This is a genomic window from Halodurantibacterium flavum (genome assembly GCF_042681825.1).
In the GTDB taxonomy this organism is placed as follows: Bacteria; Pseudomonadota; Alphaproteobacteria; order Rhodobacterales; family Rhodobacteraceae; genus Halodurantibacterium; species Halodurantibacterium flavum.
This window is the reverse complement of sequence record NZ_JBHUGH010000001.1, coordinates 1-112,699: the sequence shown is the minus strand read 5'-3', so window position 1 is coordinate 112,699 and position 112,699 is coordinate 1. Positions and strand designations below refer to the sequence as shown.

The following is a 112,699-nucleotide window of genomic DNA, read 5'->3' as shown; positions in this document are numbered from 1 at the left end:
ACCGACGGCACCAGCGCCGCCGCGACCAGCGCCGCCAGCGGCAGGATCGCGATCACCGTCATCAGCGCCCAGACCGCGACGCTGACGGGCCATCGCGCCCGCCCCAGCAGAAAGCCGCGATGCCCGCCGCCGGTGCGGTCGGTCGCCACCGCAAACCGGCGCAGCGCCAGCGTCTGCAAGGCGATCCCGGCAGCGGCCATCACCGCAAGGATCAGCGCCAGCGCCGCCACATCCGGCAACGCCGAAGGCCCGAAGCCCGAAAGCCGCTGATAGATGAGGGTCGAGAGGACGGGAAAGCGGCCCGGTATCCCCAAAAGCGCGGGCACGCCGAAATTGCCGATGGCCGAGACGAAGGCCAGCGCGGCGCCTGCGGCCAGCGGCGGCCACATCAGCGGCAGAACCACGCGGCGCACCGCGCCCAGCGGGCGTGACCCGGCGGCGCGTGCGGCGTCGATCAGATCGCCGGGCAGGGCACGCAGCCCGGCGCGCAGGGCCAGAAAGACCATCGGCGCGTGCTCGACCCCCATGACGAGGATCACGCCGCCGCGCCCCAGAAGCGGGTTGCGGGCCGGGCGCAGCGTCTCCAGCCCCGGCATGGCCCAGAGCAGGCTTTGCGGGCCGATCAGCGACATCCAGGCAAGCGCCGAGACCTGCGGCGGGATCAAAAGCGGCAGGATCAGCAGGAAAACGAGCGCCACCCGCCCGCGCAGATCGCTGAGGCCGACAAGGAGCGCCATCCCCCCGCCCAGAGCCACCGAAAGCACGGTCGCCCAAAGCGCCGCATCGAGCGTGTTCAGCGTCGCGACACGCGCCGCCGGGCTGGTCCAGACCTGCGCCAGAAGCCCGACACCCCCGGCCAGCCCGCCGTCGAACACCAACGCCAGAAGCCGCAGCAACGGCCAGAGGCAGAGCCCCAGCACATAGAGGCCGAGGACCACCAGCAGCAGGCCCTCGGCGGACAGGCGTGGTCTTTGGCCCGCAAGGATGCGCAATGGCCCTGCGGTCATCACCCGCCGAACAGATCGGCAAAGCGCTGCTTGATCTCTTCCGATTGCTCAAGCAGCAGCGCCGGGTCGGCCTGGATGATCTCGATCTCGACGTCGGGGAAGGTCTCGGGCCGGTCGATCCCGTCGCGCAGCGGCAGATAGCCCTGCTCGACGTGGAAACGCTGGCCTTCCTCGGAAAGCTGCCAGTTGACGAAGGCCTGCGCCGCCTCGACATTGGTGGCGCTGGACAGGATCGCGACCGGCTCGGTCACCGCCGTCACGCCCTCATCGGGAAAGACAAAGGCGATGGGCGAGCCTTCGGCCGCCGCGTTGAGCGGCATGTAGTCGATGATGATGCCGTAATCGGCCTCACCATTCGCGACAGCCGAAAGGACACCGCCATTGCCGCGCCCGGCGATGGCCCCATGTTCGGCCAGCGTCTCGAAATAGTCCCAGCCAAACCCTTCGGTGTTCGCGACGGTCCCGACATGGATCATCGCCGCGCCGGAATAAAGCGGGCTCGCCATCGTGAGACGGCCGGCAATCGCCGGGTCGAGGAGGTCGGACCAGCTGCTCGCCGGTTCGGACACATTGTCGGTGTTGTAGGCAAAGCCCGTGGTGATCAGCTTGGTCGAGAAATAATGCCCCTCGCTGTCATGCAGGGTGGGGTCCGTGTCGGTCGTGTCAGCCTCCGGAAAGGCCAGAAGGCGGCCTTCGGCCTTGAGCCCCTCCATCACCACCGTATCGGCGATCAGCAGCACATCGGCCATCGGGTTTCCGGCGGCGAACTCGGCTTCGAGCCGGTTCATCACCTCGGTCGTGCCCGAGCGGAAATATTCGATCTCGATATCCGGGTAGCTTTCGTTGAACCGGGCGACAAGCTGGTCCATCTGGTCGCTTGGGGTGGAGGTATAGATCACCAGCGGCCCCGACTGGGCAAGCGCGCCGGTCGCAAGGCTGCCGGCGACAAGGGCAGCAAGGGCGGCAGAAAGGGCGGTGCCGGAAAGGGCGGTCCTGAAGGTCATGCGCAAGGGTCATCTCCCGCTGCTGGTGTTTCACTGACGCCCGCCTGCCTAGCCCCGATGTGTCACAGGCAGATGACATTCGGGAAACGAAGCCCGTGGCGGGGGTCAGCGGCAGGGAATGGAGCGCCCCGGGGTAATCTGCTGCCATCAGCCCAGCTTGATCTGATGGCTGACCATGGTGCCCCCATTCGCGAGATGGAGGTCAAAGGCCGGCGAGACGCCCTCCGGGCTGTGACTTTCGGCACCGGACAGCGACAAGCTCAACCCGTAGCCGATGGGCGGGGCGGTGCTCGCAAGGCAATTCGCCCAGACGGTATGCATGGCGCGGTGGCTATGCCCGGCGATGATACGGCACACGGCGCTGCCCTTCAGCAGACGCGAAAGGGCGCTGGCATTCTGAAAACCGGGCCGGTCCAGATGGGGCGCAAAGGTCGGGAAAGGCGGGTGGTGCAGCGCCAGAATCGCAGGCCCCTGCGCCGCCGCACAAGCGCTCGCCAGCCAGTCCAGCCGGGTCGCATCAAGACCGGCGCCACCATCCGGCAAATTGCTGTCGATCGCGATCAGGTGCAATCCGGCAATCTGCGTCGTAAAGCTCAGATGATCGGGTGCGAAGGCCGCCCATTCCGCAAAGGCTGCCCGGAAGCCGGCGGGATTATCGTGGTTGCCGGGCATCGGCAACAGCGGTACCGGCGCTTCGCGCAAGACAGGAATTGCATGGGCGTAACCCTTGGCGCTGCGGTCGATGACATCCCCGGTCAGAACAATGGCATCGGGCTTGCGGTCCATCCCCGCGATCTGCGCGAAGGCCTGTCGCATCGCCGCGACCGGATCATGGCACGGGTCTGCGCCATCGTCGCGAAAGTGCGGATCCGTCAACTGTGCAATCAAGGCCATTGGTTCATCCCGAAAAGGCGCTGGTTCCCTGCCGTGCCAGCCAGAGGTTGACCACCAGCAGAATGCCCGACGTGAGCGTGATTGCAATCATGCTCATCGCCATGCCCGTCTGCACCGACCCTTGTTCAAACTGGGCAAAGACAAACGTCCCCACAGTGCGCATTCCCGCGGGTGCCAGCATGATCGAGGCCACCAGTTCGCGAGAGGCGATCGCGAAAACCAGCATCATCGCTGCAATCAGCGAGGGGGCCATCAGCGGCAGGGTGACATGGCGCAGGGCGCGCATCTGTGTTGCCCCAGCCACCCGAGCGGCGTCGTCAAGCGAGCCTGAAATCTGACGCAGGCGCGCAACGGCATAGCGGATCGGATAGGGCAGCAGGATGCCGATATAGGCGATCAGCAGGATGCCCGCCGTGCCATAGAGCGTCAGCGGCAGGAAGGGCGAATTCCAGGCCAGAATGATCCCGACGGCAAGCACGATGGCGGGGATGGCGTTGGGCAGGACCGACAGCCCGTCCATGACAGCCCGGCCCCGCCCCGTGCCGCGGACGACAATATAGGCGACCAACCCGCCGATCAGTGCGGTCGAAAATGCCGTGAGCACGGCCAGCCATCCGCTTGTGACCAGCGCCTGTGCGGCGCGGCTGCCGGTCTGGAAGATCGGCGTGTAATGTCGGGTATCGAAATTCGACCAGTTCAACCCGCCCGAGATCGTGCCCATGAAGGATGTGACCGCGATGGCAGTCAGCGGGATCACGACGCCAATCGCCGCGACCAGCGCAAAGAGCGCCACCACCGGCCAGCGCCACGCCCCCAGATCGGCCTTCTCCAAGTCTGATGGCTTGCCCGTCTGGCTGATGTAGGAACGTCGTGTCGCGATCCAGTTCTGCAGCGCAAAGGCCACCAGCACCATCGTCATCAGCAGGACCGAGCCCACCGCCGCGCCCGACAGGTCGATCGGCCAGTCTGACAGGCGGGTGTAGATGCCGGTGACCAACACCTCAAGGCCCGTCCGGGCGGCAAGGGCCGCGGGCGTTCCGAACTCCTCGATCGACATGGCGAACACGATCAGCAGGCTTGCCGCAATCGCCGGGATCGAGAGGGGCAGCGTTATCAGAACGAACGCCTGCATGGGACGCGCGCCATGGACACGTGCAGCAGATGCAAAGCGCCCGCCCACCGTCTCAAGCGCACGAGATACCGCAAAATAGACCAGCGGGAACAGGTTCAGCGTCATCACGAAGGCCACGCCCGCGAAGCTGAAGAGGAAGCGGCCCATATCTACGCCCAGAAGCTGGAACAGGTAGCCGCGCGGCTGCAGTGTCATCATCCAGGCGATGGCGGCAATGAAGGGTGGGATCAAAAAGGGGATGAGGAAGACGACGTCCCAGATGCGCGCGCCGGGGACATGGAACAGACCCCGCAGGACACCAATGGGCAGGCCGAGGATCAGGCAGCCCAGCATGACCGAGAACGCAAGCATCAGCGTGTTGCGTGCCTGAACCAGCAGGCGATCATTCTCGGTCAGGATGAGCAGTTTCGAGAACGCCCCCACGAATGATCCGCGCGCGAACTCGGGAAAGACGGCCTGCAACAGGATGAAGAGCACCGGCAGCCCCACAAGGATCACCAGTGCGCTTGCGGCCAGAAGGGTCAGTACGGATTGGCCGCGCGCCATAAGGGTTCTTTTCCTGAAACCGGCATGAACTCGGCATGGCCCCGGTTCAGTCCCGGGCCATGCGCAAAAGGCGAAGGTCAGCGGTTGGTGACGGTCGCGTTGAACCTCGCGATGATCTCTTCGCGACGTGCGGCAACGGCGTCTTCGTCCACCTCGATCACCGTCAGGTCGTTGATCCCGGGGCGCAGCCCCTCGACATCCGCACGGGCGGGCATCATCCAGGTCGCGGCGACCAGTTCCTGACCCGCCTCGGACAGAACGAAATCGACAAAGGCTTGTGCCGCCTCGGGATTGGCTGTGGATTGAAGGATCATCATCGGCCGCGGTGCGATCACGGTGCCGCTTTCCGGGACGATGACCTCGATCGTCTCGCCGCTGGCCGCCTGCCCGTAGCTGATGTAATCCACCGCCCCGAAGACGACCGCCTTCGCCCCTTGCAGGACCGGGTTCAGGGCGGCGGCATTCGGGCCGGGCACGATCATGTCATTCGCCGAGAGCCGGGCCAGCAGATCCCAGACCTCCTCGCCCATCGCGACCTCCAGCCCGGCGACCAGATCGAAGGCAGAGCCGGACTGCGCCGGGTCCGGCATGGTGACGAGATCGCGATAGGCCTCGTCGGTCAGGTCGGTCCATTCCGACGGGCGCGGCACGCCGCTTTGGGTATTCCAGACCATCGCCAGCGCCGAGACGCCTTGGGCCACATAGTGGCTATGCTTCAGAAAATCCGGCACTTCCGCCGCGTTGGGGGAAAGATATTCCATCAGCAGACCACGCTCATGCATCTCGACGGCCGAACCCCAGCTGGCGGATACGACGACATCGGCCTGCGGGTTGGCTTCTTCGGCCTCGAGCCGCGCCATCACCTGCCCCGTGGTTCCCTGAAACACATTGACCGCGATGCCGGTTTCGGCCTCGAACGCCTCGGCCAGCGCATCGGCCAGATCGCCGGGACCTGCGGTATAGAAGGTCAACGTGTCGGCATGGGCGAGGCTGCCGATCAGGCCGAAGGTTGCAGCAAATGCGGTTGTGCGGAGCATGGTATATTCCTTTCTGGTCAATTCGGAAAAACGCGCACGCGGTCGGGTTCGATCGACAGCGGGATCAGGCTGTTCGGTGCGACTGCACGGTCCGCAGGGCAGACAAGGCTGACACTGTCGCCCCCCAGCCCCAGATGCAGCAGATACCGGTCCCCCTGGAACTGGCACCGCAACACACGCGCCATCAATGGGCCCTCTGGCGCGGTGCGAACCGCCGTGCGTGGGATAAGGACATGCGCAGGGCCTTCGGGCGCGGATCCGGCCAGCCCTGGCAGTTTCAGCCGACCGCTGTCGCAGCTAAAGCCGCCCGTGCTGCAGATGCGGCCCTGAAGCAGCGCACCGATATTCAGGAACTGCGCCACCTGGACCGATGCGGGCGCCGCGAAAAGCCGCTCCGGCGTGTCGATCTGGGCAATCTCGCCCCCCAGCATCACGGCCACCCGGTCCGCGATGGTGAAGGCTTCGGATTGGTCATGCGTGACATAGATCGCCGACAGGCCCAGTTCGCGCAGCAAGACGCCGATTTCGAGCGCCAGCCCCTCGCGCAGTTCGCGATCGAGGTTCGAGAGCGGTTCGTCAAACAATACAAGCGGCGGTTCGGCCACGATCGCGCGCGCCAGCGCCACGCGCTGTTGCTGCCCCCCGGACAGCGTACCGGGAAACCGACCGGCAAGATGCCGCAGCCCGACCCTGTCCAGGGCGCGAAGTGCGCGGGTCTCCCGCTCGCTCCGGCCCAGTTTGCGCATGCGCAGGGGGAACGCCACGTTGTCCAGCACGTTCAGGTGGGGCCAGATGGCGTAGTCCTGAAACACCATTCCGATGCCGCGCGCCTCGGGCGTGGCATTGAACCCGCTGCCATCCACCACAAGCCTGTCCGCAATCTGCATCCGACCGTCTGTCGCCGTCAGCAAGCCCGCCGCAATGCGCAGCAACGTGGTCTTGCCGCAGCCAGATGGGCCGAGCAGCGCCACGACCTCGCCCGGGGCGAGGTCGAGGCTTATGTTGCGCAGCACCTGCGTGCCACCGAACGACTTGGCAATCCGGGTTGCAGCCAAAGCAAGGGGGACAGTGCTGATTTTCTCCTGTAACATGACGGGCGGGTAGCAGACGTGTATGACGGTTTTATGTCTGCCGCCGCGCAATCCGCCGCAATCCCGGAAACGGTATGCTGGTCCGTCGCCGTGCCCATTCACGCTGCGGTTGCCCCGCCGCAGGTATGCTCGCCCAGAAGCTTCTCGATGTGGACCACAACCTGACAATGGGGGCCGAGCGACGACAGACGCCAGAACGGCGCCTCCCCCGTGCAACCGGTAATGGCGGGACCGCACCGACCACGAAACGTCTCGATGATCTGCGTAGGTCCGGCACAGCAGGCGCAGCATTCATCCAGCCTCGCCACCATGGGCCACCGGTCTGCCTTCCCCGCGGCGCAACGCGTGGGCAGCACAGGGACAAAACCTGCCAGCAGACCGATTGCCGCCCTTCGACCGGCGGTTGCAAGTGGTGATCCCGACCTTTCAATTGTGCGGCGCTTGATGGGCAGGGAGGCGCGAACCGGCAGCCGACACCCCCTGACCCGCGCGCAGAAGCAACCGTCCGCGCAGACAACCGTGTTGACGAGGGCCTATCGCCCCTCTCGCTGGCTCTATCCTCATTTTCCTGAGTTCGGCAAGAACACCCGCCCTCCCGTGTCTCTGTCGAAAACCTCGGGCGCGTATGTGGCGGCGGACCAGTGATCGTCATCAGTCGTGCAATCCGGATCATGGCTCGCAGGTTTGCGGGCCGGCGAGCCGGAGCCCGGATCATCAGGTTCCGCAGTGACGTGTCAGTCCGGAAGGAACTTGCAAACCCGCCTGCGTCCTTTCCATCCGCTGCCGACAGTAAATGGCCGGACTGCTCAGAATGCAAAGGTGATCGAAACCGAGCCGACACGCTGGCCGCCACGCTGGTTGATCCCCTCCGGCCCCAGATAGGCCATCCCCACAAAGAGCTTTGATCCCTCGTTATGGACGTGAACCCCAAGCCGCCTCCGCAGCCTGTCGCGCCGGACCTGATGCTCCAGCAGATCGCTTTCGGCCACATGTGCCCAATCGATCCCGGCGACATAGGTGATCCGCTGCTGGTTCTGTCCAAAGGGCATGAGATGTCCGGTCGTCATGTCGCGGGTTACGAAGCGGGACACATCCCACCCGCCGCTGATCAGGTCCACCCCGCCCCGCAGATAGGTTTCCATGCCCAGATGCGCCTCGATGAACGGACGCGCCACAAGAGGCCCGAGCTGGACGGTCCAGGCCGCCTCGTGGTTCGTGGCAAGATAAGTGGCATCGTCGATCTGCAGCTCCGCGGCGCGTTCCGAATAGGCCATGCCAAACGCATTGTGAATCGCTTCGTGCACCCGGTAGAGGTTGGTCTGCGGCCCCACGACGTAAATTTCGAGACCGCTCGTAAGGTAGATCCGGCGGCCCACTGTCCCATGCGCCCGGACACCGACGTTCAGAATGCCGGCATAGCGCCGGTCTGCCTCATGCGGGCGGCTCAGCTTTTCGGGGGCAATGACCTCCGCGCCCAGGCGAAACTCGATCATGCGGATATAGCCCACGCCAGGGCCGGAAGCAGGCGGTGTGAAGCCGAAGCTCAGTCTGTAGCTGCCCGTCCGCCAGCGGTCCTTGCCGTCGCCGATGAAATCGTTGGACGCAATCCGCGCAGACCCGATATATTCCAGGCGATCCGGCGACCGCAACTCGGCCCCTGCCCGCGGCGTGGCCAAGACCATGAACGCAGCGGCGAGACCCCAGGCCAACGCCCCTCTCCCACCAATCCTACGCAGCGCTTTTGGCGCAACGGCGAAAGAACGGCATGTTCCGTGCATCCTCGACCCCTGTGTCTGCTACCACACAGGCTCGGTCACGAAACTTTCGGGGGCCTTAAGGGTCCGGCTCTGGAGAGGGCCAATTTCAAACCATGCTTAACAGGGGGATAGGTGGCGAGCCTCGGGACCGGGAGTCGCGCTCGCATGCAGTTCCCCCTTCTCATATGCGCCACGCCGACCACGGACCAGCGCATCGGCCGCGACGAGGCCGGGGTCGCCATTGCCCGCATCCCCGCGGAGCCGGAGGCCGGGCAATCGGGGGGAAAAGGGCGTCGAGCAGGTCCGCATAGAGCCGGTCCGTCCCGGTCAGGAAGCGGGCGGTACCCGATTACGTCGCGATGCGTCCTCGGGCGCGGTGTTCGATCAAGGGATGGCCGTCATTGTCCGCGTAGAACTTCAGTGCGCGGACGATCAAGACGTGGTCCGGCGATTCCTCGCCGGTCATGGCCCGCCAGTGCGCCGGCAACGTAGCGGGATCCAGCGGCACCGCGTCATTGTGCCCCACAAGCGCGAGCGTTCGGAACGAAATTCGCCTGGTGATAGATCGGACCAGACACGGGCGCCCTCCTTCTGGGGGGATTTTCACACGCGGGTCAGAGAAGAGCCCGTCCACATACCGGCCAAACCCGTCGCGGGCGAAATCGATCACATCGGGGTGCTCTCGGATCTCGGTTCGAAGCCATACAGCGTCGCGGAAGGACGGGCCGCCTGAACACGAACGGGCTGAACCCCATCGCCGCGGAACCGGGCGGCCAGTTCCCATGCCGTCGGCACAGGATCGCGCAAGCCGGCATGGTCCTGTCGAAGTTCGTCTGCCAGCACGTCTGCAATCGCAGTGCTGTTCACCGAACCCTGCGCAGAAAGTTTTGGGTGCGCGTGTCCTGCGGTGCGTCGAAAAGCTGCGACGGAGGGCCCTGTTCCACGATGCGGCCGCCTTCCATGAAGATCACCCGGTCGGCGATCTCGCGGGCGAACTGCATTTCATGCGTCACGATCAGCATGGTCTGACGTCGCTCGGCCACCCGGCGCATGAGGTCAAGCACCTCGCCCACCCATTCCGGGTCCAGGGCAGATGTCGGCTCGTCAAGCAGCATGAGCGCCGCATCCAGCGCCATTGCGCGCCCGATACCGACACGTTGCGCTTGTCCGCCCGATAGCGCCGCAGGGTAAGATCCCGACTTGTCGGCCAGCCCCGTCTCGCGCAAAATGACATCGGCCCTCGCCTCGGCCTCCGCGCGCGATTTGCGCTGCACGGTGATCAGGGCCTCGGTAATGTTTTCGCGGGCGGTCTTGTTGGCGAACAGTGCATAGTTCTGGAACACGAACGCAGTGCGGCGGCGCAATGCCAGGATCTGGCCGGGCCGGGCCGTAGCCGCATCGACGGTCAGATCACCAATCCGGATCACGCCGCTGTCGGGGCGGTCGAGATAGTTCAGGCAGCGCAGCAGAGTCGATTTTCCGGTTCCGGAAGGGCCGATGATCGCCACACGTTCCCCGTCGGCAATGTCCAGGTCGACACCGTCCAGAACGGTGGTCGAGCCAAAGCGCTTGGTCAGTCCGCGAACGGTGATCATCGGGCAAGCGCCTTGTTCAGGCGGTGTTCAAGCCGCTTTTGCAGGTGGGACAGCAACTCGACGATGGCCCAGTAAAGCACCGCCACGACCAGAAATGCCTCGAAATACAGAAAGCTGCCCGCGGCTTCTTTCTGCGTCGCCCCCATCATCTCGGTCACGCCGAGCGTGAAGGCCAGGGATGTGCTTTTGATCATGTCGATGAAGTAGTTGACCAGAGTCGGGGCCGCCACCCGCGCCGCCTGCGGCAGCACGATCCGGCGCATCGACTGCGCCTGGGTCATGCCCACCGACTGCGCCGCCTCCCACTGGCTGCGGTCAACGCCCAGGATCGCGGCCCGGATGCTTTCGGCCATATAGGCCGAAAAGTGCAGCGTGAGACCGATGATCGCCGCCGTCACCCCATTGATCCCCGACAGAACCGGCAGGATCTGCGGCAGGCCGTAGTAGAACAGGAACAGTTGCACCAGCAGCGGCGTGCCGCGAAAGAAGCTGATGAACAACTGTACGAATTGGTCGAGCACCGGCACACGCACCACCCGTTCGACCGCCAGCAGGCAGGCCAGCAGCAATGCGCAGACCATTGCGACCAGCGCCATGCCGATCGTCAGTGGCACATAGCCCAGGATGACGGGCACCAGCCCCAGCATGTAGTCGAGGTCAAGCGCCCGCATCTTGTCAGCGGGTCGGCACGGTGACGTCGAGACCCAGCCATTTCTCGGAGATCGCCGTCAACGTGCCGTCTGCCTTCAGTTCGGTCAGCGCGGCGTCAAGCCGGTCGCGCAGGGCCTGCCCTTCGGCATCATTACGAAACGGCAGGGCGTTCTGGATCTCGCTGAACGGCGGACCGGCCAGTTCCAGCGGTAGCGGGCTTGCATTGATGACCTGCATCGATGACACCCGGTCCATCACAAAGGCATCGACGCGACCCAGCGCCGTGTCCTGTTCGATGTTGCTTTCATAGGTGCGGATGTCGATTTCATCCGCATAGGGCAGTTCACGCAGAAGCTGTTCAAAGTTCGATCCAAGGTTCACCGCAACCGTCCGGCCCCTCAGGCTTTCGACACCGGTGATTTCCGTCTCACGGCCCCTGGTCACCACGACCTGCGCCCCGTCGTAAACATAGGGCTGGCTGAAGGCGAACCTCGCCGCTCGGTCCGGCGTAATGGTGATCTGGTTGGCAATCGTGTCGATGCGGCCGGATTCCAGCGCGCCGATCAGGCCCGAGAACGACATGGTCGTGAATTCCACCGTGTCGCCGGTCCGTTCGGCAAGTGCGGTCATCAAATCGACTTCGAAGCCCTGCAACGTGTCCTGCCGCACAAAGGTGAAGGGAAAGTAGCCACCGGACATGCCAACACGGATGGTTTCTGCGGTGGCGGGAAGGGCGGCGGTCGCGGCCATCAACGCCGTAACGGAAAGAAATCTGAACATCTGAAACTCCCGTGTTCACTAACCCCGAGATACGCGCAGGACCAATAGGGATCAAGCCGACTGACAAGACAAGGACGCAAGACCACGTCTGGGTGCCGGGGGAACAAAGCGGTTCCATCGGGCCGGCGGAAGCCGGGTCTCCGTCCTGCTGTACATGAACGCTGCAGAACGAAAGTCCGTCAACCTGATTTGCGCCACACATGTAGACGATCTTGCCACGCGCGACGCCGTGACCGGTTTGCGCGGAAAAGGCAGCCGCCGGGCGACCCACAAAGCGCATTGTCGGTCGGAAGTCAGCTTAGATTTCGTACAACCTGATCCAGGGCCCTCAGGAACACGGCGCGCTCTTCCTCGTTCAGCCCGGCGGTCATCGCGGCCTCATGTGCCTCGGCCAGCGGGATCAACGCGTCAAGGGTGCGCTTGCCCTCGCCCGTCAGCCAGACCTGTTTCATCCGGCGGTCCCCGGAAACGGCTCGGCGCTCGACCAGACCGTCGGCTTCAAGCCTGTCGAGGATCGTCACGAGCGACGAGCGTTGCAGCGCGACAGCCTCGGCAAGGCGGCTCTGGGCCTGACCGGGATTGTCCCGGATGAGCCAGAGCAGCCCCAGATAGCGGGGTGCGACCCCAAAGCCGGTGACCACCCCTTCGAAGGCGCGATAGGCGACGATCTGGGCAAGGCGCAGCTTGTAGCTCACCTGCCCGTCGATGGCGGCACTGCCGAGCCGGAGCGGCTCGACGTCTGGTTCCGGTATATGCGCCACGCGGCCTCCTCAAGATCGTTGACAAATCAGTTCCGCCCCGTATTGTTCGACAGTGAACAGTACGGGAGGAACCTGTTCGGTGTCAGAGAATGTCACAGCTACCCGGTCGGCGGCAAGTTCCGAGGTGACGGGGACGGCGGGCGGGCCGGGATTGGCCGAGATCACGGTAGGCGAGGCGCTGCGCCTGCAGGCGGAGGCGAGAGGAGATGCGCCCGCCCTCATCTACGGCGAGGCAATGCTGGATTACGCGACGCTCGACCGGCAGGTTGATCTGCTGGCGCGGGCGCTGATCGGCCTTGGGACGCAGCCGGGGGATCATGTGGCGGTCATGGCGCCGAACTCGGTGGAATGGGTTCTGCTGGAATACGCGCTCGCGCGGATCGGTGCGGTCATGGTCACGGTCAACCCCGCCTTCCGGAGCCAGGAACTCGCCTATCTGCTGCGGCAGGGGCGGGTCTCGACCCTGTTGACCGTCCGCGCCCACCGGCGGGCCGAGATCGCGGCGGACCTTGCCGCGCTTCTGCCCGATCTGGCCGGCGCGGACCCGGTTCGGGGTCGTCGGGGCGAGGCGTTCCCGGACCTGCGGCATGTCGTGATGCTCGACGATGCGGACCTGCCCGGCGCCTTGACCTTCACGGCGCTGCTGTCCCTTGCGGAGGCGGTGCCGCGCGCGCAGCTGGCCGCGCGCGCAGCTGCCGTAAAGCCGGGCGACGTGATGCAGGTCCAGTATACCAGCGGCACCACGGGGGCGCCGAAGGGCGCCATGCTGACCCATCGCGGCTGCTACAACAATGCGCGGCTGATGGCGGCGCGCGGGGGCTTCGGGCCGGACGACCGGCTGCTCTCGGCCATGCCGCTCTTTCACACCGCGGGCTGTGTCTGCAACGTGCTGGGGATGCTCGCGGTCGGCGGCTGCCTGATCCTGCTGCCGGAGTTTGAGCCCGGCGCCATGATGTCTGCGGCCGAGGCGCATGGTGCCACGATCATCAACGCGGTGCCCACCATGTATCGCCGGATGCTGGACCACCCGGATGCCGGGACGCGTGGCATGTCGGCGCTGCGGATCGCGTTCACCGGCGGCACCTCGATCCCGCCGGCGCTGATGCTGGAACTGCGCCAGCGGTTCGGGGCCGAGCCGATGATCATCATGGGCATGACGGAATGCAGCCCGATCATCACGCAGACCGACCCCTCGGACGATCTGGAAACCCGCTGCGCCACGGCCGGCACGCCGCTGCCGCATGTGGAGGTGAGGATCGCCGATCCGGAAACCGGCACGCCGATGGATCACGGCCAGCCCGGCGAACTGCTGATCCGCGGCTTTGGCGTCATGCGCGGCTATTTCGACATGCCGGACCGCACCGCCGAGACCATTGATGCCGCGGGTTGGCTGCATTCGGGCGATCTGGCGGTGCTGGCCCCGTCGGGGCATCTGCGCATCGTGGGCCGGCTGAAGGACATGCTGATCCGGGGCGGCGAGAACGTCTATCCGGTGGAGATCGAGGAAGCGCTGATGACCCATCCCGACATCGCCGAAGCGCAGGTCGTCGGCGTCCCCGACCCCGATCTGGGCGAAGAGATCTTTGCCTTCCTCATCCCCACGCCCGGCGCCCGGCTGGACCCTGCGGCGGTGCAGGACTGGTGCAAGGCCAGCTTTGCCCGCCACAAGACGCCGCGCTATATCCGCGTGCTCGACAGCCTGCCGCTGACGGCCAATGGCAAGGTCCAGAAGTTCGAGCTGCGCCGCATGGCCGCCGAAGCCGTGGCGGCCGGGGAATGAGCGCGCTTCTCTTTGAACAGCAGGACGGTATCGCGATCCTGACGCTGAACCGCCCCGAGGCGCGCAACGCGATCAGCCCCGAAATGGCCTGTCGCCTTGCGGATGCCTTTCAGCGGATCGAGACAGACCCCGCCATCCGTTGCGCCGTCCTGACTGGCGCCGGCGACCGCGCCTTTTGCGCCGGGGGCGATCTGGCGCTGATGCTGCCGCTGCTCACGGGTGCCAGGGCCCCGCAGGACGACTGGGACCGCCGCGTGCTGGAGGATCCGGCGGTGATGGACCGCTCGGCCTTGCGGCGTTTCCAGCTGACGACGCCACTGATCGCGGCGATCAACGGTCACTGCCTTGCAGGCGGGATGGAAACGATGCTGGCGACCGATATCCGCATTGCCGCCGAACACGCGACCTTCGGGCTGCCGGAGGCAAAGCGCGGGCTGATCCCCTTTGCCGGGGCGCTGGTCCGGCTGCCGCGACAGATGTCGCATTGCCGCGCGATGGAGCTCTTGTTGACCGGGGACGCGATTTCGGCGGCCGAGGCACAGGCTGCCGGACTGGTCAATCACGTCCTGCCCGGCCCCGAGGTCATGCCGCGCGCGCTGGAGATCGCGCGCCGCATCGCCGCCAACGGGCCCCTTGCGACGGCGCAGATCAAGCGCACTGTCCTTGAAGCGAGCGGCCGCACCCTGGCCGAGGGCTATGGGCTTGAGGACCGCGCCCGCGACATCGTCATGGCGAGCGAGGACGCCCGCGAGGGCCCGCGCGCCTTCATGGAAAAGCGCCCCGCGCGCTTTCGGGGGCGCTGAGATGCTGGCGGGCAAAAGCGCCATCGTGACCGGGGCGGGGCGCGGGATCGGCCGCGCCACGGCCATCGCGCTCGCCCGGGCGGGGGCGGCGGTCGTCGTCAACGATCTCGATGCCGGACCGGCCGAGGAAGTCGTCGCGCATATCCGGGCGGATGGCGGGCAGGCTGCTGTCGCCATCGCACCCATCGGCGGGGCCGAGGCAGCAGCGGCCTGCGTCGATGCCGCGCTTGGCGCCTTTGGGCGGCTGGACATCCTGTGTTGCAATGCGGGACTTTTGCGTGACCGGGTGCTGTGGAAGACCGGGGACGAGGATTTCGACGCCGTGATCCGCACCCATCTGCGCGGCACCTTTGCCTGCGCCCGCTCCGCTGCGCTGCATTGGCGGGCGGCAGGACAAGGGGGGCGGCTGATCCTGACCGGATCGGTCGCGGGGCAGCGCGGCAATTTCGGCCAGACCGCCTATGCAGCCGCCAAGGCCGGCATCGCCGCAATGGCGCGCACCTGGTCGATGGAGCTTGCGCGCGACCGGGTGACGGTGAACGCGATCGTCCCGACGGCGCTGACACGGATGGTCGCGACCATCCCCGCCCTGACCGCCCATGCCGAAGCTGCCGAGCGCGGGACGCCGCCGCCACCAAAGCTGCGCCGCGCCGGGCTCGGCCTGCCGGAGGATGTGGCGCCGCTGACGGTCTTTCTCGCCTCGGACGCGGCGGCGGGGATCACCGGGCAGTGCATCGGCATCGGTGGCGACCGGCTGAGCCTCTGGTCGCATCCCGAAGAGATCGCCGTGCAGGAGGCGCCCGGCGGCTGGTCGTCCGAGGCCATCGCCACCGCCTGGACCGAGAATTTCGCCCCGAAGATGCAGGAGGTCGGGGTGAAACTGACGCTGGACTGAGGATCACGCGGCCAAGGCCGCCATGAGAGGGAGGAACATCATGAGGATCATTACCGCACTGGCCGCCACGGCCGCACTCTGTGCCGGAGCGGCCCAGGCCGACGTTACGCTGCGCCTTGCCCATTGGGTGCCCGCGCAGCATGCCGTCCAGATCACCGGCTTCGAGCCCTGGGCCGAGTCGATCCGCGAGGCGTCGGAGGGGCGCATCACGATCGAGATCTATCCGGCCCAGCAACTGGGCGCGGCGGCCGATCACTTTGACATGGCGCGCGACGGGATCGCCGACATCGCCTATGTGAACCCGGGCTATCAGCCGGGCCGTTTTCCCATCGCGGGCCTTGCCGAGGTGCCGCTGAACTTCGCCAACGCAACCGGCGGCTCGCGCGCCTTCGACGAATGGTATCGCGCGTATGTCGAGGCCGAGATGCCCGACATCCACATGTGCCTCGGCTTTGTCCATGATCCCGGCACGCTGCATTCGACGCGGCCCATCCGGGTGCCGGGCGATCTGTCGGGCCTGAACGTCCGTCCGGCGCAGGCCACGGTGGGCCGCTATGTCAGCCTGCTGGGCGGCGCGAACGTTCAGGCCTCGGCCCCGGATTCGCGCGAGATCCTGGCCCGGGGCGCGGCCGACGCGACCTTCTTTCCCTGGGATTCGATCTTCCTGTTCGGGATCGACAGCGTCACAAAGAACCACCTGGACCTGCCGCTCTATGTCACCAGCTTCGTGATGGCGATGAACCGCGCCAGCTATGACGGCCTTTCGCCCGAGGACCGGCAGGTGATGGACGATCACTGCACCACCGATTGGGCCGAACGCATGGCCGAAGGCTGGGCGGTGCAGGAGGCGTCGGGCCGGGACAAGGCGATCGAGGCCGGGCATGAGCTTTATGCCCCGACCGAACAGGAGACGGCCGAATGGCGCGCCTCGATCGCGCCGCTGATGGAGGCCTGGTCCGCGGACGTCGCCGCCACCGGCGCAGATCCCGAGGCGATCCACACGCGGCTGATCGAACTCTTGCGCGAGAACGGCGCGCTGAACGAGTAAGCCATGCTGGCCAGGATCGAGACATTGCTCTTGCGCGTGTCGCGCGGCGTGGATGTGATCGCCGGCATCTGCCTTGCGGTGGTGACGGTGGTCATGTTCACCTCCGCCGTGGGGCGCTATGCCTTCGCGGCGCCCATTCCCGATGGCTTCGACCTGGCCCGACTGCTGCTTGGCGTCGCGATCATGTGGGGCTTTGCAAGTCTTGGCCTGCGGGGCGGGCATATCGAGGTGGATCTCTTCACCACCGCGATGCGCCCGTCCTGGCAGCGATTTTTCGAGGCGCTGGCGACGCTCATCGTTCTCGGCTTCACGATCCTTCTGGCCTGGAAGCTGAACGACCGGGCGCTGAGCGCATGGCGCTCGAACGAGGCCACATACGATCTCCGCCTGCCTGTCTGGCCGCTGATCGGGCTGATCTGGCTGGGCGCCGTCGCCGCCTGCATCACCACCGCCGCGCGCCTGATCCGCCTGATCCGCGGCGGCGGCCCCATCCCCGAGGACGACCCCGCATGAGCCCCGCCGACTGGATCGCCGTCATCGGCTTTCTCGCCCTGTTCGGAATGCTGGTCATCCGGGTGCCGGTGGGCATCGCGATGGCGCTGGTGGGCGTGGGCGGTTTCGCGGCCGTGGTCGGATGGCGGCCGGCGCTGAACCAGCTGGCGATTTCGCCCGTGCGCACGATCACCGATTACAACCTGTCGCTGATCCCGCTGTTCGTCCTGATGGGCGTTCTGGCCACCAATTCCGGCATGTCGCGAGAGCTGTTCCGGGCGGGTCAGGCCTGGCTCGGCGGGCTGCGCGGAGGCCTTGCCTTTGCCACCATCTCGGCCTGCGGCGGGTTCGCGGCAATTTCGGGTTCCTCGGTGGCGACGGCAGCGACGATGACCAAGGTCGCCCTGCCCGAGATGCGCCGTGCAGGATATCCCGAGGCACTTTCCACCGGGGTCATCGCGGGGGGCGGCACGCTCGGTATCCTGATCCCGCCCTCGGTCGTGCTGGCGATCTATGCCTATCTGACGGAACAGGACGTGGGTCAGTTGTTCATGGCGGGGCTGGTGCCGGGATTGCTCGCGGTTGCGATGTACATGCTCTGCGTCCGTTTTGCCTGGCGGCGCGATCTGCCCGCCGGGACCCCGGCGCCGTGGTCCGAGCGTTTTGCCGCCCTGCAGGGGGTCTGGGCGGTGGGGCTTCTCTTTGTCGCGATCATAGGCAGCATCTATTTCGGCGTCGTCACGCCCACCGAGGCCGCGGCCGCCGGCGCCTTTCTCACGGGGGTCATCGGCGTCATCCGCGGCCGCCTGAACCTGCGGCTGATCCGGGCGAGCCTGGTCGAGGCACTGCGCACCTCGGTCGCGATCTACACGATCCTGATTGGCGCGATGCTCTTCGGTTATTTCCTTGCGGTGACGCAGACGCCGCAGAAGGTGACGGCCTTCCTGACCGGGTTGGGCCTCGGACCCTATCCGACGCTGCTGCTGATCCTCGCGATCTTCGTGATCCTTGGCTGCATCCTCGATGCGATGGCGATGATCATCCTGCTGGTGCCGATCGTCTATCCGGTCGTGACCGGGCTCGGCTTCGATCCGATCTGGTTCGGCGTGGTCGTGGTGATGACGGTCGAGTTGGGGATGATCTCGCCGCCCGTGGGGATGAACGTCTTCGTCATCAAGTCCATCGCGCGCGAGACGTCGCTGATGACGATCTATCGCGGCGTCCTGCCCTTCGTCGTCACCGACCTTGTGCGGCTCGGCCTCCTGATCCTGCTGCCGGCGCTGGCGCTGTGGCTGCCGGGGCAGATGCGTTAGGGGGGCCGGTCGCGCAACCGCCATCCGTTGTCCCTGAACCATCGGGGGCCAACGCGTTCGCATGATCAATCCCGATGCTGGCATCTTTGGACACGGATCCTTCGTGGTCCGTTCGGCGAAAAGTCACCTCGGCACGACGCGATGCGACCGCCAGGGCGTGTCCGCGCCGTCGACACAGCCTGCGGCCAACAGAAAAGCGTGCGCCGAAGCAGACGGGTATCGGCCCGGATCGGCGCCACCGTGCTGCCATCTTCCCGGATGAGCCGCTGGCATTCTGGCCATTGTGGAAGCCCACATCGGAGCGGGTGCAATCCCTGCCGGTGCGGGCTGACCAGAATGCCGGTCTCGACGGACAGCTTCCAGAGGCAACTCGCGGCGACCCGGCACGTTGCGGGCGGCCGGGTGATGGAGTCGGCCGCCAGCCCGCCAATGCCGGCGCGCAAGATTCCGGTGGACAGCCGCAAAAGGCCGCAGCTACTGTACATTCATAAGGTTGTCTGACATCTCAGGGCAGCGACGAGAATGAGACGGGAGGAATGGCATGATGCAGCAAGCCCTGGCGGCATCTTCGATCTTGCCCGAAGATGCCGGGCGCGCGCACCTTCTGGGCCGCGTCTGGTCGAAGGTGCAGGACGGCCCCTGCCCTGTCGTGATCCGCGAGGGGCATGTGTTTGATCTCTCTCCCGTCGCAGCAACCATGTCGGCGCTGCTGGAGCGCCCTGACCTGATCGATGCCGTGGCCCGGCGTCCCGGCGTCGATCTGGGATCGCTGGACGGATTTCTCGATCGCAGGCTCGGGCAACTGCTGGCGCCGGTGGACTTGCAGGCTGTCAAGGCGGCGGGCGTGACCTTCGCCGGCAGCATGGTCGAGCGGGTGATCGAGGAACAGGCGCGCGGCGACAGCGCCCGCGCCGCCGACATCCGCGCCCGGCTGCAGCCCGTGATCGGCGCGAGCCTGCGCGATGTGCGCGCCGGCTCCGACAAGGCAGCCGAAGTAAAGGTGCTGCTGCAGGAGATGGGCCTCTGGTCGCAATACCTGGAGGTCGGGATCGGTCCGGATGCCGAGATATTCACCAAGGCGCAGCCGATGTCCTCGGTCGGCTGCGGCGATCTGGTGGGCATTCACCCCGTATCCGACTGGAACAACCCCGAGCCCGAGGTTGTGCTGGTGATCCGCTCGGACGGCACTATCATCGGCGCGACGCTCGGCAATGACGTGAACCTGCGCGATGTCGAGGGGCGTTCTGCCTTGCTGCTGGGCAAGGCCAAGGACAACAACGCCTCCTGCGCGATCGGGCCGTTCATCCGGCTGCTGGATGATGGCTTTACCATGGCCGATCTGGAGACCGCCACCGTCACCCTGCGGGTCGAGGGGCGGGACGGTTTCGTGATGGAGGGAGAGAGCCGGATGGAGGCGATCAGCCGCTCGCCCGTCGATCTGGCCGGGCAACTCGTGAATCGCTCGCACCAATATCCCGACGGGGCGGTGCTGTTCCTCGGCACCATGTTCGCGCCCACGCAGGACCGGCGGGGGCCGGGACAAGGCTTCACGCATGAGATCGGCGACCGGGTCGAGATCGCCTCGCCGCGTCTCGGCCGGCTGATCAACTGGGTCGAGCGGACCGACCGCTGCCCGCAATGGACCTTTGGGACCACCGCGTTGATCCGCAACCTGGCCGTGCGTGGTCTTGCGGGTAGGCTCTGATGCCGCGGCTTTCGCGGCGGCTGCTTCCGGGTGCGGTCCCGGGACTGCCGGCGGCGATGGCAATGACGGCCTTCACCATCGCGGTCACGTGCTACAGGTTGAACGGCGGCCTGCCGCTGCCTGGCGAGCCGCCGTGCCCGGCCTTTGCGCGGCCGACATTCACTGGTGCTGTCGTCGTCTGCGCGCCGCCACCACGAACAGGGCGACGGCCGCCGCCCGGGACGGCTCGGCGCGACCGCGTTCGATCGCCGAGACATTCCATGCCATTAACCGGGGACTGGCGCTTTTCCCAACCCGCCTCAGGCCTATGGCGGGCACCGGCGGCCCACCCGGCAGAAGAATGTCCTTTTGGACGCTCGGCTTTTGATTTACGCCCCTCAGAGCTTCCTTGGCCTACGCGATGCACTGCCAGGCCCCAGCCTGCGGCCCCTGGCGCTGCGGGCGGTGATCCCGGTGCGGCGGATGCGCGGCACTGGCCGAGCTGCGGGACTGGAAGCCGGAAATGGCGACGCTGGTCTCGGGCCTTCCCCTCGCCGCCGAATTGGGGCGGGTGCTGCACCAGCAATTGGACGTGGTCGCCATCAACGTCCCGCCGCCATGACGAGGCGCGCGGATCGCGCGCAGGTACGGCCGAGGTGCCCCGTCGTCGGGCACGAGTGGAGAGCCCATTGCCGCGGACGCTCCTGCACGACGGCTTCGGCATCTAAAGCCTTGGCCCCCGAATCTCGGCCGCTGTTTCGCTGTTGCAGGGTCGCGCGCTGAAACCGATGACGGCCGCATCAGCATCAAGGTGACGCTGCGCCACATGCCCTGAACCAGGGCCGGAATCGGTTGCAGGCAGTTCTTTTATGACGTACGCTCTTCATATTCTGTCACGGACACGCCAGAATCCGGCGGAGGAGCCGGCACAGGGAGGACAAGATGAAATACCCGACCGCGGCTCTGGCCGCTGCCGTCGCCGTGATAAGCGGCAACGCTGCCCTTGCGCAGACCCAGATCAATGTACTGCGGGTGGTCGTGAACCCCGAGCAGGAGGCATATCTGGAACAGATTGCCCGCGACTTCGAAGCCCAGAATGAAGGCGTCAGCGTCAACTTCGAATATGTGGCGAACGAGGCCTACAAGGCCCGCCTGCCGACGCTGCTGCAGTCGAACGCCGCGCCCGACATCTTTTACAGCTGGGGCGGCCAGACAGTCGTCGAACAGGTCGAGGCCGGATTCCTTCAACCTATAGACGATCTGCTGCCGGAAGGTTTCCGCGTGACCATCCCCGAGGCCGGGCTCCAGGCCTATGAGGTAGAGGGCCAGCTCTATGGCCTGCCGCAATACGCGACCGAGGTGATCTTCTGGACCAACACCGCACTGACGGAACAGGCCGGCATCGATCTGGACAGCATCGAGACGTGGGACGACTTTCTTGAAGCCGTGCAAACCGTCAGGGATGCCGGCATCACCCCGATCGTCGCCGGGGGCCAGGACAAGTGGCCGCTGCATTTCTACTGGAGCTATCTGGCGCTGCGCCACGGCGGCCCCGATGTCGTCACGAACGCGATGGCCGGCGAAAACGGCGGCTTCGAGAACGAGGCCTTCATCGAGGCGGGCCGGCAGTTTCAGCGCCTCGTCGAGCTGGAACCGTTCCAGCCCGGCTATATCAGCACCACCTATGAAACCGCGAGCGGCATGTTCGCCGATGGCGCCGGCGCCTTCCACCTCATGGGGGACTGGGACTACCTGCCCATGCGCGAACGTTCGACCAGCGGCGAAGGCCTGCCGGACGACCAGCTGGCAATCATCAGCTTCCCGACCGTCACCGATCCGGTGGCCGAAGGCGGCAACGATGCAACGCTCGGCGGGATCAATGGCTGGGCTGTGACGGCGAACGCGGCGCCCGAGGCGGTCGAATTCCTGGCCTTCATGATGAACGCCGAGAACCAGCGTGAGGCCGGCCGCCAGCAACTGTTCATCCCGATCGCGGTCGGAACCTCGGACGAGATGGAGAACCCGTTCTACGTGCAGGTCGCCCAGAACATCGAGGCGAGCAGCTACCACCAGATCTTCCTCGATCAGTTCCTGGGAGCCTCGGTGGGCGCGACGATCAACGACATATCGGCCGATCTCGCCCAAGGCGCAATCACGCCCGAGGATGCCGCAGCCCAGGTGCAGGAAGCCTGGGACTTCCGCTGAGCCCCTCACTCGGCGGGAACGGCGGGGGCATGAATCGTCCCCGCCGTCGCCACACGCTACTTGATCGTCAGGAGCCGGAATGACCGCCGGAACGAACCTCGCCGACACCAGAAGGCGGATGCCCGTTTCTGCGCGCTGGCGTCGCGCCGTCTCGAACGGCCGCGTCACTGCGGCGCTGATCCTGCTGCCGCCTGCGCTGATCCTCTTCACGATGTTCGTGACGCTGCCTTTGGGCGAATCCGCCTGGTATTCGCTGTTCAACTGGAACGGTTACGGCACGCCCTCAAACTTTGTCGGTATCGCGAACTACGAACGCATCCTGAACCATTCCGTGTTCCACATCGCGGTCGGCAACACCCTGAAGATAGTCGCGGTCTCGCTGGTGGTGCAGATGCCGCTGGCGCTGTTTCTCGCGCTGCTTATCTACAGGAAGACCCCGACCAACGCCGCCTTCCGGCTGGTCTTCTTCCTGCCCTACATCCTCGCGGAGGTCGCCGCCGGCCTCATCTGGTCCTTCGTCTTCGACGGCAATTACGGCGTTACGGCATCCATCGCGCGGAGCTTCGGGCTGCAGAACGTCTTCATCCTGTCGAATCCTGACTGGGCCTTTGCGGCGATCATGACGGTCATCGTCTGGAAGTATTTCGGCTTTCACATGATGATCTACATTGCGGCCCTTCAAAGCGTGCCGCAGGACCAGATCGAAGCCGCGCGGATCGAGGGCGCCTCGCGCTGGCAGGTCGTTCGCTACGTCCAAATCCCCCATATCAGGCCCGCGATCGCCGTCAGCGCCTTCTTCGCCATCATCGGCGCGCTGCAGGTCTTCGACGTCATCATCCCGCTGACGAATGGCGGCCCGTCGAACCAGACGCATACCATAGTGACCTATCTCTACACCTTTGGCCTGACGCGGTTGAACATCGGCTTCGGCAGCGCCGTCGGCGTGATCCTGTTCGTCGGCGCGGTCACGGTCGCGATCTTCTACCAGCGGATTTTCATGAAAAGGGCCACTGCATGACACGGGGCCACCTGACCCGCAACATTCTGCGCGTGGCGTTCCTGTGCATCGTCGCCAGTTTCGTGCTGGCCCCGATGATCGCCACCATCCTCGGCGGCTTCAAGACGAATGCCGAGATACGCACCAATGCGCTTGGCCTGCCGGCGACGTGGAACACCGAGTTCTATGGCCAGATCATCACCGACCCGGCCTTCTGGCGCTACCTGCGCAACTCGCTGGTCATCTCGGTCGGGTCGGTCGCGCTGACGCTGATCGTGGGGGCAGCGGCGGCCTACGTCTTTGCGCAGATCCGGTTCTTCGGCTCGCGGATGCTGTTCTCCTACATCCTGCTGGGCCTGATGTTCCCCTTCGCCACCGCCATCCTGCCACTGTTCATCAAGGTGCGCGATATCGGCCTTCTGGACACATGGTGGGCGGTGATCCTGCCGCAGACCGCATTCAGCCTGTCGCTGGCGATCCTGCTGTTCCGCACCTTCTTCGCCCAGCTTCCCAAAGAGCTGTTCGAGGCCGCCTATATCGACGGCTGCGGATATGTGCGCTTCTTCTGGCGCTTCACCCTGCCGCTGTCCGCGCCGATCCTGGCGACTGTGGGCGTCTTCGTCTTCGTGCAAAGCTGGAACAACTTTCTGCTGCCGCTGGTGGTCCTCAACTCGCGCGAGGTCTTCACATGGCCGCTCGGGATGATGCAGTTCCGCGGCGAATACGTCACCCAGTGGAACCTGACGCTGGCCTTCGTCACGCTGACCATCGTGCCTGCCATCGTCTTCTTTCTCGCCGCCCAGAAATACATCGTCGCCGGCCTGACGGGCGGCGCCGTCAAAGGATGACGCAAATGACCACGATCCAGAACCCGATCCTGCCGGGCTTCAACCCCGACCCCTCGATCGTCCGGGTGGGGGAGGATTACTACATCGCCACCTCGACCTTCGAATGGTATCCTGGCGTGCAGATCCACCATTCGCGCGACCTTGCGAACTGGCGGTTGGTAACGCGCCCGCTGGCCCGCGCGGCCCAGCTGGACATGCGCGGCAATCCGGACTCGGGTGGCATCTGGGCGCCGTGCCTGACCCATGCCGACGGCCTCTTCTGGCTGATCTACACGGACGTCAAGCGCCGGGATGGGGCGTGGAAAGACAGCCACAACTACCTGGTGACAGCGCCCAGCATCGACGGCCCCTGGTCGGACCCGGTCTACCTGAACTCGTCGGGCTTCGATCCCTCGCTCTTCCACGACGTGGATGGCCGCAAGTGGCTCTTGAACATGATCTGGGACCACAACCAGACCGGCGGCGACCGCTTCGGCGGGATCGTCATGCAGGAATATTCGGTCGAAGACCGCAAGCTGACAGGCCCCGTCCGCAACATCTATCGCGGCACCGACCTGAAGCTGACCGAAGGGCCGCACCTTTACCGCCGCGACGGCTTCTACTACCTGCTTACGGCGGAGGGCGGCACCGGCTATGACCACGCCGTGACGATGGCGCGCTCCAAGGACCTGTTCGGCCCCTATGAAACGGACCCGGCCAAGCACGTCCTGACGGCGCGCGGCACCGACGGCCTGCTGCAACGCTGCGGACATGCCGATATCGTGGAAACGCAGGACGGGCAGTTCTACATGGTCCACCTCTGCTCGCGGCCTTTGGACGAGACGCGCGCCCTTCCCGTGGGTGATGGCGGCATCCATGCCGACGATGTCCGCCGCTCGCCCCTCGGGCGCGAGACGGCGATCCAGAAGCTGGTCTGGGAGGCAGGCGAGTTTCCCCGTCTGGCGCATGGTGGCAACGCGCCCGCCGACACCGCGCCCTGTGACCTGCCCGCCCATCCCTTCCCCGAGGACGCGCCCCGCACCACCTTTGCGCCCGGCGCCCTGCCCCCGGCCTTCCAATGGCTACGGACGCCCGATGTGGATCGCCTGTTCAGCCTGACCGAACGCCCCGGCGCCCTGCGCATCCACGGCCGCGAATCCCCCGGCTCCGCCTTCGAACATGCGCTGCTCGCTCGCCGCCAGACCGCCCTGACCTTCCGCGCGGAAACGACGCTGGAGATGGAGCCAGGCGATTACCAGCACTTCGCCGGCCTCATCGCCTGGTATGGCCGCTTCAAGTTTCACTACCTCGCCGTAACCGCGAACGAGGACGGCCAGCGCGTCCTGACCGTCTACAGCTGCGCCGCCGACTGGCCGGATGCGCGCGTGACCTATCCGATCACGCCGATCCCGCTGCCGGATGGTCCTGTGCAGCTTGGCTGCGACGTGGAGGGCGCGATCCTGCGTTTCCGCTACAAGACGAATGGTGACTGGACAGATCTCGGGATCACACTGGATCAGTCCGCGATCTCGGACGAGGCAGGCAACGGACCGGGTAACAATTTCACCGGCGCCTTCATCGGCATCTGCGCGCATGACACCTCCGGTCGCGGGCGGCATGCCGATTTTCTGGACTTCACCTATCAGCCATTGAACGGCAGCCCGCAGGTCAGCCATGTCTGAGGTCCGGCTGGAGCGTATTACCAAATCGTTCGGCGCGCTGACGGTCCTGCCCGATCTGGACCTGATCGTGCCAGACGGATCCTTCACCGTGCTGGTTGGCCCCTCGGGCTGCGGCAAATCCACACTGCTGCGCATCATCTCGGGGCTGGAAGTACCGACTTCGGGCGCCGTGGTGATCGGCGGGCAGGACGTGACGCTGGACGAGCCCTCCAAGCGCGGCATCTCGATGGTTTTCCAGTCCTATGCCCTCTACCCGCACATGACGGTCGCACAGAACATCGACTTTGGCCTGCGCCTCGCAAAGATGCCTGCGGCGGAACGTCAGGCGCGGGTGGCCGAGGCCGCGCGCATCCTCGCACTTGAGCCTTACCTCGACCGCAAGCCTGCGCAACTATCCGGCGGCCAGCGCCAGCGGGTCGCCATCGGCCGGTCCATCGTGCGCCAGCCCAAGGTGTTCCTGTTCGACGAACCGCTGTCGAACCTCGACGCGGCGCTGCGCACCCAGATGCGGGTCGAGCTGGCGCAGCTGCACCAGTCGCTGGACGCGACGATGATCTATGTGACCCATGACCAGGTCGAGGCGATGACGCTGGCCGACCAGATCGTCGTGATGAATGCTGGACGGATCGAGCAGGTGGGCGCTCCCATGGAGCTGTATGACCACCCGCAAACAGTCTTTGTCGCGGGCTTCATCGGCTCGCCCAAGATGAACCTCGTTCCCGGCGCCGCCGTCGGCCATCCCGAGGCCGAGACCGCGGGCATCCGGCCGGAGCATCTGGTGATCGCAGCCGACGGGTGGCCCGCGCGCGCCCTGGTTGTCGAAACGCTCGGCGCCGACACGATCGTCTATGCGGATGTCGAGGGCGTCGGGGCGATGACCATCCGCCTGCCCGGCAACAACCGCCTCCGTGCCGGAGAGGTCATGCGCATCGCCCCCGTGCCGGGACACATGCACCTTTTCGACGCCAGCGGCCAGCGCATGGGCGACCCGGCATGAACGCGCTCGGGCTAGGCATCATCGGCTGCGGCGTCATCAGCGAGATCTACCTGAAGAACGCGCGCCTGTTTCCGCAGCTGAAGCTGCGCGCGGTCGCAGACCTCAACGAGGCCGCCGCCCGCGCCAAGGCAGACCTACATGGAACAGAGGCACTGACCCCCGAGGCGCTGCTGGCGCGGGACGATATCGACATCGTCCTGAACCTGACCGTGCCCGCCGCACATCTTGCCGTGGGCCTTGCCGCGCTGGAGGCGGGCAAGCACGTCTATTCCGAAAAGCCGCTGGCGGTCAGCCTCGACGACGGCAAGCGGCTGGCCGAGGCGGCCGCCAATCGCGGCCTTCGCATCGGCTGCGCGCCCGACACCTTCCTTGGCGCCTCGCACCAGACCTCGCGCGCGCTGCTCGACGCGGGGCGGATCGGGCAGCCGGTGGCGGGCACCGCGATGATGATGGTTGCGGGGCACGAGCGCTGGCACCCGAACCCCGACTTCTACTATGCCGGACCGGGCGCCGGGCCGCTTTTCGACATGGGGCCCTATTACATCACCGCGATGGTGAACCTGCTCGGTCCGGTGCGCGCGGTCAGCGGCATGGCCTCGCGGTTGCGCGCCAGCCGCACCATCGCCTCGGGGCCGCGCGCCGGCGAGAGCATTCCGGTCGATGCCCAGACCCATGTGGCGGGCGTGATGGAGTTCGGGAACGGCGCCCTGATCCAGATCGCCACCAGCTTCGACGTGCGCGCCCATGGCCATACACCGCTGGAACTTTACGGCACGGACGGCTCGATGAAGATCCCCGACCCCAACCGCTTTGACGGGCAGGTGATGCTGTCCGGTCCCGATGGCTGGCAGGCGGCGGCGTCGAGCCACGAGTTCGGCGGCGACAACCACCGCGCGCTTGGGCTGGCCGACATGGCCGACGCGATCCTGACCGGTCGTCCCCATCGCGCCAGCGGCGATCTGGCGCTGCATGTGCTGGACGTCATCGCCTCGCTCTTGCAGGCGGCCGAGAGCGCACGCACCGTCACCCTCACCTCGACCTGCGCACGGCCCGAGCCGATGCGCGCAGGCGCCCTGCCCCATCTGACCCCATCGGAGACCGCATGACCAGATCCGCACTGATCTTCTGGGGTGGCTGGGACGGCCACGAGCCCGAGGCCTGCACGCAACGCCTGGCCGCAATGCTGCGCGAGGACGGCTTTGACGTCGATACGCATTCGGGCAGCGAAATACTCACCGCCACCGACCTGACCCGGTTCGACCTGATCGTGCCGATGATGACCCAGGTGCAGGTCGCGCCCGAAGGGCTGAAGGCGCTGATCGCCGCCGTCGCCGCCGGCACCGGCCTCGGCGGCTTTCACGGCGGCATGGGCGACACCTTCCGGGCCGAGCCCCATTACCAGTACATGACCGGCGGACAGTGGGTCGCCCACCCCGGCAACTTCATCGACTACCGCGTGAACATCACGCGCGGCGACGACCCGATCATGCAGGGGATCGAGGACTTCGACTATCATTCCGAGCAGTATTATCTGCATGTCGATCCGGCGATCGAGGTGCTGGCGACGACCACCTTTGACGGCGCGCATGACCCCTGGACAAAGGGCGTGGTGATGCCCGTTGTCTGGAAGAAGCGCTACGGCGCCGCGCGCGTCTTCTATTCCGCGCTTGGTCACAACGCGGCCGAACTGGATCATCCGCAGATGCAGACCATCCTGCGGCGGGGCCTTGCCTGGGCAGCGCGCTGAAAGGTTTGTCAGCGCGACTGGCGCATGATCCGTCTGCCGTCGCGGCGCTGCGGACCCAGCCGGTAGATCCTTGCCCATGCCGCCGTGATGCCGCAGGACAGATCGCCCCACACAATCGCCACGGGGTCCGGGAAACGCGCCTGCGGCCGGCGCCGCAGCAACGGCCCGCTGCCCGGGCCTCAATCGGAAAGGTGCAGGCTCAGCCCGACACGCTCGGCCGAATGCAGCATATGGGCCCGCATCGCCGCCCGCGCGGCAGCCGCGTGCCCGGACAGGATCGCATCGTGAATTGCCCGATGTTCGCGGTGCACATGCGGTGCAATCTCCGCCGGGCTCTGCCTGACGCGGGAATCGATGATTGTGTGCAGGATGCGGTCCGAAATCGCACCGAGGAACTGGACGAAGTACGCGTTTCCCGTGGCCGCCGCGATGGTGCGGTGAAAGTGCAGATCCGCCTCGATCACCTCTTCGCCCGACGCACCGCCGGTCATCCGTGCCATCGCGTCGTCCAGCTGCGCCAGATGCTGCGGTCCGCGATGCAAGGCGGCCAGCGCCGCCGCCTCGATCTCCAGCGGCAGGCGCAGTTGGAAAAGGTCGCGGAAGGCATGCGGCGCCATGGCCCGCGCGTCGTCGAGCCGGATGTGGCGCGCAGCGCGCTGGATGACGAAGGCCCCTGCGCCCTGCCGGGTCTCGATCAATCCCTCGTTGCGAAGCTGCGCGATGGCTTCGCGTATGACCGTCCGGCTGACGGCGAAGCTACGGGTCAGCGCCTGCTCGGTCGGCAGACGATCGCCCGGCTTCAGCACGCCGCTCTCGATTTGCGCGGTGAGCGTGGCGGCAATCCGCGCGGGCAGATGCTGGGGTCGTGTGACAGGAGTGAATGCGCTCATGCGGCCATCATTCACCGGGCGGACTTGATGTTCAAGATTTATCAGACAATCCTACAAAGACCCGCCAGCCGAGGATCGCCATGACCGATGAAATCCCCCACCGCCTGCGCTCGCAGGACTGGTTCGACAATCCCGATCATGCGGACATGACCGCGCTCTATCTTGAACGGTTCATGAACTACGGCACCACCCCCGAGGAGCTGCGCTCGGGCCGGCCGATCATCGGCATCGCGCAATCCGGCAGCGACCTGAACCCCTGCAATCGCCACCACCTGGACCTGGCGCGCCGTGTCCGGGACGGCATCCGCGACGCCGGCGGGATCGCCATCGAATTTCCCAGCCATCCCCTGTTCGAGAACTGCAAGCGGCCCACGGCGGCGCTGGACCGCAACCTTGCCTATCTGGGGTTGGTCGAACTGCTCTATGGCTATCCTTTCGACGGGGTCGTGCTGACCACAGGTTGCGACAAGACCACACCGTCGGCGATCATGGCGGCGGCGACGGTGGACATCCCCGCCATCGTCCTCTCGGGCGGACCCATGCTGGACGGCTGGCACGAGGGCAAGCTGGCGGGGTCAGGCACCGTCATCTGGCAGTCGCGCCGGAAATACGCAGCCGGAGAGATCACGCGGGACGAGTTCCTGCAGACCGCCCTCGATAGCGCGCCCTCGATCGGGCATTGCAACACGATGGGCACAGCTTCGACCATGAACGCGATCGCCGAGGCGCTTGGCATGTCCCTGACCGGCTGCGCGGCCATCCCGGCCGCCTATCGCGAACGGGGGCAGATCGCCTATCGCACGGGCCTGCGTGCCGTCGAGATCGTGCGCGAGGACCTGCGCCCCTCGAAGATCCTGACGCGGGCAGCCTTCCTCAACGCGATCCGGGTGAACTCGGCCATCGGCGGGTCCACCAACGCGCAGCCGCACCTGATGGCGATGGCCAAGCATGCGGGCGTGGCGCTGGAACCGTCGGACTGGCAGACGCATGGCTATGACATCCCGCTGCTGGCCAATATCCAGCCGGCCGGCGCCTATCTGGGCGAGCGCTTCCATCGCGCCGGCGGCGTGCCCGCAATCATGTGGGAACTGCTGAAGGCGGGGAAGCTCGACGGCGGCTGCGCTACCATCACCGGCCGCACGATGGCCGAGAACCTTCAGGGCAGAGAGGCGACCGACCGCGAGGTAATCCATCCCTTCGAGGCGCCGCTGATGGACCGGGCGGGATTCATGGTGCTCAAGGGCAACCTCTTTGACTTTGCCATCATGAAGACCAGCGTCATCTCCGATGAGTTTCGCACCCGCTACCTGGCCCGTCCGGGGCATGAAGGTGTCTTTGAGGGCACAGCCTTCGTCTTTGACGGATCAGACGATTATCATGACCGGATCAACGACCCGGACCTGCCCATCGACGAGAACTCGATCCTGGTGATCCGCGGCGCGGGGCCACTCGGCTGGCCCGGATCGGCCGAGGTGGTCAACATGCAGCCGCCCGACCGCCTTCTGAAGCAGGGTATCCGCAGCCTGCCCACCATAGGCGACGGGCGGCAATCGGGCACGGCCGACAGCCCTTCGATCCTGAATGCCTCGCCCGAGAGTGCGGCGGGTGGAGGGCTCGCCTTCCTGCGGACAGGCGACCGCATCCGCATCGACCTGAAGCACGGCCGCTGCGACATGCTGGTGTCCGAAGCTGAAATCGCCCAGCGGATGGGCGGCGGTCTGCCGCCCGTCCCGCCCTCGGCGACGCCTTGGCAGCGCATCTATCGCGAGACGGTGACCCAGCTCGACGATGGCGCCACCATCCGGGGCGCGGACGAATTCCGCCAGATCGCAAACAAGCCGCCGCGCCACAACCATTGACCAGGGCCCGCAATGGGCGCGTCGACCCGGCTGCGCATATGCGCGCCTTCGGTCGCCGCGCTGTCGGGCCAGCCCGCGCACCCATGTGCCGGTCCCATGGCGCGACCCCACAGCCGCGATAACCGCGAAGTCATGACCCAGGGCCGGGTTCCGGTCCAGCTCGGGAGACGCGCGCGGAAGCCGGTCTCTCTGCGCTCTCGTCCTGCCTTGAACCTGAACTGATGACTTTTTGCGCGTTGCGCCCAAAGTGCACACTGCTCATCCCCGGTCAAAAAACAACGAGGCTCCGCATGTCGATCTGGTTGACAGGTGGCATACCAGCAAAATACCCTTTCGGAAGTAACTGTCGAAAGCGGGGCTTTCCGTCTGGCGGCCTCTCCGAAGTCGCGCTGCGCTTTCCGATATATTGGAGAACCCTATGCCTTCACAGATAGCCGTCAGGTCCGACCTCTTGACTGGAGATGAGGTATGAAATCATCTCCGGTCGCGCAGGATCTCGTGCTAGACCGTGTTAATAAATCCTTTGGCAGGTTCCAGGCGATCAGCGATGTGTCGCTGAACATCCGGCAAGGCGAGTTCCTGACCCTCCTCGGCCCTTCGGGCTCGGGAAAGACAACTCTGCTGATGATGATCGCGGGCTTTCTCACCACCGACTCCGGGGTGATCCGGCTAAGAGATCGCGATATCACGTCACTGCCGCCCGAAAAGCGCAATTTCGGCATGGTTTTCCAGGGATACGCGCTGTTCCCGCATCTGTCCGTGTTCCAGAACGTCGCGTTTCCCCTGCAGATCCGGCGGCGCCCCAAGGCAGAGATTGCGGAACGCGTCAACGCCGCACTTGAATTGGTGCAACTTACCGACCGCGCGGACCGGCTTCCGCGGCAATTGTCCGGCGGGCAACAGCAACGGGTCGCCCTGGCGCGCGCGATGGTTTTCACGCCACATCTTCTTCTCCTGGACGAGCCTCTTTCGGCACTCGACAAGAAGTTGCGTTCCGAGATGCAGGAAGAGCTCAAGCGGCTCCATCGCAAGGTGGGGCTGACCTTCATCTACGTCACGCATGATCAGGACGAGGCGCTGTCGATGTCGGACCGCATCGTCGTGATGCGCGACGGCAAGGTGGTTCAGGCGGGTGCGCCCGCCGAGCTTTACCGGAAGCCTGCCTCGAGCTTCGTTGCGGGTTTCCTCGGCAAGAGCAATTTCCTGCATGGCACAGTCGCCGCACATGAACCCGGCGGCTTTGTGCTTGAAAATGCCGGGCAGAGGATCCGGCAGGTTTCGGATGCCCCGCTTGCATTGTCCAGTCCGGCGGTGATCGGCGTGCGCCCTGAAAGCATGACCGTGCTGGAACCAGGCGAAACAGCGGACAACAGCCTTGCGGGGACTGTCCGGGAATGCGCCTATTACGGCTCAGCCTTCCATCTATCGGTGGAGGCTGCGCCCTTCGGAACACTTGAAGTCGAAATCCCGGCCTCGCGATTCAATTCCGGAGCCGAACCCGGCAGCAGCGTCACGCTCGGCTGGCCGCGATCGGCCGGGATGCCGCTGCCACAAGTGTAAATGCGACCCAGATACAGAACAACAATCAAGAACCAAACAACCAGACAACCAACCGACAGGGGACCACCATGACTTTGCAAAGCTTTGAAGAAGACTGCATTCAGATCATGCGCGAACAGGCCCGCGGCGGGCTCACCCGACGTAACCTGATCCGCTCGGCACTCGCGGCAGGTGTGCCACTTGCGCTATTGCCCGCCGGCGCCCGAATGGCGATGGCCCAGGCCACCGGTCCAGAGGTGGTTCTCGTCAACTTCGGGGGGGACGCTGTCGAAGTCTTTACCCGTGCGTTCGTCGAGCCTTATCGGGAAATCGGCGGCAACATCGTCATCGACGGCAGCGGCCCCAGCGCCGGCAAGATCCTCAACATGGTGCAGTCAAACAACGTCACCTGGGACATTGCCGACTCCGGCATCGCCGGGCTGGCGCAACTCGTGCCGCAGAACGCGCTCGAACCGATCGACTACGATATCGTCGACCGCAACAAGCTTGATCAGGAATTTGCTTACGAGTACGGGGTCGTGAACTACCTGTTCAGCTCTGTCATGGCGTGGGACTCGTCCAAGATCGAAGGCACCCCGACCATGGCGGACTTCTTTGACCTGGAAACATATCCGGGCCGCCGCATGATGCGCCGCGACTCGCAGGCGATGCTTGAAATGACGCTTCTGGCCGACGGCGTCGCCATCGAGGATCTGTACCCGCTTGATGTCGACCGCGCCTTCGCCAAGATCGAGCCGATCAAGAGCGAGTTGCTGTTCTGGAACTCGGGCGCCGAGAGCCAGAGCCTGCTGCGCGACGGCGAGGCGGTGATGGGTATGCTCTGGAACACCCGTGCCAATATTCTTGGGGAAGAGACCAACGGGCGGATCAAGTACAGCTTTGTCGACGGGCTTCTCCAGCCGGGCCTCTGGGTGGTGCCGAGAAACAACCCCGCCGGGCGCCAGGCCGCGATGGAGGCTATCGCCTTCATGCAGAACCCCGAGAGCCAGATCGTGATCCTTGAGGCAATGGGCAACGGCCCCGCCAATCCCGCCGCGGCCGAGCTGATCGATCCGGCGGTGCGGCCCTCCAACCCGTCTGATCCGGAAAATGTCGCGGTTCAGGCCAAGATCTCGGCCGACTGGTACAACGAGCATCACGCCGATACGTATGAACGCTTCCTTGATCTGATCTCGTCGTAGTCCGCTGAAGCTCTGCCCGCCGCAAGCCTGCGGCGGGCAGCCCCTCCCTGAAGCCTCTGGGGGCGTCATGTCATCCGTATCGCACCGCCCGGCGTCTTGGCCGCGGTCGTTCCTGAACGCACCGACCACGCGTTACTGGCTGCTGATCGCGCCGGCGATGGTGGCGATGGTGGTCTTCTATCTCTATCCCATAGGCCGGGTTCTGGTGATGAGCGTCACCGTTCCTCAGACCGGCCTGGACAATTACGCGCTGCTCGGCAGCAGCAGCGCCATTCATCGCATGATCTGGACGACGGCGCGCATCGGGGTGATCACCACTGCCATCACGCTGATCCTGGGCTATGCGATCAGCTATGCGCTTGTGCACTCCCGACCGGCGACGCAACGGATCATGTTCCTCTGCGTGCTCATTCCCTTGTGGATATCGGCGCTGGTACGGGCTTTCGCCTGGTTCATTCTGCTGCGCCGCGACGGGCTGATCAACGCGGGGTTGCTGGAGATCGGCCTGATCAGCACGCCGCTGAACCTGATCTGGAATGAACTCGGCGTCATCATCGGCATGGTCCATTACATGCTGCCCCTCGGGGTACTGCCGATCTATGCGAACATGCGCAATATCGACGCGCGCGTCATGGCGGCGGCGAGGGGGCTCGGCGCCTCGCGAATGACGACCTTCCGCCGCATCTATCTGCCGCTCTCGATGCCCGGCGTTCTTGGCGCTGGCATCCTTGTCTTCATCTATTCGCTCGGGTTCTACGTCACCCCCGCGCTCCTCGGCGGCGGCAAGACGCTGATGATCGCCGAATATATCCGCGCCCAGATCCTTGATCTGGTACGCTGGGGAACCGCCGCGATGCTCGCGACCTCCCTTCTGATCGTGATCGGCCTGCTGATGGCCGTGATGAGCCGGATCGTCGACCTGCGCAAGCTGTTCGGGGGACACTGACATGAGCCAGTTCGAAACCAGCCGGATCTCCGCTGGCACACGTTCGGTGGCCTGGACGACGATCTGCTTCCTGGTTCTCCCCATCACCATCGTGTTCTGGGTTTCGGTGACCGATCGGCACTATCTTTCTTTGCCCGACGAACGGATCTCCTTTCAGTATTACCGAAACCTGTTCACCAGCCAGGCCTGGCTGTCGAGCATCTGGCAGAGCTTCGTCATTGCCGCGATCTCCACCATTCTCGCGGTGGTGATGGGCACGTTATGCGCCATCGGCTGCTGGCGGATCTCGAACCGGGCGACCGAAGTCGTGCGGATGATCATGCTGGTGCCCATCATCATTCCGAGCATCGTCTATGCCCTTGGCATCTACCAGTTCTGGGTCGATCTGCGCCTGCTCGACACCTATACGGGCCTCATCATTGCCCATACTGTAACCGGTATCCCCTATGTCGTGGTAACGGTCTCGACCTCGCTTGCCGGTTTCGACGTGCGGCTTGAACAGGCCGCGCTCGGCCTTGGCGCCTCTCTCGGGCAGACGCTGCGCCGCGTGGTCATGCCCAACATCATGCCAGGCATCGTCTCGGGCGCGATCTTTGCCTTCATCCACAGCTGGGATGAACTCGTGATAACCCTGTTCATCGCCGGGCGCCGCGTCTTCACCCTGCCGCGCCGGATGTGGGACGGCATCAACGAGGCGCTGGACCCGACCATGGCGGCGGTGGCCGCGATCCTTGTGATCGTGACGGTAGCGCTCCTGATGTTCGCGATGATGCGCAATCGGAACAACACCTGATATCCTGGAGAAAAAGATGTCGAAGCCCCCCGTTTTCCCTGCCCAGAAGCAGTCCGCCGTAGATTGGATCGACGACAACACCTCCGCCCTGTCTGCCGACCACAAGACGATTTTCGATTTTCATGAGCCTGCATGGCGGGAGTACAAATCCGCCGCCTGGTACGTGAAACGACTGCGGGAAGAAGGTTTTACGGTTGAAGAGGCATCAGGCGGGATGCCCACGGCGTTTTGCGCCGAATGGTCCAACGGCGATGGCCCGGTGATCGGGGGCTATGCGGAATATGACGCGGTGCCCGGCTTTTCGCAGGATACCGTCCCCCATCGCCAGCCGCGCCCCGGGACCAACCGCTATGCCGCCGGCCACACCGATCCGCATTCCGCGTTGGGCATCGGCGCCTTCGCCGGTTTTCTGGCGGCAAAGCATGCCATGGAAAAGCATGGTATCCCCGGAAAGCTGAAGTTCTTCGGAGAACCCGCCGAAAAGATGTGCGGTTCCAAGCCCATTCATGCCACACGCGGCTATTACGACGATCTCGACGCTGCGATCAGCTTTCATCCGCACTCCTTCCCCCACATGGGCAACGGCTGTTTCTGGGATACTGCCTCGGCCCCGCTCTGGAGCAGGATCTATACGTTCCGATGCGACGAGCCGGAAACCTGGCAGCAGAACGCGACAGAGCGCACCGTGGCGCACAAGCACGCAAGCGCACGTGCACCGGGGGCGATCGACGCGGTCTGCCTGATGTATACGTCGGGCAAATACATGAAGGAGAGCATGCTGCCGCATCAAGGCAGCTGGAGCCTCAACGAATTCATCGTGCAAGCCGGTCAGGCGACGGCCGACAATGTCGCGCCCGGGCTGGCGCAGATCCAGTACACCCTGCGCGCACCGAACGTGGAAATGTGCGAGAAGGTCTTCGAGGTGCTCGACCGCAACGCCGAACATGTCGCGGCCATGGCACATTGCACGGTGGAGATCGCCTGGGTCACTCGGGCCCGTCCGGGCCTGCCGAACCACGCGATGGCCGAGGTCACCTGGCGCAACTTCGAAAAGATCGGCGCCCCTGTCTGGAGCGAGGAAGCCTGCGACTACGCCTGGCAGATACTTGAGAACATCGGCGTCAGACGCGGGGATGTTGACCATCCTTTCGCGCCGGAAATCCGCAGGCTCGCGACCCTTGAGGAAGGTGAGGCCGGTTTCAGGAACATGCTGCCGCCGTGGCAGAAGAATTTCGCCGCCGATGACTATGTAGAATATACGTGGCACGCGCCGACCGTGCGCCTGTATGTCGGGCGTCCCACGTTACAGATGCCCTCCGGCAAACGTTGCCCGGAATGGGCGCGCCTTGCCATGGGTGGGATGGCGGCCTGCATCGACCCCATGTGGATTACCGCCAGCAAGGTTGTATCGACCACGATCATCGATCTGCTGACAGATGGCGAAAGCCTCGCGAAGGCCCGTGCCGAATTCGAAGACCGCACCGGCGGCGGGATCGGCGGGAGCAAGTGGCTGCCGCCGCTGCTGCCTTCCGATTTCGCGCCGCCGGTCGACTACCGCTGGCCCGAATACGTGACAACCGCCCGCGGCGAGGAATGGACCATTCCCACCGCCTTCCGCTGACCATCTTCCACATCCGCCACACTGGACCTCCGAGAGACCGACATGACCACCACACCTTCCGCCGGGATCATTTCTGAACCCGAATACCGCTACAACATGCTGATCAAGACCTTTGCCTCACGGGCCGAACCGGCCTTTGAGACGGAAAGCGAGCAGGTCGAGGTCTGGGGCCGCCGCTGGGGCTGCAACAATGACGTGGGGCATCTGCGTATGGTGCTGATGCACCGCCCGGGCGACGAACTGAATGTCGTCGACCCGAACATGCGGATGCCCGAGATCAACGCCTTCGGCGATCCCAAGACCGGCTGGTACTGGCGCGGCAACGTGATCCCCGACTTCGAGGAGATGCGCGCCCAGCACGATGCGTATGTGCAGGCCCTGCGCGAGGAGGATGTCGAGGTCGTCTATATCGACAAGGCGGCACCGGGGCGGCTCAAGACCGTTTACACCCGCGACAGCGTCATTGCGATCGACGGCGGTGCCATAGTGACCCGCATGGGTCCCCCGATCCGGCGGGGCGAGGAACTGCCGGTTACCCGCACCCTTGCCAAGCTCGGCATGCCCATCCTGAGAACCATCCATGGCACCGGCATGGTCGAGGGCGGCAGTTTCGCCTTCCTGACCCCCAAGGTTGCCGTTCTTGGCCTGTCGAGCCGCGTCAACGAGGAAGGCGCCCGGCAGCTGGAGGAGGTGCTCAAGACGCAGGGGGTGGAACTGCTGCGGGTGCATCTGACCGGCTATCGGCTGCATATCGACGGCATGCTGGTGATGGTCGATCACGACAAGGTCTTCGTGAACCCGACCTTGTTGCCCTTCTGGCTGCTCGAAAAGTTCGATGAACTCGGGATTCACCAGATCGAGGCCTGCCCCGATGACGATCCGGGCGTAATCAACTGCCTTGCGGTGCGGCCCGGGCGGCTGATCATCGGCAACGGCATGTCCGACCGGACCCGCGAGAAGATGGAGAAGCTTGGCATCTCGACGCGCCGGGTGGATTACGACAAGGTCGCCCTTGGCGGCGGCGGGCTCCATTGCTCGACCGGGCCGCTGATCCGCGATCCGATCTGACCGCCGGCGCCGGATGCAACAGATGAACCAGCAGGAGAGAGGGAAGCACATGCCTGACACCCAGGGCGCCGGCCAGATGAACGGCGCCGAAAGCCTCGTGCGGACGCTGGTGGCGTCAGGGGTGGACACCTGCTTTGCCAACCCCGGCACGTCGGAAATGCATTTCGTGGCGGCACTCGACCGTGTTCCGGGGGTGCGCTGCATCCTCGGCCTGTTCGAGGGGGTGGTTTCCGGCGCTGCCGACGGCTATGGCCGGATGACGGATCGTCCCGCCGCGACCCTGCTGCATCTTGGGCCGGGCCTCGGCAATGCCCTCGCCAATCTGCACAACGCCAAGAAGGCGCGGACCCCCATGGTCAATGTCGTCGGTGACCATGCAACCCATCACGCGGGCTATGACGCGCCGCTCAGTTCCGATGTCGAAGGCGTCGCTCGGCCGATGTCGCATTGGGTCCGGACCTCTCCCGATGCACAAAGGATCGCCGCCGACGGCGCGCAGGCGGTGGCGGAGTCCCTCACGGGTGCAGGTCGCATTGCGACGCTGATCCTGCCGGCCGATACAGCCTGGAACCCGTCAAACGGCCCTGCCGCGCCGGTTGCCATACCGCCCAAGCCGCGGGTTCCGGAAGAGGCGGTGGAAATTGCCGCCAACATCCTGCGACAGAATGACGACACGGTCATCATCCTTGCGGGAAAGGGCCTCCGGGCGAGGACGATCGGCCTTACCAGCAGGATCGCGGCCCGGACCGGCGCGGCCATGCTGGCACCCACCTCCAACGCGCGGGTGGAACGCGGGGCCGGCCGCACGCCAATTAAACGGATCTTCTATGCGGTCGATGCAGCGTTGGAGCAGCTGTCACCCTATCGCAACGCGATCCTCGTCGGCGTGGACGAGCCTCCGGTCGCCTTCTTCGCCTATCCGGGAAAACCCAGCCTGACCCTGCCGCCAACATGCACTGTCCATCGGCTGGCGGGCGTTGATGACGACCTCGCCGACGCGCTGGAACGCCTGGCCGTGATGGTCGACGCCGCCGACACGGAGCCGGTCGTGCAGGACCGGGTGATAACCGGACTGCCGCATGAGGGTGGCATCACACCTGAAACCATCGCCCAGACCGTCGCTGCGCTGCTGCCGGAAAACGCCATCATCGTTGATGAAGGCATAAGTTGCAGCCGCGCGCTCTATGCCGCCACCGCAGGCGCTCCGGCGCATGACTGGCTGGCCTTGACGGGTGGCTCCATCGGAATCGGCATGCCGCTTGCCGCTGGTGCCGCCGTGGCTTGCCCGGATCGGAAGGTGGTCAACTTTCAGGCCGACGGCAGCGGGCTCTACACCGCGCAGGCGCTCTGGACGCAAGCGCGGGAGCAACTCGACATTCTCACGGTGGTGTTTGCCAATAACGCCTATGCCAGTCTCGACGTCGAACTGGCCAATGTCGGGGCAATCAATCCGGGGCGTACCGCCCGTGACATGCTGGAACTGGACCGCCCCGTGATCGACTGGGTGTCGCTCGCCAAGGGCTATGGCGTCCCTGGCGCGCGTGCCCAAACCCTTGACCAGCTCATCACGCTGATGCGGGAGGGCCTGGCGCGGAAGGGACCGATGCTGATTGAGGTCCCGTGCGAGGCCTGAGGTCATGACAGATGCGGCAGCGACGGCACTCCTTCAGGAGCTGACGCGCATTGTCGGCGCCGCTCACATCCGGTCCGGCGCCGATTTCCCTGCCCGTCATCTTCAGGACGCGGCACAGCTTCCGCCCGAGACGCCGCTGGCGCTGGTGCGTCCCGGCACCACCGCCGAGGTCGCCGCGGTCATGGCGCTCTGCCATGACCGGGCAGTGCATGTTGTCGTGCAGGGCGGGCTGACCGGGCTTGCGGGCGGCGCACATCCGCTCGACGGCGAGGTTGCGCTGTCGCTCGAACGCATGAACGCCGTCGAAGATGTCGACGTGATCGGGCGAAGCATGACGGTGCAGGCAGGTGCCACACTCCAATCGGTGCAGGAAGCTGCGGCGGCAGCGGGCCTGCACTATCCCGTCGATCTCGGCTCGCGCGGCAGCTGCACCATCGGCGGTACCGTCGCCACCAATGCGGGCGGGGTACAGGTGCTCCGCTATGGCATGACCCGGCGGCAGGTGCTCGGGATGGAGGCCGTGCTGCCTGATGGCCGGGTGCTGTCCGGGCTCAACCGGCTGACCAAGAACAACACCGGCTACGACTGGAAAGAGATCCTGATCGGCAGCGAGGGGACGCTTGCCGCGATCACACGCGTGGTTCTGGCCCTGCAGCCCAGACCATCCGCCGTGCAGACCGTCCTTTGCGCCTGCGGATCGACGGATGCGGCCTTCACCCTCCAGCGGCGACTGGAGCAGGGCTTTCCCGGTGGCCTGCTCACCTTTGAGGGGATGTGGCGCGACTATCTGGACATCACCCGTCCGGCGCTGAGCGGCCCGCCCCCCTTCACCGACCTGCCCCCGCTCGCGCTTCTGATCGAAATCGGCGAGGCCGGGAACGAGCGGCCCGGAGATGCGCTTCTGGAACTGCTGGCGCAGGCGATGGAGGACGGGCTCCTGAGCGACGCCGTGGTGGCGCAGTCACTGTCTGACCGCGGGCGACTGTGGGAATGGCGGGAAGCGAATGCAGAGTTCGGGCGGCTGCAACCGAAGGGGCTTCATTACGACGTGAGCGTCCCTCGCCCCGCGATGGATGAAGCGATCAGGCGCTGGCAAGCCAGCATCGACGCGCATCAGCCCGGGGGACGAATGGCAATCTACGGTCATCTCGGCGACGGAAATCTGCATCTCGCGATCTTTCCGCCGGGGGACACGCCAATCGATCCGGCCCTCACCGACCCTGTCTATCACACGGTGGCGGCGCTCGGCGGCAGCATCTCGGCGGAACATGGCATCGGTACGCGGCGTCGCGATGCCCTCGCCTACAGCCGGAACGATGGTGAACGTGCTTTCATGGGCGACCTGAAGAAATTTTTCGATCCCAGGGGAATCCTCGGCGCCGGCCGCATCCTGTGACAGGGGGGGCGTCAGCGGGCCTCTGCCAGTTGCCAAACCACATCGGCAAGCACCTGCGCACCTGCCGCCAGGTCCTCCGGCTCCGCATATTCCATGGAGTTGTGGCTGATCCCCCCCCGACAGGGAACGAAGATCATGCCGCTCGGACAATGAAAAGACATGTTGCGCGCATCATGCCCCGCGCCGGAAAAGATGCGGCGGGCTGAATATCCTCGCTGCGCCGCCGCCACCTCGATCAGGTCCGGGACCAGCGGCGGAAAGGTGACCGGATCGCTCGATGCAATCGTGCGAGACGTCACGGCGCAACCGTCGGCCCGGTCACGGATCAATCCGGCGATCACGGCGTCGCTGTGTTCAAGCGTCGCCGTATCCGGGTGGCGGATGTCGATGCCAAAGACCACCTTGCCGGGAACGACCGACCAGGCATTGGGATGAACGGCAAACCGGCCTACCGTAAAGCGCAGCAGGTCCTCATCGTCGTGCAAGGCCTGTTCCATCCGGCAGCAGAGGTTCATGGCAGCGAGAAACGCATCCTGCCGGCGAGAACGTGGTGTTGTGCCGGAATGATCCGCCCGGCCCACCATGGTAACCTCGGTCCTCCGATAGCCCTGCACACCTGTAACCACGCCGATGCGCCGCCCCTCCGCCTCAAGGACCGGTCCCTGCTCGATATGCGCCTCGAGGAACGCTGCCACCGGCGTTCCAAGCGCCCGCCGCTCCGCCTCGGGTATGGCCGCGAAAAGGTCCTGGACGGCCTCGCCAAGCAGGCATCCCTCCTCGTCCGCCACAGCCAGCGCCGTCTCAAGCGGAGTCAAACCCGCGAAGACCGACGAGCCGAGGCAGCCGGGCGCGAAACGCGACCCTTCCTCGTTGTTCCAGATCACGCACTCGACCGGACGACGGGGCACGAACCCGCCTTCGACCATCGTCTCGATCGCCTCGAGCCCGGCGAGAACGCCATAGATGCCGTCGAACCGGCCGCCTGTCGGCTGGCTGTCGCAGTGAGAACCGACCATCACCGGCGCCAGGTCAGGTTCCCGCCCCTCCAGCCGAAGATACATGTTGCCGACCGGGTCGAGCTGCACCCGCAGCCCGAGGCCAAGTGCGATATCGGCAAGATGCCGGTGGGCGGCCAGATCAGGTTCCGTAAGCGCCAGACGACAGACCCCGCCATCCTCGGTGCCCCCGAACCGCGCGAAGTCCATGTGGCGCTGCCAGAGCCGATCGGGGCGGATCACCAGATCCGTTGCGTCAGGATCTCTGTCGTAAGCTTCGCGCTGCTTCGTCATCTTGGGCTCGATCCCGTGCTGTTGCCGCCGCGCCAGTCAGCCGCACTAAGGCTGGCAAGAACAGGATGGCGTTGGTTCAACACTGGTATGCCACGGGCACACAGTCAAGATACCAGTCAGCGTTCAAAGACCGGTCCGCTGCGAATCTCCGTGCGACGCAGATGATGCAACGCCCGGACCCCTTGCCCGGATTGCGGCGGTTTTCGAAAATCGTCATAGTGACTTCTGCCGGTGGGGCGCAAACACGTTCGCCATGGGCCGTCTTAATTGTGCCGGGGATGTTCCCACGCCTGCCTATCGTCATACAGGAGATCGGATGCTTACCCTTCCCGATAAGCGCCTGGCTCTGCAGGCCTACGAACAGATCCTCGAATTCATCATGAACGGCACCCTCAAACCCGGCGAACTGCTCAACGAGCGCCGCCTGGCCGATGTCATGAACGTATCGCGCACGCCGGTGCGCGACGCGCTCCTGATGCTGGAAGGCGAAGGCATATTGCTTCGGCTGGATTCAAGGCGGCTGCAGGTCAAGCAGATCCAGATCGAGGATTATCTTGATGCGCTGCAGATCCGGCTTCTGCTCGAACCGAGTGTGGCGCGCCACGCGGCGGGCCGGGTTCCGGCGGATCGGCTGGCCGATCTCCGGGCAAAGGTCGAGACCCTGCGCGCCAAGGGCCACGTGTCCAGCGACGAGCGCCACCTCGTGCGCGAAATCGACGACTCGCTGCATGGTCTTCTGTGCGAGGCAACTGGCAACCCGCAGCTTACCGCGATTATCGTCTCGCTGCGGCGGCGAACCCTGATGTTCGATCTCCGCTCCGTCCCGGAGCGGCTGGAAAGCACCTGTGACGAGCATCTGGCCATACTTGACGCCGTCGCACGCGGCGAAGGCGAGAAGGCCGCCGAGGAGATGACCGCCCATATCGCCGCGGTGCGCTCAAGTATCATCAACCGCCTGCACCGGCGATGAAGGTGCTAAGGCGGCGTTCCCATGGCTCAATTCCCGACCCCCTATTCCTGTCGCGTCGCGGGAGGGTCATGAACACCTAGCCGGCGCATGCCAGGCGCCCGCAAGATGCCGCCGAGGTCAGCCTTCTGTCCGGGGCGAGAATTCGGCGACCAGTTCATGCCGGTCGCCAGGATAGGTCTGGGTGACCAGCGTCACCCACTGCCCCGCCATCTCGGTGCGCCGCGTCACCTCCAGGCAGGCGGTTCCGCCATCGAGCTCCAGCGCGCGCGCGATGCTGCCGGTCGCGGGGACGGCGCGGATGCGGTGCTGCGCCGAGGTCCAGGGGATTTCCCGCAAGAGCCAGGCCCCCGGCGCCACGTGACGGAAATCCACATCAAGCGCCGCCGGGGCGGTTTGCGGGTTTATGATGCGCGCCTCATGGCAAAAGGGCATCCCCCCGGCATGATGCACACCGCGCAGCGCAAGAACCGAGGCGGGCGGCGGATCGGCCCGCGTGGCACGGGCCTCGTCCGGCAGCGGCGGGCGGAGCGTGCGATCCGTCAGATCGAAGCGCCAGTCGAGCCCAAGCGCCGCCACCTCGGCCGCGATATCGGCGATCTCCAGCACGGCGGCCTGCGCGACGGGCTGCGCGACAAAGGTGCCGAGTTTTCTGCGCCGCACCAGAAACCCTTCCCGGGTCAGCTGCGCAAGAACCTTGTTCATCGTCATCCGCGAGACGCCATAGGTCTCGGCCAACCGGGTCTCGAACGGAAGTTGATAGCCGGGCGGCCAGTCGTGGCCCGTGATCCGGTCGCGGATATCGGTCAGAATGCGATCATGATGGGTCAGGCGCGGCCCAGCCCCCGACACGCTCTCCGCAGCCCTGTCCCGCTCCGTCATTGCGCTTCCTCCCTGAGGGTGGCGGCGATGCCCCCGATGGCGTGGCGCCGGAAAGACGGTGTCTTTTGGCGGCCGCACCGGGGCCCGGCCTTAGCGCGCGGGGCGGCGGCGATCAATAGCGCGCCGTCAGCCGATGAGAAGGGCGGTAAAGCTGGCCGACATAGGTCGCGACCCGATCCTGCCAGCTTGTCAATCGTTCGAAGCGAAAGAACGCCTCGCCCGGATCAACTGCTGGCCGGGGGCATCTGCGGCGTGCTGAACCGTCTCTGGCGCGAATGCGATCGCCGATCATGTGGATTCCGGTGACATTGCTTACACTCCGCGGGTCGGAATATAATCGACCAATCGCAACCAGACAAACCGGGCCCGGGCAAACCAAGCGTAGCGCAAGTAGAGTTGGAGCGATGAGCGGAATCAGGAGCGACGCGCCGGGGGAACGACCATCACGCAGGCTCTCCAAGGCGGAACGCCGGGAACAGTTGCTGGAGACCGCGTTGATGATCGTTCGCGACGAAGGCGCCGACCGGCTCACGCTCGGGCGTCTGGCCGCCCGCGCCGGCGTATCGAAGCCGGTCGCCTATGACCACTTCGGCACGCCCGCCGGTCTGCTCATCGAGCTTTACCGGGCCATCGACACAAAGCGGGTCACGGCCTTTCGGGATGCCATGGCAGCGCAGGAACGAAGCGTCGGCAAGACGGCGATATCCCTCGCGGAGGCGTATATACAATGTGCCGCCAATACGACAGACGCGTTTCACGCAGTAGGAGCCGCATTGGCCGGCAGCGAGGAAAAGGCCGCGGTGTATCAGGAGCTGCTTGGCCAGAGTGTCGAGATGTTTGCCGCGGTGCTCAAGCCCCATAGCGGCCTCGATCCCGCAGAGCTGCATCGTCGCTGCATCGGTCTCGTCGGGGCGGGTGAATCCCTCTCGGCGGCGCTGGTACGCGGCACCTGCAGCGAGACAGAAGCAGTTAATGCGTTAGCCTCATTGATCGAAGGTGCCGTTTCCGGAACAGACGATGCCTAGCTTTGGCCACCGGTGAATGCTGCCGGCAGGATATCGCCGGACGGTGCCCGCAAGGGTGCCACATCCGGATCAGGACGTGCCGGGAATGATCCGGCGCCTATCCGAGGATCCCCGGCAGGCGCAGCCCATGGTCCCGCGCGCATTCCAACGCGATCTCATAGCCCGCATCGGCATGACGCATCACCCCCGAGGCCGGGTCGTTCCACAACACCCGCTCCAGCCGCCGGGCCGCTTCGGGCGTGCCATCGGCCACGATCACCACGCCCGCATGCTGCGAAAACCCCATCCCCACCCCGCCGCCGTGATGCAGACTGACCCAGGTCGCGCCGCTTGCGACATTCGTCATCGCGTTGAGCAGCGGCCAGTCCGACACCGCGTCCGACCCGTCGCGCATCCCTTCCGTTTCCCGGTTCGGCGAGGCGACCGAGCCCGCATCCAGATGGTCGCGCCCGATCACGATGGGCGCCTTCAACTCTCCCCGCGCGACCATGTCGTTGAACATCAGCCCCGCGCGATGCCGCTCGCCAAGGCCGATCCAGCAGATGCGGGCGGGCAGGCCCTGAAAGGCGATCCGATCCGCCGCCATGTCCAGCCAGCGGTGCAGGTGCTGGTTGTCCGGAAAAAGGGCCTTCATCGCGGCATCGGTCTTGGCGATATCTTCGGGATCGCCTGACAGCGCTACCCAGCGGAACGGGCCGATCCCCTTGCAGAAAAGCGGCCGGATATAGGCCGGTACAAAGCCGGGAAAGGCAAAGGCATTGATCAGCCCCTCGTCCCTGGCGACCTGCCGTATGTTGTTGCCATAGTCGAGCGTCGGCACCCCCGCATCCCAGAAACCCACCATCGCGGCCACATGGTCACGCATGCTGGCGCGGGCGGCGGCCTCTACCCCGGCCGGATCGGTTTCCTGCTTTGCGCGCCATTCGGCAACCGTCCATCCGGCTGGACAATAGCCATGCAGCGGGTCATGGGCGCTGGTCTGGTCGGTGACGATATCGGGACGGGGGCCGCCCCCACGCATCCGCGCCAGCAGTTCGGGGAACACCTCGGCGGCATTGCCCAGAAGGCCCACCGATTTCGCCTCTCCGCGGGCGGTCCAGTCCTCGATCAGCGCCAGCGCCTCATCGAGACTGCGCGCCTTGGCGTCGACATAGCGGGTGCGCAGGCGAAAATCGATCCGGGTTTCGTCGACCTCCACCGCAAGGCAGCAGGCCCCCGCCATCACTGCGGCCAGCGGCTGCGCGCCGCCCATGCCCCCCAGCCCGCCGGTCAGGACCCATTTCCCCGTCAGATCGCCGCCGTAGTGCTGGCGGCCCGCTTCGGCGAAGGTTTCATAGGTGCCCTGCACGATGCCCTGGGTGCCGATATAGATCCAGGACCCGGCGGTCATCTGGCCGTACATCATCAACCCCTTTCGATCCAGTTCGTTGAAATGGTCCCAGGTGGCCCAATGCGGTACCAGATTGGAATTGGCGATCAGCACGCGCGGGGCGTCGGCATGGGTGCGGATGATGGACACGGGCTTGCCCGATTGTACCAGCAGGGTCTCGTCGGGTTCCAGATCGCGCAGCGCGTCGCAGATGCGGTCGAAATCGCTCCAGCTGCGTGCCGCACGGCCGATGCCGCCATAGACCACCAGTTCATGCGGGTTTTCCGCCACATCGGGATGCAGGTTGTTCATCAGCATCCGCAGCGCGGCCTCGGTCTGCCAGGTCTTCGCGGAAATCTCGGGGCCGGTCGGCGCAAAGATGTCACGGATATTGTGGCGCGGGTCGGTCATGAGGGGCCTTTCAGGAACGGGCAAGGCGCGGCGCAAGCGCGGCCAGCATGGTCAGGATCCCGCCCAGCGTTTCGCGCAGGCGGGCGGCTTTTTCAGGGCAGAGCGCAAAGGGCGGCGTCTCGGCCTGCAGATGGCTGGCCTGCGCCAGTTCCATCTGCACTGCGTGGATGCCTTGTTCCGGGCGGCCATAGTGGCGGGTGGTCCAACCCCCGCGAAACCGGCCATTGACCACGCTGCGATAGCCCGGGGCGGCGGCGCAGATGCGGGCGATGTCCGCCTCGATCCCTGGGGCGCAGCTTTCGCCGCCATTTGTGCCGATGTTGAAATCGGGCAGAACGCCGTCAAAGAGCCACGGGATCTCCGACCGGATCGAATGGCAGTCGTAAAGGATCGCCACGCCATGGACCGCGCGTACCCGCGCGATCTCGGCCGCCAGTGCCGCATGATAGGGACGGTGGATCTGTTCCAGCGCCGTGGCGATCTCGGCGGGACCGGGCTCGCACCCCGTCTGCCAGATGGGCACATTGTCAAACGTCGTCAGCGGGATCAGCCCGGTCGTGGTCTGGCCGGGATAAAGGCTCTGCCCCGACGGATCGCGGTTGAGATCGATCGCATAGCGCGACCAGGTCGCGGTCACCGTCGTCACCCCCGGCAAAAGACCGTCATAGAGCTGTTCCAGATGCCAGTCGGTGTCGCGCAGGATCAGGCCCTCCGGATTCAGCCGCGCCGCCACCGCGCCGGGCAGCCGGGTGCCCACATGCGGAAAGCTCAGGATGACCGGGCCGCTGCCCTCTGCGACCCGCACCGGCGGCAGATCATCCGGCCCGATCATTCCAGCCATGGCAGCAGCTCCTCGCCTGCGGGTTCCAGCGCGGCACGGGCCACCAGCCCGCCGGCGGCCTCCATGTCAGTGCCCATGAAACGGTCGGCCTCCAGCACCGGGATGGCGCGGCGGATCGCGGCGATCGCCATTTCCAGCCGGGGCGAAGATCGAAGCGGGGCGCGCAGATGGATGCCCTGCGCCGCGATCATCGCCTCGACCCCGATGATCCACCACAGGTTCTGCGTCATCGGCAGCAAGCGGCGCGCGCCGTGGCAGGCCATGGACACGTGATCCTCCTGATTGGCCGAGGTCGGCGTGCTGTCCACCGAGGCGGGATGGGCCATCTGCTTGTTCTCGCTCATCAGGGCGGCGGTCGTGACCTCGGCGATCATCATGCCGGAATTGAGCCCCGGGCGCGGCGTCAGAAAGCCCGGCAATCCGTAGGACAGGGCCGGATCGACCAGAAGCGCAACGCGGCGCTGCGCGATGGCGCCGATCTCGGCCACGGCAAGCGCGATGATATCGGCGGCAAAGGCCACCGGCTCGGCATGGAAATTTCCCCCCGACACGACCGCGCCATCCGACAGGACAAGCGGGTTGTCGGTCGCGGCATTTGCCTCGATCCGCAGCGTCGCCGCCGCCTGCCGCAGGATATCGAGCGCCGCCCCCGCCACCTGTGGATGACAGCGGATGCAATAGGGGTCCTGCACCCGTTCGTCACCGCTGACATGGCTTTCGCGGATCTGGCTCTGCTCCAGCAGGGCGCGCAGGGCGCGGGCCACCTCGATCTGACCGGCATGGCCCCGCAGGCTGTGGATTTCGTCAAGGAACGGTGCGGTCGATCCCATCGCGGCATCGGTCGACAAGGCCCCGGTGACGATCGACGCGCGCAGCGCCCGTTCAGCGCGGAACAGCCCCGCCAGCGCCAGCGCGGTCGAGACCTGTGTTCCGTTGATAAGCGCCAGCCCCTCTTTCGCGGCCAGCGTCAGCGGCGAAAGGCCCGCGCGCGCCAGCGCCGCCGCCCCGGCCAGGCGCTCGCCGTCCAGCATCGCCTCGCCCTCGCCGATCATCACCGCCGCCATATGCGCAAGCGGCGCCAGATCGCCCGACGCCCCCACCGAGCCCTTTTCCGGGATCACCGGCAGCACGCCCCGCGCCAGCATCGCCCCCAGCAACGCCACAAGTTCGGGCCGCACCCCCGACGCGCCCCGCCCGAGCGACAAAAGCTTGAGCGTCATCACCAACCGCACCACCTCTGGATCAAGCGGCGCGCCCACCCCGCAGCAATGCGACAGGACCAGGTTACGTTGCAACGTCGCGACATCGCCCGCAGGGATCCGGATCGAGGCGAGTTTGCCAAAGCCCGTGTTCACCCCGTAAACCGCCGCCTCTCCGGCCGCGACCCCGGCGATGCGGCCGGCGGACCGTGCGATCCCCTCTGCGGCCGAAGGGTCGAGCGCGGGCGTCTCGCCCTGCCAGTAGATCCGGCGCAACTGCGACAGCGGAACAGAGCCGGGAACAAGGGTGGCGGTCATCAGGCGGTTTCTCCCTGAAAGATGCGGGCATGAAGCGGGTTGAACCCGATACGGGCCACCAGTTGCGCGGGCCGTTCCACATCCCAAAGCGCTAGATCGGCCGAAAGGCCGGGGGCAATGCGGCCGGTCTCGGTGGCCAGCCCCAATGCGCGGGCGGCATGGGCGGTAACCCCGGCCAGACATTCCGGCACGGTCATCCGGAACAGCGTGGCCCCCATGTTCATCGTCATCAGGATCGAGGTCATGGGCGATGTGCCGGGATTGCAGTCGGTCGCCAGCGCCATCGGGACCCCGGCCGCCCTGAAGGCCGCAACCGGGGGCCGCACGGTTTCCCGCAGCATGTAAAAGGCGCCGGGCAGCAGAACCGCGACACTCCCGGCCGCGGCCAACAGGGCCGCGTCGGCCTCGGTCGCGTGTTCCAGATGGTCGGCCGACAGGGCGCCGTGGCGCGCCGCAAAGGCCGTGCCGCCCGAATGCGACAACTGCTCGGCATGCAGCCTGACCGGCAGCCCCAACGCCCGGGCCCGGTCGAAAAGCGGCGCGAGTTCCTCGGTCGAAAAGGCGATCCGCTCGCAAAACCCGTCGACCGCATCGACCAGCCCCTCGGCATGGGCCGCGTCCAGCCCGGCGATCGCCACCTCCCGGATGTAGTCCGTGGCCCGTCCGGCATATTCGGGCGGCAAGGCATGGGCGGCAAGCCAACTGGTGCGGATGCGGACCTTTCGCCGCGTGGCAAGCGCCCGTGCGGCCCGCAGCATGTTCATCTCTGCTTCGACCGACAGGCCATAGCCCGACTTGACCTCCACGGTCGAAACGCCCTCGGACAGCAGATGGTCCAGGCGCGGCAGGCTTTCCGCCACAAGTTCCTCGACCGTCATCGACCGCACCGCCCGCACCGACGCGCGGATGCCGCCGCCTGCCTGCGCGATCTCTTCATAGGTCGCACCGTCCAGGCGCTGCTCGAATTCCCCGGCGCGGTCGCCACCGAAGACCAGATGCGTGTGACAATCGACCGGCGCCGCCGTCATCAGCCGTCCGTCACAGTCCACGATCCGCGCGCCCTGCCGCGGCAGGTCCCGGCCCACCGCAAGGATACGCCCGCCCTCGGCCAGAAGTTCATCGGCGTCACCTGCCGCCCCTTCGATGCGCGCCCGGGTCCAGAGTGTCCGTGTCATCGCCCCAGTCCTTTCCTGCGCCATCGCCGGCCCCGCCGTCAGGCCGCCCCCTGCCTGCCCGGGACCCGGGCCGCCGCGGGCAAGCGGTCCGGCACGACCAAGGCTGCACCCGCGCCATCCGAAAATCAAGTATATACATATCGTCCTGTCTCGCCCATCCTCGCCCCGGGAACCATCGCCGGACGGGGGATTCGACCATGCGCATTCACGCGGCGGCAGCGCTTCTGCCCGGGGGCTGGGCCCGCGATGTCCGGCTCGACCTTGCCGGCGGGCAGATTAAGGCGGTGACACCGGATGTGCCCCCTGCCCCGGGCGATCACCGGCTTGAGGCCGTCATCCCCGGCATGCCCAACCTGCACAGCCACGCCTTTCAGCGCGGCTTTTCCGGGCTCGCGGAACGCCGTGGCCCCGGACAGGACAGTTTCTGGACCTGGCGCGAGATCATGTACCGCTTTGCCCTGCAGCTCGGCCCCGAGGGGGTCGAGGCCATTGCCGCCCTCGCCTTTGCCGAGATGCTGGAGGCCGGGTTCACCCGCGTGGGGGAATTCCACTATCTTCACCACGATCCGGACGGACGGCCCTATGCCGATCCGGCGGAACTGTCGCTGCGCATCTTCGCCGCCGCCGAAGCAACGGGAATCGCGCTGACCCATCTGCCGGTCTTCTACGCCCATGGCGGTTTTGGCGGCGCGCCGGCCGATCCGGGCCAGCGCCGTTTCCTGCACGACCCGGATGCGTTCGACCGGCTGATGGAAGCCTGCGCAACGCGGATCGCGCGGCCGCAGGACCGGCTCGGCCTTGCGCCACATTCGCTGCGCGCGGCGACGCCCGGGGAAATCCGGCATCTTGCAGCGCGCTGGCCTGACCGGCCGTTTCACATTCACGTCGCCGAACAGGCCCGCGAGGTTGAGGAGTGTCTGGCGCATAGCGGCGCGCGCCCCGTCGAATGGCTGCTCGATCAGGCGCCTGTCGGGCCGGACTGGTGCCTGATCCACGCGACCCATCTCAGCGACGCCGAAATCGCGGGCATCGCCGGGACCGGGGCGGTGGCCGGCCTCTGCCCGGTGACAGAGGCCAATCTGGGCGATGGCGTCTTTGCCGCCCCGGCCTTCCTGGCAGCCGGCGGAGCCTTTGGCATCGGCACCGACAGCAACGTGGCGATTTCCGTCGCGCAGGAGCTGCGGATGCTCGAATATTCCCAGCGCCTGACCCATCGCGGGCGCAACATATGCACCCGGGCGGGCGCGACGGGGCTCGCCCTCTTTACTGCAGCGCTCGGCGGGGGCGCGAAGGCCCTTGGCGCGCACCCGCCGGAACTGACCCCGGGCGCACCCGCAGACCTCGTGGCGCTGGCTGATCCGCTCGCGCTCGACCACCCCGAAAGCCTGATCGACCGCTGGATCTTCGGCCATGGCATCCATGTGACCGAGGTTCGGGCGGCGGGTGCCATCGTGGTCGAGAACGGCCGTCACCGCGACCGCGACCGGATCGAGGCCGCCGCGGCAAGGGTCCTGCGCCAGCTGATCTGACGCAGCCCGGCGGCAGACGCCCGTGAATGCCGATGCCACAGAAAGAGGCAGGAGACCGCGCGCCGATGCCGGCCTGCGCGTCGCTCACGACCCCGCAGAAAGCGCAATATCTGCACCATTGCGGCAGGCCCTGCGGCGCGTCCGCTGCCGTAGCAGGCTAATCTCGACATCAAATCAGGCACCCCGCCCGCGTTACGCCGATCTTTATTGCAGTGGCTCATGGCGTGGCGGGCGCCATCAGCCGCAATGCGCAGCACATTCCGGTGCTGCGCCCGCATGACACAACCAGGTTGGAGACAGACATGAAGGCCGTCGGATACAAAGTTCCCGGACCGATCGACGGCGCGTCATCGCTGGTGGATATCGACCTTCCGGAGCCCTCGCCGACAGGCCGCGACCTTCTGATCGAGGTAAAGGCGATTTCCGTGAACCCGGTCGATTTCAAGGTCCGTCGCAGCACGGCACCACAGGACGGCACGTGGAAGGTGCTTGGGTACGATGCCGCCGGCATCGTGCGGGCCGTCGGGCCGGAGGTGACACTGTTCCAGCCCGGCGACCATGTATTCTACGCCGGCTCGATCACCCGTCAGGGCACCAATGCGGAACTGCACCTGGTCGATGAACGGATCGTCGGCGCCAAGCCCGCCTCGCTGGACTGGGCCGAGGCCGCCGCGCTGCCATTGACGACGCTGACCGCATGGGAAGCCTTTTTCGATCGTCTGGACGTGAACAAGACGGTTCCGGGCGCGGCAGCCGCTGTCCTCATTATCGGCGGTGCTGGTGGCGTCGGCTCGGTCGCCGTCCAGATCGCCCGCCAGCGCACCGATCTGACCGTGATCGCGACGGCCTCGCGCTCCGAAACGCAGGATTGGGTAAAGACGCTCGGCGCACATCACGTCCTCGATCATTCGAAACCCCTCGTCCCCCAGATCGAGGCGCTCGGCATCGGGGCGCCGGCATTCGTGTTCTCGACGACCCACACGGGCGACCATATCCCCGACATCGTCGAACTGATCGCGCCACAGGGCCGCTTTTGCCTGATCGACGATCCGGCGGGCTTTGACGTCATGGCGTTCAAGCGCAAGGCCGTGTCGATCCACCATGAGCTGATGTTCACCCGGTCGATCTACGGCACGCCCGACATGGCCGAACAGGGCCGGATCCTGAACGAGGCAAGCGCAATGGTCGATGCGGGCAAGCTGCGCACCACGCTGACCGACCGTCTGTCGCCGATCAATGCCGCCAACCTCAGGCATGTTCATGCGCTGCTGGAAAGCGGCAAGGCGCGCGGCAAGATCGTCCTCGAAGGCTTCTGAACCGGCGGGCGAACGATCCGCCAGACATTTTGAACAGAAGGATTAATCACCATGCCGGCATATGTCGTTTTCATGCGGGATGAGACACTCGATCCTGTCGAGTTCCAGGAATATTCCAACAAGGTGGATGCGAGCTTCGAGGGGCACGAGATGACCCCCCTCGCCGATTACGGCGACCTCGAAACGCTGGAGGGCGACGAGATCGAAGGTGCGGTCATCCTCCAGTTTCCGGATATGGACGCGGCGCGGGCCTGGTATCGCAGCCCCGCATACCAGGCGACCGCACAGCATCGTTTCCAGGGCGCGCGCTATCGCGGCTTTATCGTGGCGGGACTGTGACGCCCTTCCGTCATACGGACCGGGCGCCGGAGGCGACGATCAGACCAGCGGCGCGGGCCGATGGTCCGGTTCAGCCGGTCAGACCTTGCGGGCACCCGTCATGGGCTGTTTTCCAGCATGCTCTCCAGACCTCGATCCCAATAGGGCTGCCCGCCAAAGCGCTCGACGAGCCAGTCGATGAAGACCCTCACCTTCGGTGCCAGTTCGCGCGAACTGGGATAAAGCGCCCAGAGCGTCTGTGTCGAGACGAGCGGGTATTCCGGAAGGGCGGGGACGAGGGCGCCGGACCGGAGCTCGTCCGCGGCGCACCACGTCGCCATCAGGGCGACGCCGAGCCCCGAACAGGCTGCATCCCGTACCGCGCTGCCATCATTGATCCGCAGGCCTGGGGTGATGCGCCTCTCGATCTGCGCGCCGTCCTTGCCCCGGAACGTCCAGAGATCGAGCGTACCGACGACGAGGCAGGTATGTTCCGCAAGGTCGTCCGGCGTCCTCGGCCGCCCGCGCCGCTCGATATACTCGGGTGACGCGACCAGCACCCGCCTGTCCGGCGCAAGCCGCCGCGCAACGAAGGACGTGTCACGGAGCTCGGCATACCGCACCGCCACATCGAATGCGCCTTCCACGAGATCCACAATGCTGTCCGAGATACGCAGGTCCAGGGAAAGTTCGGGATATCGCCGGCAGAACGCGGCAAGACCCGGCACGATATGCATGCGCGCGAACGAGGCCGGAGCCGCAACCCGCAGCGTTCCGCGCGGCGTGGCCTGTTCCCGCCCCAAAGCCGCCCGCGCGGCCTCTGCTGCGAGTATGACATGTTCTGCATGGGGCAGGAACGCAATGCCGTCCTCTGTCAAGGTCGCCTGCCGTGTCGTCCGGTGAAGAAGCCTGGCGCCGAGCTTTCGCTCGAACGCCGCCAGTCTCGCGCTCGCCCCCGCCGGCGTAAGGCCCAGATCGCGGGCCGCGGCGCTGATGCTTCCGAGGCGGGCAATGCGGAGAAAAAGGTTCAAGTCGCCGAGGTCCATGGCACCACCTTCAAGAATTCGTTGAAAATGATCCTAAAACAACCCGTCTACCGAAGGCAATTGCGACAAATCAGATAGGCATCACCGCAACGGGCCAAGGCTCATCAAGCCAGCGATGCCCCTCTCATAAAGGATAAGGTCATGACCAGGACCATGAAAGCCGCCGTCCTCACCCGCTTTGGTGGCCCCGATTCATTCGAGCTGCGCGACGTGCCGGTGCCGCAGGTCGGCGCGCGCCAAGTGCGGGTGCGGGTGCACGCGACCGCTCTCAATCCGCTCGACTACCAGATCCGCCGCGGCGACTATGCCGATTATGTGCCGCTGCCTGCGATCACCGGCCACGACGTCTCGGGCGTTATCGAGGAGCTGGGCTCGGACGTTCATGAATTCGCGGTCGGCGACGAAGTCTATTACACACCGCAGATCTTCGGCGATGCCGGCTCCTATGCCGAGCAGCACGTCGCCGACGTCGATCTCGTGGGCCGCAAGCCCCGGAACATTTCGCATCTGGAAGCGGCGAGCCTGACGCTCGTTGGCGGCACGGTGTGGGAGGCGTTCGTCCAGCGGGCGCAGCTGAGTATCGGCGAGACGGTCCTCATCCACGGAGGCGCGGGCGGCGTCGGCACGATCGCGATCCAGGTCGCAAAGGCGACGGGCGCACGGGTGATCACCACGGCGCGGTCGGTCAACGACCCGTTCGTCCGTTCGCTCGGCGCGGATGAGGTGATCGACTACACCGCCAACGACTATGTCTCGGCCGTGGCAGATCTGACGCAGGGCCAGGGGGTGAATGTCGTCCTTGATACCATCGGCGGCGACACGCTGGCCAAAAGCCCGCTCGTCCTGGCGGATGCCGGACGGGTGGTCAGCATCGTCGACATCGCGCAGCCGCAGAACCTGATCGAGGCCTGGGGCAAGAATGCCGCCTATCATTTCGTGTTCACCCGGCAGAACCGCGGCAAGCTCGACGCACTGACGAACCTTGTCGAACGCGGCCAGGTCAAGCCTGTGATCGGCGCCACGCTGCCGCTCGACCGCATGGCCGAAGCGCATGACCTGCTCGAGAACGGCTCCGCACACGGACTTCGCGGCAAGGTCGCGATCGACGTGTCCGGCGAGGCGGTGGCCTTGCCGCGGCCCTGACACACCGCGCGCGAACGGACGGGTCGCCACCACGGCCGTTCGCCTCAAAAACAAAGGAGAGAAATATGATCGCCGCCCCCTCGCAGACCGGAAATGTCCGTCCGACTCCGTTCGGTCCCGGTTACGCCTCGATGTTCGCACCCGAAAAGTTGACGGTCGGCGTCTATTTCCCGATCGAGTCCTTCTCCGGGCCCGCGCCGTCGATGCTCCATCAGGTAGAGCTCGCTCAGCAGGCGGAGCGTCTTGGCTTCGCCGCGCTATGGGCGCGTGACGTGCCGTTGAACGATCCGAATTTCGGCGATCTGGGACAGATCTATGATCCCTTCGTCTGGCTCGCGACGATTGCGGCGCGCACGAATACCATCGCGCTCGCCACGGGCGCGGTCATCCTGCCGCTCCACCACCCGATTGACACCGCCAAGGCAGCAGCATCGCTCGACCATCTGTCCGGCGGGCGTTTCGTGTTCGGTGTCGCGTCGGGCGACCGGCCGGTCGAGTATCCCGCCTACGGACGCGAGGCGGGCCAGCGCGGCGAGCTCTTCCGCGACGCGTTCGATTATGTCGAGGCACTGCTCACGGAACGGTTTCCGGTCCACGCTTCGGCGCATTACGGCCAGCTCACGGGCGGCGGCGATCTGGTGCCCAAGCCTCTCGCGTCCCGCCTGCCCGTCCTGGTCACCGGCCGGAGCCAGCAGGCGCTGGACTGGATCGCACAGCGTAGCGACGGCTGGATCACCTATCCGCGCGACCTGCGCAAACAGGCACTGGTCGCGGCGCAGTGGCGCGAAACGCTTGATCGTGTCGATGCCGGGTTCAAGCCGCTTGCGCAGTCTCTGTACCTCGATCTGACCGAGGACCCGGATGCGGCGCCCCGCCCCATTCACCTCGGATATCGGCTCGGCCGCCGGCGGTTGGCCGATCTGCTTGACGAATTGCGTGCCCAGGGCATCAACCATGTCGCCCTGAACCTCAAGTTCAGCCAGAGGCCGGTGGCCGATGTCCTTGACGAGGTCGGGCGCGACGTTCTTCCGCATTTCAGCATCGGCGGCACGCAATAAACCGGGTGCAGCCCCGCCGACATCGCCATGCCCTGACCGTGGCGATGTCGGCGACCGGGATCTCGGCCTCAGGTCTGTGAATGATCGGGTCACGGCGCATCAGATCCCGGGAGAGGATCGTGATCGGCGTGGCCCGCCCGCTCACCGGCTTTCCCGGCACCGGGCCCAACCGGGCGTGCGGTGACGTCTGATCCGGTCCGGACGGCACGGCGACAAACCGGCTGTTGAAGGTTCCGAAAGCACTCGGGCGATGGTCCGCCCCGCCCGACGAGAGGCGAATGACCCGCACCGGCGGACGGCCCCTGCCCCGCCTCCTCCCCCCTGCCCTTCTGCCCTCAATCGGCCGAGGCATAGAGCAGCGCGATATCCCGCTGGTAAAGTTCGCACACCGCAGCTTCGTCTCGCAGCACGGCCCGCTCGGGTTCCAGCACGACGACGCAGCCATTGGAGAAACGGTATTCCCGGCCGCCATCCGGCAACCGCCGCTGTTCGGGCACCTCGTCCTGCGGGCGTGCATCGGGATCCCGCCCCACGTCGGTCGGCGCTTCTGTCGGCGCCCCGGTGGACGCACCTGTCGGGGCCATCGGCGGTGCCGCACATGCGCCAAGCATTCCGGCAAGCGCGCCGGCCAGCAGCAGGATCGTTGGGGTTCCGGGGGTCATTGAGGCACCTCTCATCATTGGGTCCGCCCCCGAATGTCGCGCCACCGGGGACCGGTTCGCGGACCATAGCGCGATGGGGCCGCCATGCCCATGGCCTGCACCGCCCCCAGCCCCGGGACCCGGGACCTGCGACGGCAGCGGCAGACATTGGCCCGCATCGGACCTCGCATAAAGCTTGCTCCCGGCACACGTTATGCGCAAAATGAGGCCATTTTGCGCAGCACCTAGGGAGCCCAATACTAGCGGAACTCAGCCCCCGGCCCGGGGAGTGCATTTTACATCAATCGCCGGCATGCACCCGCATTTCCCCACCGGGAAAACGGCATGCCACGCCCCGGATTTCCCCGCGGGGAAATGCCCACCCCAACGCGATTTCCCCGCGGGGAAATCGGGGGCTCACGCGCCCTTGCCTTCCAGGGCGGCAAAGAAGGCCTCAATGGCCGCTTCCAGCCGCTCCCGCTCGATCGACGAAAAGTCGCGCGCATATTGCAACTCGACCTTGCCGTCCGAGGCGGTGCATTTCACCTCGCCAAGCGCGACCGGCAGGCGCAGCGTCGTCTTGCCCCGTTTGGCCGGACGCCCCCTGCCCCGATTTCCCCGCGGGGAAATCGCCGCGGGCGACTTGACGAACTCGCGCAGGATCGCGACCTCTTCCTCGGCACTGTGACGGCCCGCCGCCTGCAGCGCGTTCACAAGGTCCCGCGTCGTCCCGGGTTCGCTTTCCAGCCGGTGCGCGACCTCCAGCCCCAGGGCGCGCGGGATCTGCTCGGGGTGTTCCAGCACCTTTTCCAGCTGCTGCATCAGAAAGGCGAACCGGCGGATATAGCTCCGCTTCTGCGGCGAGGCGGTCGCGAACAGCAGGTTCACCGCCGTGTCGAGATCAGGGCAGCCCGTCGCCTCATCCCCCGCATAGGCGCGGGCAAGGTTCGCCATCTCCGCCCAGGAGATATCCTTGCGGACCATGTTCTCATCGACCATCCGGCGATAGAGATCGTCGAGCGCCTCGCCCTTGGGCATCAGGCCGGCGGGAATATGGGCAAAGCGCGGGTCTTTCGTCTCCACCAGCAATTCGCGATAGGCGTTCAGCCGGCGCCAGCCCTGCACAAGCTCATAGACCCCCGGCGCCACCTGCTCGACCCGGATCGGGTTCGAGAGGCCGACCGCCAGGATCGAGGCCTTGAGGTCATCCAGTTCCAGATCAAGCCGGCGCGAACGGTCACGGATCAGCTTGTTCGTCTGCACAGCGTCGATCGGGATCAGGTCGGTAATAAGGCCGAGTTTCTTGAGCCGGACGAATTCATGGGCGAGCGCGTCGTTCTCCTCGCGGATCGCGGATTCCTGCAACCGGCGCCGGCGCAGGGCATCGGCATTCTCGCCGATGGCGGTCGCCATGGGGCCGCGCCGCCCAAAGGCCGATTTGGTCTCCAGCGGCGGCATCTCATCCTCGGCGGCCGCGGACGCCGGCCCTTCCTCGGGCGGATCCACCGGCAGGTCTTCGGGCAGATCGTCCGGCAGCTCAATGTCGAAAATGCGGCGTTTCTTGCTCATGCCTCGGTCTCCTCAAGCCGGTCCCAGGCGGCGCAGAGATTGGTGCGGAACTCGCCATAGGCATTGTCGAATGTGGTGCGCGCGCGGCGCCAGGTCTCGCGCGTCATGTCGCGATAGTCGATCTCGTAGACCGAGCTCAGGAACCGGCCCGACTGTTCGACCGCGCGGGTATGCTCGATCGGGTTGTCGGTCACCCGGTCGCCGAAGACCTTGCGGAAGGCGTCGAACATCGCGCGGTGCAGGTCGTTGCCGGGTTCATACCGGGTCAGCAGGAAGCGGATGTCGAGAAAGGCCTTGGGCAGGCGCATCTTCCCCGCGGGGAAAGTCCCCTCGAACCCGGCGCCGAGATCTTCGAGCGCTTCGGCCAGCTGGCCGATGAAGGAGGTGGTGCTGTCATATTCCCAGTAGCCGGGCCCCGAGGGGATATAGAGCACATCCGCCGCAAAGACCGCATTCATCGACTGATAGCCGATCGCGGGCGGGCAGTCGAAGAGGATGATGTCATAGGCGTCGTCGGGCAGCTGGTCGAGCCAGCGCGACACGGCGGCAAAGAACGACCAGTCCGGGTTGATATGGCGATACTGGGCCGAGGCGAATTCGACAAAGGCCGCATTGGCGCAGCTTGGCACGAGATCGATGGTGGGCCAGCAGGTCGGCTTGATGAAGTCCATCGCGCGCAGGTCGCCAAGCCCCATATCGGTGATCTGGGCCGGCAGCTTGCGGCGGGGCAGGGCGGCTCCGCTTTCCGCGCCTTGCGCCGCGCGGTTCATGCGGTCGGTCTCGCGCACGAGGTCGCGGGCCATGATGCCCCAGACGGTATGTTCCTCATTCACATCCGTGAGGCCCATGGAATGGCTGAGCGTCGCCTGTGGGTCGAAGTCGATGCAGAGCACCCGGTAGCCGTCGAGCGCCGCCGCATGGGCAAAGTGGAGCGCGACGGTCGACTTGCCCGCGCCGCCCTTGAAGTTGGCGATGGCCGCCCGGATCGCCCGCTTGCCCGCCGGGCGGTGCGGCAGGAGACCCTTGCGGTTCACCTTCATCTTGCGGCGCATCTCGTTGATCTCTTCGAGGCTGAACCAGCGCTGGCGGCCGTCCTCCTCGACCTCGCCATCGGGAAGGGACGGGTCCGCCATCAGCCGCCCGCGAAAGGTGGACTGGTTGACGCGGAAGATGAGCTCGGCCACCTCCCACGAGGAAAAGCGCCGCAGGGTCTTTTCCATCTGCGGCGAGAAGGTCTGCTTGCGGATCCAGCCCTGCATCTTGAGCGAGGTGTCCCGCAGCGTCTGCAGGTCGCGGTGGGAATACATTCACTGCCTCATCGTTATTCAGCGTTGAAACCGAAAATACGCCGAACTTGCGTTTGGCGCAATCCGCGATATTCTTGGTTCTGATTTCCCCGCGGGGAAATCGGATCGCGTTGCGCCCAAGGGAAACAGGGATTTCCCCGCGGGGAAATCGAGAGGTCCGGGGAAGCGACGGCCCGGGGGCGATTCGGGCAGGTCCCCGCGGCGAGCCGCGATATCTTGGGGGGACAGACGCGCCGGCCCGCATCTGCTTGGGGGGACATCAAGGCCCTTTCGGGTGACACTCAATATGTCCCCCAATACCTGAGAACCCATTTTTCGATCTGAAAAAAGGTATCGGGAAGGGGCCGCGAGCACCTGCCCAAAGCCCCGCTGATGCCTCGGGGTTGACAGAATCGTGTATCTGGACGCTAATCAGCCAGAGAGCGGGAAAAACGCCGGGAAACACCGGTGGCCGGTTCGGGGAAGGGTCAGCGACCCGACGCTCCGCACGGCTTTCTACGGGCAGACCGGGCGGGGTGGATGCGGATTTGCAGGACACCCCGCCCGGAACGTCCGGGACATGACCCCGCCCGAGGCAGAGCGATGACGGCCCGAGCCCGGCAAACGGGACTGCGCCGCGGGACAGGAGCGATGGGATGAAGGTGGCCGGATCAGGCATGATGCCCCCGACCGTGACGGGCGTACGGCCCGTGGGACGGCAGGCTGCCGCACGCAAATACGACCTGATCACCGCGCTTGGGGTGCATGGCTGTCACGGCGACAAGCACCGGCAGCGTCTGGCCCTGCGGCTGATTACGCTGATTGTCGCCCGCTACAACTGGCAGGGCGACGAGATCGCGGTCGGCCAGCGCGAGATGGCGGCGCTGTGGGGGGTCGATGAACGCACCGTCAAGCGTGAGGTGGCGCGGCTGCGGGCCATGGGCTGGCTGGTGCAGAAACGCGCCGCGCAGCGGGGCCGGGTCGCGGTGCATGGGCTCGACCTCGCGGCGATCCTGGCGGGAACGCGGGACGACTGGGCGGCGGTCGGGCCGGATTATGTCACGCGGATGAGCGAACCGGCCGGAGACACGGCGGCGGGGCAGGGGGCGAATGTGGTCCGTTTCGAGCCGCGCCACACGGATGTCGGCGCAGGGGCCGGGGCGGAGGATACCGGCGAAGGGGAGACCGCGGACGGGCCGGTGGGCGTCTGGGACCGGGCGCTGCGGCAGCTGTCTGGGGAAGATCCGGCGCTGGCCCGGACATGGTTCCGCGCGCTGGTGCCCGAGGGGCCGGCCGAGGGCGGGCATCTGGTGCTGCAGGCGCCGTCGCGCTTTCACGCGAGTTTCGTGACCACCCACCATCTGACGCGGCTGCTGACCGCGGTGCAGCGCGAGGACGGGACGATAAGACGGCTGAGCGTCTGCCCCTGATCTGCGCCCGGGGGCTATCCCGTGGCGGAACCGGGCCGGCCATCTGGAAGATCGCCGGGGATGGCTGCTGCGACGGTCCGGACCACCGGCAGCACGAGACGGCTGTTATGGGAAAAGGCCGCACCTGAGGAAGGTGCATCGAAGGGAGTTGGCGCCGTGATATATGGCCCTGAACCACGGCGGTTGTTCCGGCCGCGGGTTCAGGCTGCGCAATGCCGCAGGTCCCGCCGGGAACGTTCAGGCGAAGTGCTTGCGGACCAGGTAGGGGCCGATCGCGCTGCGGTCGAGGCCACGTTGGGCCAGGGTGCGGTCGCTGGAAGCGATCAGTTCCTCGGCCTCATGCGCGGCGGCGATGGAGGCCGAGAGAAGGTGGAAGGTCGCGCGCAGAAATCCGGAAACCGGGGCGGGGAGGTCATCCGTGCGGTGGGCGGCAAACGTGGCCATGGCGATAATCCTTTTGCGAAAATTCAAGCTCGGCTTGGCGCGATGATAGGTTTTTCTGCACCGCAGAACAAATGACGCCGGGGAAGGCCCGCCATGCGCCCAGTGCAGATGCTGCGCTGCGGCATGAGGCGCGGCCCGGGGAAAGGCTGCGGGGCCTCACGGTTTCGGGAGTTTTCGGGGAACCCTTGGCGGAAGAAGGGGTTGGGCCAAAGGACCGTAACAGCCGGCGGTTGCACGCCCACGGTCCCCGGCAGCCATTTCGCCAACCGGAGGACACGGATGACCCCCGAAGATCATGTACAAAAATCCCCGATGACAGGGCAGACGACGACAGGGCATTCCGGCCCCATCTCGACCACGCGGCGCGGTTTCCTGGGCGCGGGTGCGGCGGGCATGGCGCTTGGGGCGCTGCCCGCGCCGCTCTGGGCGCAGGCGGATGTCCCGCCGCTGGAGCAGTATGAGCCGGAATTCCTGACCGCGCCCGAATGGGCCTTCGTGCTGGCGGCGGTGGCGCGGATCATCCCGTCCGAGGGCGAGGGGCCGGGCGCGATCGAGGCACGGGTGCCCGTCTTCATCGACCGGCAGCTGGCCGGGCCGTTCGGGCAGGCCGCCGAATGGTATATGGAAGGCCCGCATGACCCGGACGCCGATCCCGACTTCGGGTATCAGACGCCCCTGACCCCGGCCGAGATCTATCGCGCGGGCATCGCGCGGTTCGATGAATGGTGCGTGGCGGAATATGGCGCGGGGTTCGCGGAACTTACGCCCGAGCTGCAGGACGCGGCGCTGGAGGCGCTGGAGGCCGATGCGGAACGCGCGGAAGAGGCGCTCGGCCCCGCTGCCGGTGAGGGCGAGGAGGCGACGGGGGAAACCGCGGCCTCGCCCGAGGGGCAGGGCGGCGAAGGGGCCGAGGGCGGTGATGACAATGGCGGCGAGGGTGGCGAAGCGGGCGAGGAGGGTGAAGCCGGGACCACGGACGCCGGGGAAGGAGAAGCCGGGGCAGGGGAGGGCGAGGAGGAGGCCGCGCCGCCCGCCCCCCGGATCATGCCCAATGAGCTGCGCGAGTTCTTTGCGATGCTGATTCAGAACACCAAGGAAGGCTATTTCGCCGATCCGCAATACGGAGGAAACCACCAGATGGCATCATGGGTCTATATCGGGTTTCCGGGCGCGCGGGCGAGTTTCCTCGAATGGGTCGACAAGGACAACATCCCCTACCCGCTGGGGCCGGTCTCGATTTCCGGCGAGAGGGCCTGAGCGATGGCGCGTCAGGACCCGAGAAAGGACGTGGTGATCGTGGGGCTCGGCTGGACCGGGTCGATCATGGGGATGGAATTGTGCGAGGAGGGGCTGGAGGTGCTGGCGCTCGAACGCGGGCCCGACCGCGACACCGTGCCGGAATTCCGCTATCCCGACGTGGCGGACGAACTGAAATACGGCATCCGCTTCGGCTTCATGCAGAAGACGCGGCAATCGACGCTGACGATCCGGCACAACACGCAAGGGGTGGCGCTGCCCTATCGGCGGCAGGGCTCGTTCCTTCTGGGCGATGGGGTAGGGGGCGCGGGCATCCACTGGAACGGCGTGCACTGGCGCCCGATGGCCGAGGAACTGCGCCTGCGGAGTTATGTGGAGGAGACGTTCGGCGCCGACATCATCCCCGAGGACATGCAGTTGCAGGACTGGGGCGTGACCTATGAGGAACTGGAGCCCTATCTGGACCGGTTCGAGAAGGTCTGCGGCATCGCCGGGCAGGCGGGCAACCTGAACGGCGAGATCCAGCCGGGCGGCAACCCCTTTGAGGCGCCGCGCGCGAACCCCTTTCCGATGCCGCCCCTGCCCACGACGCTGTCGAACCGGATGTTCGCCGAGGCCGCGGCGGCGATGGGCCATCACCCTTTTGTGCAGGCGGCGGCGAATGCGAGCCAGGCCTATGTGAACCCCTACGGGATGCAGCTTGGACCATGCAATTTCTGCGGCTTCTGCGAACGCTATGGCTGCCTGAACTACTCCAAGTCATCGCCGCAGACCTGCATTCTGGATGCGCTGAAGCGGCGGCCGAATTTCAGCTATCGCACCGGGGCCGAGGTGCTGCGGGTGGAACTGGCCGCCGACGGGCAGACGGCGACGGGCGTCACATATTTCGACGAGGCGGCGCAGGAAGAGGTGTTCCAGCCCGCCGACATGGTGATCCTTGCGGCCTATCAGCTTCACAATGTGCATCTGATGCTGATCTCGGGCATCGGCCAGCCCTATGACCCCGCGAGCGGAGAGGGCGTGACGGGCCGCAACTATTCCTATCAGATGATGGGGAGCACCTCGCTCTATTTCCGGGATATCGAGTTCAACCCCTTTGTGGGGGCGGGCGGCAATGGCGTCGCGATCGACGATTTCGCCATCAACCAGATCGATTTTGCGGCCGAGGGGTTCATCGGCGGCAGCTATATCTCGAACAGCCAGACCAACGGCCAGCCGATCCGGTCGATGTCGCTGCCCGAGGGCACGAAGACCTGGGGCGCGGAATGGAAGCAGGGCATCGGCGAATGGTATGGACGTTCGATGGGGATCGGCAGCCACGGGTCGAACATGGCCTATCGCGATACCTATCTGGACCTCGACCCGACCTATACCGACCGGCACGGGCGGCCCCTGCTGCGCCTGACCTTCGACTGGAAGCCGAACGAGATCGCCATGACCCAGTTCATGCGCCGCCAGATCGAGCCGATCGTGGAATCCATGAACCCGACAAGCTGGACGTCGAGTTTCCGCGAGGAGGGCGCGAGTTACGACACGACCGATTACCAGACCACCCATAACGTGGGCGGCGCGGTGATGGGGAACGACCCGGCCACATCGGCGATCAACCGCTATCTGCAATCCTGGGACGTGCACAACGTCTTTGTCATGGGGGCAGGGGCGTTTCCGCAGAACATCCAGTATAACCCGACGGGCATCGTGGGGGGCCTTGCCTATTGGTCGGCGGACGCGATCCGGCGGGATTACCTGCCGAACCCGCGGCCCTTGGTATAAGGAGGAACGGGCATGAAACGGTTTCTCCGCATCCTTGGCGTGCTGGTGGTTCTGGGACTGGTGGGCCTTGCGGCCTTCATCCTTGTGCCGCCGCAGACATCCGGGCCGCAACAGGCGCTGGCCGCCGATTGGGAACCGGCCGAGGGCGAGGGATATTATGCGATGCGGCTGGGCGATTGCGCGGCCTGCCACACCGCCGAGGATGGCGAGCAGTTCGCGGGCGGCCGCCCGATCGAAAGCCCGTTCGGCACGATCTATTCATCGAACATCACGCCCGACCCGGAAACGGGCATCGGGACCTACAGCCTCGATGAATTCCGCGCGGCGCTTTACGATGGGGTGCGGCAGGACGGGGCGCATCTTTATCCCGCGATGCCCTATGACAATTATCGCCTGATCTCGGAAACCGATGTGCGGGCGATGTACCGGTATTTCATGGAAGAGGTGCCCGCGACCCGCAACGAGATCCCCGAAAACGAGTTGCCCTTTCCGTTCGATCAGCGCTGGGGCATCCGTGCGTGGAAATGGATATCGCTCCCCGAGGCGGGGTGGGAGCCGCCCTTTGAGGATGATGTGCTTAACCGCGGCGCCTATATCGTCGAGGGGCCGGGCCATTGCGGCGCCTGCCACAGCCCGCGCACCGCCTGGTATGCGCAGGACGGCACCACCGCGCGGGACGACAATTTCCTGACCGGCGGCATGATCGAGGGCTGGACCGCCCCGAACCTGCGCGCGCCCGACAGCCCGCCGCAACGCTGGTCGCAGGAGCAGCTGGAACTGATCCTGTCCACGGGGCGCAATGCCCATGCGAGCATGGTGGGCGAGATGGCGCTGGTGGTCGAGGATTCGCTCCAGCACCTGACCGGGGACGATATCACGGCGATTGCGACCTATCTGCGCCATATCGGGTCGGGGGGACCGGCGGCGGGCGAACCCGCCCCGCTGCAGGAGCCCGATGTCACCGCCTTCGAGCGGCTGGCGGAGAACGAGACCTCGGTCATGCTGACCTCGGCCGATCCGGGGATGAGCCTTGGGGCGCGGCTCTATCTCGACAATTGCAACGCCTGCCATTTCGTCGACGGGCGCGGCGCGGATGAGGTCTTTCCCGAACTGGACGGCAACCATCTGGTGACGGCGCCTGAACCGGCGGGGCTGGTCCACATGATCCTTTACGGGGATGCGCTGCCCTCGACCGAGGCGCGGCCGAAACGGATCCGGATGCCGGGCTTTGCCCACAGGTTGAGCGACGAGGAGGTGGCCGAGCTTGCCACATGGCTGCGGACCGCCTGGTCGAACCGGGCCGATGCGGTCAGCGCGGAGGACGTGGCCGATCTGCGCGGCGAGGAGCCCGAGGCGATGCCGGATCCGCCGCCTGAGCCGGAAACCCAGTAGGGGGCGGGCGGCCCGGGCGAGGGGATCAGCTTGCGCGGAAGCAGCGGTGAAGCAAGGCTTCGCATCCGCGGAAGGAGGGGGCGGCGCGGGCCGCCCCCTTTTCCCATCCGGGGCAGGGTTTTACCGGAGACGGGCCAGCAATTCGCGCGACGGCTCGCCCGTTTGCGGCAGGCCGCTGCGGGCCTGATAGGCGCGGATCGCGCTGCGGGTGTTCGGGCCGATCACGCCATCGGTTCCTTGCGTGTCGAAGCCCGCCGCTGTCAGCCGGCGCTGAAGCTCTTGCCGGTCTGCGCGGGTCATGCCGGCCGCATCGGGCGGAAAGCTGCCCCGGATCGGCGGGCCGCCCCGCAGCCTGTCCGAGAGGTGGCCGACGCCGATGACGTAATTCTCGGCATTGTTGTAGCGGGTGATGACGGTGAAGTTGCGGAAGGTCATGAAGGCCGGGCCCGCGAGCCCCTGCGGGATGATGACCGAGGCCGGGCCGTAATCGCCCGCGGGGCGCCCGTCCATGTCGCGCACGCCCTGCGCCGTCCAGTCGGCCACGCTGCGGGTGCTGCGCCGCCCCGCAAGGCCGGCGTTGAAGCCCTGCGGCAGGCGCACCTCGACCCCCCAGGGCTCGCCCCGCCGCCAGCCCGAGCGCGAGAGATAGGCCGCCGCCGAGGCCAGTGCGTCGGTCGGATCGTCCGACCAGATGTCGCGCCGCCCGTCGCCGGTGAAATCCACCGCATATTGCAGGTAAGAGGTGGGGATGAACTGCGTGTGGCCCATCGCGCCGGCCCAGCTGCCGGTCATCCGTTCCGGGGCGATATCGCCCGATTGCAGGATGCGCAGCGCCGCCACCAGCTGCTGTTCAAAGAACGCGCCCCGCCGCCCGTCATAGGCGAGCGTCGAAAGCGCCGAAATCACCGGGACAGTGCCGCGCCGCGTGCCGTAGGAGCTTTCCATCCCCCAGATCGCGGTGACGACATGGGCCTCGACGCCATAGCGGGCCTCGATCGCGGCAAGGGTGGCGCGGTGGCGCTGCAACTCGGCCCGGCCATTGGCGACGCGTTCGTCCGAGGCGGCGATGGCGAGGTAATCCTCGAGGCTGCGGGTGAACTCGGTCTGGTTGCGGTCGCGGTCCACCACATCGGGCAGAAAGCCCGCGCCCTGAAACGCCCGGTCGAGCGTCGCGGTGCTGATCCCCTGCGCGGCGGCGCGGCTGCGGAAGGATGCGACCCAGCGGTCCCAGCCGGGGTTCGGGGCGGGGCGGAACTGCATCTCGGGCGCGCGGGGGCTGCTGCCCGCCCCCGGAAGGACCCCGCCGGCGCAGGCGGAAAGCGCGGTCGCCAGAAGCCCGAGCCCGACCGTCCGGCGCGACAGCGCGCCCGCACGGCGCGGGGGAATGGAAAACGGTTGATCCTGCATGGCCTGTCCCTTTGGTCTTGTCTGCTGTTCTTCTCTGCAGGTGACAGTCTAGCGCGCGGGGCGGGTGGATCAAAAGCCAAACCGGCCCGCCGCGCGCCCGGCGCCCGTTCACAAAGGGATCAGGCGGGGGGAGTCAGGTGCGGGGAGGGGGCCGGGACCGGATCAGCCGGGCGTGACGCCCGGGCTGCGGTTGAGCGCCGGCCCCTCCATCCCGCCGCCCTGATCGGGCGAAAGCAGGAAGCGCAGGTCGGCGGTGCGGGCCTCGGTCAGGCGGGTGTGGCAATCGAGGATCATCATGGAGCGGATCGAGCCCCCCGCATGGCGCAGCCCCTCGGCCTCGCAGGCGGCGTCGCGATAGGCGATCCAGGCGCGTTGGGCGGCGCGCAGGGTCTCTTCGGCGGCGAGGGGCTGGGCGCCCGGCTGCACGGGATCGGCATCGAGGTCCCGCATTGCGGCGACGGCCTGCGCATAGGCATCGTTCAGAAGCGCATCGGCCCGGTCGCGGCGCGCGCCCGCGCAGGCGGTCAGATCGGCCTGCGTCGTGGCATTGGCGCAGGCGGCGTCCTCTGCACCCGTTCCCTGCGCACCCGTCTCTTGAGCACCCGTCTCCTGAGCAGCGAGGGGAAGCGGCAGCATCAGAAGCGTCGCAAGCGAGAGCGGGCGGAGAAAGGTGCGAGACATCTGGTCTTCCTGTTCTGGTGTAGGGCGGGCGCGTTGCGCGGGGCGCGCGCCCGTACCCCCGGACCCGACGGTATAGCGCCCCCGGGAAAGGGGTCAAAACGGCGCCGGCCGGGCCGGCGGAGGCTTGCCGTCGGGCGTCGGCCGGGCAAGGATGCGCGGCAGGAAAAGGGCGGAACAGGGGGCAGGGATGCGGTCGATCGTGGTCATGGGGGTTTCGGGCTGCGGCAAGAGCCGGATCGGGCAGGATCTGGCGGCGCGGCTTGGCATTCCCTTTGTCGATGGCGACGATTACCACCCGGCCGGAAACATCGAGAAGATGTGCTCGGGCCAGCCGCTGAACGACGATGACCGGGCGGGCTGGCTTTCGGTGCTGGCCGGTCTGCTGGCGGAACGTGGGCCGGTGGTGCTGGCCTGTTCGGCCCTGCGGCGGCGCTATCGCGACCGGCTGCGGCAGGGGGCGCCGGACCTCGTCTTCGTGCATCTGGACGGCTCGTATGAGCTGCTGGCCGGGCGGCTGGGGCAGCGCAAGGGCCATTTCTTTACCGGCGAGGCGATGCTGCGCGACCAGTTCGCGACGCTGGAACCCCCGGGCGGGGACGAGGCGGTGGTGCGGGTGGATATCGACCAGCCGCCGGGTGCCGTGGTGGATGCGGCGGCGGCGGGGCTCGCGCGGCTGGAATAGGGGGCAGGAGGTTGCGCTAGCCCGAATGCGACACCGGTTGCCGGGGAGAGTTTCTCCGGTCTGTCGCCGCGTCCCGGCAGTTCGGCCTTGAACACCGCCGCACGCGTCCGGAAGCCGGGCGATTTGCGCGGCGTGGCATCGAGGCCCGGGCAGAGTTGACGGAGCTCCTGCTGGGAAAGCGTGTTCGGATCGGCGTCGCGGCAGAGCCATCGTCCGGGACGCTTGTTGGAAATCGTCCCGATCGAGGCCGTACTCGCAGCTCCGGCACATCCCTATACTGCGGCACAGGGTTCACAGGGCTGGTCTATCTATCGGTGGCGATGCAAGCCGATAGCGAAGAAGTCGGAGGTATCGGCGCAAAGGATCGGCGCCGGGCGTCGGTCTTGCGGCCCTTGGTTCAGGTCTATCTATCCGGGTCCGGCAGCCTTGAGAGCGGGATCCCTGATGCAATCTGGGCGCCGGCGTAAGCCGGGCGACGGTCTGGCGGTGGGTCCGGCGGCTTGCCGAAGGAGGCGGCCGGACCAGTGCTATTGTTCCTCGGAAAACGTAGTCGACCGGCGGAAACCGCCATGATGCCTGACGAGGTTGTAGCCATCATCGTAGATCACCTGATGCGATACTACTTGCGGCGGGAGCGCCACGCGCATGGTGACGGGATACCACGTCAGCTTCGAGGCGCCGTTTCGCCTGTCCGTGGCCTTGTGCCTCACGCGTGCTGCGGCTCCCAAGGCAGAACTGCTGGCTGACCCCGAATGTGCTGTACTGTGGCCCGCTCGGGGCGAACCGCGCGGCATCCATGTCGACAACGTCCTATGTCGGGCAATTCTGGCTCCTTAGGTCAGCAGATCCTGGGGCATCCGGTGCGCCGGATGCCCTGATACGGTTGCCCAGACGGGCTCTGCCATCAAGAATTGATCTCTTCCATAGCAACGCGCGCTGGCGGCCCTCACCGTCCTCAATACGAGATCCCAAATTCCAAGCAAAAGGCCCGAACATCATCTACGAAGTCAGTGAGCTGCCTCCACGGCTCCGAGGCGGAACATACGGACAGCGTCGGAATCCGGGAATCGGAAGTCCAACCGATCCGACGGCTGTTGCGTAAATATCCGAAAGCAAGTGCTCTTGGACGCCTTGCGGCCAACAAGCTCCACATGCATTAGCGATGAACGTGTCCCGACCCATGACGGTGATCATGCGCGACGGGGATACTTCTCCAGGAAAGCCAGGAACCAACCGTTCGCGACGATCTCCAGCATGTAAGGGATGACTTGGGCGTCCTTCGGATCATCTTGTCCCAGCTGTTGTGCAGGGCCTCCCGCGTCCGGGCCAGTGCAACGGAGGAGACAAGCTTCAGTTCGAAAGCGGTCCGGCCGAGGTGATGTGCCAGAGCGCGATGATAATTGCCGGGCGGATCGGGCGCATCTGTCACCGAAGAGGTTCTTTCCACGATCATCTCGGAGTGGACACAGGCGGCGGACCAAGCGGAGATCCTGGGCGGCTCGCGTGCGTTAGCGATCTGCTGACGCATCGTCGGCCATGCGTTTGGCCGCGTGTCGGGTCAGGAGAGGGCCGATCAGGCAGGTCAGAAAGATCACGATGATGACGGCATCGGCCGTATCGGCGTCGAAGAGCTCAAGCTCAAGACCGATGACGATCACGGCCAGGGTCGCCGCGGCTTGCGGAAAGGACAGGCTGGCAACAGCGAAGCCCTCGGCTCGGGAGTACCCAAAGAAGCGTGTTGCCGCCATCGCCGCCCCTCCCTTTGCAACAAGAACAACCGTCACCAGTCCCAGAGCCAGCAGCCACGTGACCAGGTCCTGCAAGGCGTCGAGCCGCAGGCGCATCCCGGTGTCAACGAAGAAGAACGGGATGAACAGCATCTGGCCTACGAATTCGAGATGCTGTTTCAGATCGTGGCGCCGGTGCATGGCGCGGTTCAGGCAGAGTCCCGCCAGAAAGGCGCCCAGGATGTCCTCGGTGCCGATGGCTTCCGCAAGAACCGACAGGACCAGCAGCATCGCGAGAAGAAACAGTGCCTTTTCGGCCTGCGTGTTCAGTTCGGATCCCAGAACGAAGCGCGAGATTGGGGGCACGACGAGCAGCGCCACCACGGACATTGCCACCAGGGAGGCAATGGGGACGACCCACGACCCGCCGCCTTCACCGCCCACTGAGCGTATTACGATGACCAACACCAAAAGCGACGCCGTGTCGGTCAGCAGCGTCCCTCCGGTCGCCGCCACGATGGGCCGCCGGTCCGCCAGTCCGAAGCGGCCGATGATGGGGTAGGCAACAAGCGTATGTGACGAGAGCGCCGCCGCCAGAAGCAGCGCACCCGCCGTCTCTAGCCCGAAGAGGAGCCCGACACCGAAGGTGGGCGCGAACGTGAAGGCAAAGGCCATCGCGCCGAACGACATTGCCTCCTGCTTCCGCTCCTGGACGAGGTCCAGGTCGATCTCTGCACCGGCAATGAACATGATGTAGAGTAAGCCGATCGAGCCGAAGAGCTCGACCACGGGCTCCTGTGGCAGAACTTGCAACCCGCCGGGACCAATGATCATGCCCAGCAGGATCAGCCCGATGAGGCCGGGCACCTGCGTCCGTTCGAACCCGATGCGCACCACGAGCGAAGCGAGGATCACCACGGTGAACTGGATGATGACGTCCTCGATTGGCAAGTGCTGTAACATCGGTGGGACCTTGCAGTTCTGTTTTATCTCCTTTCCCAACGGCTGCCGAGGCAGTTGGGTCCGAACGTGCTTGGCGACGAGCAGCTGCAAACCTCCAGCGGCTGGTGCTCTCGCAGCTTACGAAAAGAACATCGTGGATGAGCCACTAGAAAGACGATGATCTGGTCGTGCACGAACATTGGCCGCTTCCAGCTGTTGAAGAGGCCGCAGCGCATCCGGGAGGGCCCGCCCTCGATCAGTCGCGGCGCGGCGAGGGCTTGAGTGGCGCCGTCCGAGCAGGTGCGGCAAGCATAGTTCGGTCGGATGTCGACCAGCACCCCGATCTGCGCCGGCACGATGTCCAGCCGCTCAGCTCGGTCCTCACCGATCCGGTGCATCCGGCCACAGCCACAGGGGCAGTCGAGGTTTTCTGGTTCGATGACACGCTCGATCCTCGGCAGGTCCTCGGGCAGATGGCCGAGGTTGCGATGACGTGACCGGCGCGGTGTTGCCGTGGAGGGTGCAGCCTGATCCTCCCGGCTCTCGACCTCGGCAATGGCCGTTTCCAGGTCCTCGAAGACCAGTTGCCGCTCATCCTCGCCCAGTTTCTCGGATCGCTTTCCATGGACGGCATGGTTCAGCTCGGCCACGAGATGGCCGGAGCATCATGCGCGAGCTCGATCACAACCGTGCCTCGAATGATCAAGATCGGCGCCACGTCCATCGGCACCTTCGGACCCGCGGTGTTCTGGGCCTCATCGCGGACGACGAGCGGCGCAAATACAGGCTCTTCGACCTTGACCGCAGGCAGCACGAGCTTGCGCTGCTTCGGCAGCCGTCGCCAGGCGGAGAGTTGGTTGGGCCGGATGTCATATCGATCGGCGACCGCATTCACCGTGGCACTGGGCTCCAGCGTATCAGCCACTGCCCGCGCCTTGCGGCCTCAGTCCATCGCCGATGACCGGACGCGTAGATCTCGACGCCCAACGATCTGAGAAACGAATTAGTCGCGACACATTGCGAAGGGCACCCCCACCATGAGACGGGTATCATCTGGCAGCCGAAGCCATCAGCCGCAACGTGGGGCGGGACCACCGGTTTCGTTCAATCTCTTACCTTTGGGCAAACCGACGCCCTGATGACGCGCAGGTCCCAGTCGTGCCCCAGCTCACTACGCGCCATAACGTGAAGCAATGGCAGCAAGCATGGGCGTTTGATTGCCAGATTGCGGCAACCGGCTCCTTTCGATCGTCGTCAAGCCTGATGGCGACCAAACACCCGAAAAGCTGGCGCGTCGCGCCGAAGCGGGACAGTGTTGCTTGAAAGCGCTGTGAGATCCAACTGAACCAACAGATTTCCGCGCGCCATGCTGGTGGTCACGTATGCCAAGGGCTCTGATCTGTTCGCGCGGATGTGGCCTTCGCCCTTCAAAGCCCCAGGCCCGACGTGAGACTTTTCTGCCCTGCCGCACTCGACGCGGCTCAATCACGGCCTCTGTTCAAGCGGCAATGTTCAGCGTCGGCATCGACGGGTATGCAGGAGTTGCCGTGCTTCGTGCGTTTGAAAAGGAGCCTCGTCTTCTTGCCGCAGTTGACCGGATTGTTCTGCGAACTGACGAAAGGCGCCGACATACTGGCATCTAAATATCGCATTTAAGAGCAACCAACGCTGACCAACTCGCCATGTGCCAGATTTAGGGACAGCGCGACACGCGGCTACCCATCGACCTTGAACAAGGATGGGATGCCGTCACGGGTCACTCGCCGTCCATTTTGAGAAACGGACGGGATGGGGTGCAAGCGGTTGTGAACGGCTGACGTCGATCTGGAGCGATTTGACGCTGTTCGGAATCCCTGGCAGCGAGACTTATGCATGAAGGCCGTGTATTTGTCGCAAGATGACGCGAACGAATCTTGTCCATAATCTGAAGCTCTTGTGCAGCTACGCTCCGTCGATCTCTGACGCCTGTCGGGACATGGGGATCAATCGGCAGCAGTTCACCAAATATCTGAGTGGCACATCGCACCCATCGCCTCGCAACATGCGGCTGATCTGCGACCATTTTGGCGTGGATGAGGATGAACTGCTCGCTCCGCCGTCCCGATTTGCGGATATGGTAGTTCTTCGCCCGCGGGCACAGCATCTGATGCGCGCATTGGGGCCAGCAGCCGCGACGCTGGATCGCATGTTCACGACGTCGGTGGACCTGCTGAGACCTTACTGCGGATATTATCTTTACTACTATTTCACGCCCAGTCGGCCGGGTATGATTCGTTGTTCGCTTCTGCGTATCTCGGAACGTAAGGACGTCTACTTCACGCGCCTTGTTGAAAGGATCCAGCCCGAAGAGAGTCCACTGGGCAGGTCTCATTTCGTGCGTTATTCGGGGGTGGCGCTGTCGCTTGCCGGGCGGATATTCATCATCGACCACAACGCCAAAGAGCTGAGATCGATTTCCCAAACCATCCTGTTTCCGTCCCCGACCCCCGAGGTGCGCTTCCTGTCGGGCATGACCCTGGGCGTGCAAGGCCGCACAGCCCGTGCGCCCTTTGCATCGCCTGTTTTTCTGGAACGATTGCCGAACTGCAAACCGTCTGCTGCGTTGCGTCGCACGGGGATTCACCTGCCCTCCAGCCCGGAGATCCCGACCCGTATTGTGCGCACCTTGATGGCCGGATCTGATGTGCCGCAGTTGCTGACAGCCACAGAGCTTCCGATCTGACGCAAAGTGACGCGACTTCGGCGTTATCTCGCGGCAAATTGCAATAGCTTGCGCAATTGATCGAAATCCGGTCCTCGCCTCAGCTTGGTAAAAAATAATCACCCACAGGGAGTAGCCGCGATGACACGCGACATCAGACACCATCTGCCCAATCTCAGCCGCCGTCAGCTTTTGGGCGGATTGGCCGCGTTATCTGCCGCGCAGCTTGCGCCCGTTACCGTTTGGGCCAGCGAAGGTGGAAAGCAATTGAACGTGCGGCTTTACGTCGAGGCCGATGATTTTGACCCGATCGATGCTTCGGGATTGCCCGATGAGATGCTGTATAATTGCCTCTATCGCAAGCTTATCCAATACAAGCCGGGTGCCGAATGGGGCTATGATCTCGACCTCGCGGACACCATTGAACAGGTTGATCCGCTGAAGATCGCATTTACCCTCAAGACAGGGCAGATGTGGTCGGACGGTTTCGGTGAGATTACAGCTGAGGATGTCCAGTTTTCCTTGGAGCGCACCAAGGACCCCGAAATGAAGGCCCGTAACCTGGCAGACCTGGGATCGTTCAGCCATGTGGAGGTGACGGGTACGCACAGCGGGTTCATCCACCTGGAGAAGCCCTTTGCTCCGCTGTGGACCATTGCGTTGCCATATATCACCGGAAACATTGTCTGCAAAAAGGCCGTTGAGGCTGCAGGTGGACGTATCGTGACCGCCATTCCGCCCACTGTGAGTGGGCCCTACCGGGTGAAGGAGCACCGTCCGGGCGAACGGTGGGTTCTGGAGCGCAACCCCGATTTTGGCGGGACACCTGCGGATTTCGAGCGGGTCGATCTGATCCTCGTCGTCGACGAAGCCTCGGCCGAGATCGCAAAGGAGGCCGGAGATCTCAACTTTACTTCTATCGGGCCGGGCTCGGTTGCACGGGTGCAGGCTAATCCACCCGCAGGCACCGAATTGAAGGTACATCCTGCATTGGCCTATGTGTGGATCGGTCTGAACCTTGCGCATCCCAAATTCGCCGACGAGAGGGTGCGCATGGCAATTCAGCACGCAATCGACGTGCCGAGTATCATGGAAGCATCCTATTACAACGTCGCCGATCCATCGACCGGCATCATTGCGCCGGGGCTGATCGGGCATCGCGCGGCAAGCCTCATCCCGCCGCAGGCCGACTATGCCAAAGCGCGGGAACTCTTGACCGAGGCGGGGATCGACCGGCTTGAAATCACGCTGAACGTGCTCAACAATGTGATTTTCACGACGGCTGCACAGGTGCTTCAGGCGACGATGGCGCAGGCAGGAATCGACGTGGTGATCGAGGTGCATGAATCCGGGTCATTCTGGACCCTGGGCGTTGCCTCGGACGGCGACCGCTGGGAGACGGTGGAGCTCGTGATGAAGCGGTTCTCGATGACGCCTGATCCGTTCTATGCGACCGCATGGTTCACGACCGCCGAGATTGGCAACTGAAACTGGGAACAGTTTTCCAACGCTGAGTTCGATGCTCTGCACGAGGCTGCAATGATCGAGACAGACCCCGCAAAGCGCGACACGATGTATCAGCGCATGCAGGACCTGATGGAGGAATCGGGCGGCTACCGGTTCATCACACATGGTGTGACGCCAAATCTTTATGACGTGTCGATCATTCCGGCGACGCGACCTGATGGAACACCGCTGGTGCATCTTTTCCGTTCAGCCTGATCGGCGCAGTCAGCCGGGCTATCGCGCCCGGCTGACCATGTCGTGATCCGAAAAAACCAGCTTTGACTGCAAAGGCGACGTGCGATGCTGAAGTACATAGCCCAGAGGGTTGTTCTGGCCATTTGCATCATGCTGGTCGCGACCAGCGGGCTCTACGCAATAATGGTCTCACTCCCTGGCGATCCGACGACAATCTTGTTGGGGCCGCGTTCGACACCCGAGATGCGGGCGGATTTTCGCGCGCAGATGGGGCTGGATGATCCACTTGTCGTTCAGATCGTGCAGCTTTGGGGGCGTTTGTTAACCGGCGAACTGGGGACCGACTATGCCCGCAACCGTTCCGTTGCGTCGGCGATTTTCTCGGCATTGCCGCATACGGTTGCGCTGATTTTTTGCGCAATTTCTTGGGCGGCAACGCTCGGCATTGTGCTTGGTGCGTTTTCGGCAGACCGGCGGGGAGGATGGCTGGACCGCATTACGGGGGTCGTGTCCGTGGCATTGCTGGCTGCACCGTCCTTTGTCGTGGCACTGTATAGCCTGTTAATCTTCGGCGTCATGTTGCGCTGGTTCCCTACCATCGGGGCGGGCGAGACAGGCGATCTTGGCAGCCGTATCTGGCATCTGGTCCTGCCATCTTTCGCCATCGGCATTTCCTGGGTGGGGTATATCGCGCGGATCGTGCGGGCCTCCATGCTGGAGACCTTGGGTGAAAGCTATATCCGGACAGCGCGCTCCTTTGGCCTGCCGCGCCGCGTGGTGATTTACAAATATGCCCTGCGTGTGGCGATCTTGCCGGCCGTTCAGGTTTTGGGCGTCGGGATTGGCGGCATGTTGTCCAGCGCGGTCTTTGCCGAAATTGTGTTCTCGCGGCCAGGACTGGGCAGCCTGATCTTCGAATCCGTCTCCGGACGCAATTATCCGGTGGTGATGGGCGCTATGTTTGTGGCCATCGGTTTCTTTGTTGCCTGCACATTGCTGGCTGATCTGGTGAACATTGTGCTTGACCCCCGCCAGAGGGCCGGCAGATGATCCGCCCGCCACGAAACCTCCTTACTCGGCTTGCGTCCGACCCACTGGCATTGATCGCCATGATCATCATTGTGATGATGGTGACGATGGCGCTGCTTGCCGACTGGATTGCACCGTATGACTACGCAGCCATGCACATGGCCGATCGCTTTGCGCCACCCTCGGCGACCTACTGGTTGGGGACTGACAATCTCGGCCGTGATACCTTTTCGCGTCTGCTGCAAGGCGGGCGCATTGCGCTGACGGTCGGGATCGTCGCTGTCGGCATTTCTGGCCTGATCGGACTGGTCCTGGGAATGATTGCAGGCTTTGGCCCGCGCTGGCTCGACAATGCGCTTCTGTTCATGTTTGACACACTGCGCGCCTATCCGACCATCATCCTGGCCCTAGCGCTTGCCGCCTTGATGCCACGCGGCATCGGGACCGTGATCATTGTCGTGGTGCTGACCTCGTTCTCTGAATATGCGCGTGTCGTACGCACCCAGACCCTGACCCTGCGCAATGCCGAATTCATCCTGGCCGAGCGGTCGATGGGTGCGTCTTCGGCCCGGATCATCCTGCATCACATCCTGCCAAACACGATGGGGCCGTTCTTCATTCTTGCAGCTATCAATCTGCCGGTTGTCATTACCATCGAAGCTGGCATGAGCTTTCTGGGTGTTGGTGTTCCGCCCGGGACGCCAAGCTGGGGCGCAACTTTGAAGGACGGGTTTGATTTCATCCGATCTACGCCCTGGATCATCATCGCAGGGGGCATCCCGCTTATCCTTGTCACGCTGGCATTCACCTTCCTGGGCGAGGCGCTGCGTGACCAGCTGGACCCCAAACTTCGGAAAACATCGTGACAGTCTTGTTGGACATTCAGGATCTCAGCATCGCCTATAAGACCGATCATGGTATGCTCAAAGCATTGCGCGAAGTGTCCTTGCAGGTCAATGAGGGGGAAATCGTCGGAGTAGCGGGCGAGTCAGGCTGTGGAAAATCCACTCTGATTTCGGCGCTGCTGCACCTTTTGCCGGCGAACGCATCGGTGACCGGGGGCAGCATTCAATTTGCTGGCGAGGAACTGATGGGCGCATCGGCCGCGCGGCTGCGGGCTTTGCGCGGGCAGGACATCGCGGTTGTGTTTCAAGATCCGATGACCGCGCTCAACCCGGTGCTGACCATCGGGCGCCAGATGCGCGACATCCAGTATCGCCAGCCCATCAGCCGGGCTGAAAAAGACCAAAGGTCCGCTGCCATGCTGGGCCGAGTTGGCTTGCCGGACCCGCAAGCGCGGCTGCAGAACTATCCGCACGAATTGTCAGGCGGTATGCGTCAGCGGGTTGCCATCGCGATGGCTGCGCTGATGCAACCCCGGCTCCTGATCGCGGACGAGGCGACAACGGCGCTGGATGCGACACTTGAGGTGCAGATCATCGAGTTGCTGCGCGAGTTGCAAAAGGAAATCGGCTGCGCAATCCTGTTCGTAAGTCATCACCTCGCGGTCATTTCGGAACTCTGTGATCGGGCGGTCGTGATGTATGCCGGTCAATCGGTCGAGGAAGGGCCGGTGGATCAGGTGTTTGCAACCCCCGCACATCCTTACACGGCCATGCTGATCGAATGCGATCCGGGACGGCTGAAAACCCGCGTGGCAGAACTGCCGTCGATCCCGGGCACATTGCCATCGCTGATCGATCTGGCGCCGGGGTGCATCTTCCGCGCTCGCTGCGGGCGGGCGGACGCCGGTTGTGCGGTAGAGCCGCCACGGGCGTGGGCGGGGGTGAGACACTGGGCCCTTTGCCATCATACAGAGCGGAGCCAGTCATGACGGAGCCCGTCTTGCGTCTGCGCGACGTTGTCGTACGCTTTCCAGTGGCCCAAGGTATTGTCGGATTATTCGCGCCGAAGGATCAGCGCAGTGTCCAGGCTGTTGCCGGTGTCACGCTGGATGTGATGCGCGGCGAGACCTTGGCCATCGTGGGGGAAAGCGGGTCCGGCAAGACCACACTGGCGCGCGCGATCAATGGTCTGCTGCCAATTGCATCAGGAGAAGCGTGGTTCCGGGGCAATCCGCTGCACAATGGTCCGGACTGGACAGCTGTCCGCCGCGAGATGGCGATGATGTTCCAGGACCCGGTCGGATCACTTTCACCGCGCAAGAGCGTGCGCGATCTGGTGCTGGAGCCGCGCATCATTCACGGCCTGCCACTTGAGAACGCGACAGAAACGGCAACGCAGGTTTTGGCGATGGCTGGCTTGGGGCCGCAGTTTCTGGCGCGCTATCCGCATGAATTGTCGGGTGGGCAGGCCCGCCGGGTCGGCGTGGCGAGGGCGCTGTCGTTAAACCCTGCGCTGATCCTTGCGGACGAGCCTACAGCCGGGCTTGATGTCTCGATCCAGGGAGAGATCCTCAATCTCCTGAACCGGAACCGTGTTCGGGACGGGCTGGCCACCCTGATCATCACCCACAACCTGAACATCCTGCGTCATGTCGCGGACCGGGTGGCAGTGATGTATTTGGGGCGCATCGTGGAAATCGGCCCGATCGAAGCCGTACTCGCTGCTCCGGCACATCCCTATACTGCGGCTCTGCTGTCAGCTAACCCCGAACTTGATCCGCGGGCACGCCGCGCCCGGATCAGGTTGCGCGGCGAAACGCCTGGCCTGCGCGACCGCCCCTCAGGATGCGAGTTTCATCCCCGGTGCAGCCATGCACGCCCGGAATGTGCGCAGCGCGCGCCCTTACTGGTACCATCAGCAGGCAGCACCCACGCCGCCTGCCATTTTCCACTGCAGAATGACAACGGATCACGGCCATGAGTTACGGCATCTACATCGGCAAGAATCATGCAGCGGCCGGCCACGGCTGGCTGGCAGGCTATGGCGATGAGCCGTCGAGCCATTGGCTGGAAGTTGTCCCGCGCGCCAGTCATCCAACCGGGTCGACGGTGACGGTTGGGGTGGATGCCACGGCCGAAATGCCCGGTCACCGGACCGATATTCCACAAGTGCCTGAGACGTCGAGACACCTGCGCGTCAGCTACAGCTATTTTCTTGGTGTACCCGCGCCGATTACCAATGGCGGGCTGAACGAACACGGAGTAGCGGTTCGAGATATCTGGTCCCCAGGCAGACCGGAACTGATCGCCATGACCCCGACAGATCAGACCGGCCCGACCTATTCCGATCTGGCGCGCCTTGTGCTGGAACGCGCCCGCACCGCCCGCGAGGGCGTGGACCTGATCGGCGCGCTGATCGCGGAACATGGCTATTCCTGCTATGGCGGCAACTCGCACATCATCGCCGATCCAGATGAGGCTTGGGTGGTTCTACAATACCCCGGCGGCTTGCGACTGTGGGTGGCCGAACGGCTGGGCCCCGACAGTATCCGCGCCTCGCGCCCCGGCTATATCACCGCTATTCCCGCCCAGCCCAATGCGGATTTCCAGTTTCCAGATCATTTCATCGCGACCGCGATCCAGCTGGGTTGGTATGATCCCGCACAAGGGCAATTCAACCCCAACGCGGTTTACGGTGACGGCAAGGGCCGTTGGGACGGGGTCGCCTGGATCGAGGATGAGTTGCGCGCCCGCGCCGCGCGACCCGAAAAGATCGCGTTTGACGATGTTGTTTGGGCCATTGCGACAGAAAGGCTGACCGGCGATACGGCGGGCTATGGACAGGTTGTGCCATTGGTCCACCCGCGGCACGATGCCTTGCGAGTGATGTGGCATGCCCCAATCGGTCCGGTCACCGCGCCGCATGTGCCAGTGTTCATGGGCATGACTGAAGTTCCCCCCGAATATGGGCCCCATCGCTATTTGACCACTGGAGAGGCAGCGCGGTTTCATGACCGTCGCAAGGTAATCGCGCGGCCCAACTCGGTCTCGAGCGTTCCGCAAGGGGCCGAGATCACCCGCTCGGCGATGCAGATATTCAAGCATCTGATGCACGCAGTGTTCCAGGATCACGAAACGATGCTTCCCATCGTCCAGAAGCACTGGCGCGGACATGAAGCGCGCTTTGCCGCCGAGCTTGCCGATGTCCTGCGTTCTGCCGAAGTGCTGATTGATGCAGGTGAAGGTCGGCTGGCGACGCGGCTACTGGATCAACACGTCCGCGCGTGCCTGCTCATGACGCTGGACGAGGCAGGTCATCTGTTGCGTGGCCTCGAAGCCATGCTGCGGGTCGGCGGCAAGCTAAACCTCGACCATCAGACCTACAGGGGGCCGGCCCAGATCTGGTAAGCGCCGCGCGGAGGAAAGAACCATGGCAGACATGTCTTTGGCAGAACGACGGCCGCTACGCTGGCCGTCGCCGATAGCGGCGAAGGTTGCTCTATCATCGATGCGTCGGGAAGGCGCTCTTGACGGATCGGGCGGGGCGGCGGTTTCCTGCCTTGACCATTCTGACCCGCATGTGCGCGCGGCGCTGCACGCGCAGCTTGACCGGCTTGCCTTTGCCCATACCGGTTTTTTAACTTCGGATGCGGCCGAGGCCAATCGGCTCATTGGACCATGGTGATTATCGGAATGGATCTTCTCCATGGGGACTACATTGGAGGTTCCGCCGGTCGGCGATCGGGGACTGTTCCTGCGCATCGAGCGGCCCGCCTTCCGCGGCGGGCGCAAGCGGGGCTCAGTTCGGTTTGCGGGATGCGCTGGCAGCAAGAACTTTTACAGGAACTCCCGGCGCGCCAGCCGGTTGTCGGCCCCCAGAGGGAGTTCCGCCATGATCGACACCAGAACCCACGGCATTCTCGATTACGTCACAGGCGCAGTGCTGATCGTCGCGCCTTATGTGTTCGGCTTCGCTACCGGCGGTGTCGAGCAATGGCTGCCGCAAGTGCTGGGCGCCATGACCATCGTCATGAGCCTGCTCACCCGCTACGAACTCAGCCTGAGCAAGATTATCCCGTTGAAGGTCCATCTGGCCGTGGACATGGGGAGTGGGGCGCTGCTGGCTGTCTCGCCCTGGCTCTTCGGCTTTGCGCCTGTGATCTGGTGGCCGCACCTTCTGGTGGGGTTGCTGGAGATCGTCGTGCCGCTGTTGACCAGACGGGAGGAACGGGCCGAATGACTGTTCGCCGCCATCGAGGTCTTTCCGCATGGGGCGCACAGCGTTCCGCACCGGAGAATTCCTCGCCATCTTGAGTTCGAGGAGCTGACGAGGCGCGGTGTCCAACGGCCGAAACACCGGCGCGCTACCCTTCAGAGGGCCGGAAGATCATGGGGTTCTCCTGCTGCGTGATCTCATCCTTCAGTAGCATCATGTTCAGCCCGACAACCGGTCCGGTTCCCCCTAGGCGTCGAACAACCTGACCCCATGTTTGCCGCGCCCGGCAAAAAACCGTTAGGCGGTGCCGATGAAAACCGGCGACCGCAGGATCAGCCAGCGGATGACACTGTCCGCCGTGGCCAGTTTGTTCACATCTTCGGAGCCGGAGCCGGAGCCATCATGGGGCCGGTATCCGTCTGATCCGAGCCTCCGAACGCCACGGGACGCGATCAGCGATGCGCCCCGGCCGAGCGACGCGCACGGCCGGCCTGCCGGGTTCCGTCCCTCCGTTTGCAGAGCAGCCAGGCCGCAGCGGATATGGAAGCTGCAACCGCCACCTTCCGGAGCAGGTTCGTCCTGTTGAACTGCCAGTCCGCGCGCAGGCCCATTTCGCGCGGGACGTTTGGAATGCTGCCGCGCGACAGGTCATCGACGACGCCCTCGGCCATGTTCAGCCTGTCCGCCCCCAGCAGGATAAGCCAGTGCCGCCAGTCGGACTCGCTATAGGCGAAGGCCGCCCTCCGGAGGACGCCGCTGAGCCCGCGCGGAGGGGACGAGGTTCCTGTCACGGCAGGCAGGCGGTTGTGCTCGATCGAGCGAAGGATCTCGACCGAGCGCGGCTGCAACGGGGGTCGGGTCCAGTCCATGGTTCGTCCGCCCTCCTCGGTCCGCAGCCGGTACGGATAGGTCGGATCGTTCCGGGGATCGCTGTCGACGCCCCAGCCCGGGACGCCGGCGGGATCGACACGATGCTCTTGCGGTTGGGTATCAGCCATGACGACCTCCTTACGATCCGTTGGGATAGAGCACCGGCTTGATGCAGCCATCCAGCTTGCCGGAGAACAGGCGATAGGCATCGGGCACATCTTCAAGCGACAGGCGGTGCGTGATCAGCGCCTTCGGGTCTATCAGCCCGTTGCGCACATGCTCGATCAGCCGGGGCAGCAGCCGCTTGACCGACGCCTGATTGGCCCGGATCGTTATGCCCTTGTTCACGACATTGCCGATCGGCACCATGTTTCCGGTCGGCCCATAGACACCGACGATCGACACGATCCCGCCCTTCCTGACCGAGTTGATCGCCCAGTGCAGGGGGATGGCCGAACCGGCTTGCCACTTCAGCTTTGCGCCAAAGAGGGTGTGCAGCGCATTCCCGGCAGCGTCGCCACCAACGGCGTCGATGCAGACATCCGCGCCAAGGGAATCCGTCTGCTTCTTGATGAACACCGCCATGTCGGGGATCTCGCGGAAGTCATAGACCTCGGCGGGGCAGTAGCTGCGGGCGAAGTCCAGCCGATAGGGTTCCCGGTCGATGACGATGACCCGCCCGGCGCCGAAGAGCCAGGCGCAGCGGGCGGCCATGATCCCGACGGGACCGGCGCCAAAGACGACCACGGTGTCGCCGCGCGCAATGCCGCCCATCTCGGCCGCCTGGTAGCCGGTCGGCACGACATCGGTCAGCATCACGGCATCGTCCGGGTCCATCCAGTCGGGGATCAGCGTCGGACCGACGTCGGCATAAGGTACGCGCACATACTGTGCCTGCCCGCCGTCATAGCCGCCCGCCGTATGCGAGTAGCCATAGATGCCGCCCACAGCCGTGGCCTGGGCATTCGCCTCGTGGCAGTTGCCGAAAAGTCCCTGCTTGCAGAAGTGGCATTGGCCGCAGGCGATGTTGAACGGCACCAGCACATGATCGCCGGGCTTGATGCTTTCGACCTCGCTGCCGATTTCCTCGACGATGCCGCAGAACTCGTGGCCGAAGGTCATGCCGACGCGGGTGTCCGGCACCAGCCCATGGTAGAGATGCAGGTCAGATCCGCAGACACAGGACCGCGTGACCCGGACGATTGCGTCCCGTGGATGAAGTATCTCCGGCTCGGGCTTGTGGGAGACGCGTATACGGTACGGTCCCCGATAGTCGGCTGCGAGCATGTTGCGTCTCCTTGTCGCTTGTTTGTCCGGTGTGCCGGGGGTCCTCCGGCCGGCCTGGCCCGCATCTTGGCGTTGGCCGTCTTCCGCGCTTCAGCCTGATTGGTCCCGACCTCCTCCTGCCCGTTCTGATCGGCGCACGCGACGGCGCCGTCTTCGTCAGGACGCGCATGCCATGGGGAGCAGAACAGGCAGGCGCCGCCCTTGTTCCAGCATTCCCGCGCCGCCGCCGTTATTCTGAAGGCGCCGGAACATTGCGCCCCATTCGCGGTTACCGACCTTCAGATCGCCCGCATTCGCGATACCATGCAGCAAGGCTCGACGTCGCGTGACAGGCCACTCCGCCAACGGAAGAACGCTACCTGAAACGCCCCCTCGAAACCCGAGGCCCCGTCCGGCCCACAGCAAGATGCAACGTCCCCGGCTGGTGGCGCCGCGCCCATGACCTGACCGGCGCGGGCAGCATGATGTTCGACCGGCCGATCATCCCGATCCCCTTGCAGGAGGCAACCAGGGCACATGAGCGCACGGTCTTCCTCCCATCCTGCCGGGCGAACCTCGGCGATGCTTGACTGCATCGTCATCGGCGGCGGCCCTGCGGGTCTGACTGCGGCCATCTATCTGGCGCGGTTCCGCAGGCGCGTTCTGGTCATCGACGCGGGGGGCAGTCGCGCGGCGCTGATCCCGAGATCGCATAACCATCCCGGCTTTCCAGCGGGAATTCCCGGAGAGGAACTGCTTGACCGGATGCGCCGCCAGCTGACCGACCTTGGTGTCAGCGTTCTGCAGGAAAAGGTCATCCGCGTTGCGCATCTGCCGGGGCAGGGGTTTGAGGTTATGGGCAGGGCGCCGATCCCCGCGCGGCAGGTGATCCTTGCCACAGGGGTCACTGACCGGCTTCCGTCGATTGCGGGGGCGACTGAGGCTATCACTTCGGGTCGCCTCCGGTTATGTCCCGTCTGCGATGCGTTCGAGTTGACCGGCAAACCCGTCGGAGTTATCGGCGCCGACCGTCATGCCGCAAGCGAAGCGCTGTTCCTGCGCCATTACTCGCCCGAGATAACGTTGCTGACGCTTGGCCAGCCTCTTGTCCTGTCGGCGAGGGACCGGGCAGCACTGTCCGATGCGGGGATCGGGATCGAGCAGGCTTCGGGTTGGGACTGGGATTTCCACCACGACGGGGTTCTGATGCAGGGGCCTGGGGGCAGGGGCCGGCATTTCGCCGCGATCTATTCCGGCCTTGGCTCCGATCCGCACAGCGGATTGGCGCGGGATCTGGGGGTCCGGGTCGATGAAGACCGCCGCATTCTGACGGACGCCCGGCAGCAGACCTCGGTTCCCGGCATTCTTGCCGCGGGCGATGTGGTGACGGGCCTCAACCAGATCGGCGTCGCAATGGCCCAGGCCGAAATTGCCGCGACACGCGTTCATAATCTGCTGCGAAAGGCCGAGGGCCGCGTCCTTCCTGCCCCCGATCAGCCGTAGGAAGGCACGTTCGATACGCTATGGCGGGCGAAGTTGCGTGGCTGGTGGTCCCGGACTGAAGATCAGCGGCAACTATCCGCAGCTTCGGGCGCTTCCTGGAGCCGTCCGGACGATGCCGTCGTGGACGACGGTACCCTGCACGCGTTCCAGCGTCCCGATCTGCCGCACATCAGGCCCCAAGCAGATGTCGTTGCCAAAAAAAACCTTGCAGCGAATCAAAACATTTGTTTCGGTTGTTTGATCTAAAGAAACATATGTTTCAACTGGGGCACCTTTGAGTAGCGAACTTCAAGAGCGGGCGCAGCGCCATCAGTCTGACCTAAGCCCGCAACTGGTGCGGGCACTGCGCTATCTGCTGAGCAACGCCGATGAGATAGCGATGTCGTCGATGCGCGCCTTGTCCGTGAAGGCTGAGGTGACGGCCCCGACGATGTTGCGGCTGGTTCGCCGGCTCGGCTACGCCGATTGGAACGAACTCCGTGATGAAATTCAGGCACGGGTTCGGAACCGCGACGAAGGACCGCTGACAGCCAGGGCGCGGAGCCTGGCATCGCGGCCTGGCCACGAGGCCTTGCGACAGATCATCAGCGAGGCGATGGCCATGGATGAACGCAATCTCCAGCGCAGCTGGCATGCCATCATGCCGGAGCAGCTAGAGGTGGCGGTTTCAGCCCTTCGAGCGGCTCGGCGGGTCTGCTTCCTTGGCCGACGCAGCTGCTATCCGGTTGCGTTCTCGATGGCCTATGCGTTCGGCACGATCAGGGACAATGGCCAGCTCATGTCAGATAACGGTGTCGGGCTGTCGACGCCTCTGATCGGCCTGGATCATCGCGACATGTTGGTCTCGGTCGGCTTCGCGCCCTACAGCGCCGAAACGGTCGAGTTGACGCAGCAGGCGGTCAAGGCTGGCGTGGCCGTGCTTGCGATCACCGACAGCCCCATCTCACCTTTGGCAGAGCATGCGGCGCATCTTTTCGTGGCGGCAAACGAGGGGCCTGCGCTCTTCCAGTCAATCATCGCCGCGCAATCTATCTCGCAGGCGCTCATCGCACTGATTGCCGCGGCGGATGGGGCAAAGGCCGTGGCCGCGATAGAGCAAAGAGAGGCGCAGCTTCAGGTCCTTGGCGCCTACCGCTGAAGAACCGCGCGACGACGCCGCAGCACAACGATATAACAGGGAGAAATACATGAGACATATTCTGCGATTGGGGGCGGCATCCATTATCGCCCTTTCCACGGCTGCTGGGGTCTTGGCCCAGGACCTCGCGGACAATCAGGTGGTGCGCATCGGGGTCGGTGTGGACGACATTCGCACCATCGATCCGCATTTCTCTGTCGGCACGGGGGAATGGCCGATCTTCGCCGCTGTCTACGAGGCCATGGTCCGCTTTCCAAAAGGAACCATGGATGCGGCTGAATTGCAGCCCGCGCTGGCCACGGCGTGGGAGGTCGACGAGAGCGGAGAAGTGTGGACCTTCACACTGCGCGAAGGGGTCCAGTGGCACCATGGATACGGGCCTTTCACCGCAGACGACGTCGTCTTCACGCTGGAACGGGTGCGCGACGCTGACAATCCCTCGCCCCATGCCGGTCTTCTCGACCCGGTTCTGTCGGTTGAAGCGGTGGATGATCTGACCGTCCGCATCACGACCGACGGCGTGGTTCCGAATCTTCCCGCCCTGCTCGTCAACAACAACATCGGCTACATCATGTCCCGCGCCGCCGCCGAGGACGGGATCGACGCTCGCACCCATCCGATCGGCACCGGCCCCTTCCAACATGAGGGATATCGCGCCCGCGAAAGCTTTTCGCTGGCGGCAAACCCCGACTACTGGGGCGGCGTGCCGACGGTCGAGCGGCTGGTCGTGCAGTTCATGCCGGACGCCGCAACGCGGGAGCTGGCCCTGATCGCGGGCGAAATCCATGCGAGCGATATTCCCGCCCGTCAGGACGCCGTTGACCGCATGCGCTCGAACGGCATGGAAGTCGATCTGACAGCCCCCGCGAACATGTTCACTCTGCACATGAACATGAGCCTCGATCCGATTTCGGATCCTTCCGTTCGCGAGGCGCTGGCTCTGGGGACCGACCGTGCGGCCTTGGCGAACTTCTTCGGCGCGGATCTTGCCTATGTCGAGAACAGCCCGCTGCCCGCCGGCTATATCGGACATACCGAAGACGTGCGGCAACTGGATTTCGATCCCGACCGCGCGCGCGAACTGCTCGCCGAAGCTGGCCACGGGGACGGGCTGTCCCTGTCGGTGGCGATGAGCAACTCGGACATCTACCTTCCCCCGATGCAGGTGATCCAGGAGATGTGGCGCAATATCGGCGTTGATCTGCAACTGAACGTCGTGGACCATCCGACTTATCACCGTGTCATCCGCGAAAACCAGAACCCGGTCGTGCTATACGGGGCGTTCCGCTATCCGCTGGATGGCACCGTTTACCTGACCCAGTTCTTCCACAGTGAGGCTGCGATTGGTCAACCGGGCGCGATCACCAACTTTTCCCATTTGGGGCAGATCGGACCTTCCGTCGACGAACTGATCGAAGAGGCCCAGTTCGAGCTGGACGAAGAGCGTCAGATCGAGCTCTGGGCGGAGGCGCAGCGGGTCATCATGGACGAGATCGCGGTCGTTCCACTTTACACCCGCAACTATGCGTTGGCGCGCAGCCCGCGCCTCGACCTGGGCTTCGAGACGAAAAGCCGCTCGATCTACGAAGTGACCGAGGACGCGCGCCTGCTGCGCTAAGCCCGCCGGTCCTGCGTCCCGCCATCTGGCGGGGCGCAGCCACGGGCAAAGGAACCGTCATGCTGAACTATGCAATCAAGCGGCTGCTGACCGCGGTCGGGATCATGTGGGCTGTCGTGACCATCGTCTTCTTTGCGATGCGCGTCGTCCCCGCCGATCCGGCGGAAGTCGTTCTGGGCGACTACGCCACCCCTGCCGCGATCGAGGCTTTCCGTGTCCAGATGGGCCTCGATCGGCCATTGGCCGAGCAGTATCTGGGCTTCATGGCAGGCCTTCTTCAGGGCGATCTGGGGCGGTCGCTGGTCACCAATCAGCCGGTCGCCGACCAGATCTTTGCGCTGTTTCCCTATACGCTGACGCTGGCGCTTTCGGCGCTGCTGGTGGGCGCGGCCATCGGGATACCGCTTGGCGTCACCACCGCCATCTACCGCAACACATGGGTCGACTCGGCGGGCAGGCTCTTCGCCTTGCTGGGTTTCTCGATGCCGGCGTTCTATCTGGGCATCGTCCTGCTGCTCGTCTTCTCGCTCGGGCTTGGCTGGTTTCCGGTCATGCATACGATCAACGACGGAACGCTGGCCGAGCATCTGTGGAAGCTGGTCCTGCCGGCCTTCAGCCTGGGAATCATTCAGGCCGCCTACATTACTCGGCTGACGCGCTCCAGCATGCTGGAGGTGATGGGCCAGGACTTCGTCCGCACGGCGCACGCCAAGGGGCTGACGGCAGGCAAGGTCTATTACAAGCATGTTCTGCGCAACATCATGATCCCGGTCATCACGGCAATGGGGCTTTACACCGGCACCGTGCTAGGCGGGGCGATCCTCACCGAAACGGTGTTCAACCGGCCTGGTCTCGGCAAGCTGCTGGTGGGTGCGATCTCGACCCGGGACTACCCGCTGATCCAGTCGGGGCTGATGATGTTCGCCTTCGTGGTCGTGGTCGTGAACGTCCTTGTCGATCTCAGCTATGCGCTTTTCGATCCACGGGTGAAATATGAGTGAACTTGCAACATCCGCAAGCGCCCGGCGGCCCAGGCGCGCCGGCCGCGCCTTCGGCATCCTCGCCCGCGACCGCGGTGCAATGATCGGGCTGGGGATCATCCTGGCGCTGGTGGTCGTGGCGGTTTTCGCGCCGGTGATCGCGCCCTATGACCCCAAGGCCCAAAGTCTGCTGAACACCCTCCGGCCGCCAAGCACCGTGCACTGGCTGGGCACCGACGATTATGGCCGCGATGTCCTCAGCCGCCTGATCTGGGGCACGCGGCCCGCGCTGACCGTCGGCGTGGTGGCGGTTCTGTTCGCCATGGCAATCGGCATTCCCATCGGCATTATGGCCGGTTTCTGGATGGGGTGGTTCGACCGCGTGACGGGTTGGTGCGTCGACATCATGCTGTCCTTCCCCTCGCTGCTGCTGGCGCTGATGATCGTGGCGCTGCTGGGATCGTCGCTGCCCGTCCTGATCGTGGCCATCGGCGCGTCCAGCATCCCGTCCTTCATCAGGCTGGCGCGGTCGATGACGCTGACGGTGAAGAACAACGAGTTCATCTCGGCCAGCCGGTCCTTCGGGGCCAGCGACCTCAGGATCATGGCCCGCCACGTCTTTCCCAACATCATGGGACCGATCATCGTGATGGGCACGCTGGGCATCGCAAGCGCCATCCGCGAAGAGGCCAGCCTCAGCTTTCTGGGCCTTGGCGTGCAGCCGCCCGATGCAAGCTGGGGCAACATCATCCGCGACGGGCTGAGCTATGTTCTGCAGGCGCCGTGGCTGGCGGTCGCCCCCGGGTTGATGCTGACGCTGTCGGTGCTGGCCTTCAACATGCTGGGGGACACGGTGCGCGACATGTTCGATCCGCGTGACCTTGCCTCGACCGCCACCAAGAAAACCAAGACATGAAGGAGCAGCCGATGCGCATCGCCCTTGCCGGCTTCAACCTGGAATCGGTCAGCTTTCTGCCCGGCCTGACCAGCATCGCCGATTTCGAGCATTTCGAGGCCCGCGGGGACGATATTCTGGACCGCTTTCGCGGTACCAACACCGTGATGGGCGGTTTCATCGACGCCTGCGAGGAGGCGGGCTTTGAGATGCTGCCCATCGTCCAGACCGAGGCGGGCGCACGCGGCCCGGCCGAGGAGGCGGCCTTCGAGCATTATGCCGAGATGATCGTGGAGGCGCTCCGCGCCGGGGCCGGGCGTATCGATGGCGTGCTGCTGCACCTGCATGGCGCCTTGACGACGCCCAGCAGGACGGACCCGGACGGCGACCTGACGACGCGGGTGCGGGCGGCGATCGGGCCGGACGTTCCGCTGATCCTGGCGCTCGACTACCATGCAAATCTGGACGGGGCTTCCGTTGCCCCCGCCAATGCGACCTTCGGTTACCATTTCTCGCCGCATATCGACATGGGCGATACGGGACGGCGTGCGGGGCGCTGCATGGCCCGGACCCTCAGGGGGGAAATCCGCCCGGTCACAGCCCTCGTCCGGCCGGGGTTGATGGTGCCGTCGATCCTCAGCGCGACCTCGCTTGAGCCACTCGCCGGGTTCGTGCGACGTTCGATCGAGTTGCCCTCGCAGGTGCCTGGCATCCTGGATGTTTCCGTCTTCGCGGGGTTCTCCTATGCCGACGTGCCCAATTGCGGCTTTTCGGTGGTCGTCGTGACCGATGGCGATGCGGATCTTGCACGCGATCAGGCGCAAGCGCTTTCCGATGCCATCTGGGCTGAGCGGGTCGCGATCTACAAGCCGGGCTTCGCCGTGCCGCTGGGCAAGGGCATCGACCATGCGGTGGCGAGTGCCAGGAACGCGACGCGCCCGGTCGTCATCCTCGAGCATGCCGACCGGATGAATGACAGCACCCATGTCCTGCGTGCGCTGCTTCAGGAGGGCGTCAAGCGCGTCGCGGTTCCTTACCTATGGGATCCGATCACCGCCCGTCAGGCGGTCGAGGCCGGGGCCGGCGCCAGCATGACCTTCCGCATCGGGGGCCACTCCGACCCGCGGGCCGGCGGACCGGTCGAGGTGGAAGCCGAGATCATCTGGGCGGGTCCGAAAACCTATATCGGCACCGGGCCCATGCGTCGTAACAGCCGGATCAATCTTGGTCTTGCCGCGCATCTTCGGGTCGCCGGCATTGACGTCATCGTCACGGAAACGCCTGTCACCTGCATCGACACTGACCCCTTCACCGAGTTTGGATTGAAGCCGGAAGATTTCGGGATCGTCGTCCTGCGCTCGAAGACCCATTTCCGCGCGGTCTGGGAAGACATTTCGGAAGAGATCGTGATCGTCGATACGCCGGACTGGGGGCCGGCCGACCTCACCACGCTTCCGTACCGCAATGTGCCCCGCGCCGACATCTATCCGTTCTGCGAGGCGGGCTGATGTCGCAACCACTTCTTCAGGTCGAGAATCTCACCATCGCCTTTCCGGCGGCGAATGGCGAGCCGGTCACCGTGCTTGACGACGTCTCGTTCCGGATCGACGAGGGCGAGGTGCTTGGCATCGTCGGCGAGTCCGGCTGCGGGAAAAGCCTGACGGCCGCGGCTGTGATGCGTCTTCTGCCGGCATCCGCCCAAGTCCGGTCGGGCAGAATTCTGTGGCGCGGTCAGGATCTGCTGGAAATGTCGACAGCTCAGGTTCGCGCCATCAGGGGCCGAGAGATCGCGATGGTCTTTCAGGAGCCGATGACCAGCCTGAACCCGGTCTTCACCGTCGGTGACCAGATCCGCGAGGCGGTCATGCTGCACGAGGGCCTTGGCCGCCGCGCCGCGACGCGCCGGGCGGTCGAGATGTTGGACGTCGTGGGCATTCCCTCGGCGGCGAAACGGGTGAACGAGTATCCGCATCAGTTGTCGGGCGGCATGCGCCAGCGCGTCATGATTGCCATCGCGTTGTCCTGCAAACCTGCCCTGATCGTCGCAGACGAGCCGACCACGGCGCTGGATGTAACGATCCAGGCCCAGATCCTGGACCTGCTCGGCGAACTCCAACAGCAGATGGGCATGGCGATCATGCTCATCACCCATGATCTGGGGGTCATTGCCGAATTCGCGCATCGGGTGAACGTCATGTATGCGGGTCGCGTAGTAGAACGCGCCGCGACGGATACCCTGTTCGAGTCGCCGGGGCATCCTTACACGCGCGGCCTGCTGGATTCGATCCCGCAGCTCGAGGGTGCGATCCAGCGCCTGCGTGCCATCCCTGGCACCGTCCCTCAGCCCGCAGAATGGCCCGAGGGGTGCAAGTTCCGCGGTCGTTGCGTCTCGGAAGCAGACATCTGCCGTTCTGCGCCCCCAGTGGAGCAGATCGGCCCCGGCCACGCCATCCTGTGCCACCAACCCTGGGAGGCCGCACGATGACCCTTACCCCCCTGCTTCAGGTCCAGAACCTGACGAAGCACTTTCCTTCGGGCGCGCGCCGCCTGCTGGGCGGGCCGCGTCCCGTGGTTCACGCTGTGGATGATGTATCTCTGTCATTGCGGCGTGGTGAAACGCTGGGGCTGGTAGGGGAATCCGGCTGCGGCAAGTCCACAGTGTCCCGCCTGATGGTGCGCCTGCTTGAGCCGACTCGCGGGCGCATCCTCTTCGACGGGCAGGACATCGCAGCCATGCGCGGGGCAGAGCTGCGCCGCATGCGCCGCAACTTCCAGATCGTGTTCCAGGACCCTTACAGCGCCCTCAACGCGCGCTTCAGCGGGCGCGACCTGATCGCCGAGCCGCTGGACATCGCCGGCACCGATCGCCGCACGCGCGAGGCCCGCGTCCGGCAGCTGGTGAGCGAGGTCGGCCTGGCGCCCGCTCATCTGGACCGCTATCCGCACGAGTTCTCCGGTGGCCAGCGCCAGCGGCTCGGCATTGCCCGTGCGCTGGCGCTGAATCCGCGCCTGCTGGTGCTGGACGAGCCGGTGTCGGCGCTGGACGTCTCGGTCCAGGCGCAGATCGTCAACCTGCTGGGTGACCTGCAAGCCGAACATGAGCTGACCTATGTCTTCGTCTCGCACGATCTCAGCGTCGTGCGCCATATCGCGACGCGGGTTGCGGTCATGTATCTTGGGCAGCTTGTCGAGCTTGCCGACAAGGAGACGCTGTTCAGCAACCCCCGCCACCCGTATACCCAGGCCCTGATCTCGGCGGTGCCGCGGCCCCGTCCCGGTGCGCGGCGCCAGCGCATCGTGCTGAAGGGCGACGTCCCCAGCCCCATCTCGCCACCTGCCGGCTGCCGTTTCCACACACGCTGCCCGCGCGCATCGGAACGGTGCCGCAGCGAAGTGCCAAAGCTGCGGATGTGTGGGGCCAACAGTTTTGCGTGTCACCACCCGCTGGAGGCCGCACCATGACCGAACGCTCCGCGATCATCTGCGCCGCGATCAACGGCGCCCGGCGCACGTCCGCCGACCATCCGGCACTGCCTGTCACCCCGGACGGAATTCTCCGCGAGGCGCGGGCTTGCTACAAGGCCGGTGCCGCTATGCTGCACCTGCATGTCCGGGATGGTGACGGTCGGCACAGCCTCGACGGTGGTCTCTACGCCGAGGCGCTTGCCGCGCTCGAGGAACTGGACATGGTGATCCAGATCACCACCGAGGCCGCGGGGCGATACGCCCCCGAAGCGCAGGCGGAATGCCTGGCCCGGCTGACGCCCGCGCAAGCCAGCGTGTCCGTGCGTGAGATCGCGCGCGATGCCGCTGTGGCATCACGGCTCTATCGTGACGCCGCCGCCGCCGGCACAGAGATCCAGCACATTCTCTACGACGATGCCGACCTTCAGCAGCTGACGGCATGGCAAGCTGCCGGCATCGTGCCGTCCGGCCGGCTCAATCTGCTCTTCGTCCTGGGCCGGTATCAGCCGGCCGAATTGGCGCGCGCGCAGGATGTGCCGGGTCGACTGCGTGACAGGCCTGCCGATAGCCTCTGGAGCGTTTGCGCGTTCGGCCAATCCGAAGCCGCTTGTGCCGCGATGGCCTTTGCGCTTGGCGGTCATGTGCGCGTGGGGTTCGAGAACAACCTGCACCTGCCGGATGGTCGCATAGCCCCCGACAATGCCGCCCTTGTCGCCAATGCCGCGGCGCTTGCACACGCGATCGGCGTCAGGCCCGCGACGCCGGCCGAGGCGCGCGCCATCCTATCCCGCAATGCCGATCAGGAGCTTTGAGCCGATGTCCAAGATCTTTCCCCGCAACAGCCGCCAGACCTTGCCGACCGCGGTCGGCGGCGACGGGTGCTATGTGATCGACAGCAGTGGCAAGCGCTATCTCGACGGCTCTGGGGGGGCGGCGGTCTCTTGCCTCGGCCACAGTGACGTCGCGGTCACCGAGGCGGTCAAGCGGCAGATGGACAAGCTGGCCTTCGCGCATACCGGCTTTTTCACTTCCGAGCCCGCCGAGGCGTTGGCCGAACTGTTGATCGCCCATGCGCCGGGCGATCTCGAGCGTGTCTATCTCGTGTCCGGCGGGTCCGAGGCGATGGAGGCCGCGATAAAGCTGGCCCGCCAGTACTTCGTCGAGATCGGTCAGCCCAGCCGCAGCCGGATCATCGCCCGGCAGCAGAGCTATCACGGCAATACCATTGGCGCCTTGTCGGCTGGAGGCAACGAATGGCGCCGCGCACAGTTCGGGCCATTGCTGCTCGATGTCAGTCATATCCCGCCCTGCTACGAATACCGGCTCCGAGAAGATGACGAGACTGCATGGGACTACGGGCAGCGCGCCGCGCAGGCCTTGGAAGACGAGATCCTGGCCTGCGGGCCAGAGACCGTCATTGCCTTTCTCGCCGAGCCGGTGGTGGGCGCGACGGCAGGCGCGGTCCCTGCCGTCGACGGCTACTTCAAGCGTATACGCGAGATCTGCGACCGATACGGCGTTCTGCTGATCCTTGACGAGGTGATGTGCGGTATGGGCCGGACCGGGCGCCTTTATGCTTGCGAGACCGACGAGATTGCACCGGACATCCTCTGCATCGCGAAAGGGTTGGGCGCGGGTTATCAGCCGGTTGGCGCGATGCTCTGCACCGGAAAGATCCACGACGCCATCGCATCAGGCTCCGGGTTCTTCCAGCATGGCCACACATATATGGGTCATCCGGTTGCGGCGGCGGCCGCGCATGCAGTCCTGACTGCGCTGCTTGATCGTGGTTTGGTCGAACGTGCCGCGCTGATGGGTGATGTATTGCAAAACCGGCTTGCCGAAGCTTTCGGGCAGCACCCGCATGTCGGCGACATCCGCGGCCGCGGCCTCTTCCGCGGGATTGAACTGGTCGCGGACCGGAACACCAAGGAACCGTTCGATCCTGCGATGGGTCTCGCGGCCCGTGTGAAGCGAAGGGCCTTTGAAGAGGGCCTGATCTGCTACCCCATGTCCGGAACCATAGACGGCCGGCGCGGCGACCACGTTCTTCTGGCGCCTCCCTTCATCATTTCGGAAAGTGAAATCGACGAACTCGTCCGGAAGCTTTCTATCGCTGTCGAGGGGGCCGTTGGCGCTTGATGAGGCGGGTGTGAGCAAGGGCCCTCTTGTAACCCGCTGTTCCGGAGAAACCATGATCCATCCGTGTCAGGATATTCGTGGCGTCGGCTCCGGCCTGGGGTGCGGGCGCGAAAACAGGGTCATTCCGCGGCCACCGCGAGGGCAGACCGCGACCGCCGCAGGCGCAGCCGGTCGATCTCGCCCGGGCCGGTGAAGAGGAACACGGCAAGCGGTGCCATGGCCCCGCTGGCGATCACGCCGGCCACGGCGGACAGCCATCATCCTCGTGAAGATGCTTTGTCGCTCCAGCGTACTCCTCCGGCGCGTCTCGCCATCGCAACCCATTACGACTGAGGATAATGATCCCGCTCAGGACGCGCGGCCTACCATGGACTTCGGAAAGAAGGGCTTCAGACGCGCCATCCGCGCATCGCGCAGCCAAGAGAGATCAGACACTTCACCGCTCTGGTTTCGGGAGATGAATCATACCCTTCTGCCAAAAATCGATGGGTCCTGAGGACAACGCAACAACGGCGTAGGGCGCGTGTTATTCTTATACGGTCTCGTCGTAGGCACGGCGCGCAGTTTCGATCTTGTCCAGGTTTTCCAGTGCCCAAAGGCCCAAAGCATTCACCGGCTCATGAAACGACCTCCCGGTTTCGGTGAGGGTGTATTCGACCTTCGGCGGAATGGAAGGATGGTAGGTTCGGTGCACGAGGCCGTCGCGCTCCAGCTGTTTCAATGTCAGGCTCAACATGCGCTGCGAGATACCCAAGCTTCGCTTGAGTTCATTGAAGCGAAGCGTCCCGTAACGGGCGAGCGAGAAGACAACAAGAAAGCTCCAACGATCGCCAACACGCGACAGAACCTCATTGATGCGTTTGCAGTCGGGACATTGGATGTTGTCTGGCATGGGGTTCCCTGTCTGAAACCGGGTTTCAGGAATGTGCCTTCTTGTCGCGGTTGCTGGTTCTCAATAAATAGTCAGTTACGAAAGTATACCGCCCATTGAGGGCGCCTGCAATGGGAACAGAAACATGACAACGAAGACCCTGAACGATCATCTGAACTGGCGGTATGCCACCAAGAAAATGGATCCGGCCAGAACAGTACCGCAGGAAAGAGTCGATGCCATCGTCGAGGCAATCCGCATGACCCCCACGTCCAGTGGCACACAGCCGTTCGAGCTGATCGTGGTGACGAATGCGCAGGTCCGCGCCCGGATCGCCGAGGCCGCAGGTGGGCAGGCACAGATCACCGATGGTTCGCATCTTCTGGTTTTCGCTGCCTGGGACAACTACACAGCTGACAGGATCGACGAGGTTGTAAAGCTGAACGTCGATGCCCGTGGCGACCTGCCCCTGCTGCATGCGTATTACGACAATCTGAAAGCCAGCTATCTACCTCGCGACGCCGAGATGAATTACGCACATGCCGCGCGGCAGGCCTATATCGCGTTGGGTGTCGCATTGGTGGCGGCAGCCGAACAGGAAGTCGACAGCACGCCGATGGAAGGGTTTGATCCCGAAGCCGTTGATGCAATCCTTGGATTGAAGGAACGTGGCTTGCGCTCTGTCGTGCTGATGCCTTTGGGCTACCGCGACGCAGAAGCTGACTGGCTCTTGCCGATGGACAAGGTGCGGAAATCCCGTGCGACTCTGGTCACAGAGGTCGTTTAACCGGCCGGTGAAATAGTTGTACCTCGGCAACGGGTCGAGAGCATGATGCATCCTCCGCACGACAAAGGCGGGGGATGATAACAAGCGGCAAGGACGAGGAGATCGGGCCGCTGTTCAGCTATGTTGATCGGGACAGGCGCGTTCGGGCAAAGCATTCGTTGCGCAGACCCGTGTTTTGGCCGGAACTGGGATCACGCCGTCAGACCCGGATCAGCCGCGCCAGTGCCTCAGGATCGCAGTTGCCGCTGATGCGCATCCGGCGACCGCCACCGAGATGCAGACATCGGCGGCATGCGGGGCGGGCGCATCGTTGATCCGCGGGTACTCTGAGAAGGTTGAAGCTCGTCTGGGCGAATTTCAATCTGGAGATGAAATTCTGAATGAAATAGAAAGGATCAAGGACGAGCTGCGCCCAATCGTCAATGACATCTCTGATGCGAAGGCGGGCAGAATCCGGATCGTCTGGCCGAGACACGATCTGGGGATGGAGCCAAAGATGAATTCAGAAAAATACTGGTGGGTGAGAGGCAAAATAGACCACCGGAAGATGGGGCTAAATGTGACCGATCATACACCCAGCTTCAACTTGCATGCATTCTATGAAAATCCAGATTACGTGGAAAAGCTGAAGTCTTGGGGGATAGATTATGAGTGGACCAACGGCAAAGAAGAATACCGCCCCCACTTTCCGTTCGTCACGTCGGGCGTCCTTTGCTGCTCGGCCGGACTGTTCAACAGCCTGCCTCTTGCAGCGGAGCAAACGGTTTCCTTTCGAGTATCTATAGATGGAGAAGAGTATGTCGTGTTCAGGCCCGCTCTGGTGGTCGAAAACCTGGACATGTCGCGTTCAACGTATCGCACTCTCTCTCTGGGATCTCTCACTGACTTCTCCGAAGTTGTTCTGGCGACGCAGCCCGAAGAAAATATGAAAATGTTCGCGCTCAAGCATAAAGCCCAACGCCTTTTCTTGATCATCGTCTGCGATGAGTTTCACCAATTCTACAACGATCGCGGGTTGACCGGGCTGACCTTCAAGGAAGCCTGGCCGTGCGATACGACGACATGATCGTTCCTCCTGCCCGGTTTTGAAGCCGGCATAGTGCCGGCGACCCGGCGCAGGTCCGGCCTTGGGCCGCCTGCCATGCCGCCGTCGCGGGAACGGCCTCAGCCGGCTTTTCCCCAGCCGCCGGCAGTAGGGGTGATGACGGTCACCGCCTCTCCTGGTTCCAGCACGGTCTGGTCGCAGGCAGCGAGCACCTCGGTCCGTCCGTCGCGACGGCGCACCTCGGTTCGTCCCGGCTCTCCGGCGCCGCCGCCCGCGACGCCCTGCGGCGGCCGGCCGCGGTGCGAGGCGAGGATCGCGCAATCCATCCGCTCCAGAAAGCGCAGGGTCCGGATGGTGCCGTCCCCGGCACAAACCGCGCCCTTCCCGCCCGAGCTTTCCCGCAGCGCGAACCGTTCCAGCACCACCGGAAAGCGGGTTTCCAGGATCTCGGGGTCGGTCAGGCGCGAGTTGGTCATATGCACATGCACCCCCGACGTGCCGTTGAAAAGCCGACCGTCATTCGTCCGGCCCGCGGGGCTGCCGGAGCAGATCGTCTCGTAATACTGATGGACGTCGTTGCCGAAGGTGAGGTTGTTCATCGTCCCCTGCGAATTGGCGATGGCCTCCAGCGCGCCGAAGATCGCGTTGGTTACATGCTGCGAGGTCTCCACATTCCCCGCCACCACCGCGCGCGGATAGGCCGGGCGCAACATGCAGCCTTCGGGGATCACGATGTCGATGGGGCGCAGGCAGCCCGCGTTCATCGGGATCGGCGCCTCTACCATCACCCGGAAACAGTAAAGCACCGCCGCCCGCGTCACCGGCTCCGGCGCGTTGAAGTTGTTGGCGATGGCGTCCGAGGTGCCAGTGAAATCCACCCTGGCCCGGCGGTTGGCCCGATCGACGGTGATCTGCACGCGGATCACCTGGCCGGTGTCGGTTTCATAGCTGTAGGCGCAGTCGTCCAGCCGGTCGATCAGGCGCGCGACCTCTTCGGCGGCATTGTCCTGCACATGGCCCATATAGGCCTGCACCACGTCCAGCCCGAATTCGGCCACCATCTTGCGCAGTTCCGCGGCCCCCCGTTCATTGGCCGCGATCTGCGCCTTTAGATCGGCGATGTTCTGGCCCGGGTTGCGGCAGGGATAGGGGTGGTCGGTCAGCAGGCGATGCAGCTCCGCCTCGCGGAACGCGCCGCGCGATACAAGACGGAAGTTGTCGATCAGTACGCCTTCCTCATCCACCGTGGTGGCAAGGGGCGTCATCGAGCCCGGCGCCGTCCCGCCCACATCCGCATGATGCCCGCGTGAGGCGACCCAGAACAGAACCTCGGCCCCGGCATCGTCGAAGACCGGGCTGACCACGGTGATATCCGGCAGATGCGTACCGCCGTTATAGGGTGCGTTCAGGGCAAAGACGTCGCCGGGATGCACATCCCCCCGGTTCAGCCGGATCACGGTTTCCACCGAGCGGTCCATGGAGCCGAGGTGCACCGGCATATGCGGCGCGTTGGCCACCAACGCGCCCGAGGCGTCGAAAACGGCGCAGGAGAAATCGAGCCGTTCCTTGATGTTGACCGATTGCGCGGTGTTCTGCAGCGCCACGCCCATCTGTTCGGCGATATTCATGAAGAGGTTGTTGAAGACCTCCAGCAGCACCGGATCGGCGGTGGCCGCCCCCGCCGCCTGCGCGCGGGCGGCCCGTTCGTGCCGGCGCATCAGGATCAGGTCATCGGCCGTCAGGCCGGCGGTCCACCCGGGTTCGACCACGATTGTCTGGTTCGCCTCGATGATCAGCGCGGGGCCGCGCAGGCTGTCGCCGGGGGCCAGCCCCGCGCGAAGGTAGACGCCGGCCTCATGCCATTCGCCGCCCGAAAAGATGCGCACCCGGCGGTCGGCCGCGACGTCGCGGCCCTCGGCCCGGCCGCCGACCACCGGCATGGGGGCGGCGGTCTCGCCGCCCTCGACCTCGACAGCCTCGACCGTTACTTCCTTGTCCGGCGTCACGAAACCGAACTGCGCCTTGTAAATCGTCTCGAACGCCTGCCGCACCGCCACCATGTCGCCGTCATAGGGGACGTCAAGCGAGGTATCAGTGCCGGAATAGCGCAGATGCAGCTTGGTGCGCGTCGCGAGCCCGGCGGCATCCAGCCCCTGTTCCGCGAGTTCCTGCATCACCAGGTCGCGCAATTCGCGCTCCAGCGTTGCGATGGCCTCGCGGTTCCCGGCCAGCAGGGGCAGCATCAATCCCTGCTGTCGGCTGGCGGTGACCGAGGCAAGCCCGATCCCATAAGCGGAAAGCAGGCCCGACAGCGGATGGATCAGGATGTTCTCCATCCCCAGCGCATCGGCCACGAGGCACGCATGCTGCCCGCCCGCACCCCCGAAGGAGTTGAGCAGATAGCGCGTCACGTCATAGCCGCGCTGAACGCTGATCTTCTTGATGGCGTTGGCCATGTTCTCGACCGCGATCTTCAGAAAGCCTTCGGCGACCTCTTCGGCGCTGCGGCCGTCGGTCCGGGCGGCGATCTCCGCGAATTTCGTGGCCACCGTGTCGCGGTCCAGCGGTTGGTCCTGCCCCGGGCCGAAGATCGCCGGAAAGAGTTCGGGGTTCAGCTTGCCCAGCATCACATTCGCATCCGTCACCGTCAGCGGGCCGCCCCGCCGGTAGCAGGCCGGCCCCGGATCGGCGCCGGCGGAATCCGGCCCCACGCGGAACCGCCCCGGTTCGGCATGAAGCACAGAGCCGCCCCCCGCCGCGACGGTGTGAATGCGCATCATCGGCGCGCGGATGCGCACCCCGGCCACCTCGGTATCGAAGGCGCGTTCATATTCGCCCGCCGCATGGGCCACATCGGTCGAGGTGCCGCCCATGTCAAAGCCGATCACCCGGTCGAACCCGGCCTGCGCGGCCGTGCGCACCATCCCCACCACGCCGCCGGCGGGGCCGGAAAGAATCGCATCCTTGCCCCGAAAGCGGTCTGCGGCGGTCAGCCCGCCCGAGGACATCATGAATTGCAGTGTCGGCCCCGCCTGATCCGGGGGCGTCGCGCCCAGAATCCGTGCAACCCGCTGCACGTACCGCCGGAGGATCGGTGAGAGATAGGCGTCAACGACCGTAGTGTCGCCGCGCCCCACCAGCTTGATCAGCGGCGAAACCTCATGGCTGACCGAGACCTGACCGAAGCCCGCGGCACGCACCACCTCGGCCAGCGCAGCCTCATGCACCGGGTTCTTCCACGCGTGCATGAGGACGATCGCCGCGGCCCCGATACCGTCGGCACGCGCGGCCTCCAGCGCCGGGCGCAAGCCGTCGATGTCCAGCGGACGCTCCACGCTGCCATCGGCCAGCAGACGCTCCTCGACCTCGATCACCCGTTCATAAAGCTGCTCGGGCAGAATGATCTCCTTGGCGAAGATGTCCGGCCGCGCCTGATATGCGATGCGAAGCTGGTCGCGAAATCCCTTGGTAATCAGAAGGATCGTCCGGTCGCCCTTGCGCTCCAGCAGCGCGTTTGTGGCGACGGTCGTGCCTATGCGTACGGTGCCGATCCGGTCGGGGGGCAGGGCCGCCCCGGGGGCTGCGCCCAACAGGCGGCGGATACCCTCGATCGCGCTGTCCTCATAGGCCTCGGGATTTTCCGACAGCAGCTTCAGCGGATGCAACCCGCCCTGCGGATCGCGACCGATCACATCGGTAAAGGTGCCGCCCCGGTCGATCCAGAAGTCCCACCGCTGCCGTCCAGTGGCCCGGGTTCCCGTGGCTTGGGTCATCGCATTCTTCTCCGCTGTTGGTGATGATGGGGTCTCTCCGACCTCTTTGACAAAATGTTGACAAATTGTACATGAGCCGTCAACCTTCCCCGGACATCGAAGACAGACGGACGGATAAACCGTTCGCATCAACACAACAGAGAGGACTGCCCATGTCGCACTTTCCCCGTGCCGGCCTTTTCGCGGCTGCCATCGCCCTTGCCGCACCTGCGGCCGCGCAAAACTGGGACATGCCCACGCCTTATGGCGACGGCATCTTCCACACCCAGAACATCATGCAGTTCGCCGAGGATGTGGCCGAGGCCACCGAGGGCCGGCTGAACATCACCGTGCATTCCGCCAACTCGCTTTTCGGCCACGCCGAGATCCGCGACGCCGTGCGCGACGGGCTGGTTCCGATCGGTGAGTTCCTGCTGTCGCGGCTGGCGAACGAAGACCCGATCTTCGCGCTCGACTCCATCCCCTTCCTCGCCTCCTCTTACGACGATGCCGAACGGCTCTGGGCCGCCTCGCGCGAGGCGGTGACGGACCGGCTGGCGGAACAGGGGCTGACGGTGCTTTACGCGGTGCCCTGGCCGGGACAGAGCCTCTATCTGCGGCGCGAGATCACCGATCCCGCCGAGATGGCCGGACTGAGCTTCCGGGCCTATAACGTCGCGACCGAACGTCTGGCACAGCTTCTGGGCGCGACGCCGACGCAGGTCGAGGAAACCGACGTCCCCACCGCATTTTCCACCGGTCGCGTCGAGGCGATGATCACCTCGCCCTCGACCGGGGCCAATGCCCAGGCATGGGATTTCACCAGCCATTACATCGACACGCAGGCCTGGCTGCCCAAGAACATCGTGGTGGTGAACACCGACGCGTTCGAAGCCCTGTCCGAAGAGGATCAGGCCGCGATCCTCGCCGCCGCCGAAGAGGCCGAGACCCGCGGCTGGGAGATGTCGCGTGCCGAAACCGCCGAGAAGATTGCCGAGCTTGAGGCTGGCGGCATGATCGTCTCGCAGCCCTCCGAGGCACTGGCCGCCCGGTTGCAGGAGATCGGCGAGACCATGACCTCCGAGTGGGAGGCAAGTGCCGGCCCCGAAGGCGCCGCTGTGGTCGAGGCCTATCGCAACCAGTAACGGCACGCGGCTGGCCCTGCCGGGGCCGGCCCGTCATCAACCGGCCCGTCATCAACTGGCCTGTCGGGCCGGTCAGACCCGCCAAGACATGGGGACGGCACGATGCGCAAGGCGCTCGAGACTCTTTACGGCGCGGCCCTTGCGGGCACCTGCATCGCGCTGGCGACCATTGCTCTTCTGGTCTTTCTTCAGGTGTCCGGCAGGGCGCTGGATCAGGTGCTGGTGGCGCTTGGCCAGCCACGGCTGGGCCTTTCCGTCCCGTCGCTGGCCGAGATCGGCGGATATCTGTCCGGCGTCGCGGCCTTTCTCGCGCTGGGGCCGGCCCTGCGCAGCGCTAGCCATATCCGCGTGACGCTGGTGCTGCGGGCCTTTGGCCCGCGCGGCGACCGGATCGCGACGGCGCTGGTCCTGCTGGTGGCGCTGGGGCTTGCGCTGTTCATGGTCCGCGCGATGGGCGCGCAGGCGCTGACCTCGTATCAACGCGGATCGATGTCCTACGGGATGCTGCCGGTCAGCCTGTGGATCCCGCAGGGGCTGATGGTGCTGGGCCTTGCGATCTTCGTTCTGGCACTGCTGGACGAACTTGTGACATTGATCCGCCGCGGCACCGCCCCCTTCCGTGACATCGAGCGGAACCGCGAGATCACCGAAGGGGGCCACTGATGGATATCACGCTCCTTTCGGCGCTGCTGGTGGTGGTGCTTTTCGGGCTGCTGCTGTCGGGGCTCTGGGTCGGATTTGCGCTGCTGGCCGTCGGCATGGTGGCGATGGAGCTTGCATCGAGCGCGCCGATGGGCGCCGTCTTTGCCCGCCGCATCTGGGGCGCGATGACCGGCTGGGACCTGACCGCGCTGCCGATGTTCATCTGGATGGGCGAGATCCTGTTCCGGTCGCGCCTGTCATCGGACATGTTCGCGGGCATGGCGCCGCTGACCCGGCGGCTGCCCGGCGGGCTTCTGCATGTCAACGTCTTCGGCTGCGCGCTTTTCGCCTGCGTTTCGGGCTCTTCGGCGGCGACCACGGCGACGGTGGGGCGCATGTCGCTGCCGGAACTGCGCGCGCGCGGCTATGATCCCGGCATGGCGATCGGCACGCTGGCCGGGGCGGGCACCTTCGGGTTCCTGATCCCGCCCTCGCTGATCCTGATCGTCTATGGTGCCGCGACCGAACAAAGCATCGCGCGGCTGTTTCTGGCGGGCGTCGGTCCGGGACTGCTGCTGGCGGTGCTCTTTTCCGGCTATGTGATGATCTGGTCGCGGCTCAACCGGCACCGGATGCCGGCGCCCGAACCCGCGCCGGGCTGGCGCGAGCGGCTGCGTGCGCTGGGGCTGCTGGCGCCGACCATCCTGCTGATCGTCGGGGTGATCGGTTCGATCTATGCGGGCCTTGCCTCGCCGACCGAGGCCGCGGTGATCGGCGTCGCCGGCGCGCTGACCATTGCGGGTCTGACAGGCGGGCTGGACCGGGCCAGTTTCCTCGCCTCGCTCAAGGGTGCGGCGCTGACCAGCTGCATGATTGCCTTCATCCTTGCGGGCGCTTCGTTCCTGACCGTCGCCATGGGCTTTACCGGCATCCCGCGCACACTCGCTGCCTGGATCGGGGAACAGGGCCTGTCGCAGTTCGGGCTGCTGGCGGTGCTGTTGCTGTTCTTCATCGTGATCGGCTGCTTTCTGGACGGTATCTCGATCGTGGTGCTGACCACCTCGGTCATCCTGCCCATGGTCATCGCCGCAGGCATCGATCCGATCTGGTTCGGCATCTTCCTTGTGCTCGTGGTCGAGATGAGCCAGATCACCCCGCCCGTCGGCTTCAATCTCTTCGTGATCCAGTCGATCAGCGGGCGCAACATCTTCGAAGTCGCCTGGTACGCCCTGCCATTCTTCCTGCTGCTGGTGCTCGCAACCGCGATCATCGCCCTTTTCCCCGAGATCGCCCTATGGCTGCCCAGCACGATGATGAGCAACTGACGCCGATCGGGCCGATCGTTTCCTCGGCCCATCTGGCGAATTCGGCGCTTCCGGCGCTGTCCGAGCTTGAGTTCGCGCTGACCATGGCGAACAACGCCTTCCAGAGGTGGATCATGCGCTGCATGGCCGCCGCGGGACAGCCGATGTCGCCGCTGGAGGTGCTGATCCTGCATCTGGTGAACCACCGCGACCGATCCAAGACGCTGGCCGACATCTGTCTTGTCCTCAATATCGAGGACACGCATCTGGTCAATTATGCCATCAAGAAACTTGCGGCGCAGGGTCTTGTGCGGCTGGGGCGCAAGGGCAAGGAAAAGACGGTCGGCATCAGCCCCGAGGGTGCAGCGCTCTGCCTGCGCTACCGCGAGGTGCGCGAGGCGCTGCTGGTGAAATCGGCGCTGCAGATGGGGATCGACCCGGCCGAGCTTTCGCGGCTGTCCACGTTGCTGCGGGCGATGTCGGGCGAATACGACCACGCGGCCCGCGCGGCGGCCTCGCTTTGATGACGCGGGCCGGGGTGATGGGCGTCCGGCTGACGGCGGCCCTGGCCTGGATCGCGCGGCACGGGCGGTACGCGCTTGTTGCGGGGCTTCTGGCAGGTGCGCTGCTGCCCGGTCTGGCGCAGGCGATGCGTGGCGCGATCGCCCCGCTGATCGTAGCACTTCTGTTCCTTGCCGTGCTGCGGCTGGGTTCCGAGGGGCTGCGGGCGGGTGCGGCAGGATTGCACCGGGCGGTGGGGCTGACGCTGGGCATGCAGTTTGTGCTGCCGCTGCTGGCCGCGGGTACCTTTGCCGCAGCGGGGGTGGCGCAGCATCCACTTGCCATGGGTGCGGTGCTGATCCTTGCGGCGGCGCCGGTTACGGGCAGCCCGAACCTTGCGCTGCTGGTGGGCGCCGATCCCGCGCCGGCCCTGAGGCAGCTGGTGCTGGGCACGGCGCTTTTGCCGCTGACGGTGGTGCCGGTCTTTGCCCTGATGCCCGCCTTCGGCGAAACCGCTGCGGTGCTGGGGCTGGCGCTGCGGTTGCTGGCGGTGATCGTCCTTGCGGGGGGTGCGGCACTGCTGCTGCGCAGCCGGTTGCCCGCGGGACCGGACGCGACGCGGGACAGGACAGCCGTGATCGACGGGGTTTCGGCCCTGCTCCTGGGCCTTGTGGTGATCGGGCTGATGTCGGCGATCGGGCCGGCCCTGCGTGCGGCGCCGGGGCTTCTGGCGGTGACGCTGGCGGCCTGTTTCGCGCTGAACCTGCCGCTGCAGGTCCTTGCGTGCCGCCTTGCCGCGCGGCGGAACCCGCGCGCGGCGCCCGCGATCGGCATCACCGCCGGCAACCGCAACGCCGCGCTTTTTCTCAGCGTCCTGCCCGCGGCCACGGTGGATGATCTGCTGCTTTTCATCGGCTGTTTCCAGATCCCGATGTATCTGACGCCGCTGCTGCTGAACGGCTGGTATCGCCGGATCGCGGCGGACGCCACCTCGCGCTAGAGCATGATCATGCAAATGGAAGCATATCCGGCATTGCGCGTCACCGTCTCCAGGGCCGCGGCCAGATCGGCCCCCAGTGCGCTGGCGCTCGACTGGCGGCCGGCCGTCGTCACGGGCCGTGTAGACCTCGTCGATCCCGACGTGACAGGTCGTAAGCCCCCGATCAAGGCACCGTGTCGCCTTGAGCCGGATCCCGTGGCCTTGGGCTGCCTCGATGATCGCCACCCGGACAGCGCCGATGTCCTCAACAACATCCTGCCGCGTAAGGGCAGGGGGGTGAGAAAGAAAATTCCATCCCCGTCACGCGGCCCGGCCCGACCTATACCGCAGTCCGAAGTGGAGGAAGACCCGGAAAGAGAAGAGGTGCAGCGGGTGGAGGCGTTTTCGGAGCCTGCAAGTGGGGAGCTTGTGTCAGCGGGAGATCAAGTTGCCGCGCCGCCACGTACATCGTCTCTGCACACATCTCAGGCGAGACATGAAGCGGCCGCGGGGGCCTCGCCACCGGACATGGTATCGCTTCCCCGTACCCGACGCACCCCGACGACGCGCAAGACCGACATCCGGGTGAATGCGCTGGAAGGGCAGGAGGATGCCCTCATCGACTGCGGCGGATTCTGCCCATGTGGTCCTCGCCGCCCTGCGCCGGGCGGCCAGGAACTGGCCGCGCCTATCTGTTGGCTTGTATCGAAGGATGACATCTGAAACCCCCCTCACTGGCAAACCGGTCATGCGCATCCCCTGCAACAAGACCGATAGGCTCGCGGGCAACATCTACCAATGGAACAACGGCGATCTGCAACCTGCCTGGCTGTGCACCAGCGCATGACCGACGCGTGCTATGAGCCAATGGTACAGACTGCCTGACGGAGCTTGCATCTGGTAAGACCGATCCGGAGCGGTGCAGGGATCCTCTTGGTTGCTACATGGGCATAGCGTGCCTCCAACACCTGTATCACCCGAGCGTCCCTATCGGCCTCAAGCAATTGGGGGCAAAGCTGTGCCGCGGCGTGCGACTGGCAGACCATCACACCCTGGCCGGAACATGCTGACCGTGGGGTCGTTGAGCCAGCATGATGAAGTGGAGATACTCGTGATGGCCATCACCAGAACGATCTTCTGGCGGCGTCTGGACACCGACGGGCTGGAACGGCTCCTGGTTACCGAAGACGACCACGGGATCTTCGTCAAAGGGACGATCCTGACGACGGAAAACGGAGGTTGTCGCCTCGATCATGACTGGCGTCTCGACAGCAACTGGGCGACTCTTCGCGCCGCCGTCTCGCGCGAGGGCGCTGACGGGCAGAAAACGCTGCGTCTCGACCGGGCGGGTGCCAGTTGGACGGTCAATGGACAGACCCGACCCGATCTGGATGGAGCAAGCGACGTCGATCTCTCGCTTACGCCGTTCTGCAACACCCTCGCACTTCGCAGGCTCATGGGGACTGGTGGCGACAGGATAATGCTCGACATCGCTTACATAGATGGGGCCACTCTCAGCGTTGCACGGTCGCGCCAGGCCTATGATCGTATCAACAACCGATGCTTCCGCTACCGCGACCTGGGCCTTGCCATGGGGTTCGAAGCGCTGATTGACGTCGACGACCGCGGGTTCGTAACGCGATATGAGGGCCTCTTTGAGCGGAGGGGCTAAGCATGATACGGCCCAGGACGACTCAGGCATCGCTCTTGTCGGCAGCGCCCGCCGGTGATGCGTCGATCTCCGCCATTTTCTCCATATCTCCGAGGACGGCGATCGCATGCGCGGCGTAGGGCCCGATCCAACGCTTCTGCACGTCATGGATCGGAAGGGCGTCGAGATGGTTCCAGCGTTCCCGACCGCGCCGTTCGACGACCACCAGCCCGGCTTTTTCCAACAGTGAAAGATGCTGCATCACCGTGCACCGGTCGAGATCGCTCAGCGTCTCGCACAGAGCGCCCGTCGTTTTCGGACCGTCCTTGATCAGGTCCAGGATCTGTCGCCGCGTCCGGTGACCAAGCGCCTTGAACAGCGTGTCGAATTTTTCTTCGATTGACATGTTATATTTTTATAACATTATGGAGGGGAAGCCAAGAGGATTCGTATCATGGAGCTGAAATTCACCGTGGCCGGGCGGATCGCGAAGCCGGTGGAAGAGGTCTTCGAGGCCGTGGTCGCGCCCGAGCGCCTGTCGCAGTATTTCACGACCGGCGGCGCGCGAGGGCGGTTGCAGCCGGGGGCGGAGGTGACGTGGGATTTTCACGATTTTCCTGGCGCCTTCCCGGTTCTGGTCCAGGAGGTCGTCCCGAACAGCAAAATCGTGCTGCAATGGGAGGCCGACCAGAAAGCCGCCACCTGGACGACCGTTACCATGGAATTCAGCCCGCTGGATGATGGGCGCACGCTCGTGCGGATCAGCGAATTCGGCTGGCCGGAAACAGAAGCCGGCCTGACCTCCTGCTTTGGCAACTGCGAAGGCTGGACGGGGATGCTCTGCGCCATGAAAGCCTGGCTGGAGCACGGGATCAACTTGCGGGACGGCTTCTACAAGTAATCCGAAGTCCGAAAGAGGAGATGCATCAAATGGAACCCGGCAAAAACATAGCCATCAAGGTGCCCTTGCGTCGCTGGGAAGACACGGTGGCCTTCTACCGTGACAAGGTGCGCCTGACAATCACGCGGGAGTTGGACAACAGCACGGGGTTCGCGTTTGGCAGCCTGACCCTCTGGATCGACCGCGTCCCGCAGCAAAGCCAGACGGACCTTTGGATCGAGCTGTTCGACGACGATCCCGACGCCGCATTGTCACATCTCGGAAGCCCCTGCAGGGACGAGCTGGAGCCGCTGACGAACGTGACCGGACACTGGACTTCGGACCCGGCCGGAACAGTCATCCTGCTGCGCAAGGAGCAGATGGGATGAAGTTGCAACGATTTCACCCGGCAGCAATGGTCCGCACAAGGACGCAACGCGTCGCAAGGAGCCCAAGTCCTCACGCTCTGGTCAGAACTGGGCGGGTTGAGGCGACCGTGAGCCTCGTAGGGCTCTGCGGGTTTATGAAATACGTCAGGACGCTAAGCGGGCGCAGGATCTCCAACATCAACGAACACGCTGGGAGCAAACCAATTGCGCACAAACTTCGTACATGGTCACCGTCGACTGTTTTGCAGACAACCGGATTGCTGCGTGTGACACAGAGCTGGTCGGTCGAAGCGTTTCATACGCTGCATCACGTAATAGATGTTATGTTATATATCAGTGTGAATGGCGAAAGGCGGATCTTACGGGCGCAGCGCACGAACGACAGCGATGCGCTGGCACCGTTCGAAAGATAGTCAAAACATGGACAAAGACGTCCGACGATGTGGCAAGACGGAACCTCAACACGCACTTCAGTGCTGTTGTTAAGCAAGTATTTCCGCTGTTCACCTAGGAAGCCTAGCGAGATAGAGGTTTCAATATCTGCGGCACAACTGCAGACCTGATGATCTTCGTCCCCGCTTCAGAAGCGATTTCACCTCGCAAGCCAGCCTCCATCGACATTGAGGATTGCGCCGTTGATGTAGTCGGAGGCTGGGGCGGCGAGGAACACGGCGGTCTGGGCGATGTCCTCGGGGCGGCCCCAGCGGCCGGCGGGGATGCGGTCGAGGATCGCCTTCGACCGCACGGGATCGGCGCGCAGCGCCTCGGTGTTGTTCGTCTCGATATAGCCCGGCGCGATGGCGTTGACGTTGAGCCCGCGGGCCGCCCATTCATTCGCCATCAGCTTGGTCAGCCCCGCGACCCCGTGTTTCGACGCGGTATAGGACGGGACGCGGATGCCCCCCTGAAACGACAGGAGCGAGGCGATGTTGACGATCTTGCCCATGCCGCGCGGCAGGGCTGCGCGGGCAAAGGCCTGACAGGTAAAGAACAGCGCCTTGAGGTTCGTGTCCATCACCGCGTCCCAGTCAGCCTCCGAGAAGTCGACCGCATCCTCGCGCCGGATGATGCCCGCATTGTTCACCAGAATGTCGATCCGTTCCGCGGCAAAGACCNTCACCTCGGCCCCCGCCTGCGCCAGCGCCACCGCGATGGCCTGCCCGATGCCGGTATTCGCGCCGGTCACCAGCGCGGTGCGGCCCGCCAGCGAAAAGGGGCTCATCGCAGGTCCCCCGGCTGGATGAAGTCCATGTCGGTATAATCGACATTGTCGCCGGCCATCGCCCAGATGAAGGTATAGCCGCCGATCCCCGCGCCCGAATGGATCGACCAGGGCGGCGACAGCACCGCCTGCTCGTTGGCGACGAACAGGTGGCGTGTCTCCTGCGGTTCGCCCATCAGGTGCAGCACGCGGGCTTCCGGCGCCATGCCGTGGTAAAGATAGGCCTCCATCCGCCGGTCATGGACATGGGACGGGATCGTGTTCCAGACCGAGCCGTCCTCCAGCGTCGTGTAGCCCAGCACCAGCTGGCAGCTCTCCATCACCAGCGGGTGGATGAACTGCTTGATGGTGCGCTTGTTCGAGGTCTCGACCG

Annotated in this window: 102 protein-coding genes and 4 pseudogenes (1 of these 106 cut by a window edge); 66 read left to right on the top strand and 40 right to left on the bottom strand. The window is 65.1% G+C overall.

Translation table 11 applies throughout. The features are described 5' to 3' along the window. The 12 genes from ACFSGJ_RS00530 to ACFSGJ_RS00475 all read right to left on the bottom strand — a co-directional run. Positions 1-1,007: the 5' portion of an ABC transporter permease gene (locus ACFSGJ_RS00530; protein WP_390258540.1), read on the bottom strand. 715 nt of this gene lie to the left of the window's left edge; only the first 1,007 of its 1,722 coding nucleotides appear in the window; its start codon is at positions 1,005-1,007; its stop codon lies beyond the left edge, outside the window. Continuing rightward, a complete protein-coding gene (locus ACFSGJ_RS00525) occupies positions 1,007-2,011 on the bottom strand; it encodes an ABC transporter substrate-binding protein (protein WP_390258537.1) in 1,005 nt (334 codons plus the stop codon). Before ACFSGJ_RS00525 ends, ACFSGJ_RS00530 begins: the two co-directional genes overlap by 1 nt. Before the next feature lie 147 nt (positions 2,012-2,158). Next, on the bottom strand, positions 2,159-2,905 hold the full coding sequence (locus ACFSGJ_RS00520) for a metallophosphoesterase family protein (protein WP_390258535.1): 747 nt from the start codon (positions 2,903-2,905) through the stop codon (positions 2,159-2,161). 4 nt (positions 2,906-2,909) lie between these two features. Next, on the bottom strand, positions 2,910-4,583 hold the full coding sequence (locus ACFSGJ_RS00515) for an ABC transporter permease (RefSeq protein WP_390258532.1): 1,674 nt from the start codon (positions 4,581-4,583) through the stop codon (positions 2,910-2,912). A 77-nt stretch (positions 4,584-4,660) separates the two neighbouring features. Continuing rightward, positions 4,661-5,620, bottom strand: a complete 960-nt coding sequence (locus ACFSGJ_RS00510) for an ABC transporter substrate-binding protein (protein ID WP_390258530.1) — start codon at positions 5,618-5,620, stop codon at positions 4,661-4,663. Positions 5,621-5,637: 17 nt separating this feature from the next. Next, positions 5,638-6,711: an ABC transporter ATP-binding protein gene (locus ACFSGJ_RS00505; RefSeq protein ID WP_390258527.1), complete on the bottom strand. Its 1,074-nt coding sequence runs from the start codon at positions 6,709-6,711 to the stop codon at positions 5,638-5,640. A gap of 806 nt (positions 6,712-7,517) precedes the next feature. Next, entirely contained in the window at positions 7,518-8,420 is a 903-nt protein-coding gene (locus tag ACFSGJ_RS00500; protein WP_390258525.1) for a lipid A-modifier LpxR family protein, read from the bottom strand. A gap of 397 nt (positions 8,421-8,817) precedes the next feature. Then, positions 8,818-9,138: a hypothetical protein gene (locus ACFSGJ_RS00495; RefSeq protein ID WP_390258523.1), complete on the bottom strand. Its 321-nt coding sequence runs from the start codon at positions 9,136-9,138 to the stop codon at positions 8,818-8,820. A gap of 193 nt (positions 9,139-9,331) precedes the next feature. Then, positions 9,332-10,063, bottom strand: a complete 732-nt coding sequence (locus ACFSGJ_RS00490) for an amino acid ABC transporter ATP-binding protein (protein ID WP_390258521.1) — start codon at positions 10,061-10,063, stop codon at positions 9,332-9,334. After that, positions 10,060-10,734, bottom strand: a complete 675-nt coding sequence (locus tag ACFSGJ_RS00485) for an amino acid ABC transporter permease (protein WP_390258520.1) — start codon at positions 10,732-10,734, stop codon at positions 10,060-10,062. Before ACFSGJ_RS00485 ends, ACFSGJ_RS00490 begins: the two co-directional genes overlap by 4 nt. A 4-nt stretch (positions 10,735-10,738) precedes the next feature. Then, on the bottom strand, positions 10,739-11,494 hold the full coding sequence (locus ACFSGJ_RS00480) for an amino acid ABC transporter substrate-binding protein (protein ID WP_390258518.1): 756 nt from the start codon (positions 11,492-11,494) through the stop codon (positions 10,739-10,741). 293 nt (positions 11,495-11,787) lie between these two features. After that, positions 11,788-12,255, bottom strand: a complete 468-nt coding sequence (locus ACFSGJ_RS00475) for a MarR family winged helix-turn-helix transcriptional regulator (protein WP_390258516.1) — start codon at positions 12,253-12,255, stop codon at positions 11,788-11,790. Positions 12,256-12,334: 79 nt separating this feature from the next. Here ACFSGJ_RS00475 and ACFSGJ_RS00470 point away from each other — a divergent pair, with 79 nt between their 5' ends. The 14 genes from ACFSGJ_RS00470 to ACFSGJ_RS00405 all read left to right on the top strand — a co-directional run bounded on the left by ACFSGJ_RS00470 (position 12,335) and on the right by ACFSGJ_RS00405 (position 28,725). Then, positions 12,335-14,035, top strand: a complete 1,701-nt coding sequence (locus ACFSGJ_RS00470; protein WP_390258514.1) for an AMP-binding protein — start codon at positions 12,335-12,337, stop codon at positions 14,033-14,035. Beyond that, positions 14,032-14,838, top strand: a complete 807-nt coding sequence (locus ACFSGJ_RS00465) for an enoyl-CoA hydratase-related protein (protein WP_390258512.1) — start codon at positions 14,032-14,034, stop codon at positions 14,836-14,838. Before ACFSGJ_RS00470 ends, ACFSGJ_RS00465 begins: the two co-directional genes overlap by 4 nt. Position 14,839: 1 nt before the next feature. Next, complete coding sequence (locus ACFSGJ_RS00460) at positions 14,840-15,733, top strand: SDR family NAD(P)-dependent oxidoreductase (RefSeq protein ID WP_390258510.1); 894 nt, start codon at positions 14,840-14,842, stop codon at positions 15,731-15,733. 40 nt (positions 15,734-15,773) lie between these two features. Further along, positions 15,774-16,781: a TRAP transporter substrate-binding protein gene (locus ACFSGJ_RS00455; RefSeq protein WP_390258508.1), complete on the top strand. Its 1,008-nt coding sequence runs from the start codon at positions 15,774-15,776 to the stop codon at positions 16,779-16,781. A 3-nt stretch (positions 16,782-16,784) separates the two neighbouring features. Next, positions 16,785-17,294, top strand: coding sequence for a TRAP transporter small permease (locus tag ACFSGJ_RS00450; protein WP_390258506.1), 510 nt, complete (start codon positions 16,785-16,787; stop codon positions 17,292-17,294). Beyond that, positions 17,291-18,586 carry a TRAP transporter large permease gene (locus tag ACFSGJ_RS00445; RefSeq protein WP_390258504.1) on the top strand — a complete coding sequence of 432 codons (1,296 nt, stop codon included), beginning with the start codon at positions 17,291-17,293 and terminating at the stop codon, positions 18,584-18,586. Before ACFSGJ_RS00450 ends, ACFSGJ_RS00445 begins: the two co-directional genes overlap by 4 nt. 541 nt (positions 18,587-19,127) lie before the next feature. Next, positions 19,128-20,291: a fumarylacetoacetate hydrolase family protein gene (locus ACFSGJ_RS00440; RefSeq protein WP_390258502.1), complete on the top strand. Its 1,164-nt coding sequence runs from the start codon at positions 19,128-19,130 to the stop codon at positions 20,289-20,291. A 921-nt stretch (positions 20,292-21,212) separates the two neighbouring features. Next, positions 21,213-22,475, top strand: a complete 1,263-nt coding sequence (locus tag ACFSGJ_RS00435) for an ABC transporter substrate-binding protein (protein ID WP_390258500.1) — start codon at positions 21,213-21,215, stop codon at positions 22,473-22,475. A gap of 79 nt (positions 22,476-22,554) precedes the next feature. Beyond that, positions 22,555-23,493, top strand: a complete 939-nt coding sequence (locus ACFSGJ_RS00430; protein ID WP_390258498.1) for a carbohydrate ABC transporter permease — start codon at positions 22,555-22,557, stop codon at positions 23,491-23,493. Continuing rightward, entirely contained in the window at positions 23,490-24,320 is an 831-nt protein-coding gene (locus tag ACFSGJ_RS00425) for a carbohydrate ABC transporter permease (RefSeq protein ID WP_390258496.1), read from the top strand. Before ACFSGJ_RS00430 ends, ACFSGJ_RS00425 begins: the two co-directional genes overlap by 4 nt. A 5-nt stretch (positions 24,321-24,325) precedes the next feature. Continuing rightward, positions 24,326-25,981 (top strand): glycoside hydrolase family 43 protein, encoded by a 1,656-nt coding sequence (locus ACFSGJ_RS00420; RefSeq protein WP_390258494.1) that lies wholly within the window; start codon positions 24,326-24,328, stop codon positions 25,979-25,981. Beyond that, the gene (locus ACFSGJ_RS00415) at positions 25,974-26,978 is read left to right on the top strand and encodes an ABC transporter ATP-binding protein (protein WP_390258492.1); all 1,005 of its coding nucleotides are present in this window, start codon (positions 25,974-25,976) and stop codon (positions 26,976-26,978) included. The genes ACFSGJ_RS00420 and ACFSGJ_RS00415 overlap by 8 nt, the downstream gene beginning before the upstream one ends. After that, entirely contained in the window at positions 26,975-28,084 is a 1,110-nt protein-coding gene (locus ACFSGJ_RS00410) for a Gfo/Idh/MocA family protein (RefSeq protein WP_390258490.1), read from the top strand. Before ACFSGJ_RS00415 ends, ACFSGJ_RS00410 begins: the two co-directional genes overlap by 4 nt. Beyond that, positions 28,081-28,725 (top strand): ThuA domain-containing protein, encoded by a 645-nt coding sequence (locus ACFSGJ_RS00405; protein ID WP_390258488.1) that lies wholly within the window; start codon positions 28,081-28,083, stop codon positions 28,723-28,725. Before ACFSGJ_RS00410 ends, ACFSGJ_RS00405 begins: the two co-directional genes overlap by 4 nt. 179 nt (positions 28,726-28,904) lie before the next feature. Here the strand turns inward: ACFSGJ_RS00405 and ACFSGJ_RS00400 are convergent, their stop codons facing one another. Further along, entirely contained in the window at positions 28,905-29,615 is a 711-nt protein-coding gene (locus tag ACFSGJ_RS00400) for a FadR/GntR family transcriptional regulator (RefSeq protein WP_390258486.1), read from the bottom strand. A gap of 80 nt (positions 29,616-29,695) precedes the next feature. Here ACFSGJ_RS00400 and ACFSGJ_RS00395 point away from each other — a divergent pair, with 80 nt between their 5' ends. The 9 genes from ACFSGJ_RS00395 to ACFSGJ_RS00355 all read left to right on the top strand — a co-directional run bounded on the left by ACFSGJ_RS00395 (position 29,696) and on the right by ACFSGJ_RS00355 (position 41,672). After that, positions 29,696-31,474 carry an IlvD/Edd family dehydratase gene (locus tag ACFSGJ_RS00395; RefSeq protein WP_390258484.1) on the top strand — a complete coding sequence of 593 codons (1,779 nt, stop codon included), beginning with the start codon at positions 29,696-29,698 and terminating at the stop codon, positions 31,472-31,474. A gap of 468 nt (positions 31,475-31,942) precedes the next feature. After that, positions 31,943-33,034: an ABC transporter ATP-binding protein gene (locus tag ACFSGJ_RS00390; RefSeq protein ID WP_390258482.1), complete on the top strand. Its 1,092-nt coding sequence runs from the start codon at positions 31,943-31,945 to the stop codon at positions 33,032-33,034. A gap of 68 nt (positions 33,035-33,102) precedes the next feature. Further along, positions 33,103-34,215, top strand: coding sequence for an ABC transporter substrate-binding protein (locus tag ACFSGJ_RS00385; RefSeq protein ID WP_390258480.1), 1,113 nt, complete (start codon positions 33,103-33,105; stop codon positions 34,213-34,215). Between the two features lie 67 nt (positions 34,216-34,282). Then, entirely contained in the window at positions 34,283-35,161 is an 879-nt protein-coding gene (locus tag ACFSGJ_RS00380) for an ABC transporter permease (protein ID WP_390258478.1), read from the top strand. A 1-nt stretch (position 35,162) separates the two neighbouring features. After that, a complete protein-coding gene (locus ACFSGJ_RS00375; protein WP_390258476.1) occupies positions 35,163-35,954 on the top strand; it encodes an ABC transporter permease in 792 nt (263 codons plus the stop codon). Positions 35,955-35,970: 16 nt separating this feature from the next. Beyond that, positions 35,971-37,575, top strand: coding sequence for a zinc-binding metallopeptidase family protein (locus tag ACFSGJ_RS00370; RefSeq protein ID WP_390258474.1), 1,605 nt, complete (start codon positions 35,971-35,973; stop codon positions 37,573-37,575). Positions 37,576-37,617: 42 nt separating this feature from the next. Further along, positions 37,618-38,643 carry a dimethylarginine dimethylaminohydrolase family protein gene (locus ACFSGJ_RS00365; protein ID WP_390258472.1) on the top strand — a complete coding sequence of 342 codons (1,026 nt, stop codon included), beginning with the start codon at positions 37,618-37,620 and terminating at the stop codon, positions 38,641-38,643. Positions 38,644-38,692: 49 nt separating this feature from the next. After that, positions 38,693-40,276 (top strand): acetolactate synthase large subunit, encoded by a 1,584-nt coding sequence (locus ACFSGJ_RS00360; protein ID WP_390258470.1) that lies wholly within the window; start codon positions 38,693-38,695, stop codon positions 40,274-40,276. Between the two features lie 4 nt (positions 40,277-40,280). Further along, positions 40,281-41,672, top strand: a complete 1,392-nt coding sequence (locus ACFSGJ_RS00355; RefSeq protein ID WP_390258468.1) for an FAD-binding oxidoreductase — start codon at positions 40,281-40,283, stop codon at positions 41,670-41,672. 11 nt (positions 41,673-41,683) lie between these two features. On the opposite strand, the gene ACFSGJ_RS00350 is transcribed toward ACFSGJ_RS00355, so the two are convergent. Further along, a complete protein-coding gene (locus ACFSGJ_RS00350) occupies positions 41,684-42,961 on the bottom strand; it encodes a M20 family metallo-hydrolase (protein WP_390258466.1) in 1,278 nt (425 codons plus the stop codon). Positions 42,962-43,277: 316 nt separating this feature from the next. On the opposite strand from ACFSGJ_RS00350, the gene ACFSGJ_RS00345 reads away from it, so the two are divergent. After that, positions 43,278-43,931 carry a GntR family transcriptional regulator gene (locus ACFSGJ_RS00345; protein ID WP_390258464.1) on the top strand — a complete coding sequence of 218 codons (654 nt, stop codon included), beginning with the start codon at positions 43,278-43,280 and terminating at the stop codon, positions 43,929-43,931. A gap of 117 nt (positions 43,932-44,048) precedes the next feature. Here ACFSGJ_RS00345 and ACFSGJ_RS00340 read toward each other — a convergent pair whose 3' ends face one another. Then, a complete protein-coding gene (locus ACFSGJ_RS00340) occupies positions 44,049-44,810 on the bottom strand; it encodes a UTRA domain-containing protein (protein ID WP_390258463.1) in 762 nt (253 codons plus the stop codon). A 112-nt stretch (positions 44,811-44,922) separates the two neighbouring features. Beyond that, complete coding sequence (locus ACFSGJ_RS00335) at positions 44,923-45,102, bottom strand: hypothetical protein (protein WP_390258462.1); 180 nt, start codon at positions 45,100-45,102, stop codon at positions 44,923-44,925. Here ACFSGJ_RS00335 and ACFSGJ_RS00330 point away from each other — a divergent pair. Next, positions 45,086-45,835: a TetR/AcrR family transcriptional regulator gene (locus ACFSGJ_RS00330; protein WP_390258460.1), complete on the top strand. Its 750-nt coding sequence runs from the start codon at positions 45,086-45,088 to the stop codon at positions 45,833-45,835. The two genes, ACFSGJ_RS00335 and ACFSGJ_RS00330, sit on opposite strands and share 17 nt — an antisense overlap. A gap of 97 nt (positions 45,836-45,932) precedes the next feature. On the opposite strand, the gene hutU is transcribed toward ACFSGJ_RS00330, so the two are convergent. Genes hutU through hutI form a run of 4 tightly spaced genes read right to left on the bottom strand, consistent with a single transcriptional unit; the run spans position 45,933 to position 51,148 of the window. After that, a complete protein-coding gene (gene hutU, locus ACFSGJ_RS00325) occupies positions 45,933-47,615 on the bottom strand; it encodes a urocanate hydratase (RefSeq protein ID WP_390258458.1) in 1,683 nt (560 codons plus the stop codon). 10 nt (positions 47,616-47,625) lie between these two features. Beyond that, on the bottom strand, positions 47,626-48,456 hold the full coding sequence (gene hutG / locus ACFSGJ_RS00320; RefSeq protein WP_390258456.1) for an N-formylglutamate deformylase: 831 nt from the start codon (positions 48,454-48,456) through the stop codon (positions 47,626-47,628). Then, the gene (gene hutH, locus ACFSGJ_RS00315; protein ID WP_390258454.1) at positions 48,444-49,973 is read right to left on the bottom strand and encodes a histidine ammonia-lyase; all 1,530 of its coding nucleotides are present in this window, start codon (positions 49,971-49,973) and stop codon (positions 48,444-48,446) included. The genes hutG and hutH overlap by 13 nt, the downstream gene beginning before the upstream one ends. Beyond that, the gene (gene hutI / locus ACFSGJ_RS00310) at positions 49,973-51,148 is read right to left on the bottom strand and encodes an imidazolonepropionase (protein ID WP_390258452.1); all 1,176 of its coding nucleotides are present in this window, start codon (positions 51,146-51,148) and stop codon (positions 49,973-49,975) included. Before hutI ends, hutH begins: the two co-directional genes overlap by 1 nt. A 197-nt stretch (positions 51,149-51,345) precedes the next feature. Here hutI and ACFSGJ_RS00305 point away from each other — a divergent pair, with 197 nt between their 5' ends. The 3 genes from ACFSGJ_RS00305 (at position 51,346) to ACFSGJ_RS00295 (ending at position 54,332) form a co-directional block, all read left to right on the top strand. Beyond that, positions 51,346-52,677, top strand: a complete 1,332-nt coding sequence (locus ACFSGJ_RS00305; RefSeq protein ID WP_390258450.1) for a formimidoylglutamate deiminase — start codon at positions 51,346-51,348, stop codon at positions 52,675-52,677. Positions 52,678-52,979: 302 nt separating this feature from the next. After that, positions 52,980-53,993 (top strand): zinc-binding alcohol dehydrogenase family protein, encoded by a 1,014-nt coding sequence (locus tag ACFSGJ_RS00300; RefSeq protein ID WP_390258448.1) that lies wholly within the window; start codon positions 52,980-52,982, stop codon positions 53,991-53,993. Between the two features lie 51 nt (positions 53,994-54,044). Next, positions 54,045-54,332 (top strand): DUF1330 domain-containing protein, encoded by a 288-nt coding sequence (locus ACFSGJ_RS00295; RefSeq protein WP_390258447.1) that lies wholly within the window; start codon positions 54,045-54,047, stop codon positions 54,330-54,332. Between the two features lie 98 nt (positions 54,333-54,430). Here ACFSGJ_RS00295 and ACFSGJ_RS00290 read toward each other — a convergent pair whose 3' ends face one another. Continuing rightward, positions 54,431-55,357 (bottom strand): LysR family transcriptional regulator, encoded by a 927-nt coding sequence (locus tag ACFSGJ_RS00290; RefSeq protein ID WP_390258445.1) that lies wholly within the window; start codon positions 55,355-55,357, stop codon positions 54,431-54,433. Positions 55,358-55,498: 141 nt separating this feature from the next. Between ACFSGJ_RS00290 and ACFSGJ_RS00285 the strand changes: the two genes are divergently transcribed. Further along, a complete protein-coding gene (locus tag ACFSGJ_RS00285) occupies positions 55,499-56,500 on the top strand; it encodes a zinc-dependent alcohol dehydrogenase family protein (RefSeq protein WP_390258443.1) in 1,002 nt (333 codons plus the stop codon). A 65-nt stretch (positions 56,501-56,565) separates the two neighbouring features. Next, complete coding sequence (locus ACFSGJ_RS00280) at positions 56,566-57,558, top strand: LLM class oxidoreductase (RefSeq protein WP_390258441.1); 993 nt, start codon at positions 56,566-56,568, stop codon at positions 57,556-57,558. A 335-nt stretch (positions 57,559-57,893) separates the two neighbouring features. Here ACFSGJ_RS00280 and ACFSGJ_RS00275 read toward each other — a convergent pair whose 3' ends face one another. From ACFSGJ_RS00275 to ACFSGJ_RS00265, 3 genes are all read right to left on the bottom strand, one after another. Beyond that, entirely contained in the window at positions 57,894-58,220 is a 327-nt protein-coding gene (locus ACFSGJ_RS00275) for a hypothetical protein (RefSeq protein ID WP_390258440.1), read from the bottom strand. 396 nt (positions 58,221-58,616) lie between these two features. Then, entirely contained in the window at positions 58,617-59,768 is a 1,152-nt protein-coding gene (locus tag ACFSGJ_RS00270; protein WP_390258438.1) for a ParB/RepB/Spo0J family partition protein, read from the bottom strand. Beyond that, positions 59,765-61,075: an AAA family ATPase gene (locus ACFSGJ_RS00265; protein WP_390258436.1), complete on the bottom strand. Its 1,311-nt coding sequence runs from the start codon at positions 61,073-61,075 to the stop codon at positions 59,765-59,767. Before ACFSGJ_RS00265 ends, ACFSGJ_RS00270 begins: the two co-directional genes overlap by 4 nt. A 656-nt stretch (positions 61,076-61,731) precedes the next feature. On the opposite strand from ACFSGJ_RS00265, the gene ACFSGJ_RS00260 reads away from it, so the two are divergent. Beyond that, complete coding sequence (locus ACFSGJ_RS00260; RefSeq protein ID WP_390258434.1) at positions 61,732-62,484, top strand: hypothetical protein; 753 nt, start codon at positions 61,732-61,734, stop codon at positions 62,482-62,484. A 237-nt stretch (positions 62,485-62,721) separates the two neighbouring features. On the opposite strand, the gene ACFSGJ_RS00255 is transcribed toward ACFSGJ_RS00260, so the two are convergent. Beyond that, complete coding sequence (locus ACFSGJ_RS00255) at positions 62,722-62,928, bottom strand: hypothetical protein (RefSeq protein WP_390258433.1); 207 nt, start codon at positions 62,926-62,928, stop codon at positions 62,722-62,724. Positions 62,929-63,207: 279 nt separating this feature from the next. On the opposite strand from ACFSGJ_RS00255, the gene ACFSGJ_RS00250 reads away from it, so the two are divergent. Genes ACFSGJ_RS00250 through ACFSGJ_RS00240 form a run of 3 tightly spaced genes read left to right on the top strand, consistent with a single transcriptional unit; the run spans position 63,208 to position 67,350 of the window. After that, positions 63,208-64,185 carry a gluconate 2-dehydrogenase subunit 3 family protein gene (locus tag ACFSGJ_RS00250; RefSeq protein ID WP_390258431.1) on the top strand — a complete coding sequence of 326 codons (978 nt, stop codon included), beginning with the start codon at positions 63,208-63,210 and terminating at the stop codon, positions 64,183-64,185. Between the two features lie 3 nt (positions 64,186-64,188). Further along, positions 64,189-65,958: a GMC family oxidoreductase gene (locus ACFSGJ_RS00245; protein WP_390258430.1), complete on the top strand. Its 1,770-nt coding sequence runs from the start codon at positions 64,189-64,191 to the stop codon at positions 65,956-65,958. Between the two features lie 12 nt (positions 65,959-65,970). Next, positions 65,971-67,350: a c-type cytochrome gene (locus tag ACFSGJ_RS00240; RefSeq protein ID WP_390258428.1), complete on the top strand. Its 1,380-nt coding sequence runs from the start codon at positions 65,971-65,973 to the stop codon at positions 67,348-67,350. A gap of 120 nt (positions 67,351-67,470) precedes the next feature. Here ACFSGJ_RS00240 and ACFSGJ_RS00235 read toward each other — a convergent pair whose 3' ends face one another. Both ACFSGJ_RS00235 and ACFSGJ_RS00230 read right to left on the bottom strand, forming a co-directional pair. Continuing rightward, positions 67,471-68,757, bottom strand: coding sequence for a lytic murein transglycosylase (locus ACFSGJ_RS00235; protein ID WP_390258426.1), 1,287 nt, complete (start codon positions 68,755-68,757; stop codon positions 67,471-67,473). A gap of 162 nt (positions 68,758-68,919) precedes the next feature. Next, on the bottom strand, positions 68,920-69,438 hold the full coding sequence (locus tag ACFSGJ_RS00230; RefSeq protein ID WP_390258424.1) for a lysozyme inhibitor LprI family protein: 519 nt from the start codon (positions 69,436-69,438) through the stop codon (positions 68,920-68,922). 187 nt (positions 69,439-69,625) lie between these two features. On the opposite strand from ACFSGJ_RS00230, the gene ACFSGJ_RS00225 reads away from it, so the two are divergent. Further along, entirely contained in the window at positions 69,626-70,120 is a 495-nt protein-coding gene (locus ACFSGJ_RS00225) for a gluconokinase (RefSeq protein ID WP_390258422.1), read from the top strand. 1,019 nt (positions 70,121-71,139) lie between these two features. Here ACFSGJ_RS00225 and ACFSGJ_RS00220 read toward each other — a convergent pair. From ACFSGJ_RS00220 to ACFSGJ_RS00205, 4 genes and pseudogenes are all read right to left on the bottom strand, one after another. Further along, a pseudogene (locus ACFSGJ_RS00220) lies at positions 71,140-71,525 on the bottom strand (IS110 family transposase); the annotation flags it as partial. Between the two features lie 103 nt (positions 71,526-71,628). Then, complete coding sequence (locus tag ACFSGJ_RS00215; RefSeq protein ID WP_390258420.1) at positions 71,629-72,900, bottom strand: cation:proton antiporter; 1,272 nt, start codon at positions 72,898-72,900, stop codon at positions 71,629-71,631. Positions 72,901-73,058: 158 nt separating this feature from the next. Then, positions 73,059-73,445: pseudogene (locus tag ACFSGJ_RS00210) on the bottom strand (transposase domain-containing protein); the annotation flags it as partial. After that, positions 73,427-73,714, bottom strand: a complete 288-nt coding sequence (locus ACFSGJ_RS00205) for a transposase (protein ID WP_390258418.1) — start codon at positions 73,712-73,714, stop codon at positions 73,427-73,429. The gene ACFSGJ_RS00205 and the pseudogene ACFSGJ_RS00210, both read right to left, overlap by 19 nt. 1,050 nt (positions 73,715-74,764) lie before the next feature. Here ACFSGJ_RS00205 and ACFSGJ_RS00200 point away from each other — a divergent pair. The 10 genes and pseudogenes from ACFSGJ_RS00200 to ACFSGJ_RS00155 all read left to right on the top strand — a co-directional run bounded on the left by ACFSGJ_RS00200 (position 74,765) and on the right by ACFSGJ_RS00155 (position 83,305). Further along, entirely contained in the window at positions 74,765-75,511 is a 747-nt protein-coding gene (locus ACFSGJ_RS00200; protein ID WP_465262118.1) for a helix-turn-helix domain-containing protein, read from the top strand. Positions 75,512-75,631: 120 nt separating this feature from the next. Next, positions 75,632-76,978, top strand: a complete 1,347-nt coding sequence (locus tag ACFSGJ_RS00195) for an ABC transporter substrate-binding protein (protein WP_390258415.1) — start codon at positions 75,632-75,634, stop codon at positions 76,976-76,978. 51 nt (positions 76,979-77,029) lie between these two features. Further along, the gene (locus ACFSGJ_RS00190) at positions 77,030-77,212 is read left to right on the top strand and encodes a hypothetical protein (RefSeq protein ID WP_390258413.1); all 183 of its coding nucleotides are present in this window, start codon (positions 77,030-77,032) and stop codon (positions 77,210-77,212) included. An 84-nt stretch (positions 77,213-77,296) separates the two neighbouring features. Beyond that, positions 77,297-78,241 (top strand): ABC transporter permease, encoded by a 945-nt coding sequence (locus ACFSGJ_RS00185; protein ID WP_390258411.1) that lies wholly within the window; start codon positions 77,297-77,299, stop codon positions 78,239-78,241. Continuing rightward, on the top strand, positions 78,238-79,086 hold the full coding sequence (locus ACFSGJ_RS00180) for an ABC transporter permease (protein WP_390258410.1): 849 nt from the start codon (positions 78,238-78,240) through the stop codon (positions 79,084-79,086). The genes ACFSGJ_RS00185 and ACFSGJ_RS00180 overlap by 4 nt, the downstream gene beginning before the upstream one ends. 8 nt (positions 79,087-79,094) lie before the next feature. Then, on the top strand, positions 79,095-80,054 hold the full coding sequence (locus ACFSGJ_RS00175) for an ABC transporter ATP-binding protein (protein ID WP_390258407.1): 960 nt from the start codon (positions 79,095-79,097) through the stop codon (positions 80,052-80,054). Further along, positions 80,051-81,046, top strand: coding sequence for an oligopeptide/dipeptide ABC transporter ATP-binding protein (locus ACFSGJ_RS00170; protein WP_390258405.1), 996 nt, complete (start codon positions 80,051-80,053; stop codon positions 81,044-81,046). Before ACFSGJ_RS00175 ends, ACFSGJ_RS00170 begins: the two co-directional genes overlap by 4 nt. Next, the gene (locus tag ACFSGJ_RS00165; protein WP_390258403.1) at positions 81,043-82,473 is read left to right on the top strand and encodes a C69 family dipeptidase; all 1,431 of its coding nucleotides are present in this window, start codon (positions 81,043-81,045) and stop codon (positions 82,471-82,473) included. Before ACFSGJ_RS00170 ends, ACFSGJ_RS00165 begins: the two co-directional genes overlap by 4 nt. 60 nt (positions 82,474-82,533) lie before the next feature. After that, positions 82,534-82,735 (top strand): annotated as a pseudogene (locus tag ACFSGJ_RS00160) (aminotransferase class III-fold pyridoxal phosphate-dependent enzyme); the annotation flags it as partial. A 222-nt stretch (positions 82,736-82,957) separates the two neighbouring features. Then, entirely contained in the window at positions 82,958-83,305 is a 348-nt protein-coding gene (locus ACFSGJ_RS00155) for an SPW repeat domain-containing protein (protein ID WP_390258402.1), read from the top strand. Between the two features lie 428 nt (positions 83,306-83,733). On the opposite strand, the gene ACFSGJ_RS00150 is transcribed toward ACFSGJ_RS00155, so the two are convergent. Both ACFSGJ_RS00150 and ACFSGJ_RS00145 read right to left on the bottom strand, forming a co-directional pair. Beyond that, positions 83,734-84,279 (bottom strand): hypothetical protein, encoded by a 546-nt coding sequence (locus ACFSGJ_RS00150; protein ID WP_390258400.1) that lies wholly within the window; start codon positions 84,277-84,279, stop codon positions 83,734-83,736. A 10-nt stretch (positions 84,280-84,289) separates the two neighbouring features. Next, a complete protein-coding gene (locus ACFSGJ_RS00145) occupies positions 84,290-85,438 on the bottom strand; it encodes a zinc-dependent alcohol dehydrogenase (RefSeq protein WP_390258398.1) in 1,149 nt (382 codons plus the stop codon). A 516-nt stretch (positions 85,439-85,954) separates the two neighbouring features. Between ACFSGJ_RS00145 and ACFSGJ_RS00140 the strand changes: the two genes are divergently transcribed. The 10 genes from ACFSGJ_RS00140 to ACFSGJ_RS00095 all read left to right on the top strand — a co-directional run bounded on the left by ACFSGJ_RS00140 (position 85,955) and on the right by ACFSGJ_RS00095 (position 97,158). Further along, positions 85,955-86,920: an NAD(P)/FAD-dependent oxidoreductase gene (locus ACFSGJ_RS00140; RefSeq protein ID WP_390258396.1), complete on the top strand. Its 966-nt coding sequence runs from the start codon at positions 85,955-85,957 to the stop codon at positions 86,918-86,920. A gap of 274 nt (positions 86,921-87,194) precedes the next feature. Continuing rightward, entirely contained in the window at positions 87,195-88,058 is an 864-nt protein-coding gene (locus ACFSGJ_RS00135; protein WP_390258394.1) for a MurR/RpiR family transcriptional regulator, read from the top strand. Between the two features lie 49 nt (positions 88,059-88,107). Beyond that, positions 88,108-89,676, top strand: a complete 1,569-nt coding sequence (locus ACFSGJ_RS00130; protein ID WP_390258392.1) for an ABC transporter substrate-binding protein — start codon at positions 88,108-88,110, stop codon at positions 89,674-89,676. 59 nt (positions 89,677-89,735) lie between these two features. Continuing rightward, a complete protein-coding gene (locus ACFSGJ_RS00125) occupies positions 89,736-90,677 on the top strand; it encodes an ABC transporter permease (RefSeq protein WP_390258390.1) in 942 nt (313 codons plus the stop codon). Further along, positions 90,670-91,572, top strand: a complete 903-nt coding sequence (locus ACFSGJ_RS00120; protein ID WP_390258388.1) for an ABC transporter permease — start codon at positions 90,670-90,672, stop codon at positions 91,570-91,572. The genes ACFSGJ_RS00125 and ACFSGJ_RS00120 overlap by 8 nt, the downstream gene beginning before the upstream one ends. 11 nt (positions 91,573-91,583) lie before the next feature. Beyond that, complete coding sequence (locus tag ACFSGJ_RS00115) at positions 91,584-93,059, top strand: M81 family metallopeptidase (protein WP_390258386.1); 1,476 nt, start codon at positions 91,584-91,586, stop codon at positions 93,057-93,059. Beyond that, positions 93,059-94,036 carry an ABC transporter ATP-binding protein gene (locus tag ACFSGJ_RS00110; RefSeq protein WP_390258384.1) on the top strand — a complete coding sequence of 326 codons (978 nt, stop codon included), beginning with the start codon at positions 93,059-93,061 and terminating at the stop codon, positions 94,034-94,036. Before ACFSGJ_RS00115 ends, ACFSGJ_RS00110 begins: the two co-directional genes overlap by 1 nt. Beyond that, positions 94,033-95,013, top strand: coding sequence for an ABC transporter ATP-binding protein (locus tag ACFSGJ_RS00105; RefSeq protein ID WP_390258382.1), 981 nt, complete (start codon positions 94,033-94,035; stop codon positions 95,011-95,013). The genes ACFSGJ_RS00110 and ACFSGJ_RS00105 overlap by 4 nt, the downstream gene beginning before the upstream one ends. Beyond that, positions 95,010-95,828 (top strand): beta-keto acid cleavage family enzyme, encoded by an 819-nt coding sequence (locus tag ACFSGJ_RS00100; RefSeq protein ID WP_390258380.1) that lies wholly within the window; start codon positions 95,010-95,012, stop codon positions 95,826-95,828. The genes ACFSGJ_RS00105 and ACFSGJ_RS00100 overlap by 4 nt, the downstream gene beginning before the upstream one ends. Positions 95,829-95,832: 4 nt before the next feature. Then, complete coding sequence (locus tag ACFSGJ_RS00095) at positions 95,833-97,158, top strand: aspartate aminotransferase family protein (RefSeq protein WP_390258378.1); 1,326 nt, start codon at positions 95,833-95,835, stop codon at positions 97,156-97,158. A 119-nt stretch (positions 97,159-97,277) separates the two neighbouring features. Here ACFSGJ_RS00095 and ACFSGJ_RS00090 read toward each other — a convergent pair whose 3' ends face one another. The 3 genes and pseudogenes from ACFSGJ_RS00090 to ACFSGJ_RS00080 all read right to left on the bottom strand — a co-directional run bounded on the left by ACFSGJ_RS00090 (position 97,278) and on the right by ACFSGJ_RS00080 (position 98,050). Next, entirely contained in the window at positions 97,278-97,403 is a 126-nt protein-coding gene (locus ACFSGJ_RS00090) for a hypothetical protein (protein WP_390258376.1), read from the bottom strand. A 44-nt stretch (positions 97,404-97,447) separates the two neighbouring features. Then, positions 97,448-97,593, bottom strand: a pseudogene (locus ACFSGJ_RS00085) (IS5/IS1182 family transposase); the annotation flags it as partial. A 97-nt stretch (positions 97,594-97,690) separates the two neighbouring features. Continuing rightward, complete coding sequence (locus ACFSGJ_RS00080; protein ID WP_390258374.1) at positions 97,691-98,050, bottom strand: winged helix-turn-helix transcriptional regulator; 360 nt, start codon at positions 98,048-98,050, stop codon at positions 97,691-97,693. Between the two features lie 124 nt (positions 98,051-98,174). On the opposite strand from ACFSGJ_RS00080, the gene ACFSGJ_RS00075 reads away from it, so the two are divergent. Both ACFSGJ_RS00075 and ACFSGJ_RS00070 read left to right on the top strand, forming a co-directional pair. Continuing rightward, the gene (locus tag ACFSGJ_RS00075; RefSeq protein WP_390258372.1) at positions 98,175-98,816 is read left to right on the top strand and encodes a nitroreductase family protein; all 642 of its coding nucleotides are present in this window, start codon (positions 98,175-98,177) and stop codon (positions 98,814-98,816) included. 175 nt (positions 98,817-98,991) lie between these two features. Beyond that, the gene (locus ACFSGJ_RS00070) at positions 98,992-99,882 is read left to right on the top strand and encodes a hypothetical protein (RefSeq protein ID WP_390258370.1); all 891 of its coding nucleotides are present in this window, start codon (positions 98,992-98,994) and stop codon (positions 99,880-99,882) included. 98 nt (positions 99,883-99,980) lie between these two features. On the opposite strand, the gene ACFSGJ_RS00065 is transcribed toward ACFSGJ_RS00070, so the two are convergent. Continuing rightward, on the bottom strand, positions 99,981-103,634 hold the full coding sequence (locus ACFSGJ_RS00065; RefSeq protein ID WP_390258368.1) for a hydantoinase B/oxoprolinase family protein: 3,654 nt from the start codon (positions 103,632-103,634) through the stop codon (positions 99,981-99,983). A gap of 152 nt (positions 103,635-103,786) precedes the next feature. Here ACFSGJ_RS00065 and ACFSGJ_RS00060 point away from each other — a divergent pair, with 152 nt between their 5' ends. The 7 genes from ACFSGJ_RS00060 (at position 103,787) to ACFSGJ_RS00030 (ending at position 109,856) form a co-directional block, all read left to right on the top strand. Further along, positions 103,787-104,758, top strand: a complete 972-nt coding sequence (locus tag ACFSGJ_RS00060; RefSeq protein ID WP_390258366.1) for a TRAP transporter substrate-binding protein — start codon at positions 103,787-103,789, stop codon at positions 104,756-104,758. Between the two features lie 102 nt (positions 104,759-104,860). Then, positions 104,861-105,421, top strand: coding sequence for a TRAP transporter small permease (locus tag ACFSGJ_RS00055; protein ID WP_390258364.1), 561 nt, complete (start codon positions 104,861-104,863; stop codon positions 105,419-105,421). Further along, positions 105,421-106,725, top strand: a complete 1,305-nt coding sequence (locus ACFSGJ_RS00050; RefSeq protein ID WP_390258363.1) for a TRAP transporter large permease — start codon at positions 105,421-105,423, stop codon at positions 106,723-106,725. The genes ACFSGJ_RS00055 and ACFSGJ_RS00050 overlap by 1 nt, the downstream gene beginning before the upstream one ends. Next, positions 106,695-107,228, top strand: coding sequence for a winged helix DNA-binding protein (locus tag ACFSGJ_RS00045; protein WP_390258361.1), 534 nt, complete (start codon positions 106,695-106,697; stop codon positions 107,226-107,228). Before ACFSGJ_RS00050 ends, ACFSGJ_RS00045 begins: the two co-directional genes overlap by 31 nt. Further along, positions 107,228-108,205: a hypothetical protein gene (locus ACFSGJ_RS00040; protein ID WP_390258359.1), complete on the top strand. Its 978-nt coding sequence runs from the start codon at positions 107,228-107,230 to the stop codon at positions 108,203-108,205. The genes ACFSGJ_RS00045 and ACFSGJ_RS00040 overlap by 1 nt, the downstream gene beginning before the upstream one ends. Positions 108,206-108,214: 9 nt before the next feature. Further along, a complete protein-coding gene (locus ACFSGJ_RS00035; protein WP_390258358.1) occupies positions 108,215-108,907 on the top strand; it encodes a hypothetical protein in 693 nt (230 codons plus the stop codon). Between the two features lie 391 nt (positions 108,908-109,298). Next, positions 109,299-109,856, top strand: a complete 558-nt coding sequence (locus ACFSGJ_RS00030; RefSeq protein WP_390258356.1) for a putative glycolipid-binding domain-containing protein — start codon at positions 109,299-109,301, stop codon at positions 109,854-109,856. A 22-nt stretch (positions 109,857-109,878) separates the two neighbouring features. Here the strand turns inward: ACFSGJ_RS00030 and ACFSGJ_RS00025 are convergent, their stop codons facing one another. Next, a complete protein-coding gene (locus tag ACFSGJ_RS00025) occupies positions 109,879-110,241 on the bottom strand; it encodes an ArsR/SmtB family transcription factor (protein ID WP_390258354.1) in 363 nt (120 codons plus the stop codon). Between the two features lie 48 nt (positions 110,242-110,289). Between ACFSGJ_RS00025 and ACFSGJ_RS00020 the strand changes: the two genes are divergently transcribed. Both ACFSGJ_RS00020 and ACFSGJ_RS00015 read left to right on the top strand, forming a co-directional pair. Then, positions 110,290-110,736 (top strand): SRPBCC family protein, encoded by a 447-nt coding sequence (locus tag ACFSGJ_RS00020; protein ID WP_390258352.1) that lies wholly within the window; start codon positions 110,290-110,292, stop codon positions 110,734-110,736. A gap of 29 nt (positions 110,737-110,765) precedes the next feature. Next, positions 110,766-111,104, top strand: coding sequence for a hypothetical protein (locus tag ACFSGJ_RS00015; RefSeq protein ID WP_390258350.1), 339 nt, complete (start codon positions 110,766-110,768; stop codon positions 111,102-111,104). Positions 111,105-111,696: 592 nt separating this feature from the next. On the opposite strand, the gene ACFSGJ_RS00010 is transcribed toward ACFSGJ_RS00015, so the two are convergent. Next, positions 111,697-112,326: an SDR family oxidoreductase gene (locus ACFSGJ_RS00010; RefSeq protein WP_390258348.1), complete on the bottom strand. Its 630-nt coding sequence runs from the start codon at positions 112,324-112,326 to the stop codon at positions 111,697-111,699. Continuing rightward, positions 112,323-112,699 (bottom strand): 5-deoxy-glucuronate isomerase (locus tag ACFSGJ_RS00005; protein WP_390258346.1); only part of this gene is annotated, 377 nt, incomplete at its 5' end. The genes ACFSGJ_RS00005 and ACFSGJ_RS00010, both read right to left, overlap by 4 nt.

What these genes read in the sequence shown, in the direction of transcription:
- ACFSGJ_RS00045 (WP_390258361.1), top strand. Translation starts at nt 106,695, where the DNA reads ATGGCTGCCCAGCACGATGATGAGCAACTGACGCCGATCGGGCCGATC.
- ACFSGJ_RS00195 (WP_390258415.1), top strand. Translation starts at nt 75,632, where the DNA reads ATGACACGCGACATCAGACACCATCTGCCCAATCTCAGCCGCCGTCAG.
- ACFSGJ_RS00370 (WP_390258474.1), top strand. Translation starts at nt 35,971, where the DNA reads ATGTCGAAGCCCCCCGTTTTCCCTGCCCAGAAGCAGTCCGCCGTAGAT.
- ACFSGJ_RS00225 (WP_390258422.1), top strand. Translation starts at nt 69,626, where the DNA reads ATGCGGTCGATCGTGGTCATGGGGGTTTCGGGCTGCGGCAAGAGCCGG.
- ACFSGJ_RS00425 (WP_390258496.1), top strand. Translation starts at nt 23,490, where the DNA reads ATGACACGGGGCCACCTGACCCGCAACATTCTGCGCGTGGCGTTCCTG.
- ACFSGJ_RS00265 (WP_390258436.1), bottom strand. Translation starts at nt 61,075, where the DNA reads ATGTATTCCCACCGCGACCTGCAGACGCTGCGGGACACCTCGCTCAAG.
- ACFSGJ_RS00065 (WP_390258368.1), bottom strand. Translation starts at nt 103,634, where the DNA reads ATGACCCAAGCCACGGGAACCCGGGCCACTGGACGGCAGCGGTGGGAC.
- ACFSGJ_RS00140 (WP_390258396.1), top strand. Translation starts at nt 85,955, where the DNA reads ATGAGCGCACGGTCTTCCTCCCATCCTGCCGGGCGAACCTCGGCGATG.
- ACFSGJ_RS00190 (WP_390258413.1), top strand. Translation starts at nt 77,030, where the DNA reads ATGATCGAGACAGACCCCGCAAAGCGCGACACGATGTATCAGCGCATG.
- ACFSGJ_RS00015 (WP_390258350.1), top strand. Translation starts at nt 110,766, where the DNA reads ATGGAACCCGGCAAAAACATAGCCATCAAGGTGCCCTTGCGTCGCTGG.
- ACFSGJ_RS00525 (WP_390258537.1), bottom strand. Translation starts at nt 2,011, where the DNA reads ATGACCTTCAGGACCGCCCTTTCCGGCACCGCCCTTTCTGCCGCCCTT.
- ACFSGJ_RS00410 (WP_390258490.1), top strand. Translation starts at nt 26,975, where the DNA reads ATGAACGCGCTCGGGCTAGGCATCATCGGCTGCGGCGTCATCAGCGAG.
- ACFSGJ_RS00250 (WP_390258431.1), top strand. Translation starts at nt 63,208, where the DNA reads ATGACCCCCGAAGATCATGTACAAAAATCCCCGATGACAGGGCAGACG.
- ACFSGJ_RS00290 (WP_390258445.1), bottom strand. Translation starts at nt 55,357, where the DNA reads ATGGACCTCGGCGACTTGAACCTTTTTCTCCGCATTGCCCGCCTCGGA.
- ACFSGJ_RS00385 (WP_390258480.1), top strand. Translation starts at nt 33,103, where the DNA reads ATGACTTTGCAAAGCTTTGAAGAAGACTGCATTCAGATCATGCGCGAA.
- ACFSGJ_RS00505 (WP_390258527.1), bottom strand. Translation starts at nt 6,711, where the DNA reads ATGTTACAGGAGAAAATCAGCACTGTCCCCCTTGCTTTGGCTGCAACC.
- ACFSGJ_RS00150 (WP_390258400.1), bottom strand. Translation starts at nt 84,279, where the DNA reads ATGGCTGATACCCAACCGCAAGAGCATCGTGTCGATCCCGCCGGCGTC.
- ACFSGJ_RS00030 (WP_390258356.1), top strand. Translation starts at nt 109,299, where the DNA reads ATGGCCATCACCAGAACGATCTTCTGGCGGCGTCTGGACACCGACGGG.
- ACFSGJ_RS00415 (WP_390258492.1), top strand. Translation starts at nt 25,974, where the DNA reads ATGTCTGAGGTCCGGCTGGAGCGTATTACCAAATCGTTCGGCGCGCTG.
- hutI (WP_390258452.1), bottom strand. Translation starts at nt 51,148, where the DNA reads ATGACACGGACACTCTGGACCCGGGCGCGCATCGAAGGGGCGGCAGGT.
- ACFSGJ_RS00080 (WP_390258374.1), bottom strand. Translation starts at nt 98,050, where the DNA reads ATGCCAGACAACATCCAATGTCCCGACTGCAAACGCATCAATGAGGTT.
- ACFSGJ_RS00420 (WP_390258494.1), top strand. Translation starts at nt 24,326, where the DNA reads ATGACCACGATCCAGAACCCGATCCTGCCGGGCTTCAACCCCGACCCC.
- ACFSGJ_RS00435 (WP_390258500.1), top strand. Translation starts at nt 21,213, where the DNA reads ATGAAATACCCGACCGCGGCTCTGGCCGCTGCCGTCGCCGTGATAAGC.
- ACFSGJ_RS00395 (WP_390258484.1), top strand. Translation starts at nt 29,696, where the DNA reads ATGACCGATGAAATCCCCCACCGCCTGCGCTCGCAGGACTGGTTCGAC.
- ACFSGJ_RS00365 (WP_390258472.1), top strand. Translation starts at nt 37,618, where the DNA reads ATGACCACCACACCTTCCGCCGGGATCATTTCTGAACCCGAATACCGC.
- ACFSGJ_RS00180 (WP_390258410.1), top strand. Translation starts at nt 78,238, where the DNA reads ATGATCCGCCCGCCACGAAACCTCCTTACTCGGCTTGCGTCCGACCCA.
- ACFSGJ_RS00465 (WP_390258512.1), top strand. Translation starts at nt 14,032, where the DNA reads ATGAGCGCGCTTCTCTTTGAACAGCAGGACGGTATCGCGATCCTGACG.
- ACFSGJ_RS00050 (WP_390258363.1), top strand. Translation starts at nt 105,421, where the DNA reads ATGGATATCACGCTCCTTTCGGCGCTGCTGGTGGTGGTGCTTTTCGGG.
- ACFSGJ_RS00430 (WP_390258498.1), top strand. Translation starts at nt 22,555, where the DNA reads ATGACCGCCGGAACGAACCTCGCCGACACCAGAAGGCGGATGCCCGTT.
- ACFSGJ_RS00380 (WP_390258478.1), top strand. Translation starts at nt 34,283, where the DNA reads ATGTCATCCGTATCGCACCGCCCGGCGTCTTGGCCGCGGTCGTTCCTG.
- ACFSGJ_RS00335 (WP_390258462.1), bottom strand. Translation starts at nt 45,102, where the DNA reads ATGATCGGCGATCGCATTCGCGCCAGAGACGGTTCAGCACGCCGCAGA.
- ACFSGJ_RS00480 (WP_390258518.1), bottom strand. Translation starts at nt 11,494, where the DNA reads ATGTTCAGATTTCTTTCCGTTACGGCGTTGATGGCCGCGACCGCCGCC.
- ACFSGJ_RS00155 (WP_390258402.1), top strand. Translation starts at nt 82,958, where the DNA reads ATGATCGACACCAGAACCCACGGCATTCTCGATTACGTCACAGGCGCA.
- ACFSGJ_RS00360 (WP_390258470.1), top strand. Translation starts at nt 38,693, where the DNA reads ATGCCTGACACCCAGGGCGCCGGCCAGATGAACGGCGCCGAAAGCCTC.
- ACFSGJ_RS00060 (WP_390258366.1), top strand. Translation starts at nt 103,787, where the DNA reads ATGTCGCACTTTCCCCGTGCCGGCCTTTTCGCGGCTGCCATCGCCCTT.
- ACFSGJ_RS00440 (WP_390258502.1), top strand. Translation starts at nt 19,128, where the DNA reads ATGATGCAGCAAGCCCTGGCGGCATCTTCGATCTTGCCCGAAGATGCC.
- ACFSGJ_RS00485 (WP_390258520.1), bottom strand. Translation starts at nt 10,734, where the DNA reads ATGCGGGCGCTTGACCTCGACTACATGCTGGGGCTGGTGCCCGTCATC.
- ACFSGJ_RS00390 (WP_390258482.1), top strand. Translation starts at nt 31,943, where the DNA reads ATGAAATCATCTCCGGTCGCGCAGGATCTCGTGCTAGACCGTGTTAAT.
- ACFSGJ_RS00350 (WP_390258466.1), bottom strand. Translation starts at nt 42,961, where the DNA reads ATGACGAAGCAGCGCGAAGCTTACGACAGAGATCCTGACGCAACGGAT.
- ACFSGJ_RS00040 (WP_390258359.1), top strand. Translation starts at nt 107,228, where the DNA reads ATGACGCGGGCCGGGGTGATGGGCGTCCGGCTGACGGCGGCCCTGGCC.
- ACFSGJ_RS00295 (WP_390258447.1), top strand. Translation starts at nt 54,045, where the DNA reads ATGCCGGCATATGTCGTTTTCATGCGGGATGAGACACTCGATCCTGTC.
- hutU (WP_390258458.1), bottom strand. Translation starts at nt 47,615, where the DNA reads ATGACCGACCCGCGCCACAATATCCGTGACATCTTTGCGCCGACCGGC.
- ACFSGJ_RS00025 (WP_390258354.1), bottom strand. Translation starts at nt 110,241, where the DNA reads ATGTCAATCGAAGAAAAATTCGACACGCTGTTCAAGGCGCTTGGTCAC.
- ACFSGJ_RS00285 (WP_390258443.1), top strand. Translation starts at nt 55,499, where the DNA reads ATGACCAGGACCATGAAAGCCGCCGTCCTCACCCGCTTTGGTGGCCCC.
- ACFSGJ_RS00405 (WP_390258488.1), top strand. Translation starts at nt 28,081, where the DNA reads ATGACCAGATCCGCACTGATCTTCTGGGGTGGCTGGGACGGCCACGAG.
- ACFSGJ_RS00270 (WP_390258438.1), bottom strand. Translation starts at nt 59,768, where the DNA reads ATGAGCAAGAAACGCCGCATTTTCGACATTGAGCTGCCGGACGATCTG.
- ACFSGJ_RS00095 (WP_390258378.1), top strand. Translation starts at nt 95,833, where the DNA reads ATGTCCAAGATCTTTCCCCGCAACAGCCGCCAGACCTTGCCGACCGCG.
- ACFSGJ_RS00035 (WP_390258358.1), top strand. Translation starts at nt 108,215, where the DNA reads ATGCAAATGGAAGCATATCCGGCATTGCGCGTCACCGTCTCCAGGGCC.
- ACFSGJ_RS00245 (WP_390258430.1), top strand. Translation starts at nt 64,189, where the DNA reads ATGGCGCGTCAGGACCCGAGAAAGGACGTGGTGATCGTGGGGCTCGGC.
- ACFSGJ_RS00110 (WP_390258384.1), top strand. Translation starts at nt 93,059, where the DNA reads ATGTCGCAACCACTTCTTCAGGTCGAGAATCTCACCATCGCCTTTCCG.
- ACFSGJ_RS00510 (WP_390258530.1), bottom strand. Translation starts at nt 5,620, where the DNA reads ATGCTCCGCACAACCGCATTTGCTGCAACCTTCGGCCTGATCGGCAGC.
- ACFSGJ_RS00450 (WP_390258506.1), top strand. Translation starts at nt 16,785, where the DNA reads ATGCTGGCCAGGATCGAGACATTGCTCTTGCGCGTGTCGCGCGGCGTG.
- ACFSGJ_RS00400 (WP_390258486.1), bottom strand. Translation starts at nt 29,615, where the DNA reads ATGAGCGCATTCACTCCTGTCACACGACCCCAGCATCTGCCCGCGCGG.
- ACFSGJ_RS00280 (WP_390258441.1), top strand. Translation starts at nt 56,566, where the DNA reads ATGATCGCCGCCCCCTCGCAGACCGGAAATGTCCGTCCGACTCCGTTC.
- ACFSGJ_RS00300 (WP_390258448.1), top strand. Translation starts at nt 52,980, where the DNA reads ATGAAGGCCGTCGGATACAAAGTTCCCGGACCGATCGACGGCGCGTCA.
- ACFSGJ_RS00330 (WP_390258460.1), top strand. Translation starts at nt 45,086, where the DNA reads ATGCGATCGCCGATCATGTGGATTCCGGTGACATTGCTTACACTCCGC.
- ACFSGJ_RS00375 (WP_390258476.1), top strand. Translation starts at nt 35,163, where the DNA reads ATGAGCCAGTTCGAAACCAGCCGGATCTCCGCTGGCACACGTTCGGTG.
- ACFSGJ_RS00235 (WP_390258426.1), bottom strand. Translation starts at nt 68,757, where the DNA reads ATGCAGGATCAACCGTTTTCCATTCCCCCGCGCCGTGCGGGCGCGCTG.
- ACFSGJ_RS00145 (WP_390258398.1), bottom strand. Translation starts at nt 85,438, where the DNA reads ATGCTCGCAGCCGACTATCGGGGACCGTACCGTATACGCGTCTCCCAC.
- ACFSGJ_RS00105 (WP_390258382.1), top strand. Translation starts at nt 94,033, where the DNA reads ATGACCCTTACCCCCCTGCTTCAGGTCCAGAACCTGACGAAGCACTTT.
- ACFSGJ_RS00260 (WP_390258434.1), top strand. Translation starts at nt 61,732, where the DNA reads ATGATGCCCCCGACCGTGACGGGCGTACGGCCCGTGGGACGGCAGGCT.
- ACFSGJ_RS00075 (WP_390258372.1), top strand. Translation starts at nt 98,175, where the DNA reads ATGACAACGAAGACCCTGAACGATCATCTGAACTGGCGGTATGCCACC.
- ACFSGJ_RS00020 (WP_390258352.1), top strand. Translation starts at nt 110,290, where the DNA reads ATGGAGCTGAAATTCACCGTGGCCGGGCGGATCGCGAAGCCGGTGGAA.
- ACFSGJ_RS00345 (WP_390258464.1), top strand. Translation starts at nt 43,278, where the DNA reads ATGCTTACCCTTCCCGATAAGCGCCTGGCTCTGCAGGCCTACGAACAG.
- ACFSGJ_RS00170 (WP_390258405.1), top strand. Translation starts at nt 80,051, where the DNA reads ATGACGGAGCCCGTCTTGCGTCTGCGCGACGTTGTCGTACGCTTTCCA.
- ACFSGJ_RS00455 (WP_390258508.1), top strand. Translation starts at nt 15,774, where the DNA reads ATGAGGATCATTACCGCACTGGCCGCCACGGCCGCACTCTGTGCCGGA.
- hutH (WP_390258454.1), bottom strand. Translation starts at nt 49,973, where the DNA reads ATGACCGCCACCCTTGTTCCCGGCTCTGTTCCGCTGTCGCAGTTGCGC.
- ACFSGJ_RS00125 (WP_390258390.1), top strand. Translation starts at nt 89,736, where the DNA reads ATGCTGAACTATGCAATCAAGCGGCTGCTGACCGCGGTCGGGATCATG.
- ACFSGJ_RS00340 (WP_390258463.1), bottom strand. Translation starts at nt 44,810, where the DNA reads ATGACGGAGCGGGACAGGGCTGCGGAGAGCGTGTCGGGGGCTGGGCCG.
- hutG (WP_390258456.1), bottom strand. Translation starts at nt 48,456, where the DNA reads ATGGCTGGAATGATCGGGCCGGATGATCTGCCGCCGGTGCGGGTCGCA.
- ACFSGJ_RS00240 (WP_390258428.1), top strand. Translation starts at nt 65,971, where the DNA reads ATGAAACGGTTTCTCCGCATCCTTGGCGTGCTGGTGGTTCTGGGACTG.
- ACFSGJ_RS00200 (WP_465262118.1), top strand. Translation starts at nt 74,765, where the DNA reads ATGGGGATCAATCGGCAGCAGTTCACCAAATATCTGAGTGGCACATCG.
- ACFSGJ_RS00165 (WP_390258403.1), top strand. Translation starts at nt 81,043, where the DNA reads ATGAGTTACGGCATCTACATCGGCAAGAATCATGCAGCGGCCGGCCAC.
- ACFSGJ_RS00515 (WP_390258532.1), bottom strand. Translation starts at nt 4,583, where the DNA reads ATGGCGCGCGGCCAATCCGTACTGACCCTTCTGGCCGCAAGCGCACTG.
- ACFSGJ_RS00355 (WP_390258468.1), top strand. Translation starts at nt 40,281, where the DNA reads ATGACAGATGCGGCAGCGACGGCACTCCTTCAGGAGCTGACGCGCATT.
- ACFSGJ_RS00100 (WP_390258380.1), top strand. Translation starts at nt 95,010, where the DNA reads ATGACCGAACGCTCCGCGATCATCTGCGCCGCGATCAACGGCGCCCGG.
- ACFSGJ_RS00255 (WP_390258433.1), bottom strand. Translation starts at nt 62,928, where the DNA reads ATGGCCACGTTTGCCGCCCACCGCACGGATGACCTCCCCGCCCCGGTT.
- ACFSGJ_RS00490 (WP_390258521.1), bottom strand. Translation starts at nt 10,063, where the DNA reads ATGATCACCGTTCGCGGACTGACCAAGCGCTTTGGCTCGACCACCGTT.
- ACFSGJ_RS00230 (WP_390258424.1), bottom strand. Translation starts at nt 69,438, where the DNA reads ATGTCTCGCACCTTTCTCCGCCCGCTCTCGCTTGCGACGCTTCTGATG.
- ACFSGJ_RS00055 (WP_390258364.1), top strand. Translation starts at nt 104,861, where the DNA reads ATGCGCAAGGCGCTCGAGACTCTTTACGGCGCGGCCCTTGCGGGCACC.
- ACFSGJ_RS00275 (WP_390258440.1), bottom strand. Translation starts at nt 58,220, where the DNA reads ATGACCCCCGGAACCCCAACGATCCTGCTGCTGGCCGGCGCGCTTGCC.
- ACFSGJ_RS00305 (WP_390258450.1), top strand. Translation starts at nt 51,346, where the DNA reads ATGCGCATTCACGCGGCGGCAGCGCTTCTGCCCGGGGGCTGGGCCCGC.
- ACFSGJ_RS00185 (WP_390258411.1), top strand. Translation starts at nt 77,297, where the DNA reads ATGCTGAAGTACATAGCCCAGAGGGTTGTTCTGGCCATTTGCATCATG.
- ACFSGJ_RS00460 (WP_390258510.1), top strand. Translation starts at nt 14,840, where the DNA reads ATGCTGGCGGGCAAAAGCGCCATCGTGACCGGGGCGGGGCGCGGGATC.
- ACFSGJ_RS00445 (WP_390258504.1), top strand. Translation starts at nt 17,291, where the DNA reads ATGAGCCCCGCCGACTGGATCGCCGTCATCGGCTTTCTCGCCCTGTTC.
- ACFSGJ_RS00520 (WP_390258535.1), bottom strand. Translation starts at nt 2,905, where the DNA reads ATGGCCTTGATTGCACAGTTGACGGATCCGCACTTTCGCGACGATGGC.
- ACFSGJ_RS00130 (WP_390258392.1), top strand. Translation starts at nt 88,108, where the DNA reads ATGAGACATATTCTGCGATTGGGGGCGGCATCCATTATCGCCCTTTCC.
- ACFSGJ_RS00120 (WP_390258388.1), top strand. Translation starts at nt 90,670, where the DNA reads ATGAGTGAACTTGCAACATCCGCAAGCGCCCGGCGGCCCAGGCGCGCC.
- ACFSGJ_RS00115 (WP_390258386.1), top strand. Translation starts at nt 91,584, where the DNA reads ATGCGCATCGCCCTTGCCGGCTTCAACCTGGAATCGGTCAGCTTTCTG.